General features: G+C 60.9%; 109 protein-coding genes and 1 pseudogene (1 of these 110 running past the window's edge). 54 read left to right on the top strand and 56 right to left on the bottom strand.

The features are described 5' to 3' along the window. From BOP93_RS00550 to BOP93_RS00465, 18 genes are all read left to right on the top strand, one after another. Positions 1–179, top strand: the 3' end of a protein-coding gene (locus BOP93_RS00550) for a Re/Si-specific NAD(P)(+) transhydrogenase subunit alpha (RefSeq protein ID WP_065886798.1). It extends 943 nt beyond the left edge of the window; only the last 179 of its 1,122 coding nucleotides appear in the window; its start codon lies beyond the left edge, outside the window; it ends in the stop codon at positions 177–179. A gap of 15 nt (positions 180–194) precedes the next feature. Then, positions 195–515 carry an NAD(P) transhydrogenase subunit alpha gene (locus BOP93_RS00545; protein ID WP_003187417.1) on the top strand — a complete coding sequence of 107 codons (321 nt, stop codon included), beginning with the start codon at positions 195–197 and terminating at the stop codon, positions 513–515. Next, positions 515–1,951: an NAD(P)(+) transhydrogenase (Re/Si-specific) subunit beta gene (locus BOP93_RS00540; protein WP_065886797.1), complete on the top strand. Its 1,437-nt coding sequence runs from the start codon at positions 515–517 to the stop codon at positions 1,949–1,951. Before BOP93_RS00545 ends, BOP93_RS00540 begins: the two co-directional genes overlap by 1 nt. Before the next feature lie 234 nt (positions 1,952–2,185). After that, on the top strand, positions 2,186–3,679 hold the full coding sequence (locus BOP93_RS00535; RefSeq protein WP_104501188.1) for an acetyl-CoA hydrolase/transferase family protein: 1,494 nt from the start codon (positions 2,186–2,188) through the stop codon (positions 3,677–3,679). Between the two features lie 318 nt (positions 3,680–3,997). Then, positions 3,998–4,213, top strand: a complete 216-nt coding sequence (locus BOP93_RS00530; protein WP_003187413.1) for a DUF1127 domain-containing protein — start codon at positions 3,998–4,000, stop codon at positions 4,211–4,213. 332 nt (positions 4,214–4,545) lie between these two features. Further along, positions 4,546–4,866: a DUF2388 domain-containing protein gene (locus tag BOP93_RS00525; RefSeq protein ID WP_057725665.1), complete on the top strand. Its 321-nt coding sequence runs from the start codon at positions 4,546–4,548 to the stop codon at positions 4,864–4,866. Positions 4,867–4,956: 90 nt separating this feature from the next. After that, positions 4,957–5,265 carry a DUF2388 domain-containing protein gene (locus BOP93_RS00520; protein ID WP_065886812.1) on the top strand — a complete coding sequence of 103 codons (309 nt, stop codon included), beginning with the start codon at positions 4,957–4,959 and terminating at the stop codon, positions 5,263–5,265. A 38-nt stretch (positions 5,266–5,303) separates the two neighbouring features. After that, positions 5,304–5,624 (top strand): DUF2388 domain-containing protein, encoded by a 321-nt coding sequence (locus tag BOP93_RS00515; RefSeq protein WP_056790589.1) that lies wholly within the window; start codon positions 5,304–5,306, stop codon positions 5,622–5,624. Further along, complete coding sequence (locus BOP93_RS00510) at positions 5,621–7,582, top strand: DUF4105 domain-containing protein (RefSeq protein ID WP_104501187.1); 1,962 nt, start codon at positions 5,621–5,623, stop codon at positions 7,580–7,582. The genes BOP93_RS00515 and BOP93_RS00510 overlap by 4 nt, the downstream gene beginning before the upstream one ends. Positions 7,583–7,949: 367 nt before the next feature. Then, on the top strand, positions 7,950–9,257 hold the full coding sequence (locus BOP93_RS00505; protein ID WP_065886794.1) for a CitMHS family transporter: 1,308 nt from the start codon (positions 7,950–7,952) through the stop codon (positions 9,255–9,257). A gap of 67 nt (positions 9,258–9,324) precedes the next feature. Next, on the top strand, positions 9,325–10,092 hold the full coding sequence (locus BOP93_RS00500; RefSeq protein ID WP_017139071.1) for a TerC family protein: 768 nt from the start codon (positions 9,325–9,327) through the stop codon (positions 10,090–10,092). Between the two features lie 214 nt (positions 10,093–10,306). Continuing rightward, the gene (locus BOP93_RS00495; RefSeq protein ID WP_065886793.1) at positions 10,307–11,965 is read left to right on the top strand and encodes a Na/Pi cotransporter family protein; all 1,659 of its coding nucleotides are present in this window, start codon (positions 10,307–10,309) and stop codon (positions 11,963–11,965) included. Positions 11,966–12,023: 58 nt separating this feature from the next. Beyond that, positions 12,024–13,406, top strand: coding sequence for a M16 family metallopeptidase (locus BOP93_RS00490; protein WP_104501186.1), 1,383 nt, complete (start codon positions 12,024–12,026; stop codon positions 13,404–13,406). Positions 13,407–13,476: 70 nt separating this feature from the next. Continuing rightward, the gene (locus tag BOP93_RS00485; protein WP_065936532.1) at positions 13,477–14,508 is read left to right on the top strand and encodes a DUF5924 family protein; all 1,032 of its coding nucleotides are present in this window, start codon (positions 13,477–13,479) and stop codon (positions 14,506–14,508) included. A 54-nt stretch (positions 14,509–14,562) separates the two neighbouring features. Further along, entirely contained in the window at positions 14,563–15,711 is a 1,149-nt protein-coding gene (locus BOP93_RS00480) for an ABC transporter permease (RefSeq protein WP_104501185.1), read from the top strand. Beyond that, on the top strand, positions 15,708–16,511 hold the full coding sequence (locus BOP93_RS00475) for an ABC transporter ATP-binding protein (RefSeq protein ID WP_065886789.1): 804 nt from the start codon (positions 15,708–15,710) through the stop codon (positions 16,509–16,511). Before BOP93_RS00480 ends, BOP93_RS00475 begins: the two co-directional genes overlap by 4 nt. 1 nt (position 16,512) lies before the next feature. Further along, on the top strand, positions 16,513–17,451 hold the full coding sequence (locus BOP93_RS00470; protein WP_065886788.1) for an MlaD family protein: 939 nt from the start codon (positions 16,513–16,515) through the stop codon (positions 17,449–17,451). Beyond that, positions 17,448–18,059, top strand: a complete 612-nt coding sequence (locus BOP93_RS00465) for an ABC-type transport auxiliary lipoprotein family protein (protein ID WP_104501184.1) — start codon at positions 17,448–17,450, stop codon at positions 18,057–18,059. Before BOP93_RS00470 ends, BOP93_RS00465 begins: the two co-directional genes overlap by 4 nt. A 92-nt stretch (positions 18,060–18,151) precedes the next feature. Here the strand turns inward: BOP93_RS00465 and BOP93_RS00460 are convergent, their stop codons facing one another. The 5 genes from BOP93_RS00460 to BOP93_RS00440 form a co-directional block, all read right to left on the bottom strand. After that, a complete protein-coding gene (locus BOP93_RS00460; protein WP_065895293.1) occupies positions 18,152–19,381 on the bottom strand; it encodes a nucleoside recognition domain-containing protein in 1,230 nt (409 codons plus the stop codon). Between the two features lie 98 nt (positions 19,382–19,479). Further along, a complete protein-coding gene (gltP, locus tag BOP93_RS00455) occupies positions 19,480–20,811 on the bottom strand; it encodes a glutamate/aspartate:proton symporter GltP (RefSeq protein WP_057725679.1) in 1,332 nt (443 codons plus the stop codon). A gap of 715 nt (positions 20,812–21,526) precedes the next feature. Continuing rightward, a complete protein-coding gene (locus BOP93_RS00450) occupies positions 21,527–21,994 on the bottom strand; it encodes an inhibitor of vertebrate lysozyme family protein (protein ID WP_104501183.1) in 468 nt (155 codons plus the stop codon). A gap of 2 nt (positions 21,995–21,996) precedes the next feature. Then, the gene (locus BOP93_RS00445; RefSeq protein ID WP_003187386.1) at positions 21,997–22,161 is read right to left on the bottom strand and encodes a DUF1328 domain-containing protein; all 165 of its coding nucleotides are present in this window, start codon (positions 22,159–22,161) and stop codon (positions 21,997–21,999) included. Positions 22,162–22,239: 78 nt separating this feature from the next. Further along, a complete protein-coding gene (locus BOP93_RS00440) occupies positions 22,240–22,524 on the bottom strand; it encodes a hypothetical protein (protein ID WP_104501182.1) in 285 nt (94 codons plus the stop codon). Positions 22,525–22,925: 401 nt separating this feature from the next. Between BOP93_RS00440 and algB the strand changes: the two genes are divergently transcribed. Further along, positions 22,926–24,272, top strand: a complete 1,347-nt coding sequence (gene algB / locus BOP93_RS00435) for a sigma-54-dependent response regulator transcription factor AlgB (protein WP_104501181.1) — start codon at positions 22,926–22,928, stop codon at positions 24,270–24,272. A gap of 10 nt (positions 24,273–24,282) precedes the next feature. Further along, on the top strand, positions 24,283–26,070 hold the full coding sequence (locus BOP93_RS00430) for an ATP-binding protein (protein WP_104501180.1): 1,788 nt from the start codon (positions 24,283–24,285) through the stop codon (positions 26,068–26,070). A gap of 36 nt (positions 26,071–26,106) precedes the next feature. Here the strand turns inward: BOP93_RS00430 and BOP93_RS00425 are convergent, their stop codons facing one another. The 6 genes and pseudogenes from BOP93_RS00425 to BOP93_RS27715 all read right to left on the bottom strand — a co-directional run. Further along, a complete protein-coding gene (locus BOP93_RS00425) occupies positions 26,107–26,883 on the bottom strand; it encodes an N-acetylmuramoyl-L-alanine amidase (RefSeq protein ID WP_104501179.1) in 777 nt (258 codons plus the stop codon). Positions 26,884–26,970: 87 nt separating this feature from the next. Then, positions 26,971–29,016, bottom strand: coding sequence for a diguanylate cyclase (locus tag BOP93_RS00420; protein WP_104501178.1), 2,046 nt, complete (start codon positions 29,014–29,016; stop codon positions 26,971–26,973). Continuing rightward, a complete protein-coding gene (locus tag BOP93_RS00415) occupies positions 29,013–29,891 on the bottom strand; it encodes an endonuclease/exonuclease/phosphatase family protein (RefSeq protein ID WP_104501177.1) in 879 nt (292 codons plus the stop codon). The genes BOP93_RS00420 and BOP93_RS00415 overlap by 4 nt, the downstream gene beginning before the upstream one ends. Positions 29,892–29,901: 10 nt before the next feature. Beyond that, positions 29,902–30,537: a thiol:disulfide interchange protein DsbA gene (gene dsbA, locus BOP93_RS00410; protein WP_104501176.1), complete on the bottom strand. Its 636-nt coding sequence runs from the start codon at positions 30,535–30,537 to the stop codon at positions 29,902–29,904. Between the two features lie 168 nt (positions 30,538–30,705). After that, complete coding sequence (locus BOP93_RS00405) at positions 30,706–31,317, bottom strand: c-type cytochrome (RefSeq protein ID WP_104501175.1); 612 nt, start codon at positions 31,315–31,317, stop codon at positions 30,706–30,708. 33 nt (positions 31,318–31,350) lie between these two features. Beyond that, positions 31,351–31,452, bottom strand: a pseudogene (locus tag BOP93_RS27715) (cytochrome); the annotation flags it as partial. 211 nt (positions 31,453–31,663) lie between these two features. On the opposite strand from BOP93_RS27715, the gene yihA reads away from it, so the two are divergent. Next, positions 31,664–32,305, top strand: a complete 642-nt coding sequence (yihA, locus tag BOP93_RS00395) for a ribosome biogenesis GTP-binding protein YihA/YsxC (RefSeq protein ID WP_042943980.1) — start codon at positions 31,664–31,666, stop codon at positions 32,303–32,305. A gap of 269 nt (positions 32,306–32,574) precedes the next feature. On the opposite strand, the gene polA is transcribed toward yihA, so the two are convergent. Further along, entirely contained in the window at positions 32,575–35,370 is a 2,796-nt protein-coding gene (gene polA / locus BOP93_RS00390) for a DNA polymerase I (protein ID WP_104501174.1), read from the bottom strand. Between the two features lie 74 nt (positions 35,371–35,444). On the opposite strand from polA, the gene BOP93_RS00385 reads away from it, so the two are divergent. Then, a complete protein-coding gene (locus BOP93_RS00385) occupies positions 35,445–35,735 on the top strand; it encodes a DUF2782 domain-containing protein (protein ID WP_057725690.1) in 291 nt (96 codons plus the stop codon). Positions 35,736–35,791: 56 nt separating this feature from the next. Next, entirely contained in the window at positions 35,792–36,745 is a 954-nt protein-coding gene (locus tag BOP93_RS00380) for a homoserine kinase (protein ID WP_104501173.1), read from the top strand. A 112-nt stretch (positions 36,746–36,857) separates the two neighbouring features. Here the strand turns inward: BOP93_RS00380 and BOP93_RS00375 are convergent, their stop codons facing one another. Continuing rightward, complete coding sequence (locus BOP93_RS00375) at positions 36,858–37,787, bottom strand: zinc ABC transporter substrate-binding protein (protein ID WP_104501172.1); 930 nt, start codon at positions 37,785–37,787, stop codon at positions 36,858–36,860. A gap of 58 nt (positions 37,788–37,845) precedes the next feature. Between BOP93_RS00375 and BOP93_RS00370 the strand changes: the two genes are divergently transcribed. Genes BOP93_RS00370 through BOP93_RS00355 form a run of 4 tightly spaced genes read left to right on the top strand, consistent with a single transcriptional unit; the run spans position 37,846 to position 40,645 of the window. Continuing rightward, positions 37,846–38,328, top strand: coding sequence for a Fur family transcriptional regulator (locus tag BOP93_RS00370; protein ID WP_104505228.1), 483 nt, complete (start codon positions 37,846–37,848; stop codon positions 38,326–38,328). Beyond that, complete coding sequence (gene znuC / locus BOP93_RS00365) at positions 38,328–39,107, top strand: zinc ABC transporter ATP-binding protein ZnuC (RefSeq protein ID WP_065886773.1); 780 nt, start codon at positions 38,328–38,330, stop codon at positions 39,105–39,107. The genes BOP93_RS00370 and znuC overlap by 1 nt, the downstream gene beginning before the upstream one ends. Next, positions 39,100–39,888, top strand: coding sequence for a zinc ABC transporter permease subunit ZnuB (gene znuB / locus BOP93_RS00360; RefSeq protein ID WP_065933591.1), 789 nt, complete (start codon positions 39,100–39,102; stop codon positions 39,886–39,888). Before znuC ends, znuB begins: the two co-directional genes overlap by 8 nt. Positions 39,889–39,925: 37 nt before the next feature. Continuing rightward, on the top strand, positions 39,926–40,645 hold the full coding sequence (locus tag BOP93_RS00355; protein WP_104501171.1) for a PA5502 family lipoprotein: 720 nt from the start codon (positions 39,926–39,928) through the stop codon (positions 40,643–40,645). Between the two features lie 100 nt (positions 40,646–40,745). Here the strand turns inward: BOP93_RS00355 and katE are convergent, their stop codons facing one another. Then, positions 40,746–42,887, bottom strand: coding sequence for a catalase HPII (katE, locus tag BOP93_RS00350; RefSeq protein WP_104501170.1), 2,142 nt, complete (start codon positions 42,885–42,887; stop codon positions 40,746–40,748). 265 nt (positions 42,888–43,152) lie between these two features. On the opposite strand from katE, the gene BOP93_RS00345 reads away from it, so the two are divergent. Genes BOP93_RS00345 through BOP93_RS00335 form a run of 3 tightly spaced genes read left to right on the top strand, consistent with a single transcriptional unit; the run spans position 43,153 to position 45,656 of the window. Continuing rightward, entirely contained in the window at positions 43,153–44,160 is a 1,008-nt protein-coding gene (locus BOP93_RS00345) for a methionine ABC transporter ATP-binding protein (protein ID WP_101220829.1), read from the top strand. Continuing rightward, on the top strand, positions 44,160–44,834 hold the full coding sequence (locus BOP93_RS00340; protein ID WP_065886769.1) for a methionine ABC transporter permease: 675 nt from the start codon (positions 44,160–44,162) through the stop codon (positions 44,832–44,834). Before BOP93_RS00345 ends, BOP93_RS00340 begins: the two co-directional genes overlap by 1 nt. A 51-nt stretch (positions 44,835–44,885) precedes the next feature. Then, positions 44,886–45,656 (top strand): MetQ/NlpA family ABC transporter substrate-binding protein, encoded by a 771-nt coding sequence (locus BOP93_RS00335; protein ID WP_065886768.1) that lies wholly within the window; start codon positions 44,886–44,888, stop codon positions 45,654–45,656. 161 nt (positions 45,657–45,817) lie between these two features. Here BOP93_RS00335 and BOP93_RS00330 read toward each other — a convergent pair whose 3' ends face one another. Genes BOP93_RS00330 through BOP93_RS00310 form a run of 5 tightly spaced genes read right to left on the bottom strand, consistent with a single transcriptional unit; the run spans position 45,818 to position 49,741 of the window. Continuing rightward, positions 45,818–46,453, bottom strand: coding sequence for an SCO family protein (locus BOP93_RS00330; protein WP_104501169.1), 636 nt, complete (start codon positions 46,451–46,453; stop codon positions 45,818–45,820). After that, positions 46,450–47,349, bottom strand: a complete 900-nt coding sequence (gene cyoE / locus BOP93_RS00325; RefSeq protein WP_104501168.1) for a heme o synthase — start codon at positions 47,347–47,349, stop codon at positions 46,450–46,452. The genes BOP93_RS00330 and cyoE overlap by 4 nt, the downstream gene beginning before the upstream one ends. Beyond that, positions 47,337–48,416 carry a COX15/CtaA family protein gene (locus tag BOP93_RS00320; protein ID WP_104501167.1) on the bottom strand — a complete coding sequence of 360 codons (1,080 nt, stop codon included), beginning with the start codon at positions 48,414–48,416 and terminating at the stop codon, positions 47,337–47,339. Before BOP93_RS00320 ends, cyoE begins: the two co-directional genes overlap by 13 nt. 10 nt (positions 48,417–48,426) lie before the next feature. Continuing rightward, positions 48,427–49,011 (bottom strand): hypothetical protein, encoded by a 585-nt coding sequence (locus BOP93_RS00315; protein ID WP_104505227.1) that lies wholly within the window; start codon positions 49,009–49,011, stop codon positions 48,427–48,429. Beyond that, positions 48,977–49,741 carry an SURF1 family protein gene (locus BOP93_RS00310; protein ID WP_104501166.1) on the bottom strand — a complete coding sequence of 255 codons (765 nt, stop codon included), beginning with the start codon at positions 49,739–49,741 and terminating at the stop codon, positions 48,977–48,979. The genes BOP93_RS00315 and BOP93_RS00310 overlap by 35 nt, the downstream gene beginning before the upstream one ends. 31 nt (positions 49,742–49,772) lie before the next feature. Here BOP93_RS00310 and BOP93_RS00305 point away from each other — a divergent pair, with 31 nt between their 5' ends. Then, positions 49,773–49,976 (top strand): twin transmembrane helix small protein, encoded by a 204-nt coding sequence (locus BOP93_RS00305; RefSeq protein WP_057725706.1) that lies wholly within the window; start codon positions 49,773–49,775, stop codon positions 49,974–49,976. A 6-nt stretch (positions 49,977–49,982) separates the two neighbouring features. Here BOP93_RS00305 and BOP93_RS00300 read toward each other — a convergent pair whose 3' ends face one another. From BOP93_RS00300 to coxB, 4 genes are all read right to left on the bottom strand, one after another. Next, a complete protein-coding gene (locus BOP93_RS00300; protein ID WP_104501165.1) occupies positions 49,983–50,870 on the bottom strand; it encodes a cytochrome c oxidase subunit 3 in 888 nt (295 codons plus the stop codon). Between the two features lie 35 nt (positions 50,871–50,905). Continuing rightward, positions 50,906–51,457 (bottom strand): cytochrome c oxidase assembly protein, encoded by a 552-nt coding sequence (locus BOP93_RS00295; RefSeq protein WP_104501164.1) that lies wholly within the window; start codon positions 51,455–51,457, stop codon positions 50,906–50,908. 138 nt (positions 51,458–51,595) lie between these two features. Then, positions 51,596–53,182 carry a cytochrome c oxidase subunit I gene (ctaD, locus tag BOP93_RS00290; RefSeq protein WP_104501163.1) on the bottom strand — a complete coding sequence of 529 codons (1,587 nt, stop codon included), beginning with the start codon at positions 53,180–53,182 and terminating at the stop codon, positions 51,596–51,598. A 58-nt stretch (positions 53,183–53,240) separates the two neighbouring features. Next, a complete protein-coding gene (gene coxB, locus BOP93_RS00285) occupies positions 53,241–54,368 on the bottom strand; it encodes a cytochrome c oxidase subunit II (protein ID WP_104501162.1) in 1,128 nt (375 codons plus the stop codon). 370 nt (positions 54,369–54,738) lie between these two features. On the opposite strand from coxB, the gene BOP93_RS00280 reads away from it, so the two are divergent. Then, positions 54,739–55,374: a hypothetical protein gene (locus tag BOP93_RS00280; RefSeq protein ID WP_104501161.1), complete on the top strand. Its 636-nt coding sequence runs from the start codon at positions 54,739–54,741 to the stop codon at positions 55,372–55,374. A gap of 126 nt (positions 55,375–55,500) precedes the next feature. Here BOP93_RS00280 and BOP93_RS00275 read toward each other — a convergent pair whose 3' ends face one another. The 8 genes from BOP93_RS00275 to prlC form a co-directional block, all read right to left on the bottom strand. Further along, the gene (locus tag BOP93_RS00275; RefSeq protein ID WP_057725712.1) at positions 55,501–57,048 is read right to left on the bottom strand and encodes a SulP family inorganic anion transporter; all 1,548 of its coding nucleotides are present in this window, start codon (positions 57,046–57,048) and stop codon (positions 55,501–55,503) included. 85 nt (positions 57,049–57,133) lie between these two features. Further along, positions 57,134–57,865, bottom strand: a complete 732-nt coding sequence (locus BOP93_RS00270; RefSeq protein WP_104501160.1) for a carbonic anhydrase — start codon at positions 57,863–57,865, stop codon at positions 57,134–57,136. Between the two features lie 229 nt (positions 57,866–58,094). Then, positions 58,095–59,147 (bottom strand): PA0069 family radical SAM protein, encoded by a 1,053-nt coding sequence (locus BOP93_RS00265; protein WP_104501159.1) that lies wholly within the window; start codon positions 59,145–59,147, stop codon positions 58,095–58,097. A gap of 70 nt (positions 59,148–59,217) precedes the next feature. Next, positions 59,218–60,516: a cytochrome c gene (locus BOP93_RS00260; protein WP_104501158.1), complete on the bottom strand. Its 1,299-nt coding sequence runs from the start codon at positions 60,514–60,516 to the stop codon at positions 59,218–59,220. 12 nt (positions 60,517–60,528) lie between these two features. Then, positions 60,529–62,313 carry a GMC family oxidoreductase gene (locus BOP93_RS00255; protein WP_065895305.1) on the bottom strand — a complete coding sequence of 595 codons (1,785 nt, stop codon included), beginning with the start codon at positions 62,311–62,313 and terminating at the stop codon, positions 60,529–60,531. Positions 62,314–62,315: 2 nt separating this feature from the next. After that, on the bottom strand, positions 62,316–63,068 hold the full coding sequence (locus tag BOP93_RS00250) for a gluconate 2-dehydrogenase subunit 3 family protein (RefSeq protein WP_104501157.1): 753 nt from the start codon (positions 63,066–63,068) through the stop codon (positions 62,316–62,318). A 700-nt stretch (positions 63,069–63,768) separates the two neighbouring features. Next, complete coding sequence (locus tag BOP93_RS00245; protein ID WP_104501156.1) at positions 63,769–64,044, bottom strand: YheV family putative zinc ribbon protein; 276 nt, start codon at positions 64,042–64,044, stop codon at positions 63,769–63,771. Further along, a complete protein-coding gene (gene prlC, locus BOP93_RS00240) occupies positions 64,041–66,092 on the bottom strand; it encodes an oligopeptidase A (RefSeq protein ID WP_065895261.1) in 2,052 nt (683 codons plus the stop codon). Before prlC ends, BOP93_RS00245 begins: the two co-directional genes overlap by 4 nt. A gap of 101 nt (positions 66,093–66,193) precedes the next feature. On the opposite strand from prlC, the gene BOP93_RS00235 reads away from it, so the two are divergent. Both BOP93_RS00235 and BOP93_RS00230 read left to right on the top strand, forming a co-directional pair. Beyond that, positions 66,194–66,736 (top strand): gamma carbonic anhydrase family protein, encoded by a 543-nt coding sequence (locus tag BOP93_RS00235; protein WP_065886751.1) that lies wholly within the window; start codon positions 66,194–66,196, stop codon positions 66,734–66,736. Further along, positions 66,733–67,392 (top strand): HAD family hydrolase, encoded by a 660-nt coding sequence (locus tag BOP93_RS00230; RefSeq protein ID WP_104501155.1) that lies wholly within the window; start codon positions 66,733–66,735, stop codon positions 67,390–67,392. Before BOP93_RS00235 ends, BOP93_RS00230 begins: the two co-directional genes overlap by 4 nt. Before the next feature lie 101 nt (positions 67,393–67,493). Here the strand turns inward: BOP93_RS00230 and BOP93_RS00225 are convergent, their stop codons facing one another. After that, positions 67,494–68,537 (bottom strand): aminopeptidase, encoded by a 1,044-nt coding sequence (locus BOP93_RS00225; RefSeq protein WP_104501154.1) that lies wholly within the window; start codon positions 68,535–68,537, stop codon positions 67,494–67,496. 96 nt (positions 68,538–68,633) lie between these two features. Here BOP93_RS00225 and BOP93_RS00220 point away from each other — a divergent pair, with 96 nt between their 5' ends. Beyond that, the gene (locus BOP93_RS00220; RefSeq protein ID WP_104501153.1) at positions 68,634–69,056 is read left to right on the top strand and encodes a hypothetical protein; all 423 of its coding nucleotides are present in this window, start codon (positions 68,634–68,636) and stop codon (positions 69,054–69,056) included. Here the strand turns inward: BOP93_RS00220 and BOP93_RS00215 are convergent, their stop codons facing one another. Together BOP93_RS00215 and BOP93_RS00210 are read right to left on the bottom strand one after the other, a co-directional pair. Further along, positions 69,057–69,296: a DUF1161 domain-containing protein gene (locus BOP93_RS00215; protein WP_104501152.1), complete on the bottom strand. Its 240-nt coding sequence runs from the start codon at positions 69,294–69,296 to the stop codon at positions 69,057–69,059. Between the two features lie 203 nt (positions 69,297–69,499). Continuing rightward, complete coding sequence (locus BOP93_RS00210; protein WP_065886746.1) at positions 69,500–69,931, bottom strand: OsmC family protein; 432 nt, start codon at positions 69,929–69,931, stop codon at positions 69,500–69,502. Positions 69,932–70,146: 215 nt separating this feature from the next. Between BOP93_RS00210 and BOP93_RS00205 the strand changes: the two genes are divergently transcribed. Further along, positions 70,147–71,148 carry an LLM class flavin-dependent oxidoreductase gene (locus tag BOP93_RS00205; RefSeq protein WP_065933608.1) on the top strand — a complete coding sequence of 334 codons (1,002 nt, stop codon included), beginning with the start codon at positions 70,147–70,149 and terminating at the stop codon, positions 71,146–71,148. A 59-nt stretch (positions 71,149–71,207) separates the two neighbouring features. On the opposite strand, the gene BOP93_RS00200 is transcribed toward BOP93_RS00205, so the two are convergent. Together BOP93_RS00200 and BOP93_RS00195 are read right to left on the bottom strand one after the other, a co-directional pair. Continuing rightward, complete coding sequence (locus tag BOP93_RS00200; RefSeq protein WP_104501151.1) at positions 71,208–71,432, bottom strand: DUF1161 domain-containing protein; 225 nt, start codon at positions 71,430–71,432, stop codon at positions 71,208–71,210. A gap of 116 nt (positions 71,433–71,548) precedes the next feature. Then, the gene (locus BOP93_RS00195) at positions 71,549–71,764 is read right to left on the bottom strand and encodes a dodecin (RefSeq protein ID WP_065886743.1); all 216 of its coding nucleotides are present in this window, start codon (positions 71,762–71,764) and stop codon (positions 71,549–71,551) included. A 157-nt stretch (positions 71,765–71,921) separates the two neighbouring features. Here BOP93_RS00195 and BOP93_RS00190 point away from each other — a divergent pair, with 157 nt between their 5' ends. Beyond that, a complete protein-coding gene (locus tag BOP93_RS00190) occupies positions 71,922–72,248 on the top strand; it encodes a DUF883 family protein (protein ID WP_003170746.1) in 327 nt (108 codons plus the stop codon). On the opposite strand, the gene BOP93_RS00185 is transcribed toward BOP93_RS00190, so the two are convergent. After that, a complete protein-coding gene (locus BOP93_RS00185) occupies positions 72,245–73,141 on the bottom strand; it encodes a LysR family transcriptional regulator (protein WP_104501150.1) in 897 nt (298 codons plus the stop codon). The two genes, BOP93_RS00190 and BOP93_RS00185, sit on opposite strands and share 4 nt — an antisense overlap. A gap of 110 nt (positions 73,142–73,251) precedes the next feature. On the opposite strand from BOP93_RS00185, the gene trpB reads away from it, so the two are divergent. The 3 genes from trpB (at position 73,252) to BOP93_RS00170 (ending at position 77,119) form a co-directional block, all read left to right on the top strand. Then, complete coding sequence (gene trpB / locus BOP93_RS00180) at positions 73,252–74,478, top strand: tryptophan synthase subunit beta (RefSeq protein WP_065886741.1); 1,227 nt, start codon at positions 73,252–73,254, stop codon at positions 74,476–74,478. Continuing rightward, the gene (gene trpA, locus BOP93_RS00175) at positions 74,478–75,287 is read left to right on the top strand and encodes a tryptophan synthase subunit alpha (RefSeq protein WP_104501149.1); all 810 of its coding nucleotides are present in this window, start codon (positions 74,478–74,480) and stop codon (positions 75,285–75,287) included. The genes trpB and trpA overlap by 1 nt, the downstream gene beginning before the upstream one ends. Before the next feature lie 170 nt (positions 75,288–75,457). Beyond that, positions 75,458–77,119 (top strand): FAD-dependent oxidoreductase, encoded by a 1,662-nt coding sequence (locus tag BOP93_RS00170; RefSeq protein ID WP_104501148.1) that lies wholly within the window; start codon positions 75,458–75,460, stop codon positions 77,117–77,119. A gap of 35 nt (positions 77,120–77,154) precedes the next feature. On the opposite strand, the gene BOP93_RS00165 is transcribed toward BOP93_RS00170, so the two are convergent. The 6 genes from BOP93_RS00165 to BOP93_RS00140 form a co-directional block, all read right to left on the bottom strand. Further along, positions 77,155–78,459 (bottom strand): MFS transporter, encoded by a 1,305-nt coding sequence (locus BOP93_RS00165; RefSeq protein WP_104501147.1) that lies wholly within the window; start codon positions 78,457–78,459, stop codon positions 77,155–77,157. A gap of 185 nt (positions 78,460–78,644) precedes the next feature. Beyond that, positions 78,645–79,793: a galactonate dehydratase gene (gene dgoD / locus BOP93_RS00160; RefSeq protein ID WP_003187297.1), complete on the bottom strand. Its 1,149-nt coding sequence runs from the start codon at positions 79,791–79,793 to the stop codon at positions 78,645–78,647. A gap of 48 nt (positions 79,794–79,841) precedes the next feature. Continuing rightward, the gene (locus tag BOP93_RS00155; protein WP_104501146.1) at positions 79,842–80,462 is read right to left on the bottom strand and encodes a 2-dehydro-3-deoxy-6-phosphogalactonate aldolase; all 621 of its coding nucleotides are present in this window, start codon (positions 80,460–80,462) and stop codon (positions 79,842–79,844) included. A 1-nt stretch (position 80,463) separates the two neighbouring features. Continuing rightward, the gene (locus BOP93_RS00150; protein ID WP_104501145.1) at positions 80,464–81,423 is read right to left on the bottom strand and encodes a 2-dehydro-3-deoxygalactonokinase; all 960 of its coding nucleotides are present in this window, start codon (positions 81,421–81,423) and stop codon (positions 80,464–80,466) included. A 164-nt stretch (positions 81,424–81,587) separates the two neighbouring features. Next, positions 81,588–81,914 (bottom strand): DOPA 4,5-dioxygenase family protein, encoded by a 327-nt coding sequence (locus tag BOP93_RS00145; RefSeq protein ID WP_104501144.1) that lies wholly within the window; start codon positions 81,912–81,914, stop codon positions 81,588–81,590. Between the two features lie 30 nt (positions 81,915–81,944). Next, positions 81,945–82,895, bottom strand: coding sequence for a choline sulfate utilization transcriptional regulator (locus tag BOP93_RS00140; RefSeq protein WP_104501143.1), 951 nt, complete (start codon positions 82,893–82,895; stop codon positions 81,945–81,947). A gap of 103 nt (positions 82,896–82,998) precedes the next feature. On the opposite strand from BOP93_RS00140, the gene betC reads away from it, so the two are divergent. From betC to BOP93_RS00125, 3 genes are all read left to right on the top strand, one after another. Further along, entirely contained in the window at positions 82,999–84,510 is a 1,512-nt protein-coding gene (gene betC / locus BOP93_RS00135; RefSeq protein ID WP_104501142.1) for a choline-sulfatase, read from the top strand. 19 nt (positions 84,511–84,529) lie between these two features. After that, on the top strand, positions 84,530–85,444 hold the full coding sequence (gene choX, locus BOP93_RS00130; RefSeq protein WP_104501141.1) for a choline ABC transporter substrate-binding protein: 915 nt from the start codon (positions 84,530–84,532) through the stop codon (positions 85,442–85,444). Between the two features lie 97 nt (positions 85,445–85,541). Further along, positions 85,542–87,110 carry a SulP family inorganic anion transporter gene (locus BOP93_RS00125; protein ID WP_104501140.1) on the top strand — a complete coding sequence of 523 codons (1,569 nt, stop codon included), beginning with the start codon at positions 85,542–85,544 and terminating at the stop codon, positions 87,108–87,110. Between the two features lie 112 nt (positions 87,111–87,222). Here the strand turns inward: BOP93_RS00125 and aroE are convergent, their stop codons facing one another. Continuing rightward, complete coding sequence (gene aroE / locus BOP93_RS00120) at positions 87,223–88,041, bottom strand: shikimate dehydrogenase (RefSeq protein WP_104501139.1); 819 nt, start codon at positions 88,039–88,041, stop codon at positions 87,223–87,225. Beyond that, complete coding sequence (hemF, locus tag BOP93_RS00115) at positions 88,041–88,973, bottom strand: oxygen-dependent coproporphyrinogen oxidase (RefSeq protein WP_104501138.1); 933 nt, start codon at positions 88,971–88,973, stop codon at positions 88,041–88,043. Before hemF ends, aroE begins: the two co-directional genes overlap by 1 nt. A gap of 159 nt (positions 88,974–89,132) precedes the next feature. Here hemF and BOP93_RS00110 point away from each other — a divergent pair, with 159 nt between their 5' ends. Then, complete coding sequence (locus BOP93_RS00110) at positions 89,133–90,110, top strand: NADPH:quinone reductase (RefSeq protein WP_104501137.1); 978 nt, start codon at positions 89,133–89,135, stop codon at positions 90,108–90,110. A 103-nt stretch (positions 90,111–90,213) separates the two neighbouring features. Here BOP93_RS00110 and BOP93_RS00105 read toward each other — a convergent pair whose 3' ends face one another. From BOP93_RS00105 to BOP93_RS00095, 3 genes are all read right to left on the bottom strand, one after another. Then, a complete protein-coding gene (locus tag BOP93_RS00105; protein WP_065886727.1) occupies positions 90,214–90,771 on the bottom strand; it encodes an L-threonylcarbamoyladenylate synthase in 558 nt (185 codons plus the stop codon). Positions 90,772–90,829: 58 nt separating this feature from the next. Further along, entirely contained in the window at positions 90,830–91,933 is a 1,104-nt protein-coding gene (dprA, locus tag BOP93_RS00100) for a DNA-processing protein DprA (RefSeq protein ID WP_104501136.1), read from the bottom strand. A gap of 63 nt (positions 91,934–91,996) precedes the next feature. Next, on the bottom strand, positions 91,997–92,773 hold the full coding sequence (locus tag BOP93_RS00095; protein WP_104501135.1) for a peptidoglycan-binding protein: 777 nt from the start codon (positions 92,771–92,773) through the stop codon (positions 91,997–91,999). A 135-nt stretch (positions 92,774–92,908) separates the two neighbouring features. On the opposite strand from BOP93_RS00095, the gene def reads away from it, so the two are divergent. The 5 genes from def to BOP93_RS00070 all read left to right on the top strand — a co-directional run bounded on the left by def (position 92,909) and on the right by BOP93_RS00070 (position 97,470). Continuing rightward, positions 92,909–93,415, top strand: coding sequence for a peptide deformylase (gene def, locus BOP93_RS00090; protein ID WP_005783383.1), 507 nt, complete (start codon positions 92,909–92,911; stop codon positions 93,413–93,415). Positions 93,416–93,483: 68 nt separating this feature from the next. Beyond that, positions 93,484–94,437 (top strand): methionyl-tRNA formyltransferase, encoded by a 954-nt coding sequence (gene fmt, locus BOP93_RS00085; RefSeq protein WP_104501134.1) that lies wholly within the window; start codon positions 93,484–93,486, stop codon positions 94,435–94,437. Then, a complete protein-coding gene (gene rsmB / locus BOP93_RS00080) occupies positions 94,434–95,744 on the top strand; it encodes a 16S rRNA (cytosine(967)-C(5))-methyltransferase RsmB (RefSeq protein ID WP_104501133.1) in 1,311 nt (436 codons plus the stop codon). The genes fmt and rsmB overlap by 4 nt, the downstream gene beginning before the upstream one ends. Before the next feature lie 22 nt (positions 95,745–95,766). After that, positions 95,767–97,140, top strand: a complete 1,374-nt coding sequence (gene trkA, locus BOP93_RS00075) for a Trk system potassium transporter TrkA (protein ID WP_065886722.1) — start codon at positions 95,767–95,769, stop codon at positions 97,138–97,140. An 18-nt stretch (positions 97,141–97,158) separates the two neighbouring features. Continuing rightward, positions 97,159–97,470 carry a tetratricopeptide repeat protein gene (locus BOP93_RS00070; protein WP_065897832.1) on the top strand — a complete coding sequence of 104 codons (312 nt, stop codon included), beginning with the start codon at positions 97,159–97,161 and terminating at the stop codon, positions 97,468–97,470. Positions 97,471–97,605: 135 nt separating this feature from the next. Here BOP93_RS00070 and BOP93_RS00065 read toward each other — a convergent pair whose 3' ends face one another. Together BOP93_RS00065 and BOP93_RS00060 are read right to left on the bottom strand one after the other, a co-directional pair. After that, a complete protein-coding gene (locus BOP93_RS00065) occupies positions 97,606–98,493 on the bottom strand; it encodes a lysophospholipid acyltransferase (protein WP_065895239.1) in 888 nt (295 codons plus the stop codon). A gap of 40 nt (positions 98,494–98,533) precedes the next feature. Beyond that, on the bottom strand, positions 98,534–99,091 hold the full coding sequence (locus BOP93_RS00060) for a DNA-3-methyladenine glycosylase I (RefSeq protein WP_065895238.1): 558 nt from the start codon (positions 99,089–99,091) through the stop codon (positions 98,534–98,536). A gap of 81 nt (positions 99,092–99,172) precedes the next feature. Between BOP93_RS00060 and glyQ the strand changes: the two genes are divergently transcribed. The 4 genes from glyQ (at position 99,173) to BOP93_RS00040 (ending at position 103,569) form a co-directional block, all read left to right on the top strand. Continuing rightward, positions 99,173–100,126 (top strand): glycine--tRNA ligase subunit alpha, encoded by a 954-nt coding sequence (glyQ, locus tag BOP93_RS00055; RefSeq protein ID WP_003187265.1) that lies wholly within the window; start codon positions 99,173–99,175, stop codon positions 100,124–100,126. Next, positions 100,123–102,177 carry a glycine--tRNA ligase subunit beta gene (gene glyS / locus BOP93_RS00050; RefSeq protein ID WP_104501132.1) on the top strand — a complete coding sequence of 685 codons (2,055 nt, stop codon included), beginning with the start codon at positions 100,123–100,125 and terminating at the stop codon, positions 102,175–102,177. Before glyQ ends, glyS begins: the two co-directional genes overlap by 4 nt. After that, positions 102,174–102,716, top strand: a complete 543-nt coding sequence (gene gmhB, locus BOP93_RS00045) for a D-glycero-beta-D-manno-heptose 1,7-bisphosphate 7-phosphatase (protein WP_333964755.1) — start codon at positions 102,174–102,176, stop codon at positions 102,714–102,716. The genes glyS and gmhB overlap by 4 nt, the downstream gene beginning before the upstream one ends. 82 nt (positions 102,717–102,798) lie before the next feature. Further along, positions 102,799–103,569: a lysophospholipid acyltransferase family protein gene (locus tag BOP93_RS00040; protein WP_104501131.1), complete on the top strand. Its 771-nt coding sequence runs from the start codon at positions 102,799–102,801 to the stop codon at positions 103,567–103,569. Between the two features lie 247 nt (positions 103,570–103,816). Here BOP93_RS00040 and BOP93_RS00035 read toward each other — a convergent pair whose 3' ends face one another. Then, positions 103,817–104,083 (bottom strand): hypothetical protein, encoded by a 267-nt coding sequence (locus tag BOP93_RS00035; RefSeq protein WP_104501130.1) that lies wholly within the window; start codon positions 104,081–104,083, stop codon positions 103,817–103,819. 47 nt (positions 104,084–104,130) lie between these two features. After that, on the bottom strand, positions 104,131–106,419 hold the full coding sequence (locus BOP93_RS00030) for a CHASE2 domain-containing protein (RefSeq protein WP_104505225.1): 2,289 nt from the start codon (positions 106,417–106,419) through the stop codon (positions 104,131–104,133). Between the two features lie 371 nt (positions 106,420–106,790). Here BOP93_RS00030 and BOP93_RS00025 point away from each other — a divergent pair, with 371 nt between their 5' ends. Then, positions 106,791–107,513, top strand: a complete 723-nt coding sequence (locus tag BOP93_RS00025; RefSeq protein WP_104501129.1) for a response regulator transcription factor — start codon at positions 106,791–106,793, stop codon at positions 107,511–107,513. 104 nt (positions 107,514–107,617) lie between these two features. Here the strand turns inward: BOP93_RS00025 and gyrB are convergent, their stop codons facing one another. The 4 genes from gyrB to dnaA are packed head-to-tail and all read right to left on the bottom strand — an operon-like array spanning position 107,618 to position 113,802. Continuing rightward, entirely contained in the window at positions 107,618–110,035 is a 2,418-nt protein-coding gene (gene gyrB / locus BOP93_RS00020; protein WP_104501128.1) for a DNA topoisomerase (ATP-hydrolyzing) subunit B, read from the bottom strand. Positions 110,036–110,039: 4 nt separating this feature from the next. Next, positions 110,040–111,143: a DNA replication/repair protein RecF gene (gene recF, locus BOP93_RS00015; protein WP_104501127.1), complete on the bottom strand. Its 1,104-nt coding sequence runs from the start codon at positions 111,141–111,143 to the stop codon at positions 110,040–110,042. 20 nt (positions 111,144–111,163) lie between these two features. Next, positions 111,164–112,267 carry a DNA polymerase III subunit beta gene (gene dnaN, locus BOP93_RS00010; RefSeq protein ID WP_065886702.1) on the bottom strand — a complete coding sequence of 368 codons (1,104 nt, stop codon included), beginning with the start codon at positions 112,265–112,267 and terminating at the stop codon, positions 111,164–111,166. A gap of 38 nt (positions 112,268–112,305) precedes the next feature. Next, entirely contained in the window at positions 112,306–113,802 is a 1,497-nt protein-coding gene (dnaA, locus tag BOP93_RS00005) for a chromosomal replication initiator protein DnaA (protein ID WP_104501126.1), read from the bottom strand. Between the last annotated feature and the right edge of the window lie 38 nt (positions 113,803–113,840).

Below are 113,840 nucleotides of genomic sequence, written 5' to 3'. Positions count from 1 at the left end.
CCACCAACCTGGCCGGCGCCGTGGCAGCCGATGCCTCGGCCCTGTACGCGCGCAACCTGCTGGACTTCCTGAAACTGGTGTTCACCCAGGAAGGGCAGTTTGAAATCAACCTCGAAGACGACATCGTCGCCGCGTGCCTGATGTGCCGCGACGGACAAGTCATCCGCAAAAACGCCTAAGCAGGGATTCAGACGATGGAAGAGCTTATCTCCCCCGGTATCTACAACCTGATCATCTTTGTGCTGGCGATTTATGTCGGTTACCACGTGGTCTGGAACGTGACACCCGCGCTGCACACGCCGTTGATGGCCGTGACCAACGCCATTTCGGCAATCGTGATAGTCGGCGCCATGCTCGCCGCCGCCCTCACGGTCACACCGCTGGGCAAGACCATGGGCACCCTGGCTGTGGCCCTGGCGGCGGTCAACGTGTTTGGTGGTTTCCTGGTCACCCGGCGAATGCTTGAGATGTTCAAGAAAAAAGCCCCGAAAGTAAAAGAAGAGGCGCCCAAGTAATGAGCATGAACCTCGTCACGACGCTCTACCTGATTGCGTCGATCTGCTTCATTCAGGCCCTCAAAGGCCTCTCGCACCCGACCACTTCGCGGCGCGGCAACCTGTTCGGCATGCTCGGCATGGCGCTGGCGGTACTCACCACCGTTGGCCTCATCTATAAGCTTGGCGCTGAGCTGGCCACCGCCGGTATCGGCTATGTGATCGTCGGCCTGCTGATCGGCGGCACCGCCGGCTCGGTCATGGCCAAGCGCGTCGAAATGACCAAGATGCCGGAACTGGTCGCGTTCATGCACAGCATGATCGGCCTGGCTGCGGTATTCATCGCCATCGCGGCGGTCGTCGAACCGCAATCGCTGGGTATCGTCAAGCACCTGGGCGACGCCATTCCTGCGGGCAACCGCCTGGAACTGTTCCTGGGTGCCGCCATCGGTGCAATTACCTTCTCCGGTTCGGTGATCGCTTTCGGCAAGCTGTCCGGCAAGTACAAGTTCCGCCTGTTCCAGGGCGCACCGGTGCAGTTCGGCGGCCAGCACAAGCTCAACCTGGTGCTGGGCCTGCTGACGCTGGGCCTGGGCCTGGCCTTCATGTTCACCGGCAACCTCACGGCCTTCGCAGTGATGCTGGCCCTGGCCTTCGTACTGGGCGTGCTGATCATCATCCCCATCGGCGGCGCCGACATGCCGGTGGTTGTCTCGATGCTCAACAGCTACTCCGGCTGGGCAGCGGCAGGGATCGGCTTCTCGCTGAACAACTCGATGCTGATCATCGCCGGCTCCCTGGTGGGCTCCAGCGGCGCGATCCTGTCGTACATCATGTGCAAGGCCATGAACCGCTCCTTCTTCAATGTGCTGCTCGGCGGCTTCGGCAATGCGCCGGACGCCGGTGCTGCGGCAGGCTCCAAGGAAGCACGCCCGGTGAAGTCCGGCTCGGCCGACGATGCGACTTTCCTGCTGACCAACGCCGACACCGTGATCATCGTGCCGGGTTACGGCCTGGCGGTGGCTCGGGCGCAACACGCGCTCAAGGAACTGACCGAGAAGCTGACTCATCGCGGTGTGACGGTAAAGTACGCGATCCACCCTGTGGCAGGCCGTATGCCCGGGCACATGAACGTACTGCTGGCCGAGGCCGAAGTGCCGTACGACCAGGTGTTCGAGATGGAAGACATCAACTCCGAGTTCGGTCAGGCCGACGTGGTACTGGTGCTGGGCGCGAACGACGTGGTCAACCCGGCCGCCAAGAACGATCCGAACTCACCGATCGCCGGCATGCCGATCCTTGAAGCGTTCAAGGCCAAGACCATCATCGTCAACAAGCGCTCGATGGCCAGCGGCTACGCAGGCCTGGACAACGAGTTGTTCTACCTGGACAAGACCATGATGGTCTTCGGTGATGCCAAAAAGGTTATCGAAGATATGGTCAAAGCTGTCGAATAACACTGCGCCAGCGCAATACCCGAAACCCCGGCCTGAGATAGGCTGGGGTTTTTTCGTTCCCATGCTCTGCGTGGGAATGCAGCCAGGGATGCTCTGCGTCCCGCTGTGCACACTCGGATGAAACCCGACCAAAGGCTCTAAATCGCCACTCGGCATTCGACCATGGTAGCGGGCCGAAACTTTTTGAAATCACTACACTGCCCAACTTGCTTCCGCAGCCTGAGATAACCATTCATGTACCGTGATCGTATCCGCTTGCCTTCGTTGTTGAACAAGGTCATGAGCGCGGCAGACGCCGCTGCACTGATCGAGGACGGCATGACCGTCGGCATGAGCGGCTTCACCCGCGCCGGTGAAGCCAAGGCCGTCCCCCACGCCCTGGCCGAGCGCGCCAAGACGTCCCCGCTGAAAATCACCCTGATGACCGGTGCCAGCCTGGGCAACGACCTGGACAAGCAATTGACCGAAGCCGGCGTGCTGTCACGCCGCATGCCGTTCCAGGTCGATAGCACCTTGCGCAAGGCAATCAACGCCGGCGAAGTGATGTTTATCGATCAGCACCTGTCGGAAACCGTCGAGCAACTGCGCAACAACCAGCTCAAGTTGCCGGACATCGCCGTGATTGAAGCCGTCGCCATCACCGAACAAGGCCATATCGTGCCCACCACCTCGGTGGGCAACTCCGCCAGCTTCGCGATTTTTGCCAAGCAAGTCATCGTCGAGATCAACCTGGCGCACAACCCGAACCTGGAGGGGCTGCACGACATTTATATCCCTTCCTATCGGCCAACTCGCACGCCGATTCCGCTGGTCAAAGTCGACGATCGTATTGGCAGCCCGGCGATTCCCATCCCGCCCGAGAAGATCGTCGCCATTGTGATCACCAACCAGGCCGATTCCGCCTCCACCGTGACGCCACCCGACAGCGACACCCAGGGCATCGCCAACCACCTGATCAACTTTCTGAAACAGGAAGTCGATGCCGGGCGCATGACCAACAAGCTCGGCCCGCTGCAGGCCGGGATCGGCAACATCGCCAATGCAGTGATGTGCGGCTTGATTGACTCGCCGTTCGAAGACCTGACCATGTATTCGGAAGTGCTGCAGGACTCGACGTTCGATCTGATCGACGCGGGCAAACTGAGCTTCGCCTCCGGCAGCTCGATTACCCTGTCGGAGCGGCGCAATGCCGATGTGTTCGGCAATCTTGCGCACTACAAGGACAAGCTGGTGCTGCGCCCGCAGGAAATCTCCAACCATCCTGAAGTGGTGCGCCGCCTGGGCATCATCGGCATCAATACAGCGCTGGAGTTCGATATCTACGGCAACGTCAATTCCACCCACGTCTGCGGCACACGGATGATGAACGGTATTGGCGGCTCCGGGGACTTTGCGCGCAATGCGCACCTGGCGATCTTCGTGACCAAGTCGATTGCCAAGGGCGGCGCGATTTCAAGCGTGGTGCCGATGGTCAGCCATGTGGACCATACCGAACATGACGTCGACATCCTGGTGACCGAAGTGGGCCTGGCGGACTTGCGTGGCCTGGCACCCCGCGAGCGTGCCCGCGTGATCATCGACAACTGTGTGCACCCGGCGTATCGCGACGCGCTGAACGGCTACTTCGTTGCCGCCTGCGCTATCGGCGGGCATACCCCGCATATCCTGCGCGACGCACTGAGCTGGCACATTAACCTGGAAGAAACCGGGTACATGCTCAAGGCTTGAGGGATATACAACCGGGTTGATGCCAATACAGTTTCATCAGCCCGGTGGTTTGATCGCCTCATCTTGCAAAAACTGTACTGCTGTACCGGTCATTTCCTACAGAAATATCCCACAACCCTCGCCGAAAAAGCCGATTTCGCACCGTCACGGTGCACATAGGTACAGTTGCCCCCATTTCGTACCGTACAGCCTCTATAAACAGTTAACTGGCCCCTCACAATACAGGTGAACTGTATCTAGAGAGTCTTGCGTGCGAGGAGGATCATTGGCATCAGTTAAACCACTACCTAATCCCGCCACAAGCGGAAGGATGTCATCATGGAACGTACACTCAGTTCCGAACTGTTCTTCGAAGAAAAAGCTGTTAACACCCAGGCTTCCCTGCCTTTGCGCGTTCTCGCCAACCTGATGTTGTGGCAGCGCCGCATCTCCAGCCGCCACCAATTGGCTCGTCTGGATTCGCGTCTGCTGGCTGATGCCGGTATCAGCGAAGCTCAACGCTACGAAGAGCTGAGCAAGCCGTTCTGGCGCTGATTGGCGCTCGCTGGCCCTGACCCGCCGGGTCCACCGCCAGCACTCTGATTTGTCAAAGCAAAGCCCGCCCCAGGTAACCGGAGGCGGGCTTTGTTGTATCTGGATGTGGGAACCGGAAACAGCAGCCCTCTACCAGACCAGTACAGTTTTCGTATTTATAAATAAAACCACAACAGTTAACCGCAGGCTTCCGAATGAGCAAGCGGTGACCTAATATCCAGTCACCACGTGGCGAACCTTGTAGAACGGGCGTCAGATGCCCAATTGCCCAACGTCCGTTTCACTGTGGCGGTTCTACGCCACCTTATTTGCTCATCTACAGGAGTCACCCCATGTCCCGTCTTCGCCTGCTGTGCACCGCCGCCCTGTTGGCCGTTGCTGCCAACGCCAACGCGAGCAGCTTTATCGTTACCACCGATTCGATCGTCGGCGCACTGAAAGCCACCTCCGACGCCACGTCCGATGCCACCTCCTCCCTGCGCGACAACAAGGTGGTGCGAGCCGCCCGTGACGACGCGGCCAGCTTTGTCGCAAGCGAAGGCGCCATCCGTGGTGTGAAACTGGAAAGCGCCCTGGCGCAGATCCGCCAGCAGGCACCGCAATTGAACACTGCCACTGACGCTCAATTGGCCCAGGCAATCCTGGCGATCTAACGCCAGGGCCGGCAGGAAGGGCCGTCACTGCACTGGCTCTCACCCGGTCATTGCGCTAGCCTTGGCGCTCGTTTTCAGTTGTCGAGTGCCATGGCTTTTTCATACCGCCTGTTGATTGTTCCAGTAATGCTCTGTGCCTGCTGGGCACCATTGGCTTCGGCCTTTGACGTCTCTGTTCAGAGCACCGTTGCCAGCGCGTACGCCACCAGCAAGGTGACGTCTGCGCCGTTTGATAACAAGTTGGTCCGGGTCGCCAGGGATGATGCTGCTGCTTTCATTGCCACAGACGGCCAATGGCGGGGCGCACGCCTGGAGTCCGCGCTGGATTACCTGCGCCGCACCCAGCCAAAACTTCATGCAAGCGACCTTGAACTGGCGCAGGCAATTCTCGTCCAATAATCATCTTTGTATAGCCATCTTTGTATTGGAGTCACCCCATGCGTAGCCCGTTGATCGTCGCCGCCCTCGGCCTGCTGTTTCTGGCTGATGTCGCCCAGGCGCAAACCCTGAAGGCCACCAGCAACATCGTGGTTCGTGCTTCGGCGCGCACTATTGATTTCACCTCTGACACCACCACTTCCATCCGCGATTCCAAAATCGTGCGCGAAGCCCATGATGATGCCGCCAGTTTCGTCGCCACCCATGGCGAGATCCGTGGCGCGCAACTCGAGGCCGCCTTTGACACCCTGCGCACCCGCGTACCAGAAGCCCGTGATGCCAGCGACCAGACGCTCGCCGAAGCTATCCTCGCTCTGTGAGGCGAATCAAGGCCTGGCTCCTGGCCGGGGCTGTGCTGCTGTGTGCCGGTGCGGCCCAGGCCAGCCTGCAACTGCAGCTCAAGACCGATGGCCTGAGCCCGGCTGAACAGCAGGCCAGCCAGGCATTGCTCGATGAAGCGATGGGCGCCCTGCCGCCGCGCTTCATCGAGCAGCTGGACCGCCGCATCGAGGTCGGCTGGACCGACAAGATGCCTGAAAACGCTTACGGCCAGGCCTCCCTGGTGTCCGAACTGGACCTCAACCGAAACCTGCTGGCCAGCCTGACCGACGGCAGCGCCGCCACCCGCAAAACCAACCGCCCCCACGGCACCGTGCGCCGGGAAATGCTCGCCACTGTGCTGCATGAACTGACCCACATCTATGACCGTGCGCGCCTGTGGTCCAAAGACGAGCGCGCCCTGATCCAGCGTTGCAGCCGCCAGAACAACATCACCGGCCTGATTGGCCTGCCCGATCAATGCCGTGGCCAGAACGACCGTCGCTACACCCTGAGTGACGACCCTCGCCTGCTGGACCTCGCCGGCTGGCCGCAATATGTCGGCCGTCGCGGCGAACGCGAGCAGCATAACAACCAGGTGGTTCGCAGCCCGGATATCTACGAAACCACCAGCCCGCTGGAATTCGTCGCGGTCAACATGGAGTACTTCCTCCTCGACCCCAGCTACGCCTGTCGCCGTCCCGCGCTGGCGCGCTATTACAAGGAACATTTCGGCTGGGCGCCGCCGGGGCAGGATAAGTGCGGCAATACCTACGCCTTTCTGAACGCCGGCAACGATTTCGCCAAGACCCCGCTCGGCCAGATCGACCCGGAACGTGTGTACGAAATCGACTACCTGCTCGCCGAAGCCAACCAGAATCTGGTGAGCCGCTGGGGCCATAGCATGCTGCGCCTGGTGATCTGCGCGCCCGGCCGTCCTCGCGGGCCGGATTGCCGGCTGGACCTGGATCAGCACCTGGTGCTGTCCTACCGCGCCTTCGTCGGTGACGTACAGCTGTCGAGCTGGGATGGCCTGGTGGGCAAATACCCGTCGCGACTGTTTGTCCTGCCGCTGGCCCAAGTCATCGACGAGTACACCAAGACCGAACTGCGTGGCCTGGCGTCAGTGCCGCTCAAGCTCAATCGCCAGGAAATCAACGAAACGGTCGAACACGCCGCCGAGATGCATTGGAGCTACGACGGCAACTACTTCTTCATTTCCAACAACTGTGCGGTGGAAAGCTTGAAGCTGTTGCGCAGCGGCAGCGCCAACCCGCAATTGACCGGCCTGGACAACATCACCCCCAACGGCTTGCTGGAGGTGCTCAGCGCACGCGGGTTGGCCGACACCAGCGTACTGAATGACAAGCGCGAAGCGTTGCGCCTGGGCTATCACTTTGACTCGTTCCGCGAGCGCTACCAGGCGATGTTCGATGTACTGCGCAAGCGCCTGCCGATCAAGCAGACCCAAGTCGAAGACTGGCTGTCGCTGAATGCGCAGGAGCGCCGCCAATGGTTCAGCCAGGCCGACTTGCGAACCAGCGCCGCGTTGCTGTTGCTGGAGCAGGCCAGCTTTCGCAAACAATTGATGCTCGCCCAAGACGAAGTCAAACAACGCTACCTCAATGCGCGGGAGCTGAAGAACGGCGGCATGGAAAAAGCCAACAACACGTTGCAGCAAATCCTCGCCAACAGCGGCTTCCTCAGTCGCCCCGCCGAGTTGCTCGACAGTGGCGGCTACGGCCTGCCGCAGCCTTCGGAGGCCAAGCGGCTGGAATCGGAAAGTGCCGAGCGCCAGAAGCAACTGCAATCGCTGACCGGCGAGCTGGATAAAGAAGTCAGGGCGCTGCTCGATCCGTCCCGCGCTGCCGAGATTGCCGCTTGCGAAGCCAATCTCAAGCAAATGGGCGAACACCTGCGAGCGTTGCATAAAGCGGCCGGCGGCCTCGAACTGCCGTAAACACTCAGCGAATCAAGTAATTCCAATGTGGGAGGGGGCTTGCCCCCGATAGCGGTGGGTCAGCTAGCCATAAGCTGCCTGACCCACTGCAATCGGGGGCAAGCCCCCTCCCACATTTTTTATCCGCATAAGCCGCAAGACCGAGTGTCACCTGTTTTCCCGGCGAAAGCTGGCTGAAAGCTTACCCGTCTAGGATCGCCCCACTGTCGGCAATAGACCGACTGTTAACAACAACAATGGTGATTCCCGATGTCCGCCCGTACCCGTCTGTTTTTCCCTACTCCCCCCGTACGCCTCGTGCCTTTCGTTCTGCGCTGACCCCACCCGGTTCGCCATTCCCTAGCCGCGCTACGCCTGGAGTATTCCTATGCTGACTTTCCTTGGCTTTGCCATGGTCATCACGTTCATGTTCCTGATCATGACCAAGCGCCTGTCTGCGCTGATCGCCTTGATCATCGTGCCGATCCTGTTCGCGCTGTTCGGCGGCTTCGCGCCGAAGATCGGCCCGATGATGCTCGAAGGCATCACCAAGCTCGCGCCGACCGGCGTGATGCTGATGTTCGCCATCCTCTACTTTGCCCTGATGATCGACTCCGGCCTGTTCGACCCGGCCGTGCGCAAGATTCTCAAGATGGTCAAGGGCGACCCGCTGAAAGTCTCGGTCGGCACCGCCGTGCTGGCCCTGGTGGTGTCCCTCGACGGTGACGGCGCCACCACCTACATGATCTGCGTCGCTGCGATGTTGCCGCTGTACAAGCGCATCGGCATGAGCCCGCGCATCATGGCCGGCCTGATCATTCTTGCCGGCGGCGTGATGAACATGACCCCCTGGGGCGGCCCGACCGCTCGCGCCGCCAGCGCGCTGCATGTGGACCCCTCGGACATCTTCGTACCGATGATCCCGGCCATGGCGGCCGGCGTGGTAGCGATCCTGGCGATTGCCTATATGTACGGCAAGCGCGAGCGTGCACGCCTGGGTGAACTGCATCTGCAAGGCGACGAGATCGACCACAGCGAAATCAGCGTGTCGCAATTTCCCGACGCCCGCCGTCCGAAGCTGATCTGGTTCAACGGCGCGCTGACGCTTGCCCTGATGTGCACGCTGATCGCCGGCCTGCTGCCGCTGCCCGTGCTGTTCATGGTGGCGTTCAGTATCGCGATGATCGTCAACTACCCGTGCCTGCAACAGCAGAAAGACCGCGTCGCCGCCCACGCCGGCAGCGTATTGGCGGTGGTCGGGTTGATCTTCGCCGCCGGCATCTTCACCGGCATCCTGTCGGGCACCGGCATGGTCGATGCCATGTCCAAGAGCCTGCTGGCGGTTATCCCGGAAGCCCTGGGCCCGTACCTCGCCGTAATCACCGCGCTGGTGAGCATGCCGTTCACCTTCTTCATGTCCAACGATGCGTTCTACTACGGCGTGCTGCCCGTACTGGCCGAAGCAGCCAGCCACTACGGCATCACTGCGGTGGAAATGGCGCGAGCGTCAATCGTCGGGCAGCCGGTGCATCTGCTCAGCCCGCTGGTACCCTCGACCTACTTGCTGGTCGCCCTGGCGGGTATCGAGTTTGGCGATCACCAGCGCTTCACCTTGAAGTGGGCAGTGCTGGTATGCCTGTGCATAATGTTCGCCGCGCTGCTGATGGGGATTTTTCCGCTGTTCAGCACTCTATAATCGTACCGACTCACTCACCGCGCGGCGCTGCAGCTTGCGCGGTTAACACTTGCTCAAAGGAATACACATGGAATGGCTGACCAATCCGGAAATCTGGATTGCCTTCTTCACCCTGACGGCGCTCGAGATCGTCCTGGGCATCGATAACATCATCATGATTTCGATCCTGGTCAGCCGCATGCCCAAGCACATGCAGGCGCGCACCCGGATCTTCGGCCTCGCCCTGGCGATGGTCACGCGCATCCTGTTGCTGCTGTCGATCACCTGGGTCATGCAACTGACCGCCGACCTGTTCGTGGTCTTCGGCCAGGGCATCTCCGGTCGCGACCTGATCCTGTTCTTCGGTGGCTTGTTCCTGCTGTGGAAAAGCTCCCAGGAGATGTACCACGCCCTGGAAGGTGAAGACGAAACCCACGACGAACCGGGTGGCAAGGGTGGCAAGTTCATCTACACCATCATCCAGATCGCGATCATCGACATCGTGTTCTCCCTGGATTCGGTCATCACCGCCGTCGGCATGGTTTCCCATGTGCCGGTCATGGTCGCCGCCATCGTGGTTGCCGTATTGGTGATGATGCTGGCCGCCGGCACCATCAGCGAATTCATCGACAAGCACCCGTCGCTGAAGATGCTGGCGCTGTCGTTCCTGCTGGTGGTGGGTACCGTGCTGATCGCCGAATCCTTCGACGTTCACGTGCCAAAAGGCTACGTCTACTTCGCCATGGCGTTCTCGCTGGCGGTGGAAGCGGTGAACATCAAGATGCGCACCGCCATCGCGAAAAAGAAGAAGCAGCAGGATCCGGTGAAACTGCGCAAGGATATTCCGGGTCAATAAACCCGAGCCACACAAAAAAACGGGGCGTTGGTGCCTCGTTTTTTTTCATCTGCAAAAAGCTGATTTCATGACAGTTTTGTTTCAATCCCGCGATCAGCTATGCGATGCTGGCGCAGAGCCCATTCGCCAACTACAGCTTAAGTACAAGACGTAGAACGGCACGCGGCAACTTTCCTTCGCTCCTGCTGGAGCTCACCTACACGGGGGGCCGAGCATGCTGACCTTGCTCAATCTGCTTTCCGCCGTGACCCTGCTGATCTGGGGCACGCACATCGTCCGTACCGGCATCCTGCGGGTCTACGGCTCCAACTTGCGCCAAGTCATCGGGCAGAACATGTCCAAGCGCTGGCTGGCGTTTATCGCCGGTATCCTGGTGACGGCCATGGTGCAGAGCAGCAATGCCACGGCGATGCTGGTGACGTCCTTTGTCGGCCAGGGGTTGATGAGCCTGACGCCCGCCCTGGCCACCATGCTCGGCGCCGACGTCGGTACCGCGTTGATGGCGCGGGTGCTGACCTTTGACCTGTCGTGGTTGTCACCGCTGCTGATCTTCCTCGGGGTGATTTTTTTCCTGTCGCGCAAACAGACGCGGGCAGGGCAGTTGGGCCGGGTCGGGATCGGCCTAGGGCTGATCATTCTGGCCCTGCAATTGATCGTCGAAGCCGCCGGGCCGATTACCCATGCCCAGGGCGTCAAAGTGATCTTCGCTTCGCTGACCGGCGACATCCTGCTCGACGCCCTGGTCGGTGCGCTGTTCGCGATGATTTCCTACTCCAGCCTCGCCGCAGTGCTGCTCACGGCCACCCTGGCCGGCGCCGGCGTGATCGGTCTGCACGTGGCCATCGGCCTGGTGATCGGCGCCAACATCGGCAGTGGCATCCTGGCCTTTCTCAGCACCAGCATGCAAAACACCGCCGGGCGGCAAGTCGCCCTGGGCAGCCTGTTGTACAAATTGATCGGCCTGCTGTTGATCATTCCGGTACTCGACCCCCTCGTCCGCTGGATGGACGGCCTGGACTACAGCACCCAGGGCATGGTCATCACCTTTCACCTGCTCTACAACGTCAGCCGCTGCCTGATTCTGTTGCCCACTATCGGCCCGATGGCGCGGCTGTGCGAATGGCTGCTGCCGGAGCGCCCCGAGACCAACGGCAAAGCCAAGCCGCGCCATCTGGACCTGGCCTCGCTGAACACGCCGAGCCTGGCGCTGGCCAACGCCGCCCGCGAAACCCTGCGGCTCGGCGACCTGATCGACAACATGCTCACCTCGATGCAGGAAGTGCTGCGCGGCAACCAAACCGCCATTACCCAGCAAATGCGCAGCCTCAGCGATGACGTCGAGGCGCTTTACAGCGCGATCAAACTTTACCTGGCGCAAATGCCCCGTGAAGACCTGAGTGAGCAGGACAATCGACGCTGGGCAGAAATCATCGAACTGTCGATCAACCTGAAGCTGGCAGGCGACCTGATCGAGCGCATGCTGCGCAAAGTGCAGCAGCAGAAGACGTCCCAGCGCCGGCAATTTTCCGAAGTCGGCCTGGAAGAACTCAGCGGCCTGCACAGTCAACTGATCGCCAATCTGCGCCTGGGCCTGTCGGTGTTCCTCAGCGGCGACCCGGAAAGCGCCCGCCAATTACTGCGGGAGAAACGCCGCTTTCGCGCCCAGGAGCGGCGCCTGGCCCACGCTCACGTCAGCCGCTTGCAGCGTAAAATCGTACAGAGCCTGGAAACCAGCTCCCTGCACCTGGAGCTGATCGCCGACATGAAGCGCCTGAACTCGTTGTTTTGCAGCAGCGCTTATGTCGTGCTGGAAACGTCCGACACCGGCGCACTCTCTGCCGACGATATTGCCGACATCACCCATTCGCCCTGAACGTACGCCAGCGAGCGAAGTCAGTTAACAACGGACCTCATTCGCCAGGAAGCTTGTTATGCGTCGCCTGTTACTCGCCTGCCTGCTCATGGGCTCGGCACACACCTTTGCCTTCGACCGTCTGCAGGTCGAAGGCTATACCTTGCCCAACGGCCTGCAATTGCTGCTCAAACCGGGCACCGAGCGCGGGCATGTGGCGATCCGCCTGGTAGTCGGCGTGGGCCTGGACGATTTCAGCTGCGACCAGAAAGAACTGCCGCATTTGTTCGAGCACCTGCTGTTCAGCGGCATCGACGGCGGTAACGAAGGCGACCTCGAAGACCGCATGCAGGCCCTGGGCGGGGAGTGGAACGCCTACACCAGCAACGCCGACACCACGTTCGTGATCGAGGCGCCTGCGCAGAACCAGCGCAAGGTATTGGACCTGCTGCTGGCAATCGTCACCCGCACCCAACTGACCGACGCCACTATCAACGCCGCCAAGCAGGTGGTCGAGCGCGAGGACGGAGGCCATTACTCCCACTTGCAACGCCTGCTGGACCGCCAGGATCTGGGCCACAACGCCAGCAACCAGCTGGCCGTCGAGTTGGGCCTCAAGTGCGCCGAACGCGCCGAGGTCGACCCGCTGACCCGCGACCAGTTGGAGGCGCTGCGCAAAAACTGGTACGCACCGAACAACATGACCCTGATCGTCGTCGGCGACCTGGACAAACTGCTGCCTGCCTACCTGGAACGCACCTATGGCCAGCTCGACCCGGTAGAGCCGAGCGAACATCGACCGCTGCCGCAAATCCAGCAGGCCGCCGCCAGCCATCGTGACCTGATCCACGGCTGGGTCGGCGACAATGCCAAGCTGCACTGGCTGTTCCCGGAGCCGGTGCTGGAAGACCAGCATGATGAAACCTACGACCTGCTCAAGGACTACCTCGACTGGGCGTTGTACCGCCAATTACGCCTCAGGCACGGCCTGTCCTACGGGCCGTGGAGCGAGCGTGAAGTGCTCGGCGGCGTGGGCTTCCTGAGCCTGAACGCCGACCTCGAACGGGAAAACCTCGAGCAAGCCGAGCAGGTATTGCAAGACCTCAAGGCCCGCTTGCTCAAGGATGGCCTCGACCCGGCGGTGTTCGCGCGCCTGCAGCAAGCCGCCATTGCACGTCAGGCCTGGGCCGTGCAGGGCAACAGCGCGCTGGCCGACTATTATTGGAGCGCCGCCGGCGAATATGACGATGGGCGCTTCAGCGACCCGGCCAAACGTATCAAGGCCGTGACCCTGGCCCAGACCAATCAGGCCATGCGCCAGGTGTTGGAGCAGCCGGGCTACTGGCGCATCGAAAAACCGCTGTTGAGCTACAACGCCCTGAGCTGGATAGGCGCGGGCGTGCTGGGACTGATCGGGCTTGCGTGGATCGCCCTGCGGTTTTATCGCAAACGGCTCGCGTAATGAGGCGCCGAACAGCGGACCAAGACGTTATTCTGTCGCGGATTTTTCTAACCCTTATTGTGAATCGCCCATGCCAAACCTGCCGCCCCTTATCCAGCGCGTTATAGAACTGATCAAGCGCTACCCTGGGGTGATCGCACTCGGTGGCTTCATCTCGGGTGTGGGCAGCTTCATCCTGGTGGACCGCCAGCAAGGCATGGCCAGTTGGATCGCCGTGATCCTGCTGGTGAGCTGGTTGTGGCTGATGCTGGAAAACAGCTTCACCCAGCTGTTCACCAAGCTGTTCAACCGCGAGATACCGGAACCGCTGCTGCGCTATGCGACCCAGATGATCCACCAGGAAAGTCTGTTTTTCGTGTTGCCGTTCTTTTTCGTCACCACGGCCTGGAACAGCGGCCAATCGGCGTTCACCGGCCTGCTCGGCGCGGCGGCGCTGGTCTCGATCATCGACCCGCTGTATTACAAGTGGCTGGCGCCCAAGCGCTCGCTGTTCCTCGCCTTGCATACGCTGACATTGTTCGCCGCACTGCTGACCGCGCTGCCGATCATCCTGCACCTGACGACCGCCGAAAGTTACAAACTGGCACTGGGCGTCGCCATGGCCCTGTCGATTCCGAGCCTGGCCGCCAGCCTGCCGCTGCGCAGCGTCAAAGGCTGGGCAATGCTGCTGGGGGTGACAGCGGCTATTGGCTGCGCCGGCTGGTTGCTGCGTAGCTGGGTGCCACCTGCCACCCTGTGGATGACTGAAGTGGCCATCAGCACCCAGCTGCAAGACCGCACACCGGGCGACGACCTCAAGCAAGTCAGCGCCGCCCAGCTGCGCAGCGGCGGACTGTACGCCTACACCGCAATCAACGCGCCGCGCGGCCTCGATGAGCGGATCTACCATGTGTGGAAATTCAACGGCAAGGAAGTCGACCGCATTGCCCTGGATATCCATGGCGGCCGCAAGGAGGGCTACCGCGCCTGGACGCACAAGCAGAACTTCCCGCCGGATGCGGTAGGCCGCTGGCAGGTGCGGGTGCTCACCGAAGACGGGCAAGTGATTGGCGTGCTGCGCTTTAACGTCACCGACTCAGCACAAACGGACAACCCGCCTTAGGCCCGATCGTGCTATTACGTAGCAATTGTGGACAGCCAAACACGCTCGGAGCTTATGACCACTCCCACGACGGCCGGCGCGGCCCAACTCGATACGTCCCGCACACCGCCGTTGCTGCGCATTACCGGTGACTGGACGCTTGCCCATTACGCAAAGCTGAAGAAGCTGTCGAACACACTTGACGGCCAATACGACGCCGGCGCGCACATCGACCTTAACGGCCTCGGCGCCCTGGATACTGCCGGCGCTTCGCTGCTGGTGGAGTTGCTGGGGCCCGACCGTATCGAACGCTCCGCCGAGCAGAGCGATTGCAGCCTGTCCGCCGCCGACCGGGCACTGCTCAAGACGGTCTACCGCTCGCTCAATGATTTTTGCGTACCGCTCAAGGAGCCGGAAGAGGGCGCCGGTGTGCAACTGCTGGCGCGCATCGGCCGCGCCGTGGACACCGTCTGGCAAGACGGGATGAAACTGTTGGGCTTCATCGGCCTGATCCTCGAAACCTTCGTGCGCGGCATCCTGCGGCCCAAGCGCTGGCGCCTGACGCCGGTGGTCGCGCATATCGAACAGACCGGCCTGGATGCCGCGCCGATCGTTGCGCTGCTGACCTTTCTGGTCGGCGCCGTGGTGGCCTTCCTCGGCGCCACCGTGCTCAAGAGCTTCGGCGCGACGATCTTCACCGTGGACCTGGTGGCGTTTTCATTCCTGCGCGAATTTGGCGTGTTGCTCACCGCCATCCTGATCGCCGGTCGCACGGCCAGCGCCTTTACCGCACAAATCGGCTCGATGAAGGCCAACGAAGAAATCGACGCGATCCGCACCCTGGGCCTGGACCCGATGGAGCTGCTGGTGCTGCCGCGGGTCCTGGCATTGCTGGTGGCGCTGCCGATGCTGACATTCCTGGCGATGCTTTCGGGGATTGTCGGCGGCGGCGTGGTGTGTGCGGTGGCCCTGGATATTTCGCCGGCGATGTTTCTGTCGCTGCTGCAATCGGACATCGGCGTGCAGCATTTTCTGGTGGGCATGGTGAAAGCGCCGATCTTCGCGTTCCTGATCGCCGCGATCGGTTGCCTGGAAGGCTTCAAGGTCAGCGGCAGTGCCGAGTCGGTCGGCGCGCACACCACCTCCAGCGTGGTGCAGTCGATTTTCGTGGTGATCGTGCTGGACGCGGTCGCGGCAATGTTTTTCATGGAGATGGGCTGGTGAGTCGTCTGCATCGAGCGCCCACTGAGGCGGTGATTGAAGTTCGCGGCCTGTGCAATCGCTTTGGCAGCCAGAGCGTGCACGAGAATCTCGACCTGGATTTGTACAAGGGCGAGATCCTGGCGGTGGTCGGCGGCTCCGGCAGCGGCAAGTCGGTGTTGCTGCGCAGCATCGTCGGCCTGCGGCGACCCAGCGAAGGGCAAGTGCGGGTATTGGGCAAGGACCTGCCGAATTTGTCCGAGCATGAACGCTCACTGGTGGAACGGCGCTTCGGTGTGCTGTTCCAGAAGGGCGCCTTGTTTTCCTCGCTGACCGTCACCGAGAACGTCGCCTTGCCGTTGATCGAGCACGCCGGGCTCAGCCGCGCCGATGCCGAGCATCTGGCGGCGGTCAAGCTGGCCCTGGCCGGGCTGCCGTTGTCGGCGGCCGACAAGTACCCGGCGTCGCTGTCCGGCGGCATGATCAAGCGCGCCGCCCTGGCGCGCGCGCTGGCCCTGGACCCGGACATCCTGTTTCTCGACGAACCCACCGCCGGCCTCGACCCGATTGGCGCGGCGCAATTCGACCAACTGATCCTGACCCTGCGCGACGCGCTGGGCTTGAGTGTGTTCCTGGTCACCCACGACCTCGACACGCTGTACACCATCACCGACCGCGTGGCGGTGCTGGCGCAGAAGAAAGTCCTGGTGGCGGACGCCATCGATGTCGTCTCGGAAACCGATGACGCCTGGATCCACGAATATTTCCACGGCCCCCGAGGCCGTGCGGCATTGGATGCCGCTCAATCGCTCAACGAGGTATGACATGGAAACCCGAGCCCATCATGTGATGATCGGACTGTTCAGCGTAATAGTGGTGGTCGGCGCGATGCTGTTCGGCCTGTGGCTGGCCAAATCCAGCGTCGACAGCGCCTTCCAGGACTATGAGGTGGTGTTCAACGAAGCGGTCAGCGGCCTGTCCCAGGGCAGTTCGGTGCAGTACAGCGGGATCAAGGTCGGCGATGTCACCAGCCTGCGCCTGGACCCCAAGGACCCGCGCCGCGTGCTGGCGCGCATCCGCCTCGCCGGGCAAACGCCGATCAAGGAAGACACCCAGGCCAAACTGGCACTGACCGGCATCACCGGCACGTCGATCATCCAACTCAGCGGCGGCACTCCGCAGAGCCCGGAACTCAAGGGCAAGGACGGCAACCTGCCGGAGATCATCGCGTCGCCGTCGCCCATCGCCCGCCTGCTCAATAACAGCAACGACCTGATGACCAGCGTCAACCTGCTGCTGCATAACGCCAACCAGCTGTTCTCCCGGGAAAACGTCGAACGCTTGAGCACCACCCTGGACAATCTGCAGCAAACCACCGGCGCCATTGCAGAACAGCGCGGCGACATCAAAGTGGTGATGCAGCAATTGATGCAAGTGAGCAAGCAGGCCGGCGGCGCGCTGGAACAGACCACCGTCTTGATGCGCAACGCCAACGGTTTGCTCAACGACCAAGGCAAGCAAGCCTTTGGCAGCGCGGAGCAGGCAATGAAGTCCCTTGAGCAAAGCACCGCCACCCTCAATACCTTGCTGGCCAACAACAAGGACTCGGTGAACAGCGGTCTGCAGGGCCTCAATGAACTGGCGCCGGCCGTGCGCGAACTGCGCGAAACCCTCGGTTCGCTGCGCGCCATCTCCCGCCGCCTGGAAGCCAACCCCAGCGGTTACCTGCTGGGCAGTGACAAGAACAAGGAGTTCACGCCATGAAGCGTGCTTACCGAATCATCGCCCCCGTGGCCTTTGCATTGATGAGCGCGTGCTCGATCCTGCCCAAGCCGGACCCGTCCGACGTCTACCGCCTGGCGTCGACGCAGCCCGTCAGCCAAGGTACGCCGGTGAGCTGGTCACTGCGCGTGACCAAGCCACAGACCAGCGAATTTCTCGACAGCCCACGCATCGCGGTGGTGCCCAATGGCGATCTGATCAGCAGCTATGCCCACTCGCGCTGGAGCGACCCGGCGCCGGTGCTGTTGCGCAATCGCCTGCTGGATGGCTTCCAGCGTGATGGGCGGGTGACGCTGTTGAGTACCGATGAGACCAACCTGCAGGCGGACTATGAGCTGGGAGGCCAGTTACAGGCGTTTCAGAGCGAATACCACGGCACGGCAGTGGAGGTGGTGATTCGCCTGGATGCGCGGCTGGTGCGCGGCAGTGATCAGCGGATTATTGCCAGCCGGCGGTTTGAGGTGAGGCAGAAGGTGGGGGACACCAAGGTGCCGGCGGTGGTGGCTGCTTTTGGGCAAGCCGGGGATCAACTGAATAGGCAGGTAGTGGATTGGGTGGTGGCGCAAGGCAACACTACACCTAAAGGTTGAGGGCCTCATCGGGGGCAAGCCCCCTCCCACAATTTGAATGCATTCACAGATCAACGTGTGGGAGGGGGCTTGCCCCCGATAGCAATCTAAGCTCAACCAAAGAACCAGTAGCACACCGCAATAGCTGCAACGACACCCGCAAACTCCGCCAACAACGCACACCCCACCGCATGCCGCGCCCGCTGGATGCCCACCGACCCGAAGTACACCGCCAACACATAAAACGTGGTCTCGGTACTGCCCTGGATCGTCGCCGCCACCAACGCCGGGAAGCTGTCCACACCCTGGGTCTGCATGGTCTCGATCAGCATCGCCCGCGCCGCGCTGCCGGAGAACGGCTTGACCATCGCGGTCGGCAGTGCGTCGACAAACCGCGTGTCCATGCCGGTCCAGGCCACCAGGTGGCGAATCCCTTCCAGGCCGAAGTCCAGGGCGCCGGAAGCACGCAACACGCCCACCGCACAGAGCATCGCTACCAGATAGGGCAGCAGGTTCTTGGCGACGTCAAAACCTTCCTTGGCACCTTCGACAAAGGCCTCATACACCTTGACCTTGCGCAAGGCGCCGATCACCAGGAACAGCATGATCAAGCCAAACAGCGTGAGGTTGCCCAGGATCGAAGACAACCCGGCCAGCGCCGTGGCGGACAGGGTCGCCAGCAACGCCATGAAGCCTCCCAGCACCAACGCGCCGGGAATCAGGTAGGCGAGCACGACCGGGTCCCACAGGCGCAGGCGCTGCATCACCGCTACCGACAGCAGGCCCACCAGCGTCGACGCGCTGGTGGCCAGCAGGATCGGCAGGAACACCAGCGTCGGGTCGGCAGCGCCTTGCTGGGCGCGGTACATGAAGATGGTCACCGGCAACAGCGTCAGCGAGGACGCATTGAGCACCAGGAACAGGATCTGTGCGTTGCTCGCCGTATTGGGGATGGGGTTGAGTTCCTGCAGCGCCTTCATGGCCTTGAGGCCGATGGGCGTGGCGGCGTTGTCCAGGCCCAGGCCGTTGGCGGCGAAATTGAGGGTGATCAAGCCGATGGCAGGGTGACCGGCGGGCACCTCCGGCATCAGGCGACGAAACAGCGGGCCCAGGGCCCTGGCCAGCCAGTCGACGATCCCGGCTTTTTCGGCGATACGCAGAAAACCCAGCCACAACGTCAAGGTGCCGAACAAGAGCACCATGACCTCCACCGACAATTTGGCCATGGCGAAAATGCTTTCCACCATCGCCGCAAAAATTCCGGCGTTACCGCCCACCAGCCATTGCGCCAGTGCTGACACCATTGCCACCACAAAGAAGCCAAGCCACAGGCCATTGAGCATTAGTTGAATCCCCCGAAAGATGGGGCGAATGATAGCGGGGCTGGCAGAAACGACAAACCCCGGAATTATCCGGGGTTTGTGTCAGCGCAATCGAGCGATCAGCCGCGAGTGATCTCACCGGCCGGCAGCGCCTCTTTGCTGCGCCAGTGCGGCAGCGAATTCCAGTAGCGCTCGCCCTTGGCATCGTCGTACATGCCTTCCCAGCGCGAGATAACCAGCACGGCCAAGGCGTTGCCGATCACGTTCAGCGCGGTACGCGCCATGTCCATCACACGGTCTACACCCGCGATAAACGCCAGGCCTTCCAATGGAATGCCCACGCTGCCCAGGGTAGCCAGCAACACCACGAAGGACACACCCGGCACGCCGGCGATGCCTTTGGAGGTGACCATCAGGGTCAGCACCAGCATCAGTTGCTGGCCGATCGACAGGTCGATGCCGTACAACTGGGCAATGAAGATCGCGGCGATGCTTTGATACAGGGTCGAACCGTCGAGATTGAACGAGTAACCCGTCGGCACCACGAAGCTGCAGATCGCCTTCGGCGCGCCGTAGGCTTCCATCTTCTCGATCACACGCGGCAGTACGGTTTCGGAACTGGCGGTGGAGTAGGCAAGCACCAGCTCGTCCTTGAAGATGCGCATCAGCTTGAGGATCGAGAAACCAAACAGACGGGCGATCAGGCCCAGCACCGCAAACGCGAAGAACAATATCGCGACGTAAACCAGGATCACCAGCTTGGCCAATGGCAGCAGCGAGGCGAAGCCGAAGTTGGCGACCGTCACCGCGATCAGCGCAAATACGCCGATAGGGGCGTACTTCATGATCATGTGAGTGACTTTGAACATGCTCTCGGACACACCCTGGAACATGGTCACCAGCGGCTCGCGCAGTTCCGGCTTGAGGCTCGACAAGCCCAGGCCGAACAGCACGGAGAAGAAGATGATCGGCAGCATCTCGCCACGGGCGACGGCTGCGAAGATGTTCGACGGGATCAGGTTGAGAATGGTCTCGATGAACGCATGCTCATGCTGCACTTCGGCGGCGGTTGCCTGGTACTTGGAGATATCGACAGTACCCAGGGTACTCATGTCGATGCCCGCGCCCGGATGGAACAGGTTGGCCAGCAACAGGCCGACCACGATGGCGATGGTGGTGACGACTTCAAAGTAAAGGATGGTCTTGACGCCGATGCGGCCCAGCTTTTTCGCGTCACCCACACCGGCAATACCGACAATCAGCGACGAAATCACGATTGGGATAACGATCATCTTGATCAGGCGGATAAAGATATCGCCTGCCGGCTGCAGCACGTTGCTGATCCACCAGGCCTTTTCAGCACTGAAATGGTTGAGCACTGCACCGATTGCGATCCCCAGCACCAAACCGATGAGGATCTGCCAGGCGAGGCTTAGCTTTGCCTTCTTCATGTCATTACCCTTACTTCAAGTGAACTTAAGGCAAATGCGCCAGCTGGACCGCTCGAAAGCGAAAAAGTGTGAGCATCTGCCTCCATGGAAGGTCACCGCAGCGTGGCCGAAATGGCTTACTGGCAGGCGAAAAAAGGCGCAACTATTCCCATGCAAGGCGGCGGCGTCTAATGCCGTAAACGCCTACCCTATGCCGAATCGGCATGGTTTTTTTTGAAAATAATTGTCTGAGCGGTCAGTTCGAATACGCCATTGAAGCGGGTGAACCGGCCGTGAGGCTGCCAATTCCGGCTTGCGTAGAGGTAGCTGAAGACTTGGGGTGTTGGGTAGAAATGCTTGGAATATCCGCGGCATGACGTAAGAAACAGGCTATTGCGCTCGGAAAAATTTATCGATGGATGGTCGCGCCGACACACTACGTAATGATTGGCGAGAGGCAAAACGAGGAATGCCAGCTATGGCCGGCATGATGCCCGGGCTTTGAGAGTCATAAGCCCGCCGCAAGTTCAGCAAGCTTGAGGACTTGTGAACTTGCGTCGCAGCTTTTCACCTGACCCGGCCCTTGCGCAGGCACTCCCTGTGCCCGTAGGTCACGCCGATCCTGATCGATCAGAGCAACCCGGCCCCCTGGTCATGCATCGCATTTGGTATGCGATGCAAACAAAAAGAAGCGAACTGGCTTCTTTCTATGGACGCCGGCTCCGTAAGACGGAACCTAGTACCAATTCGGATCTTTCTTCAGCTGCTCCATGAGCAGCTTCTGCATACCTTCATCCGGCTTACCGATAAATCGGTAGTCGGCATGCCGCGTCGGCGATTTGTCCGCCGGCAGGCCGGCCGGGACTTCCACCAACATGGCGTAGGCATCTTCCTTATCGAAGCTGAAGGCGACGATCAGGCGCTTGTTCCGGCAAGTATCTGCCGTTTCACACAGCGGCCCTACCAGGTACTTCTCACCATCTTCTTCTACAGCGTTCATCTGCTTGGCCGCGCCCGACAGGTTCATCACCCATTCGGGCAGGCGCTGCTCTTTCTTGACCACGCCTTGCCAGGTTTCACGGTACTGCGCATCCGTGCTGAGCAATTCATTGGCCCGGGATTGGCCGTCGTTGGCGGCCATCACCAGGCTGCTGCCGCCCAACAGCAGGGCGGCGGCTATGGCTTTAAAAGGCACAGTGGTCATATTCAGCCTCGGCCTTTACGACCAAAGAAGAACGATGCGATAAACATCACAAGGAAGACCACGAAGAGAATCTTGGCGATACCCGTAGCGGTGCCGGCGATACCACCGAAGCCCAGGACTGCAGCCACAATGGCGATGATCAGAAATGTGATTGCCCAACTCAACATGGTGATTCTCCTTAAGCTTTCATAGGGGTAACAGCGGTGATGCCATGCAGTCGCTCGACGCGAGCGACGATGTGTTGCTTAGAACACCCAGCGTTCTTGAACCGGCAGTTCGCTCAGGGTGGACTCCTGGTCTGCCAGTCGCAGTTGCGGGGCGGTTACATCAGCAGTCGTGCTGCCAACGGAACGGAAATGGGTCTGGGTCATGACGGGGCGTTCGAACTGCGGGGCTTGCTGCTGACTCTGCTGCCAATGCTGCATCTGCTGGCCGGCAATCAGCGTGACCATCAACGCCAGGCTGGCGAACAGACCTTGCTGCACATGCAGCGGCGATACACGCAATTGGCTGAGGCGTTGGCGAGTCATACTGCTTTCTCCCGCATTCTGATTATTCGGTCATGACGCTCTATGCAGTACCTATTGCAGAGCTCATGCCAGTTTTTTTACAAAATAAAACTCAATAAAATCATATAGTTAAGAATTATCTATCGGCACACAGCACAGCATCCTGCACGATGCCCTTTCAGGGGCCGTGCGAAATGCACGATGGCCAGTGGTCGGGTCGAGGGATCGAAAGCGAATGGGCGATTGCCGAAGGGGCGAGAAGCTATGAAAACGCCACTAGATCGGGCCTTTTACTAGGGCGTGTAGGAAGATGTGCAGATAGCTACGCGATGCTTCCTTTTATCGATCAGAATAAACCATGCAACTTGCCCGATTATTCCGGGACTAAACACCAACATTCACAGTTAAGGAGCGCGGGACAGATGGAATCAGCCAAGGAACTTCAAGGCCGCATTCTTTTAGTGGATGACGAGTCCGCGATCCTCCGGACCTTCCGCTATTGCCTGGAAGATGAAGGCTACACCGTCGCCACCGCCAACAGCGCAGCCCAAGCCGATGCCTTGATGCAACGCCAAGTGTTCGACCTGTGCTTTCTCGACTTGCGCCTGGGCGAGGACAACGGCCTGGATGTATTGGCGCATATGCGTATCCAGGCGCCATGGATGCGTGTCGTGATCGTTACCGCCCATTCGGCGGTGGACACTGCAGTCGATGCGATCCAGGCCGGCGCCGCCGACTATCTGGTCAAGCCCTGCAGCCCGGACCAACTGCGCCTGGCTACCGCCAAGCAGTTGGAAGTACGCCAGCTCTCGGCACGGCTGGAAGCACTGGAAGGCGCGGTGCGCCAGCCCAAGGACGGCCTCGACTCTCATAGCCCGGCCATGATGGTGGTACTGGAAACCGCACGGCAGGTCGCCGGCACCGATGCCAATATCTTGATCCTCGGCGAGTCAGGCACCGGTAAAGGCGAGTTGGCGCGGGCCATTCACGGCTGGAGCAAACGCTCGAAAAAATCCTGCGTGACCATCAACTGCCCATCGCTGACCGCGGAACTGATGGAGAGCGAACTGTTCGGCCACAGCCGCGGCGCATTTACCGGCGCCAGCGAAAGCACATTGGGCCGCGTCAACCAGGCAGACGGCGGCACGTTGTTTCTCGACGAGATCGGCGACTTTCCGCTCACTCTGCAACCCAAGTTGCTGCGCTTTATTCAGGATAAGGAATACGAGCGGGTGGGCGACCCGGTTACCCGCCGCGCGGACGTGCGTATTCTCGCCGCCACCAACCTGAACCTCGAAGACATGGTGCGCGACGGCCGCTTCCGTGAAGACTTGCTGTACCGCCTCAATGTCATCACGTTGCACCTGCCGCCGCTGCGCGAGCGCAGCGAAGACATCCTCACCCTGGCCGACCGCTTCCTGGCGCGTTTCGTCAAGGAATATGCCCGCCCGGCGCGCGGCTTCAGCGATCAGGCGCGCGAAGCGCTGCTCAACTATCGCTGGCCCGGCAACATCCGCGAGCTGCGCAACGTGGTGGAACGCGCCAGCATCATCTGCCCTCAGGAGAAGGTCGAGATCAGCCACCTCGGCATGGCCGAGCAACCGACCACCAACGCCCCACGCATCGGTGCGGCACTGAGCCTGGACGAATTGGAAAAAGCCCATATCGGCGCGGTACTTGCCACCAGCGATACGCTGGATCAAGCCGCCCGCACCCTCGGCATCGATGCGTCGACCCTGTATCGCAAACGCAAACAGTACAACTTATGAGCTGTACCTCATGAAGCTCGCGATGAAACTGCGCACCCGGTTATTCCTGAGCATCTCGGCGCTGATCACTGTGGCCCTGCTGGGGCTGATCCTGGGCCTGGTCAGCGTGATGCAGATGGCCAAGACCCAGGAGTCGTTGATTCGCAGCAATTTCGTCACCCTCGACCTGGGCGTGAAGTTGCGCCAGAGCCTGGGCGATCAATTGATCATGATGCTCGAAAAGCGTCCCGACCCGGCAGCCCTGGAAGCCTCCAAACGGCGCTACTTCGACCTGTTGGACCAGGGCATCGCCCATGAACAGCGTGACGGTCATACCCACGGTTTCGAGCAGGCACGCAAGGACTACCAGAACCTGCTGCAGGCATTTGACGAATCCCAGCAGAACCCGCCTCTGCCGGGCAGCAAGGAAAAGCTCACTGAAACCTTCAATACCCTACGCAACGGCCTGATCGTCCACCACAGGCAGGCGCTGGAAAATATCAGCACAAGCGAGCATAAATCCCGTGAGCGTGCGCTGTTGATCGCCAGCTTGCTAGGGCTGGTGGGCCTCGCGGTATTGATCATCGGCTTCGTGACCGCCCATGGCATTGCCCGGCGATTCGGCGCGCCCATCGAAGCGCTCGCCAAGGCTGCCGATAAAATCGGGCAAGGCGATTTCGAAGTGACATTACCGATATCGACGGCGGCGGAAATGAACCTGCTGACCCGTCGCTTCGGCATCATGGCCGAGGCTTTGCGCCAACACCAGGCCACCAATGTCGATGAGTTGCTTGCCGGTCAGCAGCGCTTGCAGGCGGTGCTCGACAGCATCGACGATGGCCTGCTGATGATCGACCGCCAAGGCCAGCTTGAACACCTCAACCCCGTCGCGCAACGCCAGCTGGGTTGGGACGAAGAGCGCCTCGGCCAGGGCTTGGGCGAAGCGCTGGGCCGCCCGGAAATGGATGAACAACTGCATCTGGTGCTGCGCGGCGGCAACCTGGAGCGGGCGCCGGAAGATCTGGAAGTGGAAGTCGAAGGTGAGCTGCGCCTGCTGACGTACAGCCTGACCCCGGTGAGCCACACCGAGGGGCATATCCTGGGCGCCGTGATGGTGCTGCATGACGTCACCGAGCAACGTGCCTTTGAGCGGGTGCGCAGCGAGTTCGTGTTGCGCGCCTCCCATGAATTGCGCACACCGGTGACCGGCATGCACATGGCCTTCGGACTTTTCCGCGAGCGAGCCAAGTTCCCGGCTGAGTCACGCGAAGCCGACCTGCTGGATACGGTCAACGAAGAAATGCAGCGGTTGATGCAGTTGATCAACGATTTGCTCAACTTCTCGCGCTACCAGAACGGCCTGCAGAAACTCACGCTGGGGCCGTGCGACGTCACCGACCTGCTGGAACATGCCCGGGCCCGGTTCGCCGAACCGGCGAACGCGCAACGCGTCGAACTGCTGGTGGAAGCCCAGTCGGGCCTGCCACGCCTGTACGCCGACCAGGCGCAACTGGAGCGTGTGCTCGACAACTTGCTGGGCAATGCCCTGCGGCATACTGCCGAGGATGGGCAGATTCGCTTGCAGGCGCGACGTCATGGCGAACGGGTGATTATCAGCGTCGAGGACAACGGTGAAGGCATTGCCTACGGCCAGCAGGGGCGCATCTTCGAGCCCTTCGTGCAGGTAGGGCGCAAGAAAGGCGGCGCCGGCCTGGGGCTGGCGCTGTGCAAGGAGATCGTGCAATTGCATGGCGGCCGCATGGGTGTGTATTCACGGCCGGGGCAGGGAACGCAGTTCTATATGGCCTTGCCTTTGTAAGAACCAGCTCCCTGGCCAGAAAGGGCTCGCTACCCTTCAGCGCTGGTTCAAGGCGCGCAGGATCGCCGCACTTTGCGCATCTGGAGTGCCGTCGAACAACGACGGTCGAAAACGCATCTGGAACGCGGCGATCACATGACGCGTGGCCACGTCCAGCTCGCCGGTTTGCGGTGTCGAGTAGCCCAGACGCGCCAGCTCTTCCTGGAACCAGGTGATGCTCGGCGGTTGCGCGGCGTACTGCTGCTGGAATCGAGCCACTGCCTGGGCATCCGGCCAGATCCCCAGGCCCTCATCGGCCAGACGCTTCCATGGAAACAACGGCCCCGGGTCCAATTTGCGCAGCGGCGCGATATCGCTGTGCCCGATGATGTTCCTGGGCTCGATACCGTTACGCTTGCTGATGTCCTTGAGCAACACCACCAGCGACTTCACCTGCGCTTCGGAGTACGGGTACCACACCCGGCCGGTCGGGGTATCGCTGTAGCCAGGGTTGACGATCTCGATGCCGATGGAGCTGGAGTTGAGCCAGGTGCGCCCCATCCATTCGCTTTCTCCCGCATGCCAGGCGCGCTGGTTTTCATCAACCAGTTTGTAGATTGTGCCTGAGGCGTCATCGCCGATCAGGTAATGGCTGCTGACCTGACCATGAGTCAACAGCGCCAGTGAGCGCTCAAGGTTGGCCGAGGTGTAATGCACCACAACGAACTGCACACGATTGTCGTGGTTCACCGAAGGGTGGCTGGTGTTCAGGCGCGGGCCACTGGAGCAGCCGGCGAGCAGAAGAACTGCAAAAGCGATAAAGAAAGATTTCATGGGGGAGGCATTACACAGAGGACGATAATGCAACAGTGTAACGTAAGGTCAAATTCCAGGCGGCCAAATTACAAAATGGAACATCTTTTACGCGGCCTGCACCTGATTACGTCCCGCCGCCTTGGCCCTGTAGAGCGCTTCATCGGCGCGCTTGAGTGCCAGGTCACTGCGCTCGCCCGGCTGGAACTGCGCGACGCCCATGGATACCGTGATGGTCACCGGCTCGCCCTTGAAGTGGAACGGGCAAGCCTCGACAGCCACTCGCAGCATTTCACCGACGGCTAAGGCGTCCGACAAGGCTGAGTCAGGCATCAACAACACAAATTCTTCACCGCCAAAACGCGCGATAAAGTCAGTCGATCGCAGGCGCTTGCGCAACACATTGGCGATGATCTTCAGTACTTTATCGCCGGCCAGGTGGCCGTAGCCGTCGTTGATGCGCTTGAAGTGATCCAGGTCCAGCATGGCCAGTGAGAGGGAGTTGCCCTGCTGATGCCAGGCATTGACCTCATGATCCAGGCGCTCACTCCAGGCCGCGCGGTTGGGCAAACCGGTAAGCGGATCGAGTAGTGCTTTCTGGCGCTGTATCTCCAGATGCTCACGATAGCCCTGGGCTTCCTGCTCCATGTTCGCCACCCGCTCCGCCAGGCCCTGAAGGCGCGCCGCCACCTCTTTTTCGCGCTGGTCTCGCTGCTGCTGGTGTTCGTCCATGGTGCCGAGCAAGCCTTCAAGGTGGCTCTCCAGCACCTGCTTGAGGCTGTCCAGATCGGCGGCGTCCTGCACGCTGCTTTGCAGGCCATCTACCTGCTCGCGAATTTGCGTGTCCAGCTCCCGAGCGGCGGAGCGGCTGTCGGCGTGCTCATCGCTGGCGAACTGCAAATGGCCCTGGAATGCTTCAAGGCGCTCGTTGAGCTGTTTAAGGTAAGCCTCGAATTCATGCTGGCCGCTGTCGGTCACCGCCAGCATCAGCACCGCCAAGTCATCGAGAATCGGCAGAAGCTCGTACCAGTTCAAGCCATGGGCCAGGCGCTCGCGCATGGCTTCGGCCTGGGGCCGGTGCCGCTCGGGCAAAGGCAACTCTTCCAGCAGGCCGAGCAAGGTGTCTTCGATATGTTTGGCAACCGAGCTGTAGGAAGGCTCGGGTGAATCGGGCAGGGCGTAAAGGCCATCCGACTGCAGGGCGTCGGGTTCAGGCTCCGCGGTATCCAATACGGGCGGGAGTGAAAGGCTGCCGATCAGCGTTTCCTCAGGCGTATAGACGGCGTCTTGCGGCGCTTCAATAAAAGCCGCGAGTGCGCTTTCGGGAGCGTCCTCCTCGGCCGGCGCTTCAAGCGCCTCGGGTTCGTCAGGCTTGGGCGCGGATGACGTCTGAGCAGGCGCTTCGAACTCGAATGTTACGCTGGTGGACGCCTCCTTGACGGGCGCCGCGGGCTCAGGCGCAGAGGTGGCTGTGGTTGGCGGCAACGGCGCAAAAGCCCGCAATGCCTGGGCCAGTTCTTCAGATTGCGCCGGCTCTGAAGGCCCAGGCGCAGCCGGTGAGGATGTGACGGATTTCGGCGCAGGGGGCGTCTCGGGCTCGGGCGTTGACGCTTCGTTCGAAAGCTCCTTGGCACCAAACAAGCGCTGCAATAAACCAGGCCCGGAGCGCGGCGTTTCGCCATCAGGCTCCAGGTTATGCAGCGCCTGCTCCTGCAGGCTGCTCAATTCGCTGAGCAGCAGGGGTATTTCCCGGGCCTGCCCGACTCGACCGTCAAGCTGCTTGGCAAACGTCTTCAGCGGGCGCGCCACTTCACGGGGCAGCGGAAGTTTCTGCAACTGCGCGACCAGGGCGGTGAGGGCGGTACTGATCTGGTCGACCCGGGTTTCGCGGCGCTGCTCGGAATCCAGCACGGCCTTTTCCAGGCGCGGCAGCAAGGCGGCGAGGGCAGCGTCCATGTCGTCGGTTCGCACGACATCGCGCATTTCCTTCATGCATTGGTCGACAGCGCGGTCGGTGCCTTCAGCCGCCAGCGTGCTGCGCACCAGCCCTCGGCGCAACAGGTCGAGGCGAGCGGCCCAGCGGCGCTCGAGCTGGTCTTGTTGCTCAACGCTTTTAAGGTATTTTTCTTTCCAGCGCTGGGCATCGTCGCTCATGCAAGAGGACCGCCGGGGCCTGGGCTCAATGCGGGGAATGCATCAGCCGTGAGCGAACCCGGCAGACGAATCTCTACCGCGACCGGCAGGTGATCTGAAATGGGCTGCGCCAGGACTTGCACACTTTCCAGTGTGAGGCTCGGGCTGAGCAGGATATGGTCCAGACAGCGCTGCGGACGCCAACTGGGAAACGTGGCTTCGACTTGCGGCGCCAGTAAGCCAAGATCGCGCAGAGGGGAATTCTGCAGCAGGTCGTTGGCGTGGGTGTTCATGTCCCCCATCAACACCTGATGCTTGTAGTTGCCAATCAAGTCGCGCACGTAGGCCAACTGAAGGTTGCGCGTACGCCCGCCGAGCGCCAGGTGCATCATCACCACCACCAAGGCTTCCGGGCCTTCGCCGAAACGCACCAGGATCGCGCCACGCCCTTTGGGGCCCGGCAACGGATGATCCTCGATGACGGTCGGCTTCAGGCGACTGAGCACACCATTGCTGTGCTGCGCCAGGCGCCCGAGGTTGCGATTGAGTTGCTGGTACCAGTAGGGGAAGGCACCGAGCTGAGCAAGGTGTTCCACCTGGTTGATATAGCCGGAGCGCAGGCTGCCGCCGTCGGCTTCCTGCAGAGCGACCAGGTCGAAGTCGCTGAGCAGGTCGCCGATTTTCTGCAGGTTGCCGGTACGCCCCTTGTGCGGCAGCAAGTGCTGCCACCCGCGCGTGAGGTAGTGCCGATATTTCTCGGTACTGTTCCCCACCTGAATATTGAAACTGAGCAGGCGCAGGCGGCTGTCTGCCGGCAGGCCTGTGGACTCCAGGTGGTGTTCGTTGACCTGCGGATCATGCAGGCCGACGACACGCTCGGTACCCCAACGACGCATGGCGAGCCCCTTACTTGGCTGCGCGCTCTTTGGCGATCAGCTGGTCGGCGACATTGAGGGTTTGTTCAGGACCACCGGTGCTGCCCAGGTCGAAACGGTACTTACCGTTGACGATCAGGGTCGGTACGCCTTGCACGCCATACTTCTGCGCAAGCTCCTTGGCCTGCTTGATCTGGCCCTGGATGGCAAAGGAATTGAAGGTGGCCAGGAACTTGTCTTTATCGACACCCTGGGTGGCAACGAAGTCAGCCATTTCGTCCGGCTTGGTCAGGCGCTTGCCTTCTTTCTGGATCGCGTTGAATACCGCGTTGTGGACCTTATGCTCCACACCCATGGCTTCCAGGGTCAGGAACAGCTGGCCGTGGGCATCCCATGGGCCGCCGAACATGGCCGGAATGCGTTTGAAGTTCACGTCCTTGGGCAGCTTTTCGGCCCAGGGGTTGATGGTCGGTTCAAAGGCGTAGCAATGCGGGCAGCCATACCAGAACAGCTCCACCACCTCGATTTTGCCGGGAACCGAAACCGGGACCGGGTTAGTCAGTTCAACGTAGGTTTTACCGGCTTCAAGCGGCACGTCGGCAGCTTGTGCGGTCATGCCGAAGAGACTGGCAGTGACGAGAGCGGCGCTGAGGATCAGTTTACGCATGCTTTACTCCTGGACAAATAAAGTCGCCTCACGCGACCTTTATGTGTGACAGGTCTACGCGGACATGAGTTCGTTAGTGTAACGGCAGCGCCCACAAAAAAGGGCGGCCGTGGCCACCCTTTTTATGCTTGCATCGACGGATTAATCGAGCGTTAACGTTGCCGTCTGTCAGTGCAGGCCCTGGATGTAACTGGAGATTGCAGCAATGTCTTCATCGCTCAGTTTGCGGGCGATGGTGCGCATGGTCATTGCGTCGCCATCATTGGCCCGGCCGGCTTCCTCCTTGCGGAAGTCGGTCAGCTGTTTGGCGATGTAGGCAGCGTGCTGGCCGCTCAAGTGCGGGAAGCCGGCGGCGGCATTGCCTGCGCCATTTGGCGAATGGCAGCCGGTACAGGCGGGCAGGCCCTTGTCCAGATCGCCGCCACGGAACAGTTTCTCGCCACGGGCGACCAGTTTCGGATCAGCAGCTCCCACACTGCCTTTCTGGCTGGCAAAATACGCCGCGATGTCAGCGATGTCCTGATCGCTGGAGTTGGCCAGCAAGCCGGTCATTTCCAGCACCACGCGCTTGCCATCCTTGATTTCGTGCATCTGCTTGGCCAGGTAACGTTCACCCTGGCCGGCCAATTTGGGGAAGTTCGGCGCCGGGCTGTTACCGTCCGGTCCATGGCAAGCACCACACACGGCGGCTTTCGCCTGCCCCGCGGTAGCGTCGCCTGCGGCATGGGCAACACCGGTGATGCCCAAGGTCAACAGCAGACTCACGATCAGTTTGTTCATCAGCTAATCCAACTACGGCTAAGGGTTTAAGAGTTATCTACCGGGTTTACTCACCATCAACTCATTGATGGCCTGGTAATCCTCGGTACTGCAGTCCATGCACAAACCACGCGGCGGCATTGCCTTGAAACCCTGGGGCAATCACTTGATCATGTGTCGATCAATTCAGGGTTTGAGAGCGTTTTGCGTTCTAATGCGCAATAAAGGTCTTTTCGCTCCCGTGAACGTCATCCTTCGCTGGGACAAAGCACACACAAAATCTGCGGCATTATATACTGGCGCTACTGAAACGGAAACGACACCGCTTGCCGCACCCTTTTTCGGCACCGCCCACATCGGAAAACTCATGCAACTCAAGAATCCCATCCTCGGCCTGTGCCAACAGTCCACCTTCATGCTCAGCGCCGCCAAAGTGGACCAATGCCCCGATGACGAAGGCTTTGAAGTCGCCTTTGCCGGCCGTTCCAACGCTGGCAAGTCCAGCGCATTGAACACGCTCACCCATGCCAGCCTGGCACGCACCTCGAAAACCCCGGGTCGCACGCAGTTGCTCAATTTCTTCAAGCTAGACGATGATCGGCGTCTGGTCGACCTGCCGGGCTACGGTTATGCAAAAGTCCCTATCCCGTTGAAGCTGCACTGGCAGCGTCACCTCGAGGCTTACCTGGGTGGTCGGGAGAGTTTGAAAGGTCTGATCCTGATGATGGACATCCGTCATCCAATGACCGATTTCGACCTGTTGATGCTCGATTGGGCGGTCGCCAGCGGCATGCCGATGCACATCCTGCTGACCAAGGCCGACAAGCTGACCTACGGCGCGGCCAAGAACACCCTGCTCAAAGTGCAGTCCGAAATCCGCAAGGGTTGGGGCGATGCCATCACCATCCAATTGTTCTCCGCGCCCAAGCGCATGGGCCTGGAAGACGCCTACACCGTGCTGGCCGGCTGGATGGAATTAGCGGACAAGGGCGCGGAAATCGCCGAATAACTTTTCTGCAGGCAAAAAAAACCCCGGACTTCGTATGGGGAGGGGAAGTTCGGGGTCCAAGTTCCGAACCGCTAGGGTGGGGTCCGGATATCTGCCAACACTTAACACAACATAGGAGCATTGAAGGGCTTCACCACCCATTCAGTAACTCTGAGTGGCAGTTCACAGGTTAAGTTCCGGCAGATTCAAAAAACACTTGGAAATAACTGACGGTAGCTTCCGATCTAAAGCGTTTCGCCATCACCGATTGTGACGGCGAAACCGCAGAATCAATGCGCCTCGTCCCAGTTATCGCCAACGCCCACGTCCACCACCAGGGGCACGTCCAACTGAGCCGCAGCGCTCATGTGCTCGCGAATTCTTTCGCTGACCTCGGCGACCAGATCCTCACGGACCTCCAGTACCAGTTCGTCGTGCACCTGGAGAATGACCTTGGCGTCCAGGCCTGATTCCGTCAGCCAGTTGTCCACCTTCACCATGGCTTTCTTGATGATGTCCGCTGCCGTGCCCTGCATTGGCGCGTTGATCGCGGTGCGTTCTGCCGCCGCGCGCTCCTGAGGCTTGTTGGAGTTGATATCCGGCAAGTACAGGCGCCGCCCGAAGAAGGTTTCCACGTAGCCCTGGTCCGCCGCCTGGGCACGGGTGCGCTCCATGTACTCGCGCACCCCGGGATAGCGGGCGAAGTACACATCGATATAGGCCTTGGCAGTCTTGGTGTCGACGCCAATGTCCTTGCCCAGCTTCTGGGCACCCATGCCGTAGATCAGGCCGAAGTTGATCGCCTTGGCACTGCGGCGCTGGTTGGAGGTGACCTCGGTCAATTCAACCTTGAAGACCTCGGCAGCCGTGGCGGTGTGCACGTCCAGGTCGTTGCGAAAGGCATTCATCAACCCTTCGTCCTTCGACAGGTGCGCCATGATCCGCAGTTCGATCTGCGAATAGTCCGCCGCCAGCAGCTTGTAACCCTTGGGCGCGATAAACGCCTGGCGAATGCGTCGCCCCTCGGCGGTGCGCACCGGGATGTTCTGCAGGTTCGGATCGCTGGAGGACAGACGCCCGGTCGCCGCCACCGCCTGGTGGTAGGACGTATGAATACGCCCGGTACGCGGGTTGATCTGTTCCGGCAGACGGTCGGTGTAGGTGCTTTTTAGCTTGCTCATGCTGCGGTACTGCATGAGTACCTTGGGCAATGGAAAATCATCCTCCGCCAGTTTGGCCAGCACTTCTTCGGCGGTGGATGCCTGGCCCTTGCCGGTTTTTTTCAACACGGGCATGCCGAGCTTCTCGTAGAGGATCGCCCCGAGCTGCTTGGGCGAACCCAGGTTGAATGCCTCACCGGCGATTTCGAAGGCCTGGCGCTCCAGCTCGATCATCTTGTTGCCCAGCTCGATGCTCTGGATGCCCAGCAGGTCCTTGTCCACCAAGGCGCCCTGGCGCTCGATACGTGCCAGCACCGGCACCAGCGGTATTTCGATATCCGTCAGCACACTGGCCAGGCTCGGGATCGCGGTCAACTTCGCATGCAGTTCCTGATGCAGGCGCAAGGTCACGTCGGCATCTTCGGCCGCGTAGGGGCCGGCTTGCTCAAGGGCAATCTGGTCGAAGGTCAGCTGCTTGGCGCCCCTGCCAGCGATGTCCTGGAAGCTGACCGTGTCGTGGTCCAGGTACTTCTTCGCCAGGCTGTCCATGTCGTGGCGGGTCGCGGTGGAGTTCAGCACGTAGGATTCGAGCATGGTATCGAAAGCGATGCCGCGCACGGTGATGCCCTGCGCCGGGTCGCCACCGATGGCGCAGTTGGCCAGGATGTTCATGTCGAACTTGGCGTGCTGGCCGACCTTGAGCCTGGCCGGATCTTCCAGCAAAGGTTTCAAGGCCAGCAGCACGGTGTCACGGTCCAATTGCTCCGGCGCGCCGGTGTAGGCATGCGTCAGCGGGATATAGGCAGCTTCATGGGCCTGCACCGCAAACGACAGCCCGACCAATTGAGCCTGCTGGGCGTCGATACCGGTGGTCTCGGTATCGAAGGCAAACAACGGCGCATCGGTGAGTTTCTTCAACCATAGATCGAACGTGGCCTGGTCAAGGATAGTGGTGTAAACCGTCTCCACCGGCACCGCGATAACCACCTCGGCAGGGGCCTCGGCGGCAGGCGCAACTTCGTTGGCCGCCTTGAGTTCGACACGCTTGCTATCGCGCTGGATCTCGTCGTACCAGCTCTTGAACTCGAGCAGCGTGTACAGCTCCAGCAACTTTTCGCGATCCGGCTCGATCAGGTGCAAGTCGTCCAGGCCGATGTCCAGGGGCACGTCGATTTTGATCGTCGCCAGCCGATAGGACAGGAACGCCATCTCCCTGTGCTCTTCCAGCTTCGCCGCCAGCGTCTTGGCGCCCCGAATCGGCAGGGTCGGCACAATGTCCAACTGCTCATACAGCTCTTTGAGACCGCCATTGACCCCCACCAGCAAACCGGAGGCGGTCTTCGGACCGATGCCGGGAACCCCAGGGATGTTGTCGGAGGAATCGCCCATCAGCGCCAGATAATCGATGATCTGCTCCGGAGCGACGCCGAATTTCTCCTTTACGCCCTCGATGTCCATCGAACTACCGGTCATGGTGTTGACCAGGGTAATGTGCCCATCCACCAGTTGCGCCATGTCCTTGTCGCCGGTGGAGATCACCACCGGGCGGTCAGCGGCGGCGCTGCTGCGGGCCAGGGTGCCGATCACATCATCGGCCTCGACGCCTTCGACGCACAGCAACGGGAAGCCCAGGGCTATCACGCTCTGGTGCAGGGGCTCGATCTGCAGGCGCATGTCATCGGGCATGCTCGGGCGATTGGCTTTGTAGTCGGCGAACATTTCATCGCGAAAGGTCCCGCCCTTGGCGTCGAACACCACGGCGAACGGGCTGTCCGGGTATTGCTTGCGCAGGCTCTTGAGCATGTTCAACACGCCCTTGACCGCACCGGTCGGCAGGCCTTTGGAGGTGGTCAGCGGTGGCAGCGCGTGGAAGGCGCGGTACAGATAAGAAGAACCGTCCACCAGGACGAGGGGCGCTTGGCTCATGAGCAGGATCAACCTTTTCGGCGGGTCAGGCGCTAGAATAGCCGGACCAATGAAAACAAAGGGACAAGGTTATCATGCGTACATTCAATCGCCTGCTGTTCACTGGCTTGATTGCACTCGCTCCGATGGCTGCCATGGCGGCCGACGATGCCCCGTCGGGTGATCCGGAGGTGACCATTCGCACGGAAGGCGACAAGACTATCCAGGAGTACCGCCAAAATGGCTTCCTGTACGCCATCAAGGTCACGCCAAAAGGCGCTCCACCGTATTTCCTGGTCCGCGCCGATGGAACCGACGCGAACTTCATCCGTTCTGACCAGCCGGATATGCTGATCCCGTCATGGAAGATCTTCGAATGGAAATGATTCCCTAATTTCAACCGGCGCCGCCCTGAGCGGCGCCCGTAACGGCAGTTTTAACCATGTCTGTGTTCACCCCCCTGGCTCGGCCCGAGCTGGAAACCTTTCTTGCCCCTTACGGGCTCGGCCGCCTGCTTGATTTCCAGGGGATTGCCGCCGGTAGCGAAAACACCAATTTCTTTATCAGCCTGGAGCATGGCGAGTTCGTCCTGACCCTGGTTGAGCGCGGCCCCGTGGCAGAAATGCCGTTCTTTATCGAACTGCTCGACGTGCTCCACGACGCCGACCTGCCGGTGCCCTACGCCCTGCGTACCACCGACGGTATCGCTTTGCGCGAACTCAAGGGCAAACCTGCCTTGCTGCAACCGCGCCTGGCCGGCAAGCACATCAAGGACGCCAACGCCCAGCATTGCGCCCAGGTCGGCGACCTGCTCGGCCACCTGCACCTGGCGACCCAGGGCGACAAGGTCCTGGAGCGCAGGACCGATCGCGGGCTGGAGTGGATGCTCAGTGAAGGCGCGCAGTTGATTTCGCATCTGAACGACGCACAACAGCGCCTGTTGCAGGACGCGTTGAACGAGATAGAAGCCCACAAGGCGCAGATTCTCGCCCTGCCACGCGCCAACGTTCACGCCGACCTGTTTCGCGACAACGCGATGTTCGAAGGCACGCACCTGACCGGCCTGATCGACTTCTACAACGCCTGCTCCGGGCCGATGCTGTATGACGTCGCCATCGCCTTGAATGACTGGTGTTCGAACGCCGACGGCGTGATTGATGGGCCGCGCGCCCGTGCGCTGCTGGGTGCTTATGCAGGGTTGCGGCCGTTTACCGCGAAGGAAGCCGAGCTATGGCCGACCCTGCTGCGCGTGGCGTGCGTACGGTTCTGGCTGTCGCGGCTGATCGCAGCCGAGTCGTTTGCCGGGCAGGATGTGCTTATTCACGACCCTGCCGAATTCGAGCATCGCCTGCTGCAGCGCCAACAGGTGGCTGTGCATCTGCCGTTCGCGCTCTAAAAAAGTGTGGGAGGGGGCTTGCCCCCGATGAAAGTGGGTCAGTCACTGATGTATTCACTGACACTCCCTCATCGGGGGCAAGCCCCCTCCCACATTTGATTTGCGGCGACTGTCAGAGTGATTCAAGGCACCCGGCCAGGTCGTTGCCCAATTTCTCCAGCACCTGCTCATAGCCCTGGGCAGTGGCCGGGGTGTAGCCGCCCAGCGCATCCAGCTCCGCCAATTTAACCGGCAACCCGGCAACCAATGTTTCGGCCAATCGCGGCCGCAACGGCGGCTCGCTGAACACGCACGTCTTGCCCACTTCCTGCAGCCGCGTACGCATCGCCGCCACATGCTGGGCGCCGGGCTGCACTTCGGCGGCTACGCTGAACACGCCGGCGTGCTTCAAGCCGTAAGCGTCTTCGAAGTAATCAAAGGCTTCGTGAAAGACAAAGTAAGGCTTGCCTTCAACGCTTGCCAGACGCTTCTTCAGACGTATGTCCAGCGCATCCAGGCGCCCCTCGAAGGCTTTGGCGTTGCTTTGATAACGCTCGGCGTTGGCCGGGTCGGCCGCACTGAGGTCAGCCGCCATACGCGCGGCAATTACGCGGGCGTTCACCGTCGACAACCACAAATGCGCATCCACACTGCCAGGGCGATGATCGTGATCATGTTCATCGGCTTCGTCAGCGTGAGAGTGGCTATCTTCGCCGAAAATGCGAAGTTTCATGCCTGGCAGATCCTGCACCGCCACGGTTGGCGCCGTGCGGCCCTTCAGCACGCGCGGCAGAAACGTTTCCATGTCCGGCCCGATCCAGTACAGCAGATCGACCGACTGCACGCGCCGTACGTCGGATGGGCGCAGTGCGAAATTATGTGGCGATGCGCCTGGTGGCAGCAGCACCTCCGGAACGGCTACACCGTCCTGCACGGCAGCGGCAATCAGTTGCAGCGGCTTGATGCTGGTCAGCACCTTGACGTCGGCCTGAGCGGCGCCAGCCACGAACAAACTGGTGACAAATACGACAAAAACGGGAAAAAGTCGGGACACGATGACCACTCAATGGCGTAGGAACAGGTAACATAATAACGTCTCTATCAAATATCTGTTGCCGCTCATGCCTATTACACCGCTTGCCAGCCGTCCCCACGACCACTCTCACTGCGTTCACAGCGCATTGTCGGAGGCCGACACCCTATGCGCGCAGAAGGGTTTGCGCCTGACCGCGCTGCGTCGTCGCGTGCTGGAGCTGGTGTGGCAAAGCCACAAGCCGCTGGGCGCGTATGACATCCTCGGCGTACTCAGCGAGCAGGACGGCCGCCGCGCCGCGCCGCCTACGGTTTACCGCGCGCTGGATTTCCTGCTGGAAAACGGCCTGGTGCACCGCATCGCCTCGCTCAACGCGTTTGTCGGCTGCAACCACCCGGAGCACGCGCACCAGGGCCAGTTCCTGATTTGCCGCGAGTGCCACGCCGCCATTGAGCTTGAACAGAAAAGCATCAGTGATGCCATCATCAAAAGCGCCGCCGGAGTCGGCTTCAGCGTCGAAGGGCAAACGGTCGAAGTGGTCGGCCTGTGCTCGGGCTGTCAGGGGGCTTGATGAGCAACCCGTTAATCCGCCTGGAGCAGGTCGGGGTCACGTTCGCCGGGCAACACGTGCTGGACAACATTGCGCTGAGCGTGGAGCCGGGGCAGATCGTGACCCTGATCGGCCCCAACGGCGCCGGCAAGACCACCCTGGTGCGCGCCGTGCTCGGCTTGCTCAAGCCCGACCGCGGCAGCGTATGGCGCAAGCCCCGGCTGCGCGTGGGCTATATGCCGCAGAAGCTGCACGTGGACCCCACACTGCCGCTGTCGGTATTGCGCTTTCTGCGCCTGGTGCCCGGTGTAGACCGCGCCCGCGCCCAAGCGGCGCTCAAGGAAGTCGGCGCCGAACAGGTGATCGACAGCCCGGTGCAGAGCATCTCCGGCGGTGAAATGCAGCGCGTGCTGCTGGCCCGCGCCCTGCTGCGCGAGCCGGAGCTGCTGGTGCTCGATGAGCCGGTGCAAGGCGTCGACGTCGCCGGCCAGGCCGAGCTGTACAGCCTGATTACCCGTTTGCGCGACCGCCATGGCTGCGGCGTGCTGATGGTCTCCCACGACTTGCACCTGGTGATGAGCACCACCGATCAAGTGGTCTGCCTCAACCGTCACGTGTGCTGCTCCGGCCACCCGGAACAGGTCAGCGGCGACCCGGCGTTCGTCGAGCTGTTCGGCAAAAACGCGCAAAGTCTGGCGATCTACCATCACCATCACGACCATGCCCACGATCTGCATGGCGCCGTTGTCGATGACGCTTCTACCCCCCACGTTCATGGAGATAGCTGCAAGCATGGCTGATTTTCTGCTCTACGCCCTGCTGGCAGGCTTGGCTTTGGCGTTGGTCGCGGGCCCATTGGGCTCGTTCGTGGTCTGGCGGCGCATGGCGTACTTTGGCGACACCCTGTCCCATGCCGCACTGCTTGGCGTGGCCATGGGCTTCCTGCTCGACGTGAGCCCGACCATCGCCGTAACCGTCGGCTGCCTGCTGCTGGCGGTGTTACTGGTGACGCTGCAGCAGCGCCAGCCGCTGGCGTCCGACACGCTGCTGGGCATCCTGGCGCCGAGCACCCTGTCCCTGGGCCTGGTGGTACTGAGCTTCATGCATGAAGTGCGCATCGACCTGATGGCCTACCTGTTTGGCGATCTGCTGGCGATCAGCCCTACCGATCTTGCGTGGATCCTCGGTGGTAGCGCGGCGGTGCTTTTGGTGCTGGTGAGCCTGTGGCGCCCGCTGCTGGCAATCACCGTGCACGAGGAGCTTGCAACGGTCGAAGGTTTGCCCGTGCCGGCCCTGCGCCTGGCGCTGATGCTGTTGATCGCGGTGGTGATCGCTGTCGCGATGAAGATTGTCGGCGTATTGTTGATCACCTCGCTGCTGATCATTCCAGCCGCCGCCGCTCAGCGCCATGCCCGTTCGCCGGAGCAAATGGCCATCGGCGCCAGTCTGCTGGGCATGCTGGCAGTGTGTGGGGGCCTGGCCTTGTCATGGTTCAAAGACACGCCGGCCGGGCCGTCGATTGTGGTGTCGGCGGCCGCCCTGTTTCTGCTGAGTTTTGTCCTGCCCCGTCGAGGGGTGTAGACTTGCTCGCTTTTTGCGCAAATAGAGAGTCGCAGGAATGAAGCCGTTCACTTTCCGTTATCTGCTCCTTGCCGCATTTTCCCTGCTGCTGGGCGCCTGTCAAAGCACACCGCCCGCCGCTCCCGAAGCGCTGGACCCGCGCGCGGCGGCCATCGCGCAGCTGGAGCAAAACCTGGCCAGCAGCGAATTGGCCACGGCCGAAGACCAGCTCGCCACCTTGCAGGCCCAATCGCCCAATGACCCGGCGCTCGAGGCTTACCAGCGCCAGCTGGCCGAAGCCTACTTGCAGCGCAGCCAGATCGTGCTGCAAAAGGGTGACGTCAACGCCGCCGCCACGGCGCTAAGCCGTGCCCGCGCGCTGATGCCCAAGGCCCCGGCCCTGACCGGCGGCGTCAACAGCGCCATCAGTCATGCGCGCAAAGCCGAGCTCGATCAGGCCGAGGCCGCCCTGAAAGCGGCCGAAGCCAAGCCCGCCGCCAAGGTCATCGACCCGGCGGCGCCGAGCACCACCGTGGCGTTGAATTTGGCGGATGTCGAAGCCATGCGCCATCAGCTGGATGCCATCGCCACCGACGTGGTGAATTACCAGTGCGACGTCAGTATCCAGGTGCCACGCACCGAGGATTACCCGTGGCTGGCCACATTACTGGCCAAACGGGTGAAGCGGATTGATTCGGGGTATGACCTGAAGATTCACCGGCAGATTCTGAAGCACATTCCGGCGCAGGTTGTGCTGATTCCGCGTAAAGCGGACTAAAAGCATCGGGGGCAAGCCCCCTCCCACATTTGAACTGTGAATACATTCAAGTGTGGGAGGGGGCTTGCCCCCGATGACGATCTAACAAACAACCAACAAATTAAGCCGGAATCGCCTTAGCCTTCGGCTCACGCTCCCACACCCGATGCTGAGCAATCGCGGCAAAGAACGCCTTGAACGCCTTGGCATCCGCCCCCACGATCAACCCCGCATCCGCTTCCAGCTTCAACAGGTCGAGCAATGGCTTCACGTCGCTGGCGACCGCAATGGCCTTCAGGTGCTTGTACGCTTCCAGCACGTAGTGCAATGCCACGCCGTCGCCGCTCAGGGTCTTGACCGACTCCTTGCCGCCCGGGATAAACACCGCGTCGAACGCAATGGACGGCATGCCTTCCATCGACGCATCCACCGGCAGCGACTTGCCATCGGCCGTGGTCACAGGCGCCGACGTCGGCCCGAGCAGCTTGGCATGCGCACCTTCAGCCTCCAGGGCTGCCTTGAGTGCAGCAATCGCCGCGCCGTCCACACCGTTCGCCGCCAGAATTGCCACTTTGCGCGTCTTGATGTCACCCGACAGCAGGTTCACCTGGCTCAAGGCCGGCGATTCCTTCAACGACGTTTCACGCACAGGCACCGTGCCTTTGGTCGGCGCCGGCAAGCCCAGGTTCTGCGCAACGCGCTTGGCCAGTTCCAGGTCGATGTTGGCCAGAATCTCATTCACCTGGCGGGCACGGATATGTTCGCGCTCGACCTTGCCCAACTCGAAGCTGTAGGCGGCGATGATGTGCTCTTTCTCGTGATGGCTCATGCTGTTGAAGAACAGCGTGGCCTGGGAGAAGTGGTCGCCGAACGATTCGCTGCGCTCACGCACCTTGTTGGCATCCACGCGCTCGTAGTAAGTCTCGAAGCCACCATCCGTAGGACCGGGAGGTGTTTCCTTCGGCCAGCCGCCATCGATGGAGTTGGGCTCATAAGCCGCACGCCCTTTATCGATCACCGTGCGATGCTGAGCGTCGCGCTGGCCGTTATGGAACGGCGCCACTGGGCGGTTGATCGGGATCTCATGGAAGTTCGGCCCGCCGAGACGGCTGATCTGGGTGTCCGTGTAGGAAAACAGACGACCTTGCAGCAGTGGGTCGTTGGTGAAGTCGATACCCGGCACGATATGGCCCGGGCAGAACGCAACCTGCTCGACCTCGGCAAAGAAGTTGTCCGGGTTACGGTTGAGCACCATCTTGCCCAGCGGCGTGATCGGTACCAGTTCCTCCGGGATGATCTTGGTCGGGTCGAGCAGGTCGAAGTCGAACTTATGCTCGTCTTCTTCTGCAACGATCTGCACGCCCAGCTCCCACTCAGGGTAATCGCCGCTTTCGATCGATTCCCACAGGTCGCGACGGTGGTAGTCGGTGTCTTTACCGGCCAGCTTTTGCGCTTCGTCCCATACCAGCGAGCAGGTGCCGACTTTCGGCCGCCAGTGAAACTTCACAAAGCTCGATTTGCCTTCGGTGTTGATCAAACGGAAGGTATGCACGCCAAAGCCCTGCATGGCACGCAGGCTTTTTGGAATGGCGCGGTCAGACATTGCCCACACCACCATATGCGCCGATTCAGGCACCAGCGAAACAAAATCCCAGAACGTATCGTGCGCCGACCCGCCGGTAGGAATCTCGTTGTGCGGCTCAGGCTTAACGGCATGCACGAAGTCAGGAAACTTGATCGCATCCTGAATGAAGAACACCGGCATGTTGTTGCCCACCAGGTCGAAGTTGCCTTCCTCGGTGAAAAACTTCACGGCGAAACCGCGTACGTCACGCACGGTGTCACCGGAACCGCGCGGGCCCTGCACTGTGGAAAAACGCGCGAACACCGGCGTTTTATGTTCTGGAGTCCGTAGGAACCCAGCCTTGGTCAGCGCCGAATGGTCGCCGTAGCTCTGGAAATAGCCATGGGCGCCCGTACCACGGGCATGCACGATGCGCTCCGGAATACGCTCATGGTCAAAGTGCGTGATTTTTTCACGCATGATGAAGTCTTCCAGCAGCGACGGGCCACGCGCGCCGACCTTCAGGGTGTTCTGGTTGTCGGAGATTTTCACGCCCTGGTTGGTGCGCAGGGCCTGACCGGTCGCATCGGAACGGAATTCTTCCAGCGCCTGCAGTTTGGCGTTGGTATTGCCTCGGTCCAGGGTATCAGTGCCCGCGAGTTCACTCTTCGGCGGGGTGGCTGGCTTCTTGGTACTCATCAGTCAAAACTCCTTAGTCAAAGTGGCCAGAGCGGTCCCCGGCTCATTTGAGCGAAACCCCGGACACGGCACCCGGGAGATCGAATTGCTTAAGTAGTGACTGACAGGGTTTTGAGCCGTTCCTTTTTTATGACCTTTGGTCTCGTTATTGCCAAATCGCTGGATGGATGCGAAATAAATGCTAAGAAACGCTATACGGACAGGCTAAAATGCGCGCCCGGCTAACCGCTGATCCCTTTTCCATGCGCCCCACAAGGTTCGCTACGTGATCGAGTTTCAAAACGTCCATAAAACCTACCGCGTCGCCGGTAAGGATATTCCCGCCCTGCACCCCACCAGCCTGCGCGTCGAAAACGGCCAGGTGTTTGGCCTGATTGGCCACTCGGGTGCGGGAAAAAGTACCCTGCTGCGCCTGATTAACCGCCTCGAAGAACCCAGTGGCGGGAAGATCACGGTTGACGGTGAAGAAGTCACCGCGCTGGATGCCAACGGCCTGCGCCGTTTCCGCCAGCAGGTCGGGATGATCTTCCAGCACTTCAACCTGCTGGCGTCCAAGACCGTTGCAGACAACGTGGCGCTGCCGCTGACATTGGCCGGCGAATTGTCGCGCAAGGACATCGACCTGCGTGTGGCTGAACTGCTCGCCCGCGTCGGTCTGTCGGACCACGCCAGGAAATACCCGGCGCAATTGTCCGGCGGCCAGAAACAGCGCGTCGGCATCGCCCGCGCCCTGGCCACCAAACCCAAGATCCTGCTGTGCGACGAGGCCACCAGCGCCCTCGACCCGCAGACCACCGCCTCGGTCCTGCAACTGCTCGCCGAGATCAACCGCGAACTCAAGCTGACCATCGTGTTGATCACCCATGAAATGGATGTGATTCGCCGCGTCTGCGACCAGGTGGCCGTGATGGACGCCGGCGTGATCGTCGAGCAAGGCTCGGTGGCCGACGTGTTCCTGCATCCCAAGCATCCGACCACCAAGCGCTTCGTCCAGGAAGCCGAACAGGTCGACGAAGGCGAGCAACGCGACGACTTCGCCCACGTGCCGGGCCGTATCGTGCGCCTGACCTTCCAGGGGGACGCGACCTACGCGCCATTGCTGGGTACCGTCGCCCGGGAAACGGGGGTGGACTACAGCATCCTCGCCGGTCGTATCGACCGCATCAAAGACATTCCCTACGGGCAATTGACCCTCGCCGTCACCGGCGGTGACATGGACGCCGCGTTTGCGCGCTTCACCGCCGCCGACGTTCATATGGAGGTGCTGCGCTAATGGACGTTTTCCTGAGTTTCTTTGCCAACATCGACTGGTCCGAAATCTGGCTCGCCACTGGCGATACCATGATCATGCTGTTCGGTTCGCTGTTCTTCACGGTCGTGCTCGGCCTGCCGTTGGGCGTACTGCTGTTTCTGACGAGCCCGCGCCAACTGTTCGAGCAGAAGGGCCTATATGCGCTGCTGTCGCTGGTCGTGAACATCCTGCGCTCGCTGCCGTTCATTATCCTGCTGATCGTCATGATTCCGTTTACGGTGTTGATCACCGGGACATCGCTGGGTGTGGCAGGTGCGATTCCGCCGCTGGTCGTGGGCGCCACACCGTTCTTTGCCCGCCTGGTGGAAACCGCCTTGCGTGAAGTCGACCGCGGCATCATCGAGGCCACTCAGTCGATGGGCGCAACGACGCGTCAGATCATCACCAACGCCCTGCTGCCCGAAGCCCGCCCCGGCATCTTCGCAGCGATTACGGTGACGGCGATTACACTGGTGTCCTACACGGCGATGGCCGGGGTAGTCGGTGCCGGTGGCCTGGGCGACCTGGCGATCCGCTTCGGTTACCAGCGCTTCCAGACCGATGTAATGGTGGTCACCGTGGTAATGCTGTTGATCCTGGTGCAAATTCTGCAAACCGTCGGCGACAGGCTGGTGGTGCACTTTTCTCGAAAATAACGGCCATGGCCGGCCTTGTGCCGGCAGATGCCCGAACAAGGAGCTTGCTGGATGAAAAAACTACTGGTTGCTTTCGCCGCCGTTGCCGCGTTTTCCGCCCATGCCGAGACCATCACGGTCGCCGCATCGCCGGTGCCGCACGCGGAAATCCTCGAATTCGTGAAACCTGCGCTGGCCAAAGAAGGCGTAGACCTGCAGGTCAAAGTCTTCACCGATTATGTGCAGCCGAACGTACAGGTGGCTGAAAAGCGCCTGGACGCCAACTTCTTCCAGCACCAGCCTTACCTGGATGAATTCAACAAGGCCAAGGGCACTCACCTGGTGAGCGTCGGCGGCGTGCACCTGGAACCGCTGGGCGCGTACTCGAGCAAATACAAGAAGCTCGCCGACCTGCCGGACGGCGCCAACGTGGTGATCCCGAACGACGCCACCAACGGCGGCCGTGCCCTGTTGCTGCTGGCCAACAACGGCCTGATCACCCTGAAGGACCCGACCAACATCCTGTCGACCATCAAGGACATCACCGGTAACACCAAGAACCTGAAATTCCGCGAACTGGAAGCCGCCACCCTGCCGCGCGTACTGACCCAGGTCGACTTGGCGCTGATCAACACCAACTACGCGCTGGAAGCCAAGCTGGACCCGTCCAAGGACGCCCTGGTGATCGAAGGCAGCGACTCGCCTTACGTCAACATCCTGGTGACCCGCGAAGACAACAAGGATTCGGACGCCGTGAAGAAGCTGGTTGCCGCCCTGCACACGCCTGAAGTGAAGCAATTTATCGAAGAGAAGTACAAAGGCGCGATCAAGCCGGCGTTCTGATTCAAAGCGGACGCAGAGCGTAGGAACGATCTCCAACACACTGGAGATCAAAATGTGGGAGGGGGCTTGCCCCCGATAGCAGTGGGTCAGTCAACATCTTCATCGACTGACACCCTGCTATCGGGGGCAAGCCCCCTCCCACATTTGTTTTGTGGCGTGAGCTATTTACGCTGAAGCAGCACCGGCAGCTGCGCCACCAGCTTCTGGTTGTTCAACGGCGCACGGATGAATCCGCGCTGGGTGCCATCCGGGCCGATCAGCGCCAGGTTGCCGCTGTGGTCGACGGTGTAGTTCGGCTTGCTGGTGTCCGCAGGAATGAAGGGAATGCTCACGGCATTCGAGACCTTCTGCACCTCCTGCACATTGGTGCCGGTCAACCCCTGGAATTGCGGGTCGAAGTAGCCCAGGTACTGCTTGAGCTGGGTTGGGGTGTCACGGTTCGGGTCGACGCTGACCAGGATCACTTGCAACTTGTCCACCGCCTCTGTGGGCAGTTCGCTCTTGATCTGGCGCAGTTGGGCGAGGGTGGTGGGGCAGATGTCCGGGCAGAAGGTGTAGCCGAAGAACAGCAGGCTCCACTTGCCTTTGAGCTCATTGACCAGCACCGGCTGGCCGTCCTGGTTGGTCATGCTCACCGCAGGCAGCTGGCGGCTTTGCGGCAGCAGGATAATGCCGGCGTCGATCAGCGCGGTCGGGTCGCCCTGGCCTTTGCCCGAGAGCACCTTGTTGACGGTCAGGCCCATGATCAATGCCACCAGGGCCACCAGAATGAAGACAGTTTTTTGAGTTCGAGTCATAGGTTCAACAGTAGGTAGTGGTCTACGAGCAGGGCGATAAACAGCAACAGCAGGTACCAGATAGAGTACTTGAAGGTGTTGACCGCCGCGTGCGGCTGGCTGCCACGGTACAGCACCCAGGCCCATTGCAGAAAGCGCCCGCCCAATACCGTCGCACAGGCCAGGTACAACAACCCGCTCATATGGATGACATAGGGCATCAGGCTCACCGCCAGCAGGGCGAAGGTGTAGAGCAGGATATGCACCTTGGTGTAGTGCTCGCCGTGGGTGACCGGCAGCATCGGAATATCGGCCTTGGCGTACTCCTCCTTGCGATGGATGGCCAGCGCCCAGAAGTGCGGCGGCGTCCAGGCGAAGATGATCAGCACCAGCAGCAGCGGCTCGGCGCTGACATGCCCGGTCACGGCGACCCAGCCCAACAACGGCGGCGCGGCACCGGCCAGGCCGCCGATGACGATGTTCTGCGGCGTTGCACGCTTGAGAAACCCGGTGTAGATCACCGCGTAGCCCAGCAACGACGCCAGGGTCAGCCAGGCCGCCAGAGGGTTGGTGAACGCCAGTAACAGCGCCTGGCCCGTCACCGCCAGCACCAACGCAAACACCAGCGCCGCAACGGCCGAGACCCGCCCCTCGGCCAGTGGCCGTTTGTGAGTGCGCGCCATCAGCGCATCAATGCGCCGATCCACCACATGGTTGACCGCCGCCGCCGCGCCCGCACACAGGGCAATGCCCAGGTTGCCGAACACCAGCACCGTCCACGGCACCCCGGCGCGGGTGGCGAGGAACATGCCCACCAGCGAGGTGATCAGCATCAGCACCACCACTTTCGGCTTGGTCAGCTCCAGATAGTCACGCCAGACCGCCTGGCCGTGACGCGCGCCGGTCAAGGACGCCATGGCATCTCTCCTTTAAGGGTTATCAGGCCCGACGCCTGTTTGCGCGGACTAAAGCGCCAGGCGATCAGACGTGGGTGGCGCACTCGAACCAGGCTGGTGCGCGCGTGATAATTGACCAGCACCAGGGTCAGCAAGAGCGCTGCGCCCCCGGCGTTGTGCGCCACCGCCACCGGCAGCGGCAAGCCGAACGCCACATTGCTCAGGCCCAGGCTGATTTGCGCCGCCAGGGCGATCAACAGCAGGCCCGCCAGGCGCGTCATGCCCACCGCGCGCAACTGCCAGGCCAGGCCCAGCAGCACCAGCGTGACCAGCACCGCACCCACGCGATGGGTGAGATGAATAGCGGTGCGCGCATCGCTGTCCAACTGACCGCCCAGGTAATTGGGGCCGATATGCTGGGTCAGGTGAAAGCCATTGGCGAAGTCCGCCGCCGGCCACCATTGGCCGTGACACGTCGGCAAATCGACACAGGCCACCGCCGCGTAGTTGGCGCTGACCCAACCGCCCAACGCAATCTGCCCGATCACCAGCACCAGCCCCGCGGTTGCCCAATATTGCAGGCGCCTGGGTACGATCAATGCGGGCAGCACGCCGGACAGACGCAGGCTCAGCAGGAACAGCAGGCTCAAGGTGGCAAAGCCGCCCAGCAAGTGGCCCGTCACCACCTGCGGCCACAGCTTCAGCGTCACCGTCCACATGCCAAACGCCGCCTGGGCGCACACCACTACCAATACGAACAGCGGCAATTTCACCGGCTGGCCCGGGTCACGCCGGTGGCTCCAGGCCCGCGCCGCCAGCAGCGCGATGAGGATGGCGAGGGTGCCGGCAAAGTAGCGATGGGTCATCTCGGCCCAGCCCTTGTCGGCCTCCACTGGCGTATCAGGAAAGTGCAGTTCGGCATGGGCCAGTTGGGCTGCGCTTTGCGGCACGCCGATAAAGCCATAGCACCCCGGCCAGTCCGGGCAACCGAGGCCGGCATGGGTCAGGCGGGTATAGGCACCGAGCAACACGACAATCAGCGCGAGCAGGGTGGCAAACAGCGCGAGGCGAAATCCAGGCTTGGCCATGACGATGCCCTTATCCGATGTTCGACAGTTTCAACAGCAGGCGCAGGTCGTTGAGCAAGTCCTTGCCGTTGACCTTGGCGTCGTAGCGCAGCACCAGGTTGCCGTGGGGGTCGACGATCCACAGTTGCGCATCGCCAGGCGCGGCGGCGTTGCGGTTGAAGGTCGACAGGTCCAGTGAATAGCGCTGCAATTGCGGGTATTCGGCCTTGAGCCGGGTGTCGTAGTCGGTGCCGACCGGTTGCGCACTGGCCAGTGCGTGGCTGGCGCGGGACGCATCGCGACCCAGGCCGATCTGCAGCTGGCGCGCCAGGTACACAAGTTGCTGGCAATCGGCGGCGCAGAGAGCGGGCGCGGTGACCAGCAACTGCCAGCGATCCTCAGCGGCCTGCACGCCTATGTCTGCGCGGGTCTGACCGTTACCGATCAGTTCACCGTGATAACTGCGGCTGTCCGGCACCCAGAATTGCAGCTTGTACATAAAGGTCGCCAGCACCATCGGGCCCACCACCATCAGCAGGATCAGGATCAACTGCCAGCGGCCCTTACGCCGGTCCGGCGCTTCAGACACGTTGAGTGGATTCATGGCGGCTCCCATGGTGCTTCTCCTTTGCGTTGTGCCATCCGAGGTAGAGGTAAAGCGCCAGCAGCGCCAGTGACATGGCAAACCACTGCACCGCATACCCCAGGTGTTTTTCCGGCCCCATGGCGACCACAGGCCAGTGGGTGTCGTACGTACCGGGGCCGGCTTCGGCGCGCAGTTCAAAGGCGAACCCATTGCGGCCCAATTCGACCCACAGGGCGACGGGGTGCAACGCGGTCAGCAGGCGCGGCCATTGCACCGTCGCGGGATCAACCTGCAACTGGAAGGTTTCGCCGGGAGCGACGTACACCCAGGCGACCACATTCATCGGTTGACCCGGCGTGGCGAACGCCGGTGGCGTACGGCGATCCGGCCAGGGCAGCCAGCCGCGATTGAGCAGCACCCAAAGGCCGCTGGCCTGATCATGAAAGGGTTGCAGCAACTCGACACCGGCCTTGCCGTCGCGCATACGGTTGTCGAGCAACACACTGTGGTCGGCATCGAAGCTGCCACGCAGATGCACCCGGCGAAAGGCTGGATCGGCGCTCGTCTCAAGCTGCTCGCTGCCAATAGGCTCGGCGGCACGTCGCTCGGCGTAGGTGTCGACCAACTGCTGTTTTTCCTGACCGCGCGACAGCTGCCAGAACCCCAGGCCAATCATCAACGGCAGCAGCATCAGCACCACCAACGTCGGTGCGATGCCGGGCCTGAAGCACTGCCGGGCACTGGCTATACTGGATTTCATTGCCCCTAACCGTATGGCGAGGAGCCAGACCATGCTCAAAGCACTGATTGCCCTGATGCTGATCGCGACCGTTGCGAGCCTGTTCAGTGGCTTGTTCTTCCTGGTCAAGGACGAGGGTCGTTCCAACCGCCTCGTCACTGCCCTGACCGTACGTGTGGTGTTGGCCGCAATCACCGTGGGGCTGATCGCCTGGGGCTTTTTCAGCGGCCAGTTGGTCTCGCATGCGCCGTGGTAGAACGGCTCACAGCACATACACAAAGAAAAACAGCCCAATCCACACCACATCCACGAAGTGCCAATACCAACTGGCCGCCTCGAAACCGAACTGGTGCTCGGCATTGAAATGCCCCTTCAGGATGCGCATCAGCATCACAAACAGAATGATCGTGCCGATGGTCACATGGGCGCCGTGAAACCCGGTGAGCATGAAGAAGGTCGCACCGTACACCCCCGAACCCAGCGTCAGGCCCAGCTCTTTATAGGCGTGGATGTACTCCTCGGCCTGGAACCCGAGAAACGCCAGGCCCAGCAGTACGGTGAGCGCCAGCCAGATCTTCAGCGCGCCGCGATGTCCTTTGCGCAGGGCATGGTGGGCAATGGTGATGGTCACGCTGGAGCTGACCAGCAGGATGGTGTTGACCAGCGGCAGGCCCCACGGGCTGATGGTGCCTTTGGGCGCCGGGTACAGCTTGGGGTCCGGGTTGTTCAGCAAAGGCCAGGCGAACTCGAAATTGGGCCACAGCATATGCGCGATGCCCTTGGGTCCCTCGCCTGCCAACCATGGCCCCGACCAGGTGCGCACGTAAAACAGCGCGCCGAAGAACGCGATGAAGAACATCACTTCGGAAAAGATGAACCAACTCATGCCCCAGCGAAACGAACGGTCCATTTGCGCACTGTACAAACCGGCGCGGCTCTCCTTGATCACTGCGCCGAACCAGCCGAACAGCATGTACGCCAGCAACAGGCCGCCAACGAAAAAGATCCACGGGCCGTGGGATTCCGGGCGCAGCGCCTTGAGGTCGTTGAACCACACGGCCAGTCCATACACGGTCACCAACAGGCCAATCGTGGCAATTATCGGCCATTTGCTTTGCGCCGGTACGTAGTACGTATCATGAGTCGACATGTATTCGCTCTCCTGATTGAGCGGGCAAACAGTAGCTAGCCGCCGCTGCGGGCCGCTCCGGGCGGCTCGCGCGCGGTGATATCGAACAGCGTGTACGCCAGGGTCAAATGCTTCACATCCTTGGGCATCGCGCGATCGACGATAAAGCGCACCGGCATCTCGATACGCTCGCCCGGTTGCAGCACTTGCTGGGTGAAGCAAAAGCACTCGGTCTTGTGGAAGTACATCGCCGCTTCGGCCGGGGAAATGCTGGGCACTGCCTGGGCGGTCATCGGTTTGTCGGTGGGGTTGTAGGCCACAAACAGCATCTCGGTCACCGCGCCCGGATTGACCACGACTTCGTCGGCCTTGGCATGGAAGTCCCAGACCATATCGATGGCGTTGGTGGATAGAAACTGCACCCGCACCTGGCGCGACGGGTCGACAATCTGCTCGCCCTCGTATTGCCCGCCGGTCTTGCCATTGATGCCGAACGCCTTGCACATCACGTCGTAAATCGGCACCAGAGCGAAGCCGAAGGCGAACATGGCCAGCACCAGAATGAGCAGGCGTGTGACCAGGCGTTTGAGCGGCACGGAGTCAGCCATGACGAACACACACTAATGTGGGAGGGGGCTTGCCCCCGATGGCGGTCTCCAAGCTGATAACCATATCGGCTGACCCACCGCTATCGGGGGCAAGCCCCCTCCCACAGGGGATCGCGGGTGACCGAGCGAACAGCGTAATCATTTGACCTCCGGCGGCGTGGTGAAGGTGTGGTACGGCGCGGGCGAGGGCACGCTCCATTCCAGCCCTTCGGCGCCATCCCACGGCTTGGCCGGTGCGGGCGGGCCGCCGCGGATGCACTTGATCACGATGAACAGGAAGAAGATCTGCGTGGCGCCGAACATGAAGGCGCCAATCGAGGACACCATGTTGAAGTCGGCGAACTGCAAGTTGTAGTCCGGCACCCGGCGCGGCATCCCGGCCAGGCCCACGAAGTGCATCGGGAAGAACGCCATGTTCATGCCCACGAAGGACAGCCAGAAGTGCAGCTTGCCGAGGGTTTCGTCATACATGTGGCCGGTCCATTTCGGCAGCCAGTAGTACGCCGACGCGAAGATGCCGAAGATCGCACCGGGTACCAGTACGTAATGGAAATGCGCCACCACGAAGTAGGTGTCGTGGTACTGGAAGTCCGCCGGCGCAATCGCGAGCATCAGCCCGGAAAAGCCGCCGATGGTGAACAGGATCACGAAGGCCACCGCAAACAGCATCGGCGTCTCGAAGGTCAACGAGCCCTGCCACATGGTGCTGACCCAGTTGAACACCTTGACCCCGGTAGGCACCGCAATCAGCAGGGTGGCGTACATGAAGAACAGCTCGCCCACCAACGGAATGCCGACCACGAACATGTGGTGCGCCCACACGATGAACGACAGGAACGCAATGCTGGCGGTGGCGTAGACCATCGAGGTGTAGCCAAACAACGGCTTGCGCGAGAACGTCGGGATGATCGAGCTGACGGCGCCAAAGGCCGGCAGGATCATGATGTACACCTCGGGGTGGCCGAAGAACCAGAACACGTGCTGGAACAGCACGGGATCACCACCGCCCGCCGCACTGAAAAAGCTGGTGCCGAAGTGGATGTCCATCAGCATCATGGTCACGCAACCGGCCAGCACCGGCATCACCGCAATCAGCAGGAACGCGGTGATCAGCCAGGTCCACACGAACAGCGGCATTTTCATCAGAGTCATGCCCGGCGCGCGCAGGTTGAGGATGGTCGCGACCACATTGATCGCGCCCATGATCGAACTGATGCCCATCAGGTGGATCGCGAAGATAAAGAACGTCACGCTTTCCGGCGCATAGGTGGTGGAGAGCGGGGCGTAGAAGGTCCAGCCAAAATTCGGCCCGCCGCCGGGGCTGAACAGAGTCGACACCAGCAGCAGGAACGCCGCCGGCAGCAGCCAGAAGCTGAAGTTGTTCATGCGCGGCAGGGCCATGTCCGGCGCGCCGATCATCAACGGGATCATCCAGTTGGCCAGGCCGACAAAGGCCGGCATCACCGCGCCAAACACCATGATCAGGCCATGCATGGTGGTCATCTGGTTGAAGAACGCCGGCTCCACGATCTGCAGGCCGGGCTGGAACAGTTCGGCGCGAATCACCATGGCGAACGAACCGCCCAGCAGGAACATGGTGAAGGCGAACCACAGGTACATCGTGCCGATGTCCTTGTGGTTGGTGGTCAGCACCCAGCGCATCAGCCCTTTCGCGGGGCCGTGGACGTGGTCGGCGTGACCATGGTCATCGATCACAGTGCTCATGGCCGTTCTCCTGCAAGCGAGTAAGCGGGGCGATTCAGTGCATGTGCAATGAAGGTAGTCATTTGCTTTGCGCCTGTTTCAGAGCCAGCACGTCTTTGGGCGTGACCATGTCGCCTTTGTTATTGCCCCAGGCATTGCGCTCGTAGGTCACGACAGCGGCGATATCGACTTCCGAAAGTTGCTTGCCGAAGGCCGCCATCGCGGTGCCGGGTTTGCCGTGATAGACAATGTTCAGGTGATCGGCGGCCGGGCCGGTGGCGATTTTCGAGCCCTTGAGCGCCGGGAACATCGGCGGCAGGCCCTGGCCTTCAGCCTGGTGACAGGCCACACAGGTGGTGTGGTAGACCTTGTCGCCGCGCGCGACCAAATCTTCCAGCGTCCACTCCTTGGAGGTCAGTTCCTTGAGCTTGGCCGCCTCCTGTTTGCGTTCGCCGAGCCAAGTGTCGTAGTCAGCCTTGGATTTGACTTCGACCACAATGGGCATGAACCCGTGGTCCTTGCCGCATAACTCGGCGCACTGGCCGCGATAGATGCCGGGCTTCTCGACACGGGTCCAGGCTTCGTTGACGAAACCGGGGATGGCATCGCGCTTGACCGCAAAGGCCGGCACCCACCAAGAGTGGATCACATCGGCAGCGGTCACCAGAAAGCGCACCTTGGCGCCCACCGGCAATACCAGCGGCTGGTCGACTTCCAGCAGGTAATGCTCGCCCTTGGTGGCCTGGTTATGGATCTGCTCGGCGGGCGTGGCCAGGTTGCTGAAGAACTCCACGTCCTGGCCCAGGTATTTGTAATGCCACTTCCACTGATAGCCGGTGACCTGGATATCAATATCCGACTCACTGCTGTCGTAGATGTTGATCAGGGTCTTGGTGGCTGGAATGGCCATGGCCACCAGAATCAGCAACGGCACCACGGTCCACAGAATTTCTACGGTGGTGCTCTCATGGAACTTGGCCGCGACCTGGCCCGTGGAACGGCGATGCAGGATCATCGACCAGAACATCGCGCCAAACACGACGATGCCGATCACCACACAAATCCAGAAAATGGTCATGTGCAGATCAAACACGGCGTGACTGACTTCAGTAGCCCCTGGCGCCATATTCGTTGTCCAGGCCGCGTGGGCCTGGCCGAATATTGACCACAACAGTAAGCCCATCCAAACGTGTGGATGTCGCGTCATTGCGGTTTTCCCCTTTATGTTTCTTGTTATCCCGCCGGTTCGCACCTGCGGCCAAGGGAGCGGCTTCCAGACTGCTTACAACCGCCAAGCCTTGCCTGCGTCATGCAGTCGGGCGTCATCAGCTAATTGCGTACAAAGCGAGTATAGACAGCCGTAGCGACCCCGCAATGTGTAGGGACAAATGAGTGGAAACGCACGCGCGGGGCCTAATAAAATAGGCGGCGGAATCGTTTATCCGACGAGCGATGGCAATTCGATATAACGTCCACGTATAACCATGAAATAATTATGACAAATGCATCTTAAGCGCTCGTATAAACGAGCTACCTTAACCTCTCTCTTTTCCTACGCCTGCATGACTGGAGCCTTCATGAACACCGCCGCATTGCGCGAGCAGATTTCCCGTGCCCATCAGCACGAAGCCACGACGGGCCAGCTTGCCCGGCAACTGGAAAGACAGTTGCCGCACTTGCATTCGGTTATTTCCCTGGCTGACGGAGATCGCATCATTGTCATGACCCGATTTGTCACCGCGTATATCGACCTCGTCCCCGAGCTGCTTGATGCAGCCAATGACGTGGCTCGTGAGGCCGGGATCGAAAGCCAGATCAAGCCCGTGCTGAAGATTGCCGAGCATTTCTTCCTACAGCCGCCGGCGATTCTGGTCGGCCACGAAGGCCTGGACGGCCTGCTGGACGAAGCCTACCTGGCCCATCGTCTGGTGGAGGAAGTCAATGACCTGTATATCAAGCATTTCGGCCAGCCGCTGATTCCGGCGGACACCACCGTCGCCAACCTGATTGCTCATCAATTGATTGGTGAAACCTTCGCCAATCAGCTGGATGAAGCGGTGCACCTGGCGGTGGATGAGATGCTTGACGAGGAGAGCTTTGCGCTGGAGTCGGTCGAGGCTTATCGCGAAACGCTCAAAAGCCCGAACACCGAAGCCGCGTGGAAGCGCTGGCCGTGCCTGTCGCGCCAGTTGGGCGTTGAGCTGGCGCTGTAATCTTCGGCTACGACGATCAAATGTGGGAGGGGGCTTGCCCCCGATAGCGGTGGATCAGCTAAATTTCTTTGGCTGACACACCCCAATCGGGGGCAAGCCCCCTCCCACATTTTTTACCCGGTTTCGTCAGGTAGTGGACGGCGCCGAGCCAATCCCCACCGTTGTCCTTACCCGACCTTCCAACCGACGCTTCAAGCCACGCGCTTCGATCACCAGCTTCGAGCCCTTGGCCGCATTGGCGCGCCCCCATTCCTCCAGTAACTCCAGGCAGGAGTGGTCGATATAACTCAGGTTATTGAGCGGCACATGCACGGTGGTGCCCGTCGGCACGGTGGATAGCACTTGCGTCAACGCCGGTACTTTGAGGAACGTCGCCGCACCGGTCAGGCGCAACTCCATCTCGCCGTCCTGGGGCAAATCGATCAGGCTGACTTTCAGCCGTGATGCCTTGAAAGCCAGTTTGACCAGCGTCAGCCCGAAACCCACCAGTACGCCCGTCAGCAGGTCGGTGAAGATGATCGCCAACGCCGTGGCTGCATAGGTGAACATCGGCATCCGGCCATAACGTCCCAAGGCTTTGAACGCCTTCACGTCCACCAGCTTGATCCCGGTATACACCAGCACGCCCGCCAGGCTTGCCACCGGGATGCTTTGCAGCACACTGGACAGCAACAGCACGAAGCCCAACAGCCACAGACCGTGGAACATTGCCGACAAACGCGTGGTGGCGCCCGCCTGGACGTTGGCCGAACTGCGCACAATCACGCCGGTCATCGGCAGGGCACCGACCAATCCGCACAGCATGTTACCCACGCCTTGAGCAGACAATTCCTTATCGAAATCCGAACGCTGCCCGCTGTGCATGCGGTCGACTGCTGCGGCGGACAGCAGCGTTTCGGCGCTGGCGATAAACGCGACGGCGAATGCGGCGATCAGCAGTTGCGGGTCAGCCAGGTTGAGCAGGTCGCTGGGGCGCAGCCAATCGATGGCATCGGACAGGTTCTCCGGCACTTCCACACGTTTGACCTGCAATGCGAGCACCAGGCTGGTCACCGTCGCCAGGCCTACGCCCAGCAAAGCGCCTGGCACAAAGCGCAGCTTCTGCGGCCGAAATTTATCCCACAGGTACATCACCAGCATCGTCGACACACCGAGCAAGCCCGCCTGCCAGCCGAGCCCGCCGCCGAGGGTGGGAATGGCTTCGATCAAGGCGGCCGGGAAGCCTGCCAGGTTATCCAGCCCCGACGGTTTGGGCGCACCGTCGAGCATCACGTGGATCTGCGACAGCACAATCAGCACGCCGATGCCCGCCAGCATGCCGTACACCACCGCCGGCGCCGTCACGCGGAACCAGCAGCCCAGGCGCAGCCGCCCGGCCACCAGTTGCAGGAAGCCCGCCAGCAGCAGGATAGGCCCCAGCATCAGCATGCCATGCTGGCGCACCAGCTCGAACACCAGCACCGCCAAGCCCGCTGCCGGACCGCTGACTTGCAGCGGAGAACCCGCCAACCAGCCCACCACCAGACCACCGATGATACCGGTGATCAACCCCTTGGCCGGCGGCATGCCGGACGCGATCGCGATCCCCATGCACAAGGGCAGGGCGACCAGAAATACCACCACGGAGGCGAGCAGCTCCCGAGGCAAAACAGCTTTCAATTGAGCAGCACGCATGATGACTCTCCCGAGGCATTCGCCAGGCGCGGTAAAGCCTGGCTGCGTCCATGGCAGCCACCGCATTACCCGGCAGGGAAGTGTGTTAGAAGCGCGCTTTAGGCGTCGCGGATGGAATCGGGCCTTCGCCGCCCAACGGTCGGAACGTCGATTGATCCGCGTCGTAAGCCCGGATCTCGCTGGTTTCGATGTTGTAGATCCAGCCGTGAATAAACAATTGGCCATTGGCCATGCGCGAAGCCACGGAAGGGTGGGTGCGCAAATGCTGCAACTGGGCGATGACGTTTTCTTCAGTCAGTACCTTCATGCTCTCGCCTTCACTGGCGCAGTCGCAGTTGTCGTGGACCATCGTCTTGGCGACTTCGGCATGACGCAACCAGGCCTTGACCGTCGGCATCTTCTCGAGGCTGTCGGGGTTGAGCACCGCGCGCATGGCGCCGCAATCGGAGTGCCCGCACACGATGATGTGCTGTACGCCCAGGGCGAGTACCGCGTACTCGATGGCCGTGGAAACACCGCCGTTCATCTGGCCATAGGGAGGGACCACGTTACCCACGTTGCGGGTCACGAACAGGTCGCCGGGCGAGCTTTGCGTAATCAGCTCGGGCACGATGCGCGAATCGGCGCAGGTAATGAACATCGCGCGCGGGCTCTGGGCCGTGGCGAGTTTCTTGAAGAGTTCTTCCTGCTGGGGGAAGACGTCGTGATGAAAATGCAAAAAACCGTCAACAATATGCTGCAGCGCTGCATCGGCGGTTTCCGCCACTTGAGGGGCTGAAGCCGACGCAGCCAACGGCTGTTTATCCTTATCACTCATGATTCAACCTCTTGATCAATGCAGGGAAAGTGTTCCGGTGAGTTCGACGCATGGCCGGTGAAATAGTTGGGAAACTCCACCGACCTGGGTCGCCGACCTATCAGTCACTCGTTGAACAAGGTACCCATCGAAACTTAACTCAAACTGAATGAACCGCTCTAGATCGGTGGTTTCAGTGATATCAAAACGCGACTGTTCCTACAGCGGTTTCGCATTTTTCCTCTTCAGTCTACAACAATGCCATCTGTCTGCCCGGTGGGCAAAATGCCGTGCAATCGAGATCGAAGCCTTCGCGGCGATTGAGCCCCAGACGTTTGATCGCCTTGCTGAAACGCTGCGCCAGCAGATCGGCAAACGGGCCCTCACCGCGCATGCGCACACCGAAACGGCTGTCATACACCTCGCCACCCCGCACCTGACGCACCAGGCTCATCACATGCGCCGCGCGCTGCGGGTAATGCGCCGCCAGCCACTCTTCGAACAGCGGCGCCACCTCCAGCGGCAGGCGCAGCATCATGTACGCGGCACTTTGCGCACCTGCGGCATGGGCCTCGGTGAGCAGGCTCTCCAACTCGCTGTCGTTCGGAATCATCGGCGAGCACAGCACACCGACCGGAATACCCGCCTCCCGCATCACCCGTATTGCCCGCAACCGTGCCTTGGGTGCTGCCGTGCGCGGTTCGAGGATACGCTTGAGCTCATCGTCGAGGCTGGTGAGGCTGATCATCACCGCCACAAGCCGTTGCCGGGCCAGTTCGGCAAGCAGGTCAAGGTCGCGCAGGATCAATGAACCCTTGGTGATGATGGTCACCGGGTGCCGATAGCGCAGCAGCACTTCGAGGGTTTTCCGGGTGATCCTGTATTCACGCTCTATAGGCTGGTAGGGGTCGGTATTTGAGCCCAGGTTGATCGGCGCGCACACATACCCAGGCTTCGAAAGTTGCTGTTCCAGTACGTCGGCGGCGTTGCTCTTGGCAATCAGCCGGGTTTCGAAATCCAGCCCCGGCGACATGTCCCAGTACGCATGGCTCGGCCGTGCATAGCAATAGATACAGCCGTGCTCGCAGCCGCGATAAGGGTTGATGGAACGATCGAACGGCAAGTCCGGCGAATTATTGCGGGTGATGATGGTTTTGGCCGTTTCGATGCGCACTTCGGTGCCCTGGGTGGGTGGCACTTCCTGGAACCAGCCGTCGTCCTCGGCCACGCTGACGGTAGGCGCGAAACGATTGTGCAGGTTGGTGGCCGTGCCCCGGCCACGGGGTGGCAGTGCAGTGGTCATGAAAACGCCTCGATACTGTTTTTATATACAGTATCGAGGCGCGGGGCTTCTGACCAGTGCCGTCTGGCGGTCAGTGCTTTTGCGTGACCTGTCCCAGGTCGTCACCCGACGTGGTGCGCATATCGTTCTTGCGCAGGTCGGCCACGTCGCTTGCACTCACCGGTGCGCCCTGATTGCCCCAGCTGCCGCGGATGAAACTGACCACGTCCGCCACTTCCTGGTCCGACAAGCGCCAGGCGAATGCCGGCATGGTGAAAGTCGACGGCGCAGCGTGAGTGGCGGGCAAGGTGCCGCCGTTCAACACGATGTTGATCAACGACGTGGCATCCGCCGTCTGCAGCACCGGGTTGCCCGCGAGCGCCGGGAACACCCGGGTATAGCCATGCCCATCGGTACGGTGGCAGGCCGCGCAGTTGTCGATATACACCGAAGCGCCCGGCTTGCTGTCATCCCCTTTCCAGAGCGCCTGGGCCACTTGTTGGTCGTACTGGTGCGGCTGGTCCTTGGGGTCCACCGCCGGCAGGCTCTTGAGGTAACGGGCGATAGCAGTCAGGTCATCCTGGGACATGTATTGCATGCTGTGGACCACCACATCGCTCATGCCGCCGAACACCGCGCTGCGATCACTGCGACCGGTCTTGAGAAATTGCACCAGTTGCTCTTCGCTCCAGCTGCCGAGGCCGTCCTTGTGGTCGCCTCGCAGGCTTTTCGCAATCCAGCCTTCCAGCGGCGCACTGCCGGACAGGAATGCACTGCCGTCGGCGGCGCTCAGGGCTTTTTCCTGCATGGTCAGGGCGCGCGGTGTATGGCATGCACCGCAATGGCCGAGGCCTTCGACCAGGTAGGCGCCACGGCTGACCACCGGGTCGGCGGTGGTTTGTACCTGATGCTCCTCGACCGATGGCGCGAACATCCAGCGCCACGCCGCCAGGGGCCAGCGCATGCTCAACGGCCAGGGAATATCACTGTCCTTGTTCTCCTGGGCGACCGGCTCGACGCCTTTCATGAAGTAGGCATATAAGGCCTGCATATCGCTGTCGCTGACGCGTGCGTAAGACGGGTAGGGCATCGCCGGGTAAAGCGTACTACCGCTCTTGGCGACGCCATGGCGTACGGCCTTGTCGAAGTCTTCGAAGCTGTAGTCACCCAGGCCGGTCTTGTCCGGTGTGATGTTGGTGGAGTAAATCACGCCAATGGGGGTTTCCATCGGCAGGCCGCCGGCGAATGGCTTGCCGCCCTTGGCGGTGTGGCAAGCCACACAATCACCGGCGCGGGCCAGGTATTCACCTTGCTTGATCAGGTCGGTTTCAGCCGCGCAGACCGAGCAACTGCTCAGCAGCGCCAGAGAGGCGATAACGAGTGCTTTCATGGTCATCGCTCCTTATGCCTGAACCAGCGGGCCGGGGTTTTTCAGGTACTGCTCGCGGATCGCCCGAGCCGACCAATAGGTCAAGGCTGCCACCAGACCGGTAGGGTTGTAGCCCAAACCTTGTGGGAAAGCGGACGCCCCCGGGACAAACACGTTGTGTACATCCCAGCTCTGCAGGTAGCGGTTCAACGCGCTGGTTTTCGGGTCGGTGCCCATGATCGCGCCGCCGTTGAGGTGAGTGGTCTGGTACGACGCGGTATTGAAATGCTCGCCGACCTTTTTGCCAAGAACGGCGATTGCCTTGGGATTCATGGCCTGGGCGACCTTGCCCATTTTTTCCATCATGAAGCGGTTCATCTTGATGTCGTTTTCCTGCCAGTCGAAGGTCATTCGCAACAGCGGCAGGCCGTAGGCATCGCGGTAAACCGGGTCCAGATCCAGGTAATTGCTGCGGTAGGACTGATGCGCACCGTGGGAATCCATCGACACCTGGTGGGTATAGTAATCGGCGGTGGCACGCTTCCACGCGCTGCCCCAGGCCGGCGTGCCCGGCGGGTTGGAAGTGCCGGCAATCGGCCGGCTGCCCGCCTGGTTGACCCACATCGGCGAGCCGCCCACGAAGCCGTGGGGGCCGTGGTCGAAGTTGTCGGCGTTGAAGTCGTCGATGGCCACGCCATTGCCGCCCGCGCCGATAAAGTTGTTGGTGTGGGTGTCCTTGTCGAAGAACGCCTTGATGGTGCCCATGTTCTGGTAGGCGAAGTTCCTGCCGACCACGCCTTCATTGGTAATCGGGTCGTAAGGCTTGCCGATGCCCGACAACAGCATCAGGCGCACGTTGTGAAACTGGAATGCGCCGAGAATCACCAGATCCGCCGGTTGTTCGCACTCCCGGCCCTGGCCGTCGACATAGCTCACACCGGTGGCTTTCTTCCCGGTGCTGTCGAGGTTGACCTTGAGCACATGGGAATTGGGCCGCAACTCGAAATTCGGCACCTGGCGCAACGCCGGCAGGATGTTCACGTTCGGCGACGCCTTGGAGTACATGTAGCACACGTAACCACTGCAAAAGCCGCAGAAGTTGCACGGCCCCATCTGCGCGCCGTAAGGGTTGGTGTAGGGCCCGGAGGTATTGGCCGACGGCAGGTTGTAGGGTTTGTAACCCACATCAGCAGCCGCTTTCTGAAACAACTGCGCGGAGACCGTGTTTTTCTGCGCTTCCAGCGGGAAAGGGTTGGAGCGATCCGGTGCATAGGGGTTGCCGCCGCGACCTTCACCGACCAATTGGCCCTTGACGGTCCAGGCCTGGCCGGAAGTGCCAAAGACTTTTTCCGCGTAGTCAAAAAACGGCTCCAGCTCTTCGTAGCTGACGCCGAAGTCCTGGATGGTCATGTCCTTGGGAATGAAGTGCTTCCCATAGCGTTCTTCGTAGTGGCTGCGCATGCGCAACTCGATGGGGTCGACGCGAAAATGCACGCCCGACCAGTGCAGGCCTGCACCGCCGACGCCGTTACCCGGCAAGAAGGCGCCGAGCTGACGGTTGGGCAGGGCAACGTCATTCACGCTATGGCGAATGGTCACGGTTTCTTTGGAAATGTCCTGGAAGAGTTTTTTACGCACGCTGTAGGTCAGCTCGTCGATGACCTGGGGATAGTTGCCGTCCGGGTAGGTGTCCTGCATCGGGCCGCGCTCCAGCGCTACCACGTTGAGGCCGGCCTCGGTCAGCTCCTTGGCCATGATCGCGCCAGTCCAGCCGAAGCCCACGATCACTGCGTCCACTTTCTTCATGATGGTCGCCACGCTCATGCCCTCTCGCCGCGAATGGAAACAGCCGGGAAAGGGTATTGCTCGTTGCGCTCCACCCAATCCATGAAATCGGCGCGGGCGCCGGGGAAACCGATCATGGTCCAGCCAACCATGCCTTTGTTGCCGCCATGGATGGGGTCGCAGAAGAAGCCTTCCTTGGTGTTCTGCAGCAACAGATTGAAGAACATCTTTGCTGGCACTGCCGCGAAGTGAGCGCTCACTTCACTGCCACCTGCCTCAAGGCGGCGCAACATATCGTCTCGGGTAGCGCTGTCTTGTGCAGCAAAAGCTTTACCGTTGAACGCCTTCGACCAGGCATCCGTCGCGGCGATACCCAGGCGATAGATCTCCTTGGGCACCAATTTGCTCTGCCAGCCCATCTCCGGCGCGGCATCGGCATTGAAGGGGCCTTGCATGAACCACAGCGCGCCGCTGGCGTACGGGGTGTTCATCTGACGGTCGATGTATTCCGGCGCGCCGGCTTCCAGCGCGCCTGGCCCCTGGGCATCGGCGGGAATCAAACGCTCGACGGCGGCGTTGATAAACGCCCATTCCTCAGCGGTGAAATAAGTCGGCTCATACGCCTTGTCACTGGGGGCCGACTGGGCTGGCGCGGCCTGGGCAGGCTCGGGCGTGGCCATCAGCATCGAACCGCCAAGGCCAGTACTGGCAACCGTGACCACCGGGATCAAGGTCAAGGATTTGCGCAAAAAATCACGCCGGGGGTTGTCTTGATCTTGATCAGACATGGGTGCACCTCATCATGTGGTCACGGGTTTGGCCGCCGCTTCTGGGGAGCGACTTGGCTTTTTTTGCTGGGAGCGGCAATTAATGGTTACAAATGATAGCAGGCTAAGCATGTGGAGGAGGTATTCAGCGACGTAAGTCGCATACAGGCGGACAAAAAAATGGGAGGGACTTCCGATGGCAATGGGTCAGTCATGTGCAGGCGTAGGTATACACAACTCAGCAGCGCCCAACCGTAACCACGATGCGAAGCGAGTCGCTCTTGATCTTGATCTGCTTTTGATCTCAGGCGCCCCGTTAAACCACGCTGGCCGAACGCAGGCTTGAATCCGTGGGCCGCCGCAATGGGCCATCCCTGGCCCAGTGCGGCTAACCCGGCGTCCTGCCGGGTTGCCCACGGATTCAAGCCTGCGTTCGGGCACACCGAGCCTAAGCGAGGTGCCGAGTGGTGGGGCAAGAGCGTTTTGCTTACTTTTGCGCTTTTCAAAAGTGAGCCGCTGTAAAAGCGGAACCCATTGCGGCCGTTACCGCAGAAACGGATATGTACTCGGTCTGATCCAACATCCTGGTCGGCCCTGAGGCCGCCATCGGGGGCAAGCCCCCTCCCACATTTGGCCCTCGGACCGTCAGGTAGAACCCCGTCGGCTGTCAGGCCGTCACGGGGGCAAGCCCCTTCCCACATTTTGGTCCGCGTACGAAAGACTAGTCTTTTTTCAGCTTTGGATTGGGAAAAAACTGCACCGCCTGCACCTTCGGATCGGCCGGTGCTTTCAGGGCCGAGGTATTGACCCGCGTGCCCAACTCCCTGGGCACTGACAGCCCCTGGTCATTGAGCGTATCGGTATACCCGCAGGCCACACATTCGCGGTGCGGCACGCTGTCTTCGGTCCACATCTTCAGCTTGTCCGGCTCGCTGCACGCCGGGCAGACCGCCCCGGCGATAAATTGCTTTTTGGTAATCACAGGCCCTTCACTCATGCTGCCGCGTCCTCGCTCAGACCGCTGTGGCGCAAGAGGGCGTCAATCGATGGCGCCCGTCCGCGGAAGTCGACGAACAACACCATCGGCTCCTGGGAACCGCCCCGTGCGAGGATCGCTTCACGGAAGGCGCGACCGGTCTGGGCATTGAGCACGCCGTCTTCTTCGAACTTGGAGAAGGCATCCGCCGAGAGCACTTCGGCCCACTTGTAGCTGTAGTAACCCGCCGCATAACCACCGGCGAAAATGTGCGCGAAGCTGTTGGGGAAGCGGTTGTAGGCCGGTGGACGCATCACCGAAACCTCATCGCGCACACCGTCGAGCACCTGCGCCACACTGCGACCGTCGCCGTGGGTGGCGTGCAGTTCGAAGTCGAATAGCGAGAACTCGAGTTGGCGCACCATCATCAGGCCGGACTGGAAATTCTTCGCCGCGAGCATTTTTTCCAGCAGGTCCTGGGGCAGCGGTTCACCGGTTTCGTAGTGACCGGAAATCAGCGCCAGGCCTTCAGGCTCCCAGCACCAGTTCTCCATGAACTGGCTCGGCAGCTCCACCGCATCCCAGGCCACGCCATTGATACCGGATACGCCGGCGTGTTCAACGCGAGTCAGCAGGTGGTGCAGGCCGTGGCCGAACTCGTGGAACAGGGTGGTGACTTCATCGTGGGTCAGCAGGGCAGGCTTGCCACTGTCGGCCGGGGTGAAGTTGCACACCAGGTTGGCCACCGGGCTTTGCAGCACGCCATCGATGGTGCGGCGACGGTCGCGGGCGCCGTCCATCCAGGCACCGCCACGCTTGTTGGCGCGGGCATACAAATCAAAGAAGAAGCGGCCGACGTGCTGGCCGTTTTCCTTGATCTCGAACAGGCGCACGTCCGGGTGCCAGGCGTCGAAACCTTTCTGTTCGGCGATTTCAATGCCGTACAGGCGCTGCACGATGGCGAACAGGCCGCCCAATACCTTGTCGATCGGGAAGTAGGCGCGCAAGGCTTCCTGGGACACGCTGTAGCGCTGCTCGCGCAGTTTTTCGCCGTAGAAACCGCTGTCCCAGCTTTGCAGATCAGGGCAACCCTGTTCAGCGGCGTAGGCTTTGAGCTGCTGCAGGTCCTGGGTGGCGAACGGCTTGCTGCGCCGGGCCAGGTCGCGCAGGAAACTCAACACCTGATCGCTCGACTCGGCCATTTTGGTGGCCAGGCTCAGTTCGGCGAACGACGCGTAGCCCAGCAATTGAGCCAGTTCCTGACGCAAGTCGAGGATCTGTTCCATCACCGGACCGTTATCGTTCTGACCGGCATTCGGGCCCTGGTCCGACGCGCGGGTGCAGTAGGCCGCGTAGACTTCTTCACGCAGGGCACGGTCCTGGGCGTAGGTCATTACCGCGTAATAGCTTGGAAATTCGAGGGTGATCAGCCAGCCATCGAGACCTTTGGCCTGTGCGGCGGCGGCCATTTGCGCCTTGGCCGAATCGGTCAGGCCGGCGAGGGTGGCCTGGTCGGTCACGTGTTTGGTCCAGGCCTGGGTGGCGTCCAGCAACTGGTTGGAGAATTTGCTGCCCAGCTCCGACAGCTTGCTTTGCACGTCGGCGTAGCGCTTCTGCTGCTCGGGCGGCAAATCGATACCCGACAGGCGGAAGTCGCGCAGGGCGTGTTCCAGGATGGTTTTTTGCGCCACATCGAAACCGGCGGCTTCGGGGCTGTTGGCCAGGGCTTCGAAGGCCTGGAACAGTTCACGGTTCTGCCCCATCTCGGTGGAGTAGGCGCTCAATGCCGGCAGGCAAGCCTCATAGGCTTCGCGCAACTCGGCGCTGTTACACACGGCGTTGAGGTGGCTGACCGGGCTCCAGGCCGCGCCCAGGCGATCATTAAGCTCGTCCATGGCCAGGACCAGGCCCGCCCATGTCGGATTTTTGCCCTGGCTTTGCAGGATGTCTGCGATCGCTGCACGGTTGTCGGCCAGGATCTGTTCGATGGCCGGCTGGACATGCTCGGCACGGATCGCCGAGAACGGCGGCAGGTCGTAGGGCTGCAGAAGAGGGTTGTTCGCGCTCACGGTTGGCACCTTGGCTGAAGAAACAGATAAGACAAAGATGGGGCCATCTTAATTACAATCAACACCCACCGCAGCTATCAGTACAACAGAGAGAGGCTATCGTGACCCTTCGCACCTATCAGAATCACACGCCAACCCTGGGCACCGGGGCGTTTGTCGATGTTTCGGCGGTGGTGATCGGCGATGTCGAAATCGGCGCCGACAGCTCGGTCTGGCCATTGACGGTGATTCGCGGCGACATGCACCGCATCCGTATCGGTGCGCGCACCAGCGTGCAGGACGGCTGTGTGCTGCACATCACCCACGCCGGCCCGTTCAACCCGGACGGTTTCCCGCTGTTGATCGGTGACGACGTGACCATCGCCCATAAAGTCATGCTGCATGGCTGCACCGTGGGCAGCCGCATCCTGATCGGCATGGGCAGCATCGTCATGGACGGCGCCGTGGTGGAGGATGACGTGATCATCGGGGCCGGCAGCCTGGTGCCGCCGGGCAAGAAACTCGACAGCGGCTTTTTGTATGTCGGCAGTCCGGTTAAACAGGTCCGCCCGCTGACCGACAAGGAGCGTGCCTTTTTCACCTACAGCGCGGCGAACTACGTGAAGCTCAAAGACCTGCACATCGCGCAAGGATTCGACCAATGACCCTGCACCACCAGACCGTGCTGTTCGACCTGGACGGCACCCTCACCGATCCGCGCGAGGGCATCACCCGTTCGATCCAGTACGCCCTTGGCAAACTGGGCATCGACGAGCCGGACCTCACCCGGCTCGAACACTTCATCGGCCCACCGTTGCTGCAGGCGTTCATGCAGTTCTATGACTTCGACGAGGCCAAAGCCTGGGAGGCGGTGAATTTCTATCGCGAGCGCTTCAAGGTCACGGGGCTGTATGAAAACCAGGTATTCGACGGCGTGATGCCATTGCTCGAAGAACTGAACAGCCAGGGCCGCCAACTGTATGTGGCGACCTCCAAGCCGTGGGAATTTGCCCGTGAGATCGCGCGGCATTTCGACTTTGCCAAGCACTTCAAGGTGATTTACGGCAGCGAGCTGGATGGCACACGCACCAACAAGGTCGAGCTGATCGCCCACCTGATGCGTGAAGAACGGCTGGACCCGGCCACCACCTTGATGATCGGTGATCGCAAGCATGACCTGATCGGCGCGCGCAGCAATGGGCTCGACTCGGTGGCGGTAGGCTATGGGTTTGGCAGCTTTGAAGAGCTGAATGCCGAAGCGCCGACCTGGCATTTTGAGACGTTGGCAGAAATGCATCAGGCGTTTTTGCGGCGGACTTGAGGCCGCCATCGGGGGCAAGTCGAATCGTCGCACCGCCCCTCCCACATTTTGAGCGGTGTACACAGGTCAATTGTGGGAGGGGGCTTGCCCCCGATGAGGCCCTACTGGTCAACCTTCTCCAACTGCCTCAACGCCGCCCTGCGCTGCTCAACCGGCAACCCGCCCAACTTCTCCACCGCTCCATAGAACCTCACCCAATCCCGCCCTTCCTGCGCAAACAACGCCGCAAACGCCGGTACCCACTGGTCATACAGCCCGAACGGCAGCAGCCGCGCGTTGTTCATCGGCTGGTTGATCCACGCGTCATAACGCTTGTCACCGCCCCACTGGCTGTCGCGCAGGTGGCGGTACTCACGGCGCAGGCGCTCGAACTGCGCGGCCTTGGCCTGGCGCATCACCTCGGCCGCCAATGGCTGGGCGTAAAGGTTTTCCAAGCGTTTGCGGGTAGCGAGAATCAACTGGGTAAACTGGTCGCGCTGCTGCAACGTCGCATCGCTCAGCGGCGCCAGGCCACGGGCGGCGCGCCATTGCCGCGTACCTTCCTGCTCGACAAAGCTGGCGAATGACTCGTTGAACTCGGTGTCGTCCTTCACATAGAAGCGCTGATGCGCCAGCTCGTGAAAGATCAGGGTGGCCAGACGTTCATCGCCCCAGTTCATCATCGAACTGATGATCGGGTCATTGAACCAGCCCAGTGTTGAATAGGCTTCGACGCCGCCAATCGACACGTCCATGCCTTGTTGGCGCAGCAATGCCGCCTCGCCACGCGCCGCGCCCTGGCTGTAGTAGCCGCGATAGGCCACGCAACCGGCGATGGGGAAGCAGTGGTTTTGCGCTGACAAAGAAAATTCCTGCGTGGCGAAGACATTCCACACCACATAGGGTCGACCAATATCGGCATACAGCCGGTAGCTTTGATTGTCGGGCAAGTGCAGCTGTTCGCTGGCGAACGCACGGGCCTTCTGGGATTGAAGCAGATGCTCACGCAACCCTTGCGGACGAGCCGGATCGGCGATGACCTCGGCCACCGGTTCCCGCGCCCGCAGCAGTTGCCATTGGCCACTGGCTAACTGGCCGTAGTAACCGACGCTGGAGCAGCCGCTGAGCAGCATCACCAGCAACCCAGGAAGAAAACGCCTGATCATGCCGCGACTGCTCCTGGGTACGCTTGAATCGAATTTGAAGGTTCCACGTGATGGCGTGTTTATACTCAAAATATCTTCTCGCGTTGAGTTCCTGCCATGCGCCAGCTTTTGTACCCCGTCGCCGCCCTGTTGCTCAGCGCTTGCGCATCGACGCCGATCCCGCCCGTCGACCCGCAACAGGCCTGGGTCGATTTCACCACGCCAACCCCGGGCGCCAAATTGGTCATGGCTCAGCGCCTGGACGGGAAAAACCTCGAAGACGGGCGCTATTTCCAAATGCCGCCCGGGGCCCACGAACTGATGGTGCGCTTCGACTTCGAAGTGCCCGCCGGAGGAGGGTTGGGGGGGCTGAGCCAGATGATGTATCGAACCTGCTTCATGACCTTGCAGTACGACCATTTCCAGGCCGGCCAACGCTACATACTGGAAGGGCGCTCATTGGCCTTCACGCCCAACATCCGCCTGTACGACCCGGCGCGGCAATTGCTGGCCGAAGAGCGCAGCGTGAACTGCATCTGATCAGTCGTTGTTCTTCTGGTAGATGATGCGCTTGGTGCCGTTTTCGCAGGAACCGACAATCATGGCGCTGTCATGCTTCTTGGCTTCTTCGGCGGTGATGATTTCCAGGGTGTAGGACGGGATCGCCTTGGCCTGGATGTTGACTTCGATTTCTTTGCGCAGCTCTTCGCAGTCTTTTGGCGCGGCCATGGCCGAAGTGGCCAATACGCCGCAGATGACCGCCAAAGCAAAACGTTTCATGTGTGTAGCTCCCTGAATGCATTGCGCACGGGTGTGCGTCTAGGCTGCATAGGCTATAGGACCACATTTATGAAACACGAGTTCTGATTTAACGCAGAACAAAATGTAGGAGGGGGCTTGCTCCCGATAGCGGTGGATCAGCTAAATTTCTTCGGCTGACCCACCGCTATCGGGGGCAAGCCCCCTCCCACACAGTCCAAGGGTTAGTTCAGGAGCGTGGCATCCAGGGTGATGGTTGCATTCAGCACTTTGGACACTGGGCACCCTTCCTTAGCCTTTTTGCTCAGTTCGTCGAACTGCGCCTGGCTGGCGCCCGGAATCTTGGCTTTAAGCACCAGATGCACAGCGGTAATCGCAAAACCGCCCTCGACCTGGTCGAGTGTCACCTGGGCTTCGGTGTCGATGCTGTCAGCCTTAAGGCCTGCATCGCCGAGAATCATGGAAAACGCCATGGAGAAGCAGCCGGCGTGGGCCGCACCAATCAGTTCTTCAGGGTTGGTGCCCTTGCCGCCTTCGAAGCGGGCCTTGAAGCCATAGGGCGCTTCGCGCAGCACGCCGGTCTCGGTGGAAATCGAACCCAGGCCAGTCTTCAGATCGCCTTCCCAATGCGCGGATGCCTTTTTAACGATACTCATAGCTTTCTCCTCGAACGGTGATTTTGCGTCAGTAAGGTTCTGAGGATAGACGCCGTCGCAAAGTTCATCTTGTCGGAAAGACCTACCAAATAAGTAGGAAATTTCATGGCTGCTATTGAATCTCGGGTATATGCCCTCATTGCATAGACCATGCACATGAAGCGGCAGGTTTTGGTTCGTCTAAGAAGCCTGCGCCCCTATTGGAGAAGCAGGCTATGAAATCGCTGTCCGACGTGAAGTTCTCGACCCTCGACCTGGTGCCCGTACGCGCCAACGGCAGTGCGGCGCAATCGTTACGCAATTCCCTGGACCTTGCCCAGCACGTGGAAAAGCTCGGCTATAACCGTTTCTGGGTGGCTGAGCACCACAATATGGACGGTATCGCCAGCTCGGCTACCTCGGTATTGCTGGGCTACCTGGCCGGTGGGACCTCGACTATCCGCGTCGGCTCCGGCGGGGTGATGCTGCCCAACCACGCGCCGCTGGTGATCGCCGAGCAGTTTGGCACCCTGGAGAGCCTGTACCCTGGCCGTATCGACCTGGGCCTGGGCCGCGCGCCCGGTTCCGATCAGATGACCGCCCGCGCCCTGCGCCGTGAACGCTCCGGCAGCGCGGACGACTTCCCGCAAGACGTGGCCGAACTGATGGCCTATCTCGGCCCGCGTACGCCCGATCAGCGGGTGATCGCAGTCCCGGGCACCGGCACCAACGTGCCGGTATGGTTGCTGGGCTCGAGTCTGTTCAGTGCGCAATTGGCTGGTGAACGTGGCTTGCCCTACGCCTTCGCCTCACATTTCGCACCGCGCCTGATGCATGAAGCGGTTCGGGTGTACCGCAATCACTTCAAGCCTTCGGCGGTGCTGGACAAGCCCTACGTGATGCTCGGCATTCCGCTGGTCGCCGCTGACACCGACGAACAGGCGGACTACCTGGCCACCTCGGTGTACCAGCGCATCCTCGCGCTGATGCGCGGGCAAAGCCTGGTGCAGCGCCCACCGGTAAAAACCATGGACGGCCTGTGGCTGCCCCACGAGAAAGAAGCGGTGGGCAGTTTCCTCGGCCTGGCGATGGTGGGCAGCCCGGCGAAGATCCGCGCCAAACTGGAGGTGCTGATCGAACAGACCGGCGCCGACGAACTGATCTTTACCTGCGACCTGTATGAGCACGCCGACCGGATTCATTCCTACGAGCTGCTGGCGCAGGTGATGAAGGGCTAAACCCCAGGCGAAAAAAAACCGACGCGCCTGCGTCGGTTTTTTATGTCTGCAACACGGGATTAACCGCGCTTGTAGACGATTTCCTTGGTGTCGCCTTCGCAACTGCCAATCACTTGGCCATCGGCGGCTGCGCCTTTATCCACAACATCCAGCGAATAGTGCTGAACGCCCTTGGCATCGAGCTTTGCCGCGAGTTCGTCTTTGAGCTCTTCACAAGGCTTGCCCGCCGCCAGGGCCGTGCCTGCAATGCTCAACAAACCTACCGCCAACAGAAACTTCTTCATCCGATACTTTCCTTGCGCTGGTCGAAAAGAGCATGCCGACGCTCAGGGCGTCGGCATGCATTGGGTGTAGCGCAGGTTATGGCAATCGGCCAGCGGTCAAAGTTCCGCGTGCCCGATCAACTACTGGCAATTCGGAATCCCACCTTCAGGGTGACCTGATAGTGCGCGACCTTGCCATCCTCGATATGACCACGGGTTTCAGTCACTTCAAACCATTCCAGATGCTTGAGGCTTTTGCTGGCTTCGGCCAGGGCATTCTGGATCGCATCTTCGATGGTGGTGGTGGATGAGCCCACCAATTCGACTTTCTTGTAGGTGTGATGTTCGCTCATGGTGTTTCTCCTGTAGGTCGTCAATCAAGACTAGCAGTGAATATTCGTACTGCTTGAGGCGACCGCTCGGCCACGAAAGTTCAGATTTAATGCACTTTCTGAAACGGCCGCAGTCGGTATCTACACACGCCACTCAATCACTTCAGGAGATGTCCAAATGGCCAACACTTCTTTACGCAAAGCGTCGCTGGAAAGCATGGAAGCCGAGATTTCGAGCCTGCTCAAATCCCTCGAGAGCCTCAAGGACGACGCATCCGATGAGTCGCGCAAAACGCTGAAGGCCCTGAAAAGCAATGCCGAGAATGCCCTCAAGCACTCGCGCCACCTGATCAGCGACGCCTACGAAGAAAGCAAAGTCAAAATCCGCGAAACCGGCGTTGCCACTCGCGATTACGCACAAGAGCACCCATGGACCACCGCCGGCGTTGCCGTCGGTGCCCTGGGTCTGCTGGCAGCCTACCTGCTGTGCAAACGCGGCGACTAAACAGGTTGGCGCGCCAGCTCAGTCTTGAGCCACTGCGCCAATTGCCCGGCGCGCCCATCTGCGGCGCGCTTGGGTAGCCACAACGCCAGGTGCGCCGGGGTTTTACTGAAGCCCCACGGCGCCACCAGCCGACCCGCGCGCAGGTCCTCCGCCACCAGCGGTTGTGGCGCAATCGCCACGCCCAGTCCTGCCACCGCCGCCTCCAGCAAATAATACAAATGTTCAAAACCCTGGCCGAGTTTCAGCGCGCCGGGCTCGACCCCGTGTTGCTGCGCCCAACTGGGCCAGGCTTGTGGACGTGATGTGGTGTGTAAGAGAGGTTCGCCACGCAAGGCTTGGGCCGGTGCCTGGCGCAGCCGCTCATAGCCGGCGAAGCGTGGACTCATGACGGCGCCGATGCGCTCGCTGGCCAGCTCGTACACCTGCATATCCGCCGGCCAAGGCGGCTCGGCGAATACCAGCAAGGCATCGAGGCCGGGGCGGCGGGGATCGAGATCACCGTCACCCGCCGACAGATGCAGACGCAAGTCCGGCAAATCGGCATTCAAGCGTCCCAGACGCGGTATCAACCAGCGTGCCAGCAAGCTGCCCGAACACCCCAATACAAACGGCGCGTCGGCGCTGTGCTGGGTGAGTTCGGCACACACATCGCGCAGGCGCTCGAACGCTTCGGCGCTGGCGTCACGCAACCTCGCTCCGGAATCTGTGAGTTTAAGGCCACGCCCGTCCTTGACGAACAGGCTGACACCCAAGTGTTCTTCCAGCACCTTCAACTGGCGGCTGACAGCGCCATGGGTGACGTGCAATTGCTCTGCAGCCTGGCTGACGCTGCTCAGGCGGGCGGTGGCTTCAAATGCGCGCAGCGCATTGAGCGGCGGAAGGTCTCGGCTCATCTGTGAGTTTTCCTGACAGGTTACGGCGATCTTATCGGTTTTCAGTCCGTAGCGGCAGGGGTAGAGTGGTCCTCATTGTTTTCCGCCCTCTTTCTTTCCTGGAGCGTCCCATGACTCAGTCCCAGACCGACCTGCGCAACGGCCCCGACGTCAACGGCCTGTTTGGCGCGTTCGGCGGCCGCTACGTCGCTGAAACCCTGATGCCGTTGATCCTCGAGCTGGCCCGGGAATACGAAGCGGCCAAGATCGATCCGGCATTCAACGAGGAGTTGGCCTACTTCCAGCGCGACTACGTCGGGCGTCCAAGCCCGCTGTACTTCGCTGAACGCCTGACCGAGTTCTGCGGCGGCGCCAAGATCTACCTCAAGCGCGAAGAGCTGAACCACACCGGCGCGCACAAGATCAACAACTGCATCGGCCAGATCCTGCTGGCACGGCGCATGGGCAAGAAACGCATCATCGCCGAGACCGGCGCCGGCATGCACGGTGTGGCCACTGCCACCGTCGCTGCGCGCTTTGGCCTGCAATGCGTGATCTACATGGGCACCACCGACATCGAACGCCAACAGGCCAACGTGTTTCGCATGAAGCTGCTGGGCGCAGAAGTGATCCCGGTGGTCGCCGGCACCGGCACCCTGAAGGACGCGATGAACGAGGCCCTGCGTGACTGGGTCACCAATGTCGACAGCACTTTCTATCTGATCGGCACCGTGGCCGGCCCGCACCCGTACCCGGCCATGGTGCGTGATTTCCAGGCCGTGATCGGCAAGGAAACCCGCGACCAATTGCAAGCCCAGGAAGGCCGCCTGCCAGACAGCCTGGTGGCGTGCATCGGCGGCGGCTCCAATGCCATGGGCTTGTTCCACCCGTTCCTGGATGACACCAGCGTCGAGATCATCGGCGTTGAAGCGGCCGGTCATGGCATCGAAACCGGCAAGCACGCCGCCAGCCTCAATGGCGGGGTGCCCGGCGTACTGCACGGCAACCGCACCTTCCTGCTGCAGGACGATGACGGCCAGATCATCGACGCGCACTCGATTTCCGCAGGCCTGGATTACCCCGGCATCGGCCCTGAGCACGCCTGGTTGCACGACATCGGCCGTGTCCAGTACACCTCGGTGACCGACGATGAAGCCCTCGATGCTTTCCACAAATGCTGCCGCCTCGAAGGGATCATTCCGGCGCTGGAAAGCGCGCACGCCCTGGCCGAAGTATTCAAACGCGCACCGACCCTGCCCAAGGAGCACCTGATGGTGATCAACCTGTCCGGCCGAGGCGACAAAGACATGCAGACCGTCATGCACCATATGGAACAGTCCCAGCAGGAGAAACATTGATGAGCCGCCTGCAGACGCGCTTCGCGCAACTCAAAGAGCAGAACCGCGCCGCCCTGGTGACCTTCGTCACTGCCGGCGACCCGGGTTATGACGCCTCGCTGGCCATCCTCAAAGGCCTGCCCGCTGCCGGAGCCGACGTGATCGAGTTGGGCATGCCCTTCACCGACCCGATGGCCGATGGCCCGGCCATCCAATTGGCCAACATCCGCGCGCTGGAGGCCAGGCAGAACCTGGCGAAAACCCTGCAGATGGTTCGCGAGTTCCGCAAAGACAACAACGACACGCCCCTGGTGTTGATGGGCTACTTCAACCCGATCCACAAGTACGGTGTGCCGCAATTCATTACCGACGCCAAGGAAGCGGACGTAGACGGGCTGATCGTGGTGGACATGCCGCCTGAACACAACGGTGAACTGTGCGATCCGGCCCAGGCGGCGGGTATCGACTTCATCCGCCTGACCACGCCGACCACTGACGACGTACGCCTGCCAACAGTGCTCAACGGCAGCTCCGGCTTTGTGTACTACGTGTCGGTAGCGGGCGTGACCGGTGCCGGCGCGGCGACCCTGGAGCACGTCGAAGAAGCCGTGAAGCGCCTGCGTCGTCATACCGATCTGCCGATCAGCATCGGCTTCGGTATCCGTACTCCGGAGCAAGCGGCGGCCATTGCGCGTCTGGCGGACGGTGTGGTGGTGGGCTCTGCGCTGATCGATCACATCGCCAACGCCGCCAGCGACCAGCAAGCCATCGACGGCGTATTGAGCCATTGCGCGGCGCTGTCCGAAGGCGTACGTAACGCTCGTCGGTAAGCGCGCCCGTCTGGATTCTTGCGCTAGGCTTGTGGGGTGACATGCCGTCACCCCACAAGCACTTCATGCCTCTTGTCGTCTAACTGCCTCTGCAAGCCCCCGCAGTTCTTGCCTCCCGGTCGTTAAGTTAGCTGCATCAGAAGTCATCTTTGGCTCTTAAGGAGTACATCATGGCATTTGATCTCATCACGTCTTCAGACCCCCGTCATTCCACCTTGCAGAAAGGCTTCAACCTGCGTTGGCCATTGGGCAACGTACAGGGTGAGTCGTCGCCCAATGGCGCGAATCGTATCTACCTGTGCCACAGTCCCCAGGACATCATCGACGCCGCCGCCGAGGCGCTGGCGATCACCCACGGCCGTATAACGGTTCGAAGCGGTGGTCACTGCTACGAAGGTTTCGTCTCCAACAGGATGCCCGGCAACAGCGACGAGGTGCTATCGATTCTGGATATCAGCCCGCTGAATCAAGTGGTCTACGCTGCCGACGGGCAACTCGCTTCCGCGCTGGTGCCCGCGCGGCCCGAACGCTACAGCTTTCGCCTGGAGGCCGGTGCGCAGAATTGGGACGCCTATGTCAGGTTGTACAAGCTGGCCAATAAAACACTGCCGGGCGGCTCGTGCTATTCGGTAGGCCTGGGCGGGCATATCTGCGGAGGCGGCTATGGGTTGCTGTCACGCAAACATGGCCTGGTGTGCGATTGGCTGCACGGCGTGGACATGTTGGTGCCCAATGCACAGGGCAGCGGACTGACACCCGTGCATGTCTCGCGAGACAGCACAGACCCTGACGAGCTGGACCTCTTCGCGGCGTGTTGCGGCGCAGGCGGCGGTCAGTTCGGCATCATCACCAGCTATTACTTCAAGGCATTGCCCGAGGCGCCGAAGGAGGTGCTCTGGCTGGCGCTGGAATGGGACTGGTCGCTGCTGACCGAGAAGTCCAGGCTCGACAATCTGCTTATCGCCTATCAAGACTGGTTCGCCGTTAACCAGAGCAATCCCGACACGTGGGGGTTGGCGACCAAGCTGGAGATGCGCCACCCAAACACCGGCAATGTGACCCTGGGCGTTCACTACGTTGATCGGGCTGGAGGGCTGGAAGATCAGGCGCCCTTTGAAGATTTCGTCGCCAAAATGCTCGCTGCCATTGGCCTGCCCGCGACGGAATGCCTGGTGCCGTTTTACATCGTGCATATGCCAAGCGGCGGTGCCAGCGGACGCGCCATCAAAGCATTGCCTGACGCATTAGCGGCCACGCGACGCCTGGATTGGCTGGTGTGCCAGCAAACCTTAAATGGTTCAGGGGACAATCTGCGCGGGCGCTACAAGTCGGCCTACCAGAAGGGCGAATTCACCCCTCAGGTGCTCCAGGCGATCTGGGACACGCTGCACTGGGACGACCCCGATCAATACCTGACCCAGAGCCTGATACAAATCCAGTCGTTTGGCGGGCGCATCAACGAGGCCACACCGGCGGTTCGCAAGGAGTCGTCGGCCTCACAGCGCTCGTCCTACCTGAAGTGGCAACCGCAGTGCTATTGGCAGGAGGCCGGCGAGGCGGCGGACCAGGCCCACGCCCGATGGATTCAGGGACTGTTTTTCAACGCCTTCGCCAATGACCAGGGTGTGCCCCTCAATGACCAGTTCGAGGGCTGCTATATCAACTATCCGGACCTGGACATGACTCATGAGGACGGCAACCCGGCCAGGCCGAAAAACCCGTACTGGTACAAGATTTTCGTCCCCGACCTCATGATCGAAAGCCGCCTGCGCCGCACCAAGCGGCATTGGGACCCGCACAACGTGTTCCGTAACGAGATGTCCGTGCCGTGAACAGGTAAGGAAGGCGACCCCAGGGTCGCCTTGTTTCACAGCTCAATCCGCTCGACCTTGCCCACCAGCAACACGTAGGAAAGCGCGCCCAGCAACGCCAGCACCGCGATATAGGTGATGGCCGGGGCAAACGAATCACCGCTGGCGAGAAAACCAATCACGATCGGCGTGGCAATGGCCGACAGGTTGCCGATGAAATTGAACACGCCACCGGTCAGCCCCAGCAAACGTGCAGGCGCAAGCGTGGACACCAGCGACCAGGTGATCGACGCCAGGCCATTGCCGAAGAACGCTACCGCCAGGAACGCAATCACCCAGGCGGTGGAATCCACGTAGTTGGCGCCGATGATCGCCGTGGAAATCAGCAGCCCGCCGATGATCGGCAATTTGCGCGCAAAGCCTACCGACGCGCCCCGGCGAATCAGCCAGTCGGAAAAAATCCCGGAGCACAGCACCCCGACGAACGCCGCCAGAAACGGCAGTGAGGCGAGCAGACCGGACTTGATGAAGTCCATGCCGCGGTACTTCACCAGGTAGGTCGGGAACCAGGTCAGGAAAAACCACAGGGTGGAGTTCAGGCAGAACTGCCCCAGGTAGATGCCCCACAACTTGCGCTTGCTCAGCACAATGCCCAGGTCGACCCAACTGAACGGTGCCTTGTTGGCTTTTTCCTGCATATCCACTAGGCCGCCGCCCTCACGGATCAACTGGATTTCCGCCGCGTTGGCGCCTTTGAAATCCTTTGGCTCGCGGTATACCGCGTACCAGATCAGCGCCCATAAGATACCGACGCCACCGGTGGCGACGAACACCATGTGCCAGCCGAATGCATGCTGCAGCCAGGCGAGCACGGGGGTGAGAAACGCCAGCCCGACAAACTGGCCGGAGGTGTAAACGCCAATCGCCGTGGCGCGCTCACGCTCGGGAAACCAGGTGGTCACCACTCGGCTGTTGATCGGGTAGGCCGGTGCTTCCAGGGCGCCGACCGCCATGCGCAGCACAAACAACGCAATGAAGCTGGCGGCAAAGCCGAGCATGACGGTGGCGATGGACCACAACAGCAGGGCGGCGGTGTAGAGAATGCGCGGGGGCACACGGTCGACCAGCCAGCCGCCAGGGATCTGCATCGCAGCGTAGGTCCAGCCGAACGCCGAGAAAATCAGTCCGACATGGACCGGGTCGATGCCCAGCTCGCTGGTCAGCGCCGGGGCGGCAATCGACAGGTTACTGCGGTCGAGGTAGTTGATCACCACGGTGATGAACAGCAGCACCATGATGAAAAAGCGCTTTCGGCTGGGCGTGACTAAAGAAGCCTGTCCGGTGAGGGATTCAGGGTGCATGGGGAGGTGCCTCTTTTTATGTTTATTGAGGTCTGAAAAACTGAGCTGACTGAAGAAACCGGATCAAATGTGGGAGGGGGCTTGCCCCCGATTGCGGTGTGTCATCCACTGATGTACTGGCTGTTCCACCGCCATCGGGGGCAAGCCCCCTCCCACATTTTTGACCACATTTCAGGCAGTCAACATCACCACTCGGCGAAACTGCCGTCGGCGTGGCGCCAGATCGGGTTGCGCCAGCGATGGCCGATGGCCGCGCGCTCGACCACGTATTCCTCGTTGATCTCGATGCCCAGGCCCGGGCCGTTGGGGATCTTCACGAAGCCCTGGTCATAATCGAACACGCCTGGATCGCGCACGTAGTCGAGCAGATCGTTGCTCTCGTTGTAGTGAATGCCCAGGCTCTGTTCCTGGATAAACGCGTTGTAGCACACCGCATCCAATTGCAGGCAGGCCGCCAGGGCAATCGGGCCCAGCGGGCAGTGCAGGGCCAGGGCCACGTCGTAGGCTTCGGCCATGTTGGCGATCTTGCGGGTTTCGGTGATGCCGCCGGCGTGGGACGCATCCGGCTGAATGATGTCGACATAGCCTTCACTGAGCACGCGCTTGAAATCCCAGCGCGAGAACAGGCGCTCGCCCAGGGCAATCGGGGTGCTGGTCAGGGGGGCCAGTTCCTTGAGGGCTTCGTAGTTTTCGCTGAGCACCGGTTCTTCGATGAACATCAGCTTGTACGGGTCCAGTTCCTTCATCAGCACCTTGGCCATGGGCTTGTGCACGCGGCCATGAAAATCGACGCCAATGCCGACATTAGGGCCGACCGCATCGCGCACGGCAGCGACGTTGGCCAGGGCCAGGTCGACTTTTTCGAAGCTGTCGACGAACTGCAGCTCTTCGGTGCCGTTCATTTTCACCGCAGTGAAACCACGGGCCACAGCCTCTTTGGCCGCGCGGGCCGTGTCGGCCGGGCGGTCGCCACCAATCCACGAATACACACGGATCTTGTCACGCACCTGACCGCCCAGCAGGTCGCTGACGGACACGCCCAGGGCCTTGCCCTTGATGTCCCACAACGCCTGGTCGATACCGGCCAGGGCGCTCATGTGCACAGCGCCACCGCGGTAGAAGCCGCCACGGTAGAGCACGGTCCAGATGTCTTCGATATTGCGTGGGTCTTTACCGATCAGGTAGTCGGACAATTCTTCGACGGCAGCGGCCACGGTGTGGGCGCGACCTTCAACCACGGGCTCACCCCAGCCGGTGACGCCCTGGTCGGTTTCGACCTTGAGGAAGCACCAGCGCGGCGGGACGATGAAGGTCGTCAGTTTGGTGATTTTCATCTGTTGTCTCTCTTATAGATGCAGCGCCAGCAGGCGCGGAACTTGAAGTCAGCTCAAAGCTTTCCAGGCCGCGACATAAGCCTGGGCGCGGCTCGCAACCTGCTCGACGGTCATACCCGGCTTGAACAAGCCGGACCCCAGCCCGAAGCCTTTGGCACCGGCGTCGGTGAACACTTGCATATTGTCCGGCGTGATACCGCCCACCGGCAGCAGCAACGTGCCCGCCGGCAATACCGCAAGCCACGCCTTGATCACCGCCGGGGCCATTTGCTCGGCCGGAAACAGTTTCAATACGTCGGCGCCTTCGGCCAGTGCGGCAAAGGCTTCGGTCGGCGTGGCGACGCCCGGCGACAGATACAAGCCCGCCGCTTTCGCCGCCCGCAATACCCTGGCATCGCTGTGGGGCATCACGATCACCTGGCCGCCGGCGGCCTTGACCTGCTCGACCTGCTCGGGCGTCAGCACCGTACCGGCACCAATCAGGCAATCGGCGGGCAGACTGTCGCGCAGGATGCGGATGCTGGTGTAGGGGTCCGGCGAGTTAAGCGGCACTTCGATGACGCGAAAACCGGCCTGGTACAGCGCCTGGCCGACGGCCTCGGCTTCGTCCGGGCGCACACCGCGCAGGATCGCGATCAGACCGTTTTGTGCGAGTGCTGTTTTAAGCATGTCAGGCCTCCGTTACAGGTTGAGTGAGCCCGGCCGCCACGGCCAGTTGCCACAAACCGCGCTCGCTGGCGGCCTGCGCCAGGCTGACGTCGGTGAAGCCGCACAGCGCGAGGGCACGTTGATAGCGGGCGCAGAGGGGGGCGGCACCGACCAGGACGATCGGCTTGGATTTTGCGTTGTCGGATAAACCGGCCAGTTCATGACCGATCAACAGGCCGGACAGGTAGTCAGGCTGCTGCTCGGGCGTCAGTTGGGCAGTCAGGCCAAGGGTGCGGGCACTGAACAGCGTCGAGAGCACACCGCGCCGGCCATCTGCCGAAAGCGCCACATGCACGCCGCGGTCAAACGCCTCGGTCTGGAAATGTTCCGATGATTGCTGGGTACGCCCCAGGATGCTGTGCTGGCTCAAGACGGCGAACAGCTCACCGGTCATGAAGGTGTCGAAGTGAGTGATACAGCCTTCGACGACCTCGACCCATTTGGAATGGCTGCCCGGCAGGCCAATCAGTACGTCGCTCGCAAGCCCTCGCAGCACACCGAGCACCTGGGTTTCTTCGCCGCGCATCACATTGGGCAGGCCGCCCTGCTCGATCACGCCCGGCACGATATGCACATCAACCCCACGCACGCTACGCACCTTATGCAGCGCCTGGCCCAGGCTCGCCACATCCACCGGGGTGTTGCGATAAGCCGCTTCGCTCCAACCCTGTGCGCTGCCGACCATGCCGCAGGCAATCACCGGCAGGTCGGGCTGGGCGTCGAGCCAGTCCCCACAGGCGGTGTCGAAGGCCAGCTCGAAACCATTGCTGCAGCGCACGCCTGCAATGTCACGCGGCTCGCTGGGCAAATGCATGATGCCCGACGCCAGTGAGCGTTGTTCCAGCACCACGCCGGCGGGGCCTAGTTTGTAAGCACGAAGGGAGCTGGTTCCCCAATCGAGCGCGATCAATTGCGCCTGCATCGCTTCACCTGAAATGAGTGGGTGCTGAAAAAAGCAGATGGGCGAATATAAACCTAAGCTTTGTAATATCTCAATATATAAATATCAATCCCATATATTGGGAGGATGATGCGTAAAATCTTACATTTCCTTGAGAAAATGAACATTGCATCAATGTAAACAGGTTAAAAAACAGTCAAGTCCAGCTCGCGCATCGCACCCATCCAGATCGCGTAATCGGTGTGGTCCTTCAGGTCATCGCCCGTCTCGGGGTGCAGGAACACCACCAGACCATCGCGGTGCAGCGCCAGCCACGGCAGCACCACGCCAATGTATTCCGGCTCGAATGCCAACTGGCAGCTCCAGTCCGGGTGCGGGCCCACCGCACGCTCATGCACACGCCCCATGCGCAGCGGGAACAGCGCCGCCGCGTCTTCACACAAGGTGCGCGCCTGGTCGAGGGTGCTGGCATCGAAGTAGATATGGGCGTGATAGCCCTTGATACGTTGCATGACGGACTCCGGATCCACTGTGCGCCGATCCTAGACCGCAATCGACGGCAGGGCCAGTCCGGTCAATGACTGCGCACTGCTGGCCTGCTCCGCCACCAGCCAATCGACAAACCGTTCGACCAACTGCCCGCGGCGCTTGCGCTGTGGCTGCACCACGTAATAGCCGAAGCGCGAGACCACCGTGTCGCTGATCGGCCTGCACAGCCAGTTCTGCTCCAGCAGGTTGTCCACCAGGTGGCGCCAGCCGATCGCGACGCCCTGGCCGGCAATAGCCGCCTGAATCAGCAGCGTGTAATTGTCGAAACGCAACTGGCCAGGGGTGGGCGCGGCGCTGATACCCAGCTCGCGAAACACACCGGCCCAATCGAACCATTGGCGGCTGTTTTCCTGGCGCAAGTGCAGCAGGGGGTAGTCCGGCAGGGTCTGCACCGTCAGCGCTGTGGCCTGGTTCTTGAGCCACTGCGGGCTGCACACCGGGAACACTTCCTCGTTGAACAACCAGAGGCTGCCGCCTTGCTTGAAACGGCCATCGCCAAACAGCACCGCCACGTCGATGTCGCTGCGCAGGCTGGCGTGGTTGCGCTCGCTGGTCACCAGGCTCACGTCAACCTGCGGGTTGGCCTCGTGGAACCGATGCAGGCGCGGCATCAGCCAGTAGGCGGCAAAGGCGAAGTCGGTGGCCACTTGCAGCACTTCGTGCTGGTCCTGCCGGGTGACGGTGCTCAGGCCCAGGTTGATGGTTTGCAGGCCGGCTTGCACGTGTTCGAACAACAGGGCGCCTGCGTCGGTCAATTCGATGCCACGGTAGATGCGGTCGAACAAGCGGATCGCCAACTGCTCTTCAAGCCGTTTGATCTGTTGACTGATCGCCGGTTGGGTGGTGCCCAGCTCTATTGCGGCGGCGGTAAAACTGCGCTGCCGCGCAGCCGCTTCGAATGCGCGCAGCAGATCGAGGGGGAGGTCACCGAGCGCTTCATACATAAGCTGTGCTTATCCTAGACATTGTCTTTCATGGGCTTTACCACGTTTTCAGCGGCCCGCATGCTCATTGGCATAAACACTGCCTATGGAATGCCGAGAAACCATGAAGCGCAAGAACATTCTTTTCATTATGGCCGATCAAATGGCCGCGCCGATGCTGCCATTCTACGGGCCTTCCCCGATCAAATTGCCGAACCTGAGCCGCCTCGCCGAACAGGGCGTGGTCTTCGACGCCGCCTATTGCAACAGCCCGCTGTGCGCGCCTTCGCGCTTTACGCTGGTCAGCGGCCAGTTGCCGAGCAAGATTGGCGCCTACGACAACGCGGCGGATTTTCCCGCCGATGTGCCGACCTACGCCCACTACCTGCGTCGCCTCGGCTACCGCACCGCGCTGTCGGGCAAGATGCACTTCTGCGGTCCCGACCAGTTGCACGGCTATGAAGAGCGCCTGACCAGCGATATCTACCCGGCCGACTATGGCTGGGCGGTGAACTGGGACGAACCGGATGTACGCCCCACCTGGTATCACAACATGGCCTCGGTGCTGCAAGCCGGGCCATGCGTGCGCACCAACCAGCTGGATTTCGACGAAGAAGTGGTGTTCAAGGCCCAGCAGTACCTGTTCGACCATATTCGCGAAGACGGTGATCGGCCGTTCTGCCTGACCGTGTCGATGACCCACCCCCACGATCCGTACACCATTCCCAAACCATTCTGGGACCTGTACGACGACAGCGACATTCCCCTGCCAGCAACGCCGCCCCAGGGCGATCTCGACCCGCACTCCCAGCGCTTGCTCAAGGTCTACGACCTGTGGGACAAGCCGCTGCCTGTGGATAAGATCCGCGATGCACGGCGTGCCTATTTCGGCGCATGCAGCTACATCGACAGCAACGTCGGCAAGCTGCTGCAAACCCTGGAAGACACCGGCCTGGCCGAGGACACCCTCATCATTTTCTCCGGCGACCACGGCGACATGCTGGGCGAGCGCGGCCTCTGGTACAAAATGCACTGGTTCGAAATGGCCGCCCGCGTGCCGTTGTTGATCAGTGCGCCGGGGCAATTTGCGGTGCGCCGTGTGACCCAGGCCGTCTCGACCGCCGACCTGTTGCCCACCCTGGTGGAGTTGGCCGGCGGCGAGCTGGACCCGCGCCTGCCCCTGGATGGCCGTTCGCTGCTGCCACACTTGCAAGGCGAGGGTGGGCACGACGAAGTGTTTGGCGAATACATGGCCGAAGGCACCATCAGCCCGCTGATGATGATTCGCCGGGGCGCCTACAAATTCATCTACAGCGAAGACGACCCTTGTCTACTGTTCGATGTACACAACGACCCGCACGAGCGGGAGAACCTCAGCCAGTCACCGGAGCACCGGCCACTGTTCGAGGCGTTTTTAAACGAGGCGCGGGCCAAGTGGGACATCCCGGCGATCCACCAACAGGTGCTCGCCAGCCAACGCCGCCGTCGCCTGGTGTTCGAAGCTCTGACCCAGGGCAAGCTCAAGAGCTGGGATCACCAGCCACTGGTGGACGCCAGTCAGCAGTACATGCGCAACCATATCGACCTCGACGACCTGGAGCGCAAGGCACGTTATCCACAACCCTGCCAACACTAAAAAATACAGAGGGAAGGCCATGCAAAAGTTAACGGTAGTGCTGGGCATCCTGGCGTTGAGCAGCGCCAATGCATTTGCGGACTCGAGTTGCGAAACGGTGAAAATGGCCGATCCCGGTTGGAGCGACATTGCGGCGACCAACGCCATCACCGGTTTTCTGCTGACCGGCATGGGCTACACGGCCAAGGTCGACACCCTGGCCGTGCCAATTACCTTTGGCGGGCTCAAGGATGGCCAGGTTGACGTATTCATGGGCAACTGGATGCCGGCGCAGCAGGGCTTCTACGACAAGTTCGTGGCCAATGGCGATGTCGTGCAACTGGCCAAGAACCTCGACGGCACCGAGTTCACCCTCGCCGTGCCGGACTACGTGTGGGACGCGGGCGTGCATGATTTTGCCGACCTGAATAAATTCGCCGACCGGTTCGGCAAGAAGATCTACGGCATCGGCTCCGGCGCGCCGGCGAATATCTCGCTGCAGGAGATCATCAAGAAGAATGACTTTGACCTCGGCCAGTGGAAGCTGGTGGAGTCGAGTGAACAGGCAATGCTCGCCGAAGTTTCGCGAGCGGTGAAGAAACAGCGCTTCGTCACCTTCCTCGGCTGGACGCCGCACCCCATGAACGTGCAGCTGAAAATGCACTACCTCACAGGCGGCGAGCAGTATTTCGGCAGCACCGGCAGCGTCTATACCTTGACCCGCAAAGGCTATGCGCAAGCCTGTCCGAATGTGGGAAAACTGCTGACCAACCTGAGTTTCACCCAGGACATGGAGAACAGCATCATGGCTGACGTGGCCAACAACAAGGTCAGCAATGCCGAAGCTGCCAAGGCGTGGATCAAGGCCAACCCGGCGGTATTGGACAAGTGGCTGGAAGGCGTGAAAACCCTGGATGGCAAGGATGCGTTGGCAGCGGTAAAAGCCAACCTCTAAGACACACCACGATTCAAATGTGGGAGGGGGCTTGCTCCCTCCCACAAGGATGAATGTGTACTGATACCCTGAGCACAACCTTTAATCCGAGCCTGCGATGCCCCGGCCCAACCGCCACACACTGGTCCCATTCCTCAAATGGCTGCCGCGCCAAACCCGCGCCAGCGTCGGCCGGGATGCCGTCGTCGGCCTCAGCGGGGCCGTGCTCGCGCTGCCACAGTCGATTGCCTACGCACTGATCGCCGGGCTCCCACCGGAATACGGGCTGTACGCGGCCATCATTCCGGTGTTGATCGCGTGCCTGTGGGGCTCGTCCTGGCACCTGATCTGCGGTCCTACGGCAGCCATTTCCATCGTGCTTTACGCCAGTATCAGCCCGCTGGCGGTGCCGGGTTCCCAGGATTACATCACCTTGATCCTGCTGCTGACCGTCCTCGCCGGCGTGTTCCAGTGGTTGCTGGGCCTGCTGCGCTTCGGCGCGCTGGTGAATTTCATCTCCCATTCCGTGGTGCTCGGTTTCACTCTTGGTGCCGCGGTGGTCATCGCTCTGGGGCAGTTGCCCAACCTGCTGGGGCTGGACCTGCCGAGCCAGGCCACCGCGATCAACAGCCTGCTGGCGCTGCTCGAGCATGCCGGCGAGTGGGACCGCGCCTCGCTCATCCTGGGCCTGGGCACCTTGCTGGTCGGCGCACTGCTCAAATACCTGGTGCCACGTTGGCCGAGCCTGTTGATCGCCCTGGCCCTGGGCAGCCTCGCCACATGGCTGTGGCCGGCGCTGTTCGGGCAGGTGGCGTTGGTCAGTTCGTTCATCGGCAAGCTGCCACCCTTGCGCCCGTTGCCCATGGACCTGGACACGATCCTGCGCCTGCTGCCGAGCGCCGTGGCGGTGGGCATGCTGGGGCTGGTGACCAGCCTGTCGATTGCTCGCTCACTGTCGGCCCGTTCCCAGCAACTGCTCGACGCCAATCAGGAAGTTCGTGCCCAGGGTTTATCCAATATCATCGGCGGATTTTTCTCCGGGTATCTGTCGGCAGGTTCCTTCACCCGTTCCGGTCTCAGTTATGAGGCGGGTGCGCGCTCGCCATTGGCCGGCGTGTTTTCCGCACTCTGGGTGGCGCTGTTTGCGCTGTTTGGCGCAGGGTTGATCGCGCACATTCCGATCCCGAGCATGGCGGCAAGTATCCTGTTGATCTGCTGGGGGCTGGTGGACCACCGCGGCATCCGTGCGTTGTACCGCGTGAGCCGCGCCGAATTCGTGGTGATGGCGCTGACGTGTGTGGCGACCTTGCTGCTGGAGCTGCAAACAGCCATTTATGCCGGGGTGCTGGCGTCGCTGTTTTTCTACCTCAAGCGCACCTCGCAACCCCGTGTGCAGCAATGGCGCGACGGTGACTCTGATGTCTTGCGCGTGGGTGGCTCGATCTTTTTTGGCGCCAGCCACTACCTGCAGGTGCGCCTGCAACGCTTGCAGGGCGAGCGGGTCGTGATCGAGGCGCAGCAGATCAACTTTATCGACTACTCCGGGGTCGAGATGCTGCACCAGGAAGCGCGGCGGTTGGCGGGGTTGGGGCGTAGCCTGACCTTGCGCGGGGCCCGGCCGCAGGTGGTTGAAGAGTTGAAGAAGCTGGAAGGGCCAGACAGGTGCCCCATCCATTTCGAAGACTAATGCGATCAAAGTGTGGGAGGGGGCTTGCCCCCGGTAGCGGTGCTTCAGCCAACACATGGGTAGCTGACAGACCGCAATCGGGGGCAAGCCCCCTCCCACATTTGGATATATGTCAGGCTAACTGGCGGCGCAGCTCGGCCAGTACCGGCGCCGACTCCGGGCGTACGCCGCGCCACAGAAAGAACGCTTCGGCCGCCTGCTCAACCAGCATGCCCAATCCATCCATCGCTATCGCCGCACCCTGCTCATCGGCCCAGCGACAGAAAGCGGTCGGCGCCTTGGCGTACATCATGTCGTAGCAGAACGTCTTGCCCGGTTCGATCAAACTGCCCGCAATCGGCGGTACGTCGCCTGACAAGCTGGCGGACGTGGCGTTGATAATCACGTCCACCGGCTCACGCAGCCAGTCGAAACCACTGGCGGACACCGGCCCCAGGTCGTTGAACAGCTCGGCCAGGCCTTCGGCTTTTTCCACGGTGCGGTTGGCAATGATCAGTGAGGCGGGTTTTTCGGCCAGCAACGGTTCCAACGCGCCGCGTACCGCGCCACCGGCGCCCAGCAACAGGATACGCTTGCCTTGCAGGTCCAGCCCGGCGTTGACCCTGAGGTCGCGCACCAGGCCTGCGCCGTCGGTGTTATCACCCAGCAACGTGCCATCGGCCAGCTTGCTCAGTGTATTCACCGCGCCGGCGCGTTGGGCGCGCTCGGTGAGGCTGTCGGCCAGCCGGAAAGCGTCTTCCTTGAACGGCACGGTGACATTCGCACCACGACCGTGTTGAAAGAACTCACGGGCGCAGCCGATGAAATCCTCCAGCGGCGCGAGCAATGTGCTGTAGTCCATCTGCTCGCCGGTCTGCTCGGCGAACAGGCGGTGAATCAACGGTGACTTGCTGTGGCCGATAGGGTTGCCGAAGACGACATAGCGATCCATCACACGGCCGCCTTGGGCGCAGCCAGGCCGAGCCAGTCGCGGTCCTGCAGGAAATAGTCGGTAAGGCGCGCTTCTTCGCTGCCGGCCTCGGCTTTCCAGTCATAGCTCCAGCGCACCTGCGGCGGCAGCGACATCAGGATCGACTCGGTACGCCCGCCCGACTGCAGGCCGAACAGGGTGCCACGGTCATAGACGAGGTTGAACTCAACGTAGCGGCCCCGGCGGAACTCCTGGAACTGACGCTGCTGTTCGGTATAAGCCATTGCCTGGCGGCGCTGCATGATCGGCAGGTAGGCCTCGATGTAGGCATCACCGATGGCGCGGATGAAGGCGAAGCAGGTGTCGAAGCCCCATTCGTTCAAGTCATCGAAAAACAGGCCACCGATGCCACGTGGCTCGTTGCGGTGCTTGATATGGAAATAGGTGTCGCACCAGGCTTTATAACGCGGGTAAACGTCCGCACCGAACGGCGCACAGGCCTGCTCGGCCACGCGATGCCAGTGGATGCAGTCTTCTTCGTTGCCGTAATAGGGCGTCAGGTCAAAGCCGCCGCCAAACCACCACACCGGCTCTTCGCCTTCCTTTTCAGCAATGAAAAAGCGCACATTGGCGTGGGAAGTCGGTATGTGCGGGTTATAGGGATGGATCACCAGCGATACGCCCAGCGCCTCGAAGCCGCGACCGGCCAGTTCAGGGCGATGGGCACTGGCGGACGGGGGCAAGCCGCTGCCAAACACGTGGGAAAAATTGACGCCGCCTTTTTCGATGACCGACCCGTTTTCAATCACACGGGTGCGACCGCCGCCACCGGCAGGCCGGGTCCAGGCGTCTTCGATAAAGCGCGTGTCCGTTTCGAAGGTTTCCAGGGCGCTGCAAATGCGGTCTTGCAGGTCGAGCAGGTAGGCTTTTACAGCCTCGGTGCGAGTAGTCATGGCATCACCTTGAATCGGGCAAAGCTACGCGAGGCCATTGGGCATCGGCGGCAAATGGGCGCACAGGATACCACCGCACCCCGTGCCGTCGCAGTTGACGAAGATCAAGCTTAGGAGTCCGATAGGGGCCTTCGTTTATTCGACCCAAGGAGAAGGTAGATGGCCAAACGTATCCAGTTCAGCGCCCATGGTGGCCCCGATGTGCTTGAGTATGTGGACTACACGCCAGCGGAACCCGGACCACAGCAGGTTCGGGTGCGTAACGAAGCCATTGGCCTGAACTTCATCGACACGTATTTTCGCAGCGGCCTCTACGCGCCTCCGGCCTTGCCATCGGGCCTGGGTGCAGAGGGTGCGGGCGTGGTCGATGCCGTGGGCAGTGAAGTCAGCCAATTCAAGGTCGGCGACCGCGTGGCCTATGGCAGCGGTCCGCTCGGCGCCTACAGCCAGTTGCATGTATTGCCTGCGGCCAACCTGGTGCATCTGCCGGACGAAATCAGCTTCGAACAGGCCGCCGGTGCCATGCTCAAGGGCCTGACCGTACAGTACCTGCTGCGCCAGACCTATGAGCTGAAGGGCGGCGAAACCATTCTGTTCCACGCCGCCGCAGGCGGTGTGGGCTCCCTGGCTTGCCAATGGGCCAAGGCGCTGGGCGTGAAGTTGATCGGCACGGTGAGCTCACCGGAGAAAGCCGCCCTGGCCAAATCCCTCGGTGCCTGGGAAACCATCGACTACAGCAAGGAAAATGTCGCACAGCGCGTGCTGGAATTGACTGACGGCAAAAAGGTGCCGGTGGTGTATGACGGCGTCGGCAAGGACACGTGGCTGACCTCGCTGGACAGCGTGGCACCGCGTGGCTTGGTGGTGAGTTTCGGGAATGCGTCGGGCGCGGTGGACGGGGTGAACCTGGGGATTCTGTCGGCGAAGGGTTCGCTGTATGTCACCCGGCCGACGCTGGCGACCTACGCGAGCAACCCGAAGGACTTGCAGGCGATGGCCGATGACCTGTTCTCGATGATCAAGAGCGGCAAGGTGCGCATTGATATCAACCAGCGTTTTGCGCTGGCGGATGCGGCGAAGGCGCAGACCGAGTTGTCCGGGCGGCGCACGACCGGTTCAACCATCCTGCTGCCTTAAGAAAGCCATCGGGGGCAAGCCCCCTCCCACCTTGACCGAGGTGTCACGACGAACACCAATCAAATGTGGGAGGGGGCTTGCCCCCGATAGGCGCGACTCGGTCTCAGGACGGTCGCACCACATCCCCCGTCGCCAGGTCACGGATCAGGCTCGGGTTCTTGCGCCCGCCCAGGGCGCCGCCCAACACAAGGTCCACCTGCCCACGGAAATACTGCTCCACCCGAATCCGCGTACGTGCGGCCGGGCGGCCCTGGGGGTTGGCCGACGTGGAAATCAACGGCCCGACCTGGGCGCACAAATCCCGTACCAGCGGATGGTCACTGACCCGCAGCGCCACGGTGTCATGCACCCCCGTGACCCATTCCGGCAGCAAGTCCTGATGGGGCACCAGCCAGGTATTCGGCCCAGGCCAGGTGCTGGCCATGCGCTCGATCCAGGTGTCGGGAAAGTCTTCGAACAGGAAGTCGAACTGACGGATATTATCGGCCACCAGGATCAGGCCCTTATCCACTGAGCGATTCTTGATCGCCAGCAAACGGTCCACCGCTGCTTCATTCCAAGGGTCGCAGCCCAGGCCCCAGACCGCTTCGGTCGGATAGGCAATCACCGCACCTGCGCGAATTTCTCGTGCAGCTTCCAGCACACGCCACCTGTTGACCATTGTTTACTCTCCGAACTAAAGCTCTGGGCAGTTTACCGATCTTCGTTGCAAAACCCAGCTACAACCGTTCGCCACGCGCAAGCCAGCGCCCACTTTCACAAATCACACGGCCTTCGAGTTCCAGCTCGGTAAGGCTCGCCAGCACCTGGGCCAGCGGCCGTCCACTGGCAAGCGCCAGGGCTTCGCTGGTGTGCGGGGCCGCGTGCAACAGCGCCACCAGCGGATGCACAACCGGCACCGGGGCCGGGCGTGACAACGCCTGCCAACCGCGCAAGCCTTCAAGAATGTGCTCGATGGTTTCCACCAGCACCGCGCCATCGCGGATCAACTGATGACAGCCCTTGGCCGCCGGATGATGGATGGAACCCGGAATGGCGTACACCTCGCGTCCTTGTTCCGCCGCCAGCCGTGCGGTAATCAGCGAACCGCTGGCGATGCTGGCTTCCACCACCAGAACCCCCAGGGACAAACCGCTGATAATCCGATTGCGCCGTGGAAAGTTACCGGCCTGGGGTGGCGCGTCCAGTGGAAACTCGGAAACCACGGCGCTGCCCTGGTCAATCATGGTCGCGGCCAGCTTCCTGTGGCGCTGTGGATAAAGTTTTTCCAGACCGGTGCCGAGTACACCGATGGTATGACCGCCCACGTCCAATGCCGCCTGATGGGCCGCGCCATCGATACCCAACGCAAGGCCGCTGGTGATGACAAAACCGGCGCTTGCCAGGCTGCGCGAAAAGGCGGCGGCGGTGTCCATGCCGGGGCGCGAAGCACGACGACTGCCGACCACGGCCAACTGCGGTTTTTCCAGCAGCGATGGGTCGCCGGCAACGAATAACAGCGGCGGAGCGTCCTCTGTCTGGCTGAGCAGCGCAGGGTAATCGGGCTGGTCCCACATCAGTAAATGCTGGCCCGGGCGGGCCAGCCAGGCCAATGCCGCACTGGCTCCATCGCGAATATCCGCACTGCGCCGGGCATCGGCACTGACGGCCGGCAACCCGAGTGCACGCCAGGCACTGGCAGGTGCACTGATGGCTTTCGACGCAGAGCCGAACGCCTCGATCAATCGATGAAAACGCCTGGGACCCAGTTCCGGCAGCCTGTGCAAGCGTAGCCGGGCCTCCAGTTCTGCCGGAGAAATTTCATTGCTGTTTATTGGAAACATCTGATCATCCTTGATCGGCACAAGCTGTGGATAACTCTGTTGGTAACTTATTTAGCAGGCTATTTATTGTGTTTGATCGTCAGTCTCGAAACGATCCATGACCGCCAACGGGCGGGACGCGCTGAGAACCAGCGCATAGCTGAGTTTTTCATAGGTGCGAAACACCAGCAGGGTGCCGGCGCGCACATCCGGGAGTCGCGTCGGGGCACCTGTAAGCGCATCGCGCAACGAGGCGCCGGCCCTGATCACCGTGAGCAACTGGCCTTCCATCACGCCATCCCGGCGCCCCTTGTTCAAGGTCACCGCATCCAGCACGCCGATCTGTGTGACGCTCCTGGGGATGTCGATGATGTGCCCTTCAACAAAGGGTGCGGATGCAGGCGTTTGCAGATCGGCCAGGTCCACGCCAGGTTCGGCCCGGAGCAAACGGTCGCCCGGGCGCACTTCCTGAGTGACCCTTTGCACGGCGAGGGTGGTGAGATCATCGGTCAGCAAAAAACGCGCGGTGCCGATGTGATCGGCATTGATCCCCAGCAGTTCGCGGGTGTCGGGGTCGGTATAGACCTTGCCTCGGCGGAAGATCCCGTAGTTGGGCTGGGTCGGGTCCAGACTGCCCCTGGCGTAGACGCGCTCGTCGTTGGCACCCAGCACGCGTCCTCCCTCGGCGGCGACGATATAGGGTGCGTTATCCAGGTCCTCGGGCGAATCGAGCAGGCGGTTGTGCAGCAGGAAGCCCTGTATGGCCTTTTGCGTGACAGGGTCCAGGCGCTGGCCGGGCTGTGGAATCAGCGCCATGGCCAGCGGGGCCCACAGCAGCAAGACGAGTAGCGATTTCCTCATGGGGTCAATCTCCTTTATTATGTGCGTTCGCGTGAAACGCCACAGCCTTCGCGGCTTTCGAACGTTTCACACCGGCTGCCTGGGTCCATCCCACCGCCGATTTGCCTCTACCTCACATGTGCAGCAATTACGCTTATGGCTATTTTGAACATCCTCGAATTTCCCGACTCGCGCCTGCGCACGATCGCCAAGCCGGTGGCCGTAGTGGACGACAAGGTTCGTCAGTTGGTCGATGACATGTTTGAAACAATGTATGAAGCCCCGGGCATCGGCCTCGCCGCGACCCAGGTCAACGTGCATCTGCGCGTCGTGGTCATGGACCTGTCCGAAGATCGCAGCGAACCCCGGGTGTACATCAACCCCGAGTTCGAACCGCTGACCGACGAGATGGGCGAATACCAGGAGGGTTGCCTGTCGGTGCCGGAGTTCTACGAGAACGTCGAACGCCCATTGCGCGTGAAGATCAAGGCCCTGGACCGCGACGGCAAGCCGTTCGAGCTGATTGCCGAAGGCCTGTTGGCGGTGTGCATCCAGCACGAGTGCGACCACCTCAACGGCAAGCTGTTTGTCGATTACCTGTCCACGCTCAAACGTGACCGGATCAAGAAGAAGCTGGAAAAAAAGCATCGCCAGCAAGCTTGATGCCCTCCTTCCAAAGGCTTGCTGCGGCAAGCCTTTTTCTTTTGTGACTGCTTTTAACGAGAACTCCGATGACCGAGCCACTGCGCATTGTTTTTGCCGGTACACCCGAATTTGCCGCCGAACACCTCAAGGCGCTGCTTGCCAGCCCCTATGAAATCGTCGCGGTGTACACCCAGCCGGATCGCCCGGCAGGGCGCGGGCAAAAACTGATGCCCAGCCCGGTCAAGCAGCTGGCGCTTGAGCACACCATCGCCGTGCTGCAACCACCGACCCTGCGCAATGCCGACGCCCAGGCCGAACTGGCCGCGCTCAAGCCGGACCTGCTGGTCGTGGTCGCTTATGGGTTGATCCTGCCCCAGGCCGTACTCGATATCCCACGCCTGGGCTGCATCAACAGCCACGCTTCGTTGCTGCCACGCTGGCGCGGAGCGGCGCCGATCCAGCGCGCGGTGCAAGCAGGCGACAGCGAAAGCGGCGTGACGGTCATGCGCATGGAAGCAGGGCTGGACACCGGCCCGATGCTGCTCAAAGTCACCACGCCGATCACTGCCCAAGACACCGGCGGCAGCCTGCACGATCGCCTGGCTGAAATGGGCCCGCCGGCCGTCATCCAGGCCATCGCCGGTCTTGCTGCCGGCACCCTGGAAGGCGAAGTGCAGGACGACAGCCTCGCCACCTACGCCCACAAATTGAACAAGGACGAAGCCCGCATCGACTGGAGCCGACCGGCCGTGGAGCTTGAGCGCCTGGTGCGTGCGTTCAACCCATGGCCTGTCTGCCACAGCACGCTCAACGGCGAAGCCTTGAAAGTGCTGGCTGCGACACTGGCCGAGGGCACAGGCGCTCCGGGTGAAATCATCGGCGCCAGCAAAGACGGCCTGTTGGTGGCGTGCGGCGAACAAGCGCTGTGCCTGACCCGTCTGCAATTGCCCGGTGGCAAGGCGCTTAATTTCAGCGATTTGTTCAACAGCCGTCGTGAGAAGTTTGCCCTGGGCACCGTTCTCGGCGTAGTCGCCCAATGAACCCGCGTCTGGCCGCCGCCAAGGCCCTCGCCGCCGTGCTCAACGGCAAAGCATCGCTGAACAGTTCGCTGCCCACGCAGATGGATAAGGTTGAAGACCGTGATCGCGGTTTCACCCAGGACCTGGCCTTTGGCACGGCGCGTTGGCAGCCAAGGCTGTCGGCGTTGGCGGCCAAGTTGCTGCAAAAACCGTTCAAGGCAGCCGACGCCGATGTTGAAGCGCTGCTGCTGGTCGGTCTCTATCAACTGCTCTATACCCGCGTACCGGCCCACGCCGCCATCGGTGAAACGGTGGGCTGCGCCGACAAACTGAAAAAGCCCTGGGCCAAGGCCTTGCTCAATGCCGTGCTGCGCCGCGCCCAGCGCGAAAGCGAAGGGCTGCTGGCCGAGCTGGAACATGACCCGGTGGTGCGCACCGCGCATCCGCGCTGGCTGCAAAAATCCCTGAAGGCATTCTGGCCGCAGCAATGGGAAGCCATTTGCGCGGCGAACAATGCCCATCCGCCGATGATCCTGCGGGTCAACCGTCGCCATCACAGCCGCGACGCTTACCTGCAGTTGCTCAGCGAGGCGGGCATCGACGCCGCGCCGTGCGTGTACAGCATCGACGGTATCGTGCTCCAGGCTGCCACAGACGTGCGCAGCCTGCCGGGCTTTGCCGAGGGCTGGATCAGCGTGCAGGACGAAGCCGCACAACTGGCCGCCGACCTGCTCGACCTGGCACCCGGTCAACGCGTATTGGACGCCTGCTGCGCGCCGGGCGGTAAGACCTGTCACATCCTGGAAGTCGAAAAGGATCTGGGCGGTGTGGTAGCGGTCGACCTGGAAGCCAAACGCCTGGTGCGCGTAAGGGAAAACCTCGCACGCCTGGGTTTGAGCGCCGAGCTGATCGCCGCCGACGGCCGCGACACCGCCACCTGGTGGGACGGCAAACCGTTCCAGCGCATCCTGCTGGATGCGCCCTGTTCGGCCACCGGCGTGATCCGCCGCCACCCGGATATCAAGCTGACCCGCCAACCCGACGACATCGCCGCCCTGGCCGTGCTGCAGGGCGAACTGCTCGACGCACTGTGGCCCACTCTGGAAGTCGGCGGCATTCTGCTTTACGCCACCTGTTCCACCTTGCCCACCGAGAATACCGAGGTCATTCAAGCCTTCCTCGCCCGCACCAGCGGCGCACGGGAACTGGACCTCGCGACCACGGCCGGCATCAAGCAACCGCACGGTCGCCAATTGCTCGCGCAGGAAGGCGGGCATGATGGCTTCTACTACGCCAAACTGATCAAGATCGCCGCCGCGCGCGGCTGAATGGTTTTAAGGGAGTGACCGGATGAAAATCATCATCCTCGGGGCAGGGCAGGTGGGCGGCACGCTGGCTGAGCATTTGGCCAGCGAAGCCAACGACATCACCGTGGTCGACACCGACGCCGAGCGCCTGCGCAATCTGGGCGACCGCCTGGACATCCGCACGGTGCAGGGCCGTGCGTCGTTCCCCACCGTGCTGCGTCAAGCCGGCGCCGACGATGCCGACATGCTCGTCGCGGTCACCAACAGCGACGAGACCAACATGGTCGCCTGCCAGGTCGCCCACACGCTGTTCCACACCCCGACCAAGATCGCCCGTGTGCGCGAAGCCGCCTACCTGACCCGCGCCGGCCTGTTCGACAACGATGCCATTCCGGTGGATGTGCTGATCAGTCCGGAACAGGTGGTCACGCACTACATCAAGCGCCTGATCGAAATTCCGGGTGCCTTGCAGGTGATCGACTTCGCCGGGGGCAAGGCGCAACTGGTCGCGGTAAAGGCCTACTACGGCGGGCCGCTGGTGGGTCAGCAATTGCGTCAATTGCGCGAACACATGCCGAATGTGGAAACCCGCGTCGCCGCGATTTTTCGGCGTGACCGGCCGATCCTGCCCCAGGGCGACACGGTGATCGAAGCCGATGACGAGGTGTTTTTCATCGCGGCCAAAGCGAATATTCGTGCGGTGATGAGCGAGATGCGCCGGCTCGACGAGACCTATAAACGCATCGTCATCGCCGGCGGCGGGCAGATCGGTGAGCGCTTGGCGGAGGCCATCGAAAGCCGCTACCAGGTGAAGATCATCGAGATGAGCCCCACGCGCTGCCGGCATTTGTCCGACACGCTCGACAGCACCGTGGTGTTGCAGGGCAGTGCCTCGGACCGCGACCTGCTGATGGAAGAAAACATCGCCGACGCCGATATCTTCCTGGCGCTGACCAACGACGACGAGGCCAACATCATGTCCTCGCTGCTGGCCAAGCGGCTGGGGGCGAAGAAAGTGATGACCATCATCAACAACCCGGCTTATGTCGACCTGATCCAGGGCGGCGATATCGACATCGCTATCAGCCCGCAATTGGCAACCATCGGCACCTTGCTCGCTCACGTGCGCCGTGGCGACATCGTCAGTGTGCACTCACTGCGCCGTGGCGCGGCGGAGGCTATCGAGGCGATTGCCCATGGCGACTCCAAATCGAGCAAGGTCATCGGCAGGGCCATCCGCGATATCGGCTTGCCGCCGGGCACCACCATTGGCGCAATCATTCGCGATGAAGAAGTGATCATTGCCCACGACGATACGGTGATCGCCACCGGTGACCATGTGATCCTGTTCCTGGTGGACAAGAAACATATCCGCGATGTGGAGAAGCTGTTCCACGTGGGCTTGAGCTTTTTCTGATCTGACGGAGTGGACGACATGCTCGAATCCCTGGAGAAAATGCTCGCCAAGGGTGTGGATAATTCGCTGCTGCGGTTTGGCTTGGGCAAGGGTTATCTGGATCTGAAGGACAACGCCAAGGCGGCGGAGCATTTGCAGCGCTGCGTCGAGTTCGATCCGAAATATTCGGCGGCGTGGAAGTTGCTGGGCAAGGCGCAGCAAGGGCTGGGGGATAGCGTGGCCGCTCGCCAGGCGTGGGAGAAGGGCATCGAAGCGGCCCAGGCCCATGGCGACAAACAGGCCGAAAAAGAAATGACGGTATTCCTGAAGAAACTCGACCGCCTGGCCTGAGCGGAATCCAAATGTGGGAGGGGGCTTGCCCCCGAGAGCAGTGTGTCAGCCAATACATGGTTGACTGAACCACCGCTATCGGGGGCAAGCCCCCTCCCACATTGGGTTCTGTGGCGATCTTGAGTCAGGTGTGAATCAGTACCACCGCGCCTCACCCGGCGGGCGTTTCTTGAAGCGTTTCATGCTCCACATGTACTGGCTCGGGTAGGCGCCGACATACCGCTCCACCACCTTGCTCATCGCCGCGCAGGACGTGGCGGTGTCGGTGCTGTACATGTCTTCCGGAGCCGCTTCCAGGATCACCTTGTAGCCCGAGCCGTCCGGCAGGCGCAGTGCATGCAGGAACACGCCCACCGCCTTGTGGCCGGCGAGCATGTTCGGCACGAACTTGCTGGTCAGCGCCTGGGTGGCGAAGAACGGTACGAAGATGCCGGCGGATTCAGCCGGCTCGGGGTCGGCAGGGATACCCACCTGGCCGCCTTTGCGCACTTCCTTGATCACGCTCAGGATGCCTTCCTTGGTGGAAGCGGCCACGCGGTTGCCCAGTTGCACGCGTTGCTTGCGCAACAAGTCGTCAACAGCCTTGAGCTTGGGCGGGCGATAGAAAATGATCGGTTTGCACTGGCTGCAATAAAAATGATTCAGCACTTCCCAGTTGCCCAGGTGACTGGTGATGCCCACCACGCCTTTACCCGAGGCCAGCGCATCGTGCAGCACGTGCAGGCCTTCGACTTCGCGCACCAGGTCGATGGAACGCTGGGCCGGCCAGATCCAGGCGCAGGCGCTTTCGGTCAGGGACTTGCCGATGTCCATCAGGCTGCGGCCCACCAGGCGCTCGCGTTCGGCCGGGTCCATGTCCGGGAAACACTTGGACAGGTTGATCCGCACTGTCTCGCGGGAGCGATTGGGGGTTTTCCACATGATCCAGCCGATGCCCGTACCGACGGCCTGTACGGCGCGCCAGGGCAGCAGGGCAAACAACCGAAGGGCGCCTACCAGCAAGGCACCTTTAAACTTTTCCACAGGTCACTCCTGATCGTGTGTAGTACGCAAAGCGCGCATTCTAACCGGCGTTGACCAGGTCCGCGTAACGGTCGCAGTCCTGGGTGTGGTCCATGACCATGCCCGAGGCCTGCATGAACGCGTAGCAGATGGTCGGCCCGACAAAGGTGAAGCCGGCTTTCTTCAAGGCTTTGCTCATAGCTTGGGCTTCGGGTGTAATCGCCGGGACGTCGCTGCGGTCTTTGAAATGATTGACCTTAGGCTTGCCGCCGACAAACGACCAGAGCAACCCCACCGGGTCTTCCAGCGCCAGCCAGGCCGCGGCGTTGCGGCGTGTGGCGTTGAGCTTCAGGCGATTGCGCACGATGCCCGGGTCCTGCATCAGCGCTTCGATTTCAGCGTCGGTCAGCCTGGCCAGACGCTGCGCATCAAAGCCGAACAGCACCTTCCGATAATGCTCGCGTTTGCGTAAAACGGTGATCCAGGACAAGCCCGCCTGGAACCCTTCGAGCAAAAGCAACTCGAACAGTCCCTGCGCATCGCGCAGCGGCGTTCCCCACTCTTGATCGTGATAAGCCATGTACAGCGGATCTTCAGAACACCAAAAGCAGCGTGGCATAAGGCTCCAGGGAGTGGTGGCGGGGCCGAATCGGGTATACTCCCGCTCTTTAAATCGCAGCCCAAGTAACAGGTGAATTTCGTGAGCCAGCCTACGCCAGCCGTGCGTACCTTCCAAGACTTGATCCTCGCCCTCCAGCAATACTGGGCCGAGCAAGGTTGTGTGGTACTTCAGCCCTACGATATGGAAGTAGGCGCCGGCACTTTCCACACCGCTACCTTCCTGCGGGCCATCGGCCCGGAGACCTGGAACGCCGCTTATGTGCAGCCCAGTCGTCGCCCGACTGACGGCCGCTACGGCGAAAACCCGAACCGTCTGCAGCATTACTACCAGTTCCAGGTGGTGTTGAAGCCCAACCCGGACAACTTCCAGGAACTGTACCTGGGCTCGCTGAAACATGTCGGCCTGGACCCGCTGGTCCACGACATCCGTTTCGTCGAAGACAACTGGGAATCGCCGACCCTGGGCGCCTGGGGCCTGGGCTGGGAAGTCTGGCTCAATGGCATGGAAGTGACCCAATTCACTTACTTCCAGCAGGCGGGCGGCATCGAGTGCTACCCGGTGACCGGCGAAATCACCTACGGTCTCGAGCGCCTGGCCATGTACCTGCAAGGCGTGGATTCGGTCTACGACCTGGTGTGGGCTGACGGCCCGTTCGGCAAAGTCACCTACGGCGACGTGTTCCACCAGAACGAAGTGGAGCAGTCCACCTACAACTTCGAACACGCCAACGTCGACAAGCTGTTCGAACTGTTCGACTTCTATGAAAGCGAAGCCAAGCGCCTGATCGAACTCGACCAGCCGCTGCCGTTGCCGAGCTATGAAATGGTGTTGAAGGCTTCCCATACCTTCAACCTGCTGGACGCGCGCCGTGCCATCTCGGTGACCGCGCGCCAGCAATACATCCTGCGTGTACGTACCCTGGCGCGTTCCGTCGCCCAAGCCTATCTGCTGGCACGTGCCAAGCTGGGCTTCCCGATGGCAACCCCGGATTTGCGTGATGAAGTGTTGGCTAAGCTGGAGGCTGCACAATGAGTGCTCAAGATTTCCTGGTTGAACTGGGCACCGAAGAGCTGCCACCCAAGGCACTCAACACCCTGGCCGATGCATTCCTGGCCGGTATCGAAAAAGGCCTGCACACTGCCGGCCTGAAATTCGCTGCAAAAAAAGTCTACGCCGCGCCACGTCGCCTGGCGGTGTTGCTGACCGCGCTGGAAACCCAGCAGCCGGACCGCAACATCAACCTCGACGGCCCGCCGCGCCAGGCCGCATTCGACGCCGAAGGCAATCCGACTCAGGCGGCACTGGGCTTCGCCAAGAAGTGCGGCGTCGAGCTGAGCGAGATTGACCAGAGCGGCCCGAAACTGCGCTTCAGCCAGGTCATCACCGGCAAGCCGACGGCCAGCCTGTTGCCGACCATCGTGGAAGACTCCCTGAACGACCTGCCGATCCCCAAGCGCATGCGCTGGGGTGCGCGCAAGGAAGAATTCGTACGCCCAACCCAATGGCTGGTGATGCTGCTCGGTGACCAGGTCATCGATTGCACCATTCTCGCCCAGAAGGCAGGCCGTGATTCCCGTGGTCACCGCTTCCACCATCCCGAGAGCGTGCGCATCACCGCGCCGGCCAACTACGTCAATGACCTGCGCGCCGCCTACGTGCTGGCCGATGCCAATGAGCGTCGCGAGCTGATCAGCAAGCGCACCGAAGAACTGGCCCGCCTGCAGGAAGGCACCGCCATCGTGCCGCCAGGCCTGCTCGACGAAGTGACCGCCCTGGTTGAATGGCCGGTGCCGCTGGTGTGCTCGTTCGAAGAACGCTTCCTCGATGTACCGCAGGAAGCGCTGATCACCACCATGCAGGACAACCAGAAATACTTCTGCCTGCTGGACGCGGACGGCAAGTTGCTGCCGCGCTTCATCACCGTGGCCAACATCGAAAGCACGGACCCGCAACAGATCATCGCCGGTAACGAGAAAGTCGTGCGCCCGCGCCTGACCGACGCCGAGTTCTTCTTCAAGCAGGACAAGAAGCAGAAGCTCGAAGACTTCAACCTGCGCCTGCAAAACGTGGTCTTCCAGGAAAAACTCGGCAGCGTCTACGACAAGGCCGTGCGCGTTTCCAAGCTGGCGGCCTACATCGCGCCACGCATTGGTGGCGACGCCGCCTGGGCCGCACGCGCTGGCCTGCTGTCCAAGTGCGACCTGGCCACCGAGATGGTCGGCGAGTTCCCTGAGATGCAGGGCGTGGCCGGTTACTACTACGCCGTCAACGACGGCGAACCGGACGATGTGGCGCTGGCGCTGAATGAGCAGTACATGCCACGGGGTGCCGGTGCCGAGCTGCCGAGCACCCTGACCGGTGCGGCCGTGGCCATCGCCGACAAGCTGGACACGCTGGTGGGCATCTTCGGTATCGGCATGCTGCCCACCGGCAGCAAGGACCCGTATGCGCTGCGCCGTGCAGCCCTGGGCGTGCTGCGTATCCTGATCGACAAGCAGCTGGACCTCGACCTGACCCAGGCCGTGGTGTTTGCCGTCGGCCAGTTCGGTGCCAAGGTCAAGCAAGCGGGCCTGGCCGAGCAAGTGCTGGAGTTCGTGTTCGACCGCCTGCGTGCGCGTTACGAAGACGAAGGCGTGGACGTTTCCGTCTACCTGTCGGTGCGTACCCTGCAGCCGGGTTCGGCGCTGGACTTCGATCAACGCGTACAGGCCGTACAGGCGTTCCGCAAGTTGCCGGAAGCCGATGCCCTGGCCGCTGTGAACAAACGCGTATCGAACCTGCTGAGCAAGGCCGACAACCTGGGCACTGCCGACGTGGACCCAAGCCTGTTTGCCGATGCCAAGGAGTTCTCGCTGAACTCGGCCATCGTCAAGGCCGAGAACGCCGTCAAGCCGCTGATCGCCGAGCGTAACTACGCTGAAGCGCTGGCGCGCCTGGCGTCGCTGCGTGAGCCGGTGGATGCGTTCTTCGAAGCGGTGATGATCAATGCCGACGATGCGGGCGTGCGGAAAAACCGCTACGCCATGCTCGCGCGTCTGCGTGGCCTGTTCATCAATATCGCCGACATTTCCGTACTGGGCTGATCATGTTGAAACTGCTGATTCTCGATCGGGACGGGGTGATCAATTACGACTCCGACGCTTACATCAAGTCGGTGGAGGAATGGATTCCACTGCCCGGTTCGATCGAGGCCATCGCGCAGTTGAGCAAAGCCGGCTGGACAGTGGCCATCGCCACTAACCAGTCCGGCATCGCCCGCGGTTATTACGACATCTCCACCCTGGACGCCATGCACGCGCGCTTGCGCAAGCTGGTGGCCGAGCAGGGCGGTGAGGTGGGGCTGGTGGTTTACTGCCCCCACGGGCCGGATGAGGGCTGCGCTTGCCGCAAACCCAAGCCTGGCATGCTGAAAACTATTGCAGAACATTACAAGGTGCCCTTGGCTGGGATATGGTTCGTCGGGGACAGTCTCGGTGACCTGGAGGCGGCCAAAGCCGTCGACTCTCAGCCAGTTTTGGTAAAGACCGGGAAAGGCGAAAAGACCCAGGCGAAAAACCTGCCGGTAGGCACTTTGATTTTTGACGATCTGGCGGCGGTTGCCGCAGAACTTATCAACAACTAGCCGCCCTCGACTTCCTGACCAGGGATTGTTCGGGAGTGCGCTTTTAACAGGCGGGCCGTGTCCCGCAACGGTAAATGCCGCCATGTCGATCTTGCAGGCCATCAGAACCTTTTTCTTTTACCTGCTGCTGGGCACCAGTTCGTTTCTCTGGTGCACCCTGAGCTTTTTTATTGCACCTTTCCTGCCGTTCAAGGCGCGCTATCGCTTTATCAATGTGTATTGGTGCCGCTGTGCGCTGTGGCTGTCCAAGGTGTTCCTGGGCATCCGCTTCGAGATCAAGGGCGCGGAAAACGTCCCGGAGCAGCCCTGCGTGATTCTGTCGAACCATCAGAGCACCTGGGAAACATTCTTCCTCTCGGCGTACTTTTCACCCCTGAGCCAGGTGCTCAAGCGTGAACTGCTGTATGTACCGTTCTTTGGCTGGGCCATGGCGATGCTGCGTCCGATTGCGATCGACCGTGATAATCCCAAGGCGGCGCTCAAGCATGTCGCCAAGAAGGGCGACGAGTTGCTCAAGGATGGCGTTTGGGTGCTGATCTTTCCCGAAGGTACGCGTGTGCCTTATGGCACCGTAGGCAAATTCTCGCGAGGCGGCACTGCATTGGCGGTCAACGCCCACCTGCCGGTGTTGCCGATTGCCCATAACGCCGGCAAGTTCTGGCCCAAGACCGGCTGGGCCAAACGCGCAGGCACCATTACCGTGGTGATCGGCGAACCCATGTACGCAGAAGGCGAAGGCCCACGCGCGATTGCCGCGTTGAATGACCGCGCTGCGGCATGGAATGAAGCGCAGCAACGGGCCATGGGCTCATTGCCGCCGGAGCCGGTGGTGATCGATACACCAGTGATCTAATGAACTGTGGATAACCTGTGTATGATTTTCCGTCGAGTGGCGCTTTTATGGTCACAAGAAGCTGATTTCATTGCATATTTCCCAAACTCATAAAATCACGTAAAAAGTGCATAAGTTTTTCTGTCACAGCGTTGCCTGTTACAGGCACCTTTCTCGGAATGGCGCTACATCTTTTAAAAAAATGCCCCGCATCAGTGATGTGGGGCATTTTTTTAGACGTCTGGCGTCGGCGCGTACTGACTATCGTCTACCTCGCCAGTGCCACCCGGCTGGCATCAACCATAGCGCTCGTCAGCAGCAGATAGCTGTCTTCATCAAGTTGCCCCTTGCCCATTTTTTCCGCAAGGCCAGCTGATGCAGACGAGAACTGATCCTGGTAGCGAAGTCCTAACGCCGCTACGTATCCGCGGGCTTCATCTACATTTTTTATCGTGGTTTTCGATGCCGGTTGAGGATCACTGTTGATTGAAGGGCCACTAGTTGGAAAGTTAAATTGCGGGTTTATTTCTTTCATGGAAAAGCTCCAGGTTGTCAGACCTCATAAGTGGAGAAATCTGCACTTCAGTTCCCGAAGGGATCTTCCAATAACGGCAGTTGCAAGGTAAAGGTGGTGCCTTTTCCTACAACGCTCTCGCAACCAATGTGGCCCTTGTGACGCTCTACGACCGCTTTGACCATGCTCAGTCCCAGTCCCAAACCCTCGCTGCCCTGCGCAGACTCAAAACGCCGATACTGGCTGAACAGTTCGGGCAGGTCCGCCGCAGCAATTCCCGGCCCTTGGTCACTGATACGACATTCCAACCAGCCCTCTACAGTGCTGTGCCTCAATCTGACGGTGGTACCCGAGGATGAATACTTGATGGCATTTTCCAGCACATTGAATAACGCTCGGGTGAGCAGCGATTGATCGGCGTTCACCATGCCTTCATCCGCTTCATCCAGATCGTGAACCAGGTGGATACCCTTGAGCTGGGCGATAACCGCGACTTGATCGAAAGCGTCCATCACCAGCATGGCAAACAGGGTAGGTTGGAAGTGGTAACCATCAGCCTCCGCTTTCGCCAGTTGCACAAAGGACTCGGTGAGGCTCAACGCACGGCGGACCTGTTGTTCGATCTGGCCGAACACGGGCGATTCACTCTCATGCAGATCCAACAGGGCGAGGATTGCCGAATGCGGCGCACGCAGGTCATGGGAGAGGAAGCGCAGCATGGTTTCGCGATGCTGTTGGGCTTCGCGTTCCTTGCTTAAATCCGTGAGGCTCAGCAGCCAACCAAGGGCGATGTCACCTTCAGCCGGCAGCAGGGGCGCAAGCTCCATACGCAAGCTGCGCTGGTGGATATCGCGAAACTCGACCAGCTCCAGTTCGGACAGGGCAGGGCGCACGCCATTATGCAGCGGCGGGTAACCGAGGTCGGCGAGCTGTTCGAGGAGGTTTTCGCGCACCAGGTCATTGGCAAATACCTCACGAGCAACGCGATTGGCCAACAGAATGCTGCCTCGGGGGTCGGTAATCAGCGTCGCGACCGGCAGGCATTCCAGTCCATCCGCCATAAAGCGTCGTGTATCGCGCGTGCGACTGACCGCCTGCTCGAGGGCAAAGATCCGTCCTTGCAGCACATCGCCCTTGCTGGCAGGCGCACGACGCCGCTCTGGCAAGACTTTGGGTTCGTTATCCAGGCGGGCGAGTTCCCAGCCGAAGTAGGCGAGAATCACACTCAGACGTCGCCAGTTCCAGATCAGGTAGCTGAGCAGCAAACCAATCAGGCAGGCCGCAGGGGACCACCAGTGCCCCAGGCTCAGCAGCACCCACGAACCGAGTATCGAGGTGGCCATGCCGCCCAGGGTCATCCATAGTGCGTAACGCGGGCGATACAGCAGCAGGCCCAGCAATAGTGCAACCAGGAAAGTCGCCATCAGCGCCGCCAACCAACCAGGAAAATCGACAATACTGCGCCCTTGCAGCAAGCCATTGAGCACATTGGCCTGGATCTCCACACCCGCTGTCGAGCGAGTCGAGGAAAGCGGCGTAACGAAATTTTCGCCCATCCCGTAAGCTGTGGCGCCAACCAGAATCAGTCGACCGCGCAGCCATTCTGGAGATACCTCGCCACGCAGTACGCTGACATAGGAAACGCTTGGGAAGCGGTCATCCGCAGAGGTGAAAGGAACGCGAACTTGATACTCCTGATGCCACTGTTGATTACCGGGCTCTTGAGGCATGCCGGGCATCCCTGATATTTGCCCATTCAACGTGAATGCCAGCCAGGCCAGCTGTGGGAGCGCGTTTTCCGGCGGGCCCTCACGCAAATACAGACTGCGCACGACACCATCGTTATCCGATTCGACATTAATATGCCCGATGCCTTTCGCGCACCTGAGCAAGGGCGACAATGGCTTCCCCGTCTGCCCGGACCGGGCGCTGCTATCTATCACGATGGGCAGCAATACATTTCCCGCCTTGCACACGGCGTTGGCCAATCGTTGATCACCCACACCTTCGCCAGACTCACTGAAAAGCACATTGAACAGGATGCCCGCCGGCTGCGCGGCACTGAGGCGCTCGATCAGGTCCGCATGCACATTGCGCGGCCAAGGCCATGGGCCAAGTTCTTCCAGGCTTGGCGCGTCAATGGTCACCAACACAATGCGCGGGTCTACCGGCAACGGAGTTAACCGGCGCAGGCTGTCATAGAGCGGGTTATTGAGGGCCAGGCCCGGGCTCAAGGACAAGTATCCAGTGAGGGGCAGCAATACCAGGCCGATCAACAACCACTCCCGCACCAGCCCGTGAAACAGCAGTTGCGCTCGCGTGGGTTGGCGTTTTTCGGCCTTGCCCCAAAGTTTCACAGGGCCACCGCCGCAGGCACGCCAGGGCATCGACGATCATCAGGTGAAAAAGTCATAAGCCCCGGTCTCCCTCCAGGTGGTTACGCTCAAGCGCAGCAGGGGTGCTGAAACCGGTGAAGCTAATTTCTGTGGTATTGGAGTATCAAGTAATCACCATACCGTACATCGATCCTTTTCCTCATAGCCGGGAGCCGGTATCTTTCTCTCTGGGCGCCGAAGACTTTCGTCGATGGGTTACCGTGCTTTGATATCAGCGTATCCGCAGATTGGAAATTCGTTGTATCCGACCATAATTATTCAGATTCAGAGGCGGGTATTCGCACAAGTAGCCTCTGAGTGAGCTGCCGTATCTTTGCAGGAAGGACCCATTCATGCGCGTCGCAATACTGGACGATGAACCCGCCGAATTGAGACGGGTGGAACAGACACTGCGACAGATTCCCGGCACATCGGAACAGCCCTGGTCCCTGCATTGCTTTGAGCGCGGTGAAGACCTGCTGCGCCAACTGCGCCGTGAAACCTTCGACCTGCTGATACTCGACTGGCAACTTCCGGATATCAGTGGAATCGCGTTACTGCGCTGGACTCGCGAGCACATGGAATCACCACCGGCCGTGATCATGCTGACCAGCCGCGATGCTGAGAGCGATATTGTCACGGCACTCAACAGCGGAGCAGACGATTACGTCAGCAAACCTTTCCGACCTAACGAACTCAAGGCCCGCGTGGCCGCTGTCCTGCGTCGACATGGGCTGCAAAAGTCCGCGGGTAATGAAATCCAATGTTTCAACGACCTGACATTCGATGATGCCGAGCTGACCGTCACCCGTGCCGGTAAACCGATCAACCTCACTGAACGGGAATACCGCTTGGCCAGTTGCCTGTTTGCCAACCTGGCGCGGCCGCTTTCTCGCGAGTATTTGTATGAGCGATTCTGGACCCATGAAGAAATGGTTTCGTCCCGACCTTTGGATACGCATATCTACCGTTTGCGTAACAAGCTGGGATTGACGGCCGATAGAGGCTGGCAGCTGCTGACTATTTATGGGTACGGATACCGACTAGAGAGCGTGGCAACGTCGGCTGAAAGCTGAAAAAACATGATGTTCCACGTGGAGCATTTTTTTCGTGCAGGACAAACGCCCACAAAAAAGGCCAACGCTAAGCGTTGGCCTTTTTGTTTTTCCCAGCTACCTGATCAGAAATCCAGGTTCGAAACCGCCAGGGCATTGCTTTCGATGAAGTCACGGCGAGGTTCGACCGCATCACCCATCAGAGTGTTGAAGATCTGGTCTGCGCCAATGGCATCCTCGATGGTCACGCGCAGCATGCGACGCTGAGCCGGGTCCATGGTGGTTTCCCATAGCTGATCCGGGTTCATTTCGCCCAAACCTTTGTACCGCTGGATGGTGTGACGCTTGGTACTTTCAGCCATCAACCAGTCCAGGGCTTCCTTGAACTCTTTGACCTGCTTCTTGCGTTCGCCACGCTGAATGTAAGCGCCGTCATCCAGCAGGGTGCTCAGTTGCGCGCCGAGCGTAACGACCGTCTTGTAGTCGTTGCTGCCAAAGAAGTCGCGGTTGAACGTAACGTAATTCGACAGGCCGTGGGAGATCAGTTCAACCTCCGGCAGCCATACGTTACGTTCACGGTCTTCGCGCAGGCTGGCCTTGTAGACCAAGCCAGATTTTTCCGAAGTACGCAGGCGAACTTCATACTGTGCAAGCCAGTTCTGCATGTGCGCATGATCGCCCAGCTGTTCGAGGCTGACAGATGGCAGATAGATGAAGTGCTCGGTCAGCTCCTGAGGGTACAGGCGCGACAAGCGCTTGAGCGTCTTCATCACCATGCGGAAGTCATTAACCAAGCGCTCCAGCGCCTCCCCGGAAATACCTGGGGCTTCGTCGTTCAAGTGCAGGCTGGCATCTTCCAGGGCCGACTGCGTCATGTACTCTTCCATGGCGTCGTCGTCTTTGATGTATTGCTCTTGCTTGCCCTTCTTCACTTTGTACAACGGCGGCTGGGCAATGTAGATGTAGCCGCGTTCGATCAGCTCAGGCAACTGCCGGAAAAAGAAGGTCAGCAGCAGGGTGCGGATGTGCGAACCGTCGACGTCAGCATCGGTCATGATGATGATGTTGTGGTAGCGCAGCTTGTCGATGTTGTACTCGTCACGGCCGATGCCGCAGCCGAGTGCCGTAATCAAGGTGCCGACTTCCTGGGAGGAAATCATCTTGTCGAAGCGCGCTTTCTCGACGTTGAGGATCTTGCCCTTCAACGGCAGGATGGCCTGGGTGCGACGGTTACGACCCTGCTTGGCGGAACCGCCAGCAGAGTCACCTTCCACCAGGTACAGTTCGGAGAGGGCAGGGTCCTTCTCCTGACAGTCAGCCAACTTGCCCGGCAGACCGGCGATGTCCAGCGCGCCTTTGCGACGGGTCATTTCACGGGCTTTACGCGCCGCTTCACGAGCACGTGCGGCGTCGATCATCTTGCCGACAACCAGCTTGGCTTCGTTCGGGTTCTCCAGCAGGAAGTCGGAGAAGTACTTGCCCATCTCCTGTTCCACAGCGGTCTTCACTTCGGAAGACACCAGCTTGTCTTTGGTTTGAGAGCTGAACTTCGGATCCGGCACTTTTACCGAGATGATCGCCGTCAGGCCTTCACGGGCATCATCACCGGTGGTGGCGACTTTGTGCTTCTTCGCCAAGCCTTCCGCTTCGATGTAGGTATTGAGGTTACGCGTGAGCGCGGAACGGAAACCCACCAGGTGAGTACCGCCATCGCGCTGCGGAATGTTGTTGGTGAAGCACAACAGGTTCTCGTTGAAGCTGTCGTTCCACTGCAGGGCGATTTCAACGCCGATGCCGTCTTCACGCTGGATGTTGAAGTGGAACACCTGGTTGACCGCAGTCTTGTTGGTGTTCAGGTATTCAACGAACGCACGCAGGCCGCCTTCGTACTTGAACAACTCTTCCTTGGCGCTGCGCTCATCCTTGAGGATGATGCCGACACCGGAGTTGAGGAACGACAGTTCACGAATCCGCTTGGCCAGGATGTCCCAGCTGAAGTGGATGTTCTTGAAGGTTTCAGCCGAAGGCTTGAAGTGGATCTGGGTGCCTGTGGTTTCACTGTCACCGACGATTTTCATCGGTTCCTGTGGCACACCGTGGACGTAAGTCTGTTCCCAGATCTTGCCGCTGCGGCGTACGGTGAGCACCAACTCTTCGGACAGCGCGTTCACTACCGACACACCTACACCGTGCAAGCCACCGGATACTTTGTAGGAGTTGTCGTCGAACTTACCGCCGGCGTGGAGCACGGTCATGATGACCTCTGCCGCCGAGACGCCTTCTTCTTTATGCACATCTACCGGAATACCGCGGCCGTTGTCGCGCACGGTAATGGATTCGTCCGGGTGGATGATAATGCTGATGTCGTCGCAGTGACCGGCCAGAGCTTCGTCGATGGAGTTATCGACCACCTCGAACACCATGTGGTGCAGACCGCTACCATCATCGGTGTCGCCAATGTACATACCGGGACGTTTGCGTACGGCATCCAAACCTTTCAGCACTTTAATGCTGGTCGAGTCGTACGTGTTTTCTTCGCTCATGCCTTCACTCCCGATGGTCGTGGGTCTGGGTGATACGGCCTTGTTCCACGTGGAACAAAGCGACTGGCGTTTCCGTCTGCCAGCCTTCCCTCAATAATTCGTGGTCTACACAGGTGATAAACACTTGGCAGCGTAAGTCTTCCAATAAGCGGCATAACGCGCGGCGGTGTTGCTCGTCGAGTTCGGACGGCAAGTCATCCACCAGATAAATACACTGACCGCGTCGGGCCTGGCTTACCAGGTGCCCCTGCGCGATACGCAATGCACACACCACCAACTTCTGCTGGCCGCGGGACAAGATATCCGCAGCATTGTGAGCGCCTAATCTAAGGCGCAAATCAGCGCGTTGGGGTCCGGCCTGGGTGTGGCCAATCTGCTGGTCACGCTGCAGGGAGGTCGCAAGTACTGCACTCAGCTCGCGTTCCTTGTCCCAGCCGCGGTAATAACTCAGCGTCAGCCCCTCGAGCTCTAACAGCTCGCTCAAGGTCTGCTCAAAGACTGGTTTCAAGGCTTTGATATAGGCACGGCGGTATTCATCTATTTCGTCGCTGGCCAGGCACAGTTCCCGGTCCCAGGCCGCTTGTGAAGCGGCATCAAGTGTACCATGCCGCAGCCACGAGTTCCGCTGCCGCAAGGCCTTCTGCAGGCGCTGCCACGTGGCCAGGAAGCGTGGTTCCACGTGGAACACTCCCCAATCGAGGAATTGTCTGCGAATTTTTGGTGCGCCTTCCAACAAGCGGAAACTGTCGGGGTTGATCAATTGCAACGGCAGGATTTCCGCCAGCTGCGCTGCACTGCGTGCATTTTGCCCATCGATGCGAATCTGAAACTCGCCGCTGCGATCACGAGATATCCCCAAGGCACTGTGCCCACCTTCGGCCAATTCAACCTGGCCAAATACCGTGCATGCCAGTTGCTCGTATTGAATCACAGGTAACAGGCGGGCACTGCGGAAGGAACGGGCGAGCCCCAGCAAGTGGATGGCTTCCAGCACGCTGGTTTTGCCGCTGCCGTTGGCGCCGTGAAGAATGTTAATGCGAGGGGAGGGGGAGAAGGTCACCGGGTGCAGATTGCGCACCGCGGTGACCGAGACGCGACTGAGGGACATCTAGCTTCTGCTGAGCATGATTACAGACGCATCGGCATAACAACATACGCCGAGTCGTCGTTATCGGATTCTTGTACCAGCGCACTGCTGTTGGAGTCTGACAGAATCAGGCGAACCTGTTCAGTGGTCATCACACCCAGCACGTCCAACAGGTAGCTCACGTTAAAGCCGATTTCCAGGTTGCCGCCGTTGTAATCGACGCCCACTTCTTCTTCAGCTTCTTCCTGTTCCGGGTTGTTCGCTTGGATCTTCAGCTGACCATTGGCCAGTTGCAGGCGTATACCCCGGTACTTCTCGTTAGAGAGAATGGCGGTACGGCTGAACGCTTCACGCAGGGCCTGGCGGTCGCCGAGTACCAGCTTGTCACCGCCCTTGGGCAACACCCGCTCGTAATCGGGGAACTTGCCGTCTACCAGCTTGGACGTAAAGGTGAATTCGCCGGTCGTGGCGCGGATGTGGTGCTGACCCAGTACGATGCTGACGTTGCCGTCCGGCTCAGTGAGCAAACGCGCCAACTCGAGGATACCTTTACGCGGCACGATGACCTGGTGACGATCCGGCTGGCCGATATCGGCGCGCATCGAACACATTGCCAGGCGGTGACCATCAGTGGCGACCGCGCGAATGATCCCTTCGGACACTTCCAGCAGCATGCCATTAAGGTAGTAGCGCACGTCCTGCTGGGCCATGGCGAAGCTGGTGCGCTCGATCAAGCGACGCAGCTTGCTCTGCTCCAGGCTGCAGGTCAGCGAACCCGGGCCTTCTTCCACCGTCGGGAAATCGTTGGCCGGCAAGGTGGAGAGGGTGAAACGGCTGCGCCCGGCCTTGACCACCAGTTTCGATTCATCAACCTTGATGTCGATCAGCGCATCGTTCGGCAGGCTCTTGCAGATATCCATCAGCTTGCGTGCCGGCACGGTGATCTCGCCAGGTTCGGCGGGCTCTTCGAGCTGCACGCGGCCAACCAGTTCGACTTCCAGATCGGTACCGGTCAGGGACAACTGCTGGCCTTCGACCACCAGTAATACGTTGGAAAGCACCGGCAAGGTCTGTCGGCGCTCGACGACGCCTGCGACCAGTTGCAGGGGTTTCAACAGGGCTTCGCGTTGAATGGTGAAATGCATGGTCTAGTCCCTTGCCTTAATAAGCTGCGCTGGTTGCATCAGGTAGTCAGTGTACGCAGCAGGTTCTTGTAGTCCTCGCGAATATCCGCGTCGGATTCCTTAAGTTCGTTGATCTTGCGGCACGCGTGCAAAACCGTAGTGTGGTCGCGACCGCCGAACACATCACCGATTTCCGGCAGGCTGTGGTTGGTCAGCTCCTTGGAAAGGGCCATGGCCACCTGACGCGGGCGTGCTACCGAGCGCGAACGACGCTTGGACAGCAAGTCGGAAATCTTGATCTTGTAGTACTCGGCAACGGTGCGCTGGATGTTATCCACACTCACCAGTTTGTCCTGAAGCGCCAGCAAGTCCTTCAGGGATTCGCGAATCAGCTCGATGGTGATGTCGCGCCCCATGAAGTGCGAGTGCGCAATGACCCGCTTGAGCGCACCCTCGAGTTCACGCACGTTGGAACGAATACGCTGGGCGATAAAGAAAGCGGCGTCGTGGGGCAGATCGACCTTGGCCTGGTCGGCCTTTTTCATCAGGATCGCGACGCGGGTTTCCAGCTCGGGCGGCTCAACGGCAACAGTCAGCCCCCAACCGAAGCGCGACTTGAGGCGCTCCTCGAGGCCTTCGATTTCTTTTGGATAACGGTCACTGGTGAGGATGACTTGCTGTCCGCCTTCGAGCAGGGCGTTGAACGTATGGAAAAATTCTTCCTGGGAACGTTCCTTGCGCGCGAAGAATTGAATGTCATCGATCAGCAACGCATCAACGGAGCGATAGAAACGCTTGAACTCGTTGATGGCGTTGAGTTGCAGGGCCTTGACCATGTCCGCCACGAAGCGCTCCGAGTGCAGGTAGACCACCTTGGCATTCGGGTTCTTCTTCAACAGGTGGTTACCCACCGCGTGCATCAAGTGGGTTTTACCCAGGCCGACGCCGCCATAAAGGAAGAGCGGGTTGTAACCGTGCTTGGGGTTGTCGGCCACTTGCCAGGCAGCCGCACGGGCCAACTGGTTGGACTTGCCTTCGACAAAATTCTCGAAGGTAAAGGTGCGGTTCAGGTAGCTGGTGTGCTTGAGCGCGCCTTCAACCTGAACTGTGCGCTGTTCGGCACGAACGGGCGCTTGTTGAGAGCTGGCGCCAGCCATGGGATCGAAGCTGTCACGGGACGGCTCTTCGTTCTCCGGAGCATTCTTATGCGCAGACGATTTGGCGGGTGCCGGCACAGTCGCAGCAACCGGTGCAGTCTGGGACTGCGATGCAGCCAATGGCGCATTCGGGGCAGCGCGAGGGGCGGAGCTGCGTTTGCTACCTATTAATAAGGAAAGCACGGGCGCGATGCCGTTGCCGTGTTCGTCGAGCAATTCGAGAACGCGGCTCAGGTACTTTTCGTTGACCCAGTCGAGAACAAAACGATTGGGCGCGTAGACACGCAACTCGTCGCCTTCGGCTTCGACCTGTAGCGGGCGGATCCAGGTGTTGAATTGCTGGGCAGGCAGCTCATCGCGCAAAAGCTCCACGCACTGCTGCCAAAGTTCCACTGACACGGATATCCCCTAAGTTGAAAGCCGGTGAGGCAAAAACA

It is taken from the genome of Pseudomonas orientalis, assembly GCF_002934065.1.
Taxonomy (GTDB): Bacteria; Pseudomonadota; Gammaproteobacteria; order Pseudomonadales; family Pseudomonadaceae; genus Aquipseudomonas; species Aquipseudomonas orientalis_A.
Note: the sequence above shows the minus strand (reverse complement) of the source record. Positions and strands in the feature narration are given on the sequence as shown.

Excerpts from the sequence above, each read along its gene's own strand:
- rsmB (WP_104501133.1), top strand. The coding sequence starts at position 94,434 with ATGAACCCGCGTCTGGCCGCCGCCAAGGCCCTCGCCGCCGTGCTCAAC.
- BOP93_RS00495 (WP_065886793.1), top strand. The coding sequence starts at position 10,307 with ATGCTGACCTTGCTCAATCTGCTTTCCGCCGTGACCCTGCTGATCTGG.
- BOP93_RS00525 (WP_057725665.1), top strand. The coding sequence starts at position 4,546 with ATGTCCCGTCTTCGCCTGCTGTGCACCGCCGCCCTGTTGGCCGTTGCT.
- BOP93_RS00185 (WP_104501150.1), bottom strand. The coding sequence starts at position 73,141 with ATGAGCCGAGACCTTCCGCCGCTCAATGCGCTGCGCGCATTTGAAGCC.
- ctaD (WP_104501163.1), bottom strand. The coding sequence starts at position 53,182 with ATGAGCACTGTGATCGATGACCATGGTCACGCCGACCACGTCCACGGC.
- recF (WP_104501127.1), bottom strand. The coding sequence starts at position 111,143 with ATGTCCCTCAGTCGCGTCTCGGTCACCGCGGTGCGCAATCTGCACCCG.
- BOP93_RS00280 (WP_104501161.1), top strand. The coding sequence starts at position 54,739 with ATGAACACCGCCGCATTGCGCGAGCAGATTTCCCGTGCCCATCAGCAC.
- BOP93_RS00315 (WP_104505227.1), bottom strand. The coding sequence starts at position 49,011 with ATGGGAGCCGCCATGAATCCACTCAACGTGTCTGAAGCGCCGGACCGG.
- BOP93_RS00110 (WP_104501137.1), top strand. The coding sequence starts at position 89,133 with ATGGCCAAACGTATCCAGTTCAGCGCCCATGGTGGCCCCGATGTGCTT.
- trpA (WP_104501149.1), top strand. The coding sequence starts at position 74,478 with ATGAGCCGCCTGCAGACGCGCTTCGCGCAACTCAAAGAGCAGAACCGC.
- BOP93_RS00260 (WP_104501158.1), bottom strand. The coding sequence starts at position 60,516 with ATGAAAGCACTCGTTATCGCCTCTCTGGCGCTGCTGAGCAGTTGCTCG.
- BOP93_RS00320 (WP_104501167.1), bottom strand. The coding sequence starts at position 48,416 with ATGGCCAAGCCTGGATTTCGCCTCGCGCTGTTTGCCACCCTGCTCGCG.
- BOP93_RS00170 (WP_104501148.1), top strand. The coding sequence starts at position 75,458 with ATGGCATTTGATCTCATCACGTCTTCAGACCCCCGTCATTCCACCTTG.
- BOP93_RS00420 (WP_104501178.1), bottom strand. The coding sequence starts at position 29,016 with ATGAGCGACGATGCCCAGCGCTGGAAAGAAAAATACCTTAAAAGCGTT.
- dsbA (WP_104501176.1), bottom strand. The coding sequence starts at position 30,537 with ATGCGTAAACTGATCCTCAGCGCCGCTCTCGTCACTGCCAGTCTCTTC.
- BOP93_RS00145 (WP_104501144.1), bottom strand. The coding sequence starts at position 81,914 with ATGCAACGTATCAAGGGCTATCACGCCCATATCTACTTCGATGCCAGC.
- BOP93_RS00070 (WP_065897832.1), top strand. The coding sequence starts at position 97,159 with ATGCTCGAATCCCTGGAGAAAATGCTCGCCAAGGGTGTGGATAATTCG.
- def (WP_005783383.1), top strand. The coding sequence starts at position 92,909 with ATGGCTATTTTGAACATCCTCGAATTTCCCGACTCGCGCCTGCGCACG.
- BOP93_RS00520 (WP_065886812.1), top strand. The coding sequence starts at position 4,957 with ATGGCTTTTTCATACCGCCTGTTGATTGTTCCAGTAATGCTCTGTGCC.
- BOP93_RS00165 (WP_104501147.1), bottom strand. The coding sequence starts at position 78,459 with ATGCACCCTGAATCCCTCACCGGACAGGCTTCTTTAGTCACGCCCAGC.
- BOP93_RS00540 (WP_065886797.1), top strand. The coding sequence starts at position 515 with ATGAGCATGAACCTCGTCACGACGCTCTACCTGATTGCGTCGATCTGC.
- BOP93_RS00225 (WP_104501154.1), bottom strand. The coding sequence starts at position 68,537 with ATGATCAGGCGTTTTCTTCCTGGGTTGCTGGTGATGCTGCTCAGCGGC.
- BOP93_RS00265 (WP_104501159.1), bottom strand. The coding sequence starts at position 59,147 with ATGACCACTGCACTGCCACCCCGTGGCCGGGGCACGGCCACCAACCTG.
- BOP93_RS00205 (WP_065933608.1), top strand. The coding sequence starts at position 70,147 with ATGAAATCGCTGTCCGACGTGAAGTTCTCGACCCTCGACCTGGTGCCC.
- BOP93_RS00405 (WP_104501175.1), bottom strand. The coding sequence starts at position 31,317 with ATGAACAAACTGATCGTGAGTCTGCTGTTGACCTTGGGCATCACCGGT.
- BOP93_RS00500 (WP_017139071.1), top strand. The coding sequence starts at position 9,325 with ATGGAATGGCTGACCAATCCGGAAATCTGGATTGCCTTCTTCACCCTG.
- znuB (WP_065933591.1), top strand. The coding sequence starts at position 39,100 with ATGGCTGATTTTCTGCTCTACGCCCTGCTGGCAGGCTTGGCTTTGGCG.
- algB (WP_104501181.1), top strand. The coding sequence starts at position 22,926 with ATGGAATCAGCCAAGGAACTTCAAGGCCGCATTCTTTTAGTGGATGAC.
- BOP93_RS00545 (WP_003187417.1), top strand. The coding sequence starts at position 195 with ATGGAAGAGCTTATCTCCCCCGGTATCTACAACCTGATCATCTTTGTG.
- polA (WP_104501174.1), bottom strand. The coding sequence starts at position 35,370 with ATGAGCCAAGCGCCCCTCGTCCTGGTGGACGGTTCTTCTTATCTGTAC.
- BOP93_RS00450 (WP_104501183.1), bottom strand. The coding sequence starts at position 21,994 with ATGACCACTGTGCCTTTTAAAGCCATAGCCGCCGCCCTGCTGTTGGGC.
- BOP93_RS00200 (WP_104501151.1), bottom strand. The coding sequence starts at position 71,432 with ATGAAGAAGTTTCTGTTGGCGGTAGGTTTGTTGAGCATTGCAGGCACG.
- BOP93_RS00230 (WP_104501155.1), top strand. The coding sequence starts at position 66,733 with ATGACCCTGCACCACCAGACCGTGCTGTTCGACCTGGACGGCACCCTC.
- BOP93_RS00140 (WP_104501143.1), bottom strand. The coding sequence starts at position 82,895 with ATGTATGAAGCGCTCGGTGACCTCCCCCTCGATCTGCTGCGCGCATTC.
- BOP93_RS00245 (WP_104501156.1), bottom strand. The coding sequence starts at position 64,044 with ATGAGTGAAGGGCCTGTGATTACCAAAAAGCAATTTATCGCCGGGGCG.
- BOP93_RS00430 (WP_104501180.1), top strand. The coding sequence starts at position 24,283 with ATGAAGCTCGCGATGAAACTGCGCACCCGGTTATTCCTGAGCATCTCG.
- BOP93_RS00150 (WP_104501145.1), bottom strand. The coding sequence starts at position 81,423 with ATGCAGGCGCAATTGATCGCGCTCGATTGGGGAACCAGCTCCCTTCGT.
- BOP93_RS00095 (WP_104501135.1), bottom strand. The coding sequence starts at position 92,773 with ATGAGGAAATCGCTACTCGTCTTGCTGCTGTGGGCCCCGCTGGCCATG.
- BOP93_RS00210 (WP_065886746.1), bottom strand. The coding sequence starts at position 69,931 with ATGAGTATCGTTAAAAAGGCATCCGCGCATTGGGAAGGCGATCTGAAG.
- BOP93_RS00060 (WP_065895238.1), bottom strand. The coding sequence starts at position 99,091 with ATGCCACGCTGCTTTTGGTGTTCTGAAGATCCGCTGTACATGGCTTAT.
- BOP93_RS00480 (WP_104501185.1), top strand. The coding sequence starts at position 14,563 with ATGACCACTCCCACGACGGCCGGCGCGGCCCAACTCGATACGTCCCGC.
- BOP93_RS00370 (WP_104505228.1), top strand. The coding sequence starts at position 37,846 with ATGCCTATTACACCGCTTGCCAGCCGTCCCCACGACCACTCTCACTGC.
- betC (WP_104501142.1), top strand. The coding sequence starts at position 82,999 with ATGAAGCGCAAGAACATTCTTTTCATTATGGCCGATCAAATGGCCGCG.
- BOP93_RS00125 (WP_104501140.1), top strand. The coding sequence starts at position 85,542 with ATGCCCCGGCCCAACCGCCACACACTGGTCCCATTCCTCAAATGGCTG.
- BOP93_RS00270 (WP_104501160.1), bottom strand. The coding sequence starts at position 57,865 with ATGAGTGATAAGGATAAACAGCCGTTGGCTGCGTCGGCTTCAGCCCCT.
- BOP93_RS00445 (WP_003187386.1), bottom strand. The coding sequence starts at position 22,161 with ATGTTGAGTTGGGCAATCACATTTCTGATCATCGCCATTGTGGCTGCA.
- dprA (WP_104501136.1), bottom strand. The coding sequence starts at position 91,933 with ATGTTTCCAATAAACAGCAATGAAATTTCTCCGGCAGAACTGGAGGCC.
- BOP93_RS00190 (WP_003170746.1), top strand. The coding sequence starts at position 71,922 with ATGGCCAACACTTCTTTACGCAAAGCGTCGCTGGAAAGCATGGAAGCC.
- yihA (WP_042943980.1), top strand. The coding sequence starts at position 31,664 with ATGCAACTCAAGAATCCCATCCTCGGCCTGTGCCAACAGTCCACCTTC.
- BOP93_RS00305 (WP_057725706.1), top strand. The coding sequence starts at position 49,773 with ATGCTCAAAGCACTGATTGCCCTGATGCTGATCGCGACCGTTGCGAGC.
- cyoE (WP_104501168.1), bottom strand. The coding sequence starts at position 47,349 with ATGGCGTCCTTGACCGGCGCGCGTCACGGCCAGGCGGTCTGGCGTGAC.
- choX (WP_104501141.1), top strand. The coding sequence starts at position 84,530 with ATGCAAAAGTTAACGGTAGTGCTGGGCATCCTGGCGTTGAGCAGCGCC.
- BOP93_RS00340 (WP_065886769.1), top strand. The coding sequence starts at position 44,160 with ATGGACGTTTTCCTGAGTTTCTTTGCCAACATCGACTGGTCCGAAATC.
- BOP93_RS00330 (WP_104501169.1), bottom strand. The coding sequence starts at position 46,453 with ATGACTCGAACTCAAAAAACTGTCTTCATTCTGGTGGCCCTGGTGGCA.
- BOP93_RS00035 (WP_104501130.1), bottom strand. The coding sequence starts at position 104,083 with ATGAAAGAAATAAACCCGCAATTTAACTTTCCAACTAGTGGCCCTTCA.
- BOP93_RS00490 (WP_104501186.1), top strand. The coding sequence starts at position 12,024 with ATGCGTCGCCTGTTACTCGCCTGCCTGCTCATGGGCTCGGCACACACC.
- BOP93_RS00505 (WP_065886794.1), top strand. The coding sequence starts at position 7,950 with ATGCTGACTTTCCTTGGCTTTGCCATGGTCATCACGTTCATGTTCCTG.
- BOP93_RS00105 (WP_065886727.1), bottom strand. The coding sequence starts at position 90,771 with ATGGTCAACAGGTGGCGTGTGCTGGAAGCTGCACGAGAAATTCGCGCA.
- BOP93_RS00195 (WP_065886743.1), bottom strand. The coding sequence starts at position 71,764 with ATGAGCGAACATCACACCTACAAGAAAGTCGAATTGGTGGGCTCATCC.
- BOP93_RS00025 (WP_104501129.1), top strand. The coding sequence starts at position 106,791 with ATGCGCGTCGCAATACTGGACGATGAACCCGCCGAATTGAGACGGGTG.
- BOP93_RS00460 (WP_065895293.1), bottom strand. The coding sequence starts at position 19,381 with ATGCTCAATGGCCTGTGGCTTGGCTTCTTTGTGGTGGCAATGGTGTCA.
- BOP93_RS00485 (WP_065936532.1), top strand. The coding sequence starts at position 13,477 with ATGCCAAACCTGCCGCCCCTTATCCAGCGCGTTATAGAACTGATCAAG.
- BOP93_RS00155 (WP_104501146.1), bottom strand. The coding sequence starts at position 80,462 with ATGCTTAAAACAGCACTCGCACAAAACGGTCTGATCGCGATCCTGCGC.
- BOP93_RS00295 (WP_104501164.1), bottom strand. The coding sequence starts at position 51,457 with ATGGCTGACTCCGTGCCGCTCAAACGCCTGGTCACACGCCTGCTCATT.
- BOP93_RS00300 (WP_104501165.1), bottom strand. The coding sequence starts at position 50,870 with ATGTCGACTCATGATACGTACTACGTACCGGCGCAAAGCAAATGGCCG.
- BOP93_RS00040 (WP_104501131.1), top strand. The coding sequence starts at position 102,799 with ATGTCGATCTTGCAGGCCATCAGAACCTTTTTCTTTTACCTGCTGCTG.
- BOP93_RS00385 (WP_057725690.1), top strand. The coding sequence starts at position 35,445 with ATGCGTACATTCAATCGCCTGCTGTTCACTGGCTTGATTGCACTCGCT.
- gltP (WP_057725679.1), bottom strand. The coding sequence starts at position 20,811 with ATGAAGAAGGCAAAGCTAAGCCTCGCCTGGCAGATCCTCATCGGTTTG.
- BOP93_RS00415 (WP_104501177.1), bottom strand. The coding sequence starts at position 29,891 with ATGCGTCGTTGGGGTACCGAGCGTGTCGTCGGCCTGCATGATCCGCAG.
- BOP93_RS00275 (WP_057725712.1), bottom strand. The coding sequence starts at position 57,048 with ATGCGTGCTGCTCAATTGAAAGCTGTTTTGCCTCGGGAGCTGCTCGCC.
- BOP93_RS00530 (WP_003187413.1), top strand. The coding sequence starts at position 3,998 with ATGGAACGTACACTCAGTTCCGAACTGTTCTTCGAAGAAAAAGCTGTT.
- aroE (WP_104501139.1), bottom strand. The coding sequence starts at position 88,041 with ATGGATCGCTATGTCGTCTTCGGCAACCCTATCGGCCACAGCAAGTCA.
- BOP93_RS00380 (WP_104501173.1), top strand. The coding sequence starts at position 35,792 with ATGTCTGTGTTCACCCCCCTGGCTCGGCCCGAGCTGGAAACCTTTCTT.
- dnaN (WP_065886702.1), bottom strand. The coding sequence starts at position 112,267 with ATGCATTTCACCATTCAACGCGAAGCCCTGTTGAAACCCCTGCAACTG.
- BOP93_RS00515 (WP_056790589.1), top strand. The coding sequence starts at position 5,304 with ATGCGTAGCCCGTTGATCGTCGCCGCCCTCGGCCTGCTGTTTCTGGCT.
- dgoD (WP_003187297.1), bottom strand. The coding sequence starts at position 79,793 with ATGAAAATCACCAAACTGACGACCTTCATCGTCCCGCCGCGCTGGTGC.
- coxB (WP_104501162.1), bottom strand. The coding sequence starts at position 54,368 with ATGACGCGACATCCACACGTTTGGATGGGCTTACTGTTGTGGTCAATA.
- fmt (WP_104501134.1), top strand. The coding sequence starts at position 93,484 with ATGACCGAGCCACTGCGCATTGTTTTTGCCGGTACACCCGAATTTGCC.
- znuC (WP_065886773.1), top strand. The coding sequence starts at position 38,328 with ATGAGCAACCCGTTAATCCGCCTGGAGCAGGTCGGGGTCACGTTCGCC.
- glyS (WP_104501132.1), top strand. The coding sequence starts at position 100,123 with ATGAGTGCTCAAGATTTCCTGGTTGAACTGGGCACCGAAGAGCTGCCA.
- BOP93_RS00440 (WP_104501182.1), bottom strand. The coding sequence starts at position 22,524 with ATGACTCGCCAACGCCTCAGCCAATTGCGTGTATCGCCGCTGCATGTG.
- trkA (WP_065886722.1), top strand. The coding sequence starts at position 95,767 with ATGAAAATCATCATCCTCGGGGCAGGGCAGGTGGGCGGCACGCTGGCT.
- BOP93_RS00220 (WP_104501153.1), top strand. The coding sequence starts at position 68,634 with ATGCGCCAGCTTTTGTACCCCGTCGCCGCCCTGTTGCTCAGCGCTTGC.
- katE (WP_104501170.1), bottom strand. The coding sequence starts at position 42,887 with ATGAGTACCAAGAAGCCAGCCACCCCGCCGAAGAGTGAACTCGCGGGC.
- BOP93_RS00215 (WP_104501152.1), bottom strand. The coding sequence starts at position 69,296 with ATGAAACGTTTTGCTTTGGCGGTCATCTGCGGCGTATTGGCCACTTCG.
- BOP93_RS00355 (WP_104501171.1), top strand. The coding sequence starts at position 39,926 with ATGAAGCCGTTCACTTTCCGTTATCTGCTCCTTGCCGCATTTTCCCTG.
- BOP93_RS00335 (WP_065886768.1), top strand. The coding sequence starts at position 44,886 with ATGAAAAAACTACTGGTTGCTTTCGCCGCCGTTGCCGCGTTTTCCGCC.
- gyrB (WP_104501128.1), bottom strand. The coding sequence starts at position 110,035 with ATGAGCGAAGAAAACACGTACGACTCGACCAGCATTAAAGTGCTGAAA.
- hemF (WP_104501138.1), bottom strand. The coding sequence starts at position 88,973 with ATGACTACTCGCACCGAGGCTGTAAAAGCCTACCTGCTCGACCTGCAA.
- BOP93_RS00250 (WP_104501157.1), bottom strand. The coding sequence starts at position 63,068 with ATGTCTGATCAAGATCAAGACAACCCCCGGCGTGATTTTTTGCGCAAA.
- trpB (WP_065886741.1), top strand. The coding sequence starts at position 73,252 with ATGACTCAGTCCCAGACCGACCTGCGCAACGGCCCCGACGTCAACGGC.
- BOP93_RS00535 (WP_104501188.1), top strand. The coding sequence starts at position 2,186 with ATGTACCGTGATCGTATCCGCTTGCCTTCGTTGTTGAACAAGGTCATG.
- BOP93_RS00470 (WP_065886788.1), top strand. The coding sequence starts at position 16,513 with ATGGAAACCCGAGCCCATCATGTGATGATCGGACTGTTCAGCGTAATA.
- BOP93_RS00425 (WP_104501179.1), bottom strand. The coding sequence starts at position 26,883 with ATGAAATCTTTCTTTATCGCTTTTGCAGTTCTTCTGCTCGCCGGCTGC.
- BOP93_RS00465 (WP_104501184.1), top strand. The coding sequence starts at position 17,448 with ATGAAGCGTGCTTACCGAATCATCGCCCCCGTGGCCTTTGCATTGATG.
- BOP93_RS00310 (WP_104501166.1), bottom strand. The coding sequence starts at position 49,741 with ATGAAATCCAGTATAGCCAGTGCCCGGCAGTGCTTCAGGCCCGGCATC.